General features: G+C 66.2%; 111 protein-coding genes and 1 pseudogene (2 of these 112 cut by a window edge). 58 read left to right on the top strand and 54 right to left on the bottom strand.

Annotated elements, in window-relative coordinates; translation table 11 throughout:
• Nucleotides 1-791, top strand: partial view of a ferrochelatase gene (gene hemH, locus AArcSl_RS07490; RefSeq protein ID WP_119817163.1) — the 3' portion only. 268 nt of this gene lie to the left of the window's left edge; only the last 791 of its 1,059 coding nucleotides appear in the window; its start codon lies off the left edge, out of view; it ends in the stop codon at nt 789-791.
• 37 nt (nt 792-828) lie between these two features.
• On the opposite strand, the gene hemE is transcribed toward hemH, so the two are convergent.
• The gene (hemE, locus tag AArcSl_RS07495; RefSeq protein ID WP_119817165.1) at nt 829-1,836 is read right to left on the bottom strand and encodes a uroporphyrinogen decarboxylase; all 1,008 of its coding nucleotides are present in this window, start codon (nt 1,834-1,836) and stop codon (nt 829-831) included.
• Between the two features lie 123 nt (nt 1,837-1,959).
• On the opposite strand from hemE, the gene AArcSl_RS07500 reads away from it, so the two are divergent.
• The 4 genes from AArcSl_RS07500 to mobB all read left to right on the top strand — a co-directional run bounded on the left by AArcSl_RS07500 (nt 1,960) and on the right by mobB (nt 5,094).
• Nucleotides 1,960-2,343, top strand: a complete 384-nt coding sequence (locus AArcSl_RS07500; RefSeq protein WP_119817168.1) for a hypothetical protein — start codon at nt 1,960-1,962, stop codon at nt 2,341-2,343.
• Nucleotides 2,344-2,418: 75 nt separating this feature from the next.
• A complete protein-coding gene (locus AArcSl_RS07505) occupies nt 2,419-3,837 on the top strand; it encodes a phosphopentomutase/phosphoglucosamine mutase (RefSeq protein WP_119817171.1) in 1,419 nt (472 codons plus the stop codon).
• A gap of 43 nt (nt 3,838-3,880) precedes the next feature.
• Complete coding sequence (gene mobA / locus AArcSl_RS07510; protein ID WP_161945921.1) at nt 3,881-4,600, top strand: molybdenum cofactor guanylyltransferase; 720 nt, start codon at nt 3,881-3,883, stop codon at nt 4,598-4,600.
• Nucleotides 4,597-5,094 carry a molybdopterin-guanine dinucleotide biosynthesis protein B gene (mobB, locus tag AArcSl_RS07515; protein WP_217563512.1) on the top strand — a complete coding sequence of 166 codons (498 nt, stop codon included), beginning with the start codon at nt 4,597-4,599 and terminating at the stop codon, nt 5,092-5,094. Before mobA ends, mobB begins: the two co-directional genes overlap by 4 nt.
• Here the strand turns inward: mobB and glmS are convergent.
• Together glmS and AArcSl_RS07525 are read right to left on the bottom strand one after the other, a co-directional pair.
• Nucleotides 5,081-6,949: a glutamine--fructose-6-phosphate transaminase (isomerizing) gene (glmS, locus tag AArcSl_RS07520; protein ID WP_119817177.1), complete on the bottom strand. Its 1,869-nt coding sequence runs from the start codon at nt 6,947-6,949 to the stop codon at nt 5,081-5,083. The two genes, mobB and glmS, sit on opposite strands and share 14 nt — an antisense overlap.
• Nucleotides 6,949-8,148 carry a sugar phosphate nucleotidyltransferase gene (locus AArcSl_RS07525; RefSeq protein WP_119817180.1) on the bottom strand — a complete coding sequence of 400 codons (1,200 nt, stop codon included), beginning with the start codon at nt 8,146-8,148 and terminating at the stop codon, nt 6,949-6,951. The genes glmS and AArcSl_RS07525 overlap by 1 nt, the downstream gene beginning before the upstream one ends.
• Before the next feature lie 202 nt (nt 8,149-8,350).
• On the opposite strand from AArcSl_RS07525, the gene fdhF reads away from it, so the two are divergent.
• Nucleotides 8,351-10,402 (top strand): formate dehydrogenase subunit alpha, encoded by a 2,052-nt coding sequence (gene fdhF, locus AArcSl_RS07530; protein ID WP_119817183.1) that lies wholly within the window; start codon nt 8,351-8,353, stop codon nt 10,400-10,402.
• Nucleotides 10,403-10,749: 347 nt separating this feature from the next.
• Here the strand turns inward: fdhF and AArcSl_RS07535 are convergent, their stop codons facing one another.
• On the bottom strand, nt 10,750-11,190 hold the full coding sequence (locus AArcSl_RS07535; protein ID WP_119817186.1) for a universal stress protein: 441 nt from the start codon (nt 11,188-11,190) through the stop codon (nt 10,750-10,752).
• An 87-nt stretch (nt 11,191-11,277) separates the two neighbouring features.
• On the bottom strand, nt 11,278-13,212 hold the full coding sequence (locus AArcSl_RS07540) for a S9 family peptidase (protein ID WP_119817189.1): 1,935 nt from the start codon (nt 13,210-13,212) through the stop codon (nt 11,278-11,280).
• Between the two features lie 139 nt (nt 13,213-13,351).
• On the opposite strand from AArcSl_RS07540, the gene AArcSl_RS07545 reads away from it, so the two are divergent.
• Nucleotides 13,352-14,047 carry a non-canonical purine NTP pyrophosphatase gene (locus AArcSl_RS07545; protein WP_119817192.1) on the top strand — a complete coding sequence of 232 codons (696 nt, stop codon included), beginning with the start codon at nt 13,352-13,354 and terminating at the stop codon, nt 14,045-14,047.
• Nucleotides 14,048-14,072: 25 nt separating this feature from the next.
• Here the strand turns inward: AArcSl_RS07545 and AArcSl_RS07550 are convergent, their stop codons facing one another.
• From AArcSl_RS07550 to AArcSl_RS07565, 4 genes are all read right to left on the bottom strand, one after another.
• Complete coding sequence (locus AArcSl_RS07550; RefSeq protein ID WP_119817195.1) at nt 14,073-14,735, bottom strand: DUF7384 family protein; 663 nt, start codon at nt 14,733-14,735, stop codon at nt 14,073-14,075.
• A gap of 201 nt (nt 14,736-14,936) precedes the next feature.
• A complete protein-coding gene (locus tag AArcSl_RS07555; protein ID WP_119817198.1) occupies nt 14,937-15,590 on the bottom strand; it encodes a potassium channel family protein in 654 nt (217 codons plus the stop codon).
• A gap of 106 nt (nt 15,591-15,696) precedes the next feature.
• Nucleotides 15,697-16,446 (bottom strand): creatininase family protein, encoded by a 750-nt coding sequence (locus tag AArcSl_RS07560; protein ID WP_119817202.1) that lies wholly within the window; start codon nt 16,444-16,446, stop codon nt 15,697-15,699.
• Between the two features lie 161 nt (nt 16,447-16,607).
• A complete protein-coding gene (locus tag AArcSl_RS07565; RefSeq protein ID WP_119817207.1) occupies nt 16,608-18,563 on the bottom strand; it encodes an ABC transporter ATP-binding protein in 1,956 nt (651 codons plus the stop codon).
• A gap of 134 nt (nt 18,564-18,697) precedes the next feature.
• Here AArcSl_RS07565 and samp2 point away from each other — a divergent pair, with 134 nt between their 5' ends.
• Complete coding sequence (gene samp2 / locus AArcSl_RS07570; protein ID WP_119817210.1) at nt 18,698-18,934, top strand: ubiquitin-like small modifier protein SAMP2; 237 nt, start codon at nt 18,698-18,700, stop codon at nt 18,932-18,934.
• 28 nt (nt 18,935-18,962) lie between these two features.
• Here samp2 and tatC (AArcSl_RS07575) read toward each other — a convergent pair whose 3' ends face one another.
• Nucleotides 18,963-20,258 carry a twin-arginine translocase subunit TatC gene (gene tatC, locus AArcSl_RS07575; protein WP_119817212.1) on the bottom strand — a complete coding sequence of 432 codons (1,296 nt, stop codon included), beginning with the start codon at nt 20,256-20,258 and terminating at the stop codon, nt 18,963-18,965.
• Nucleotides 20,259-20,380: 122 nt separating this feature from the next.
• On the opposite strand from tatC (AArcSl_RS07575), the gene tatC (AArcSl_RS07580) reads away from it, so the two are divergent.
• Nucleotides 20,381-22,645 (top strand): twin-arginine translocase subunit TatC, encoded by a 2,265-nt coding sequence (gene tatC / locus AArcSl_RS07580; protein WP_119817215.1) that lies wholly within the window; start codon nt 20,381-20,383, stop codon nt 22,643-22,645.
• A gap of 44 nt (nt 22,646-22,689) precedes the next feature.
• Here the strand turns inward: tatC (AArcSl_RS07580) and AArcSl_RS07585 are convergent, their stop codons facing one another.
• Nucleotides 22,690-23,817, bottom strand: coding sequence for an RNA ligase (locus tag AArcSl_RS07585; RefSeq protein WP_119817218.1), 1,128 nt, complete (start codon nt 23,815-23,817; stop codon nt 22,690-22,692).
• A gap of 134 nt (nt 23,818-23,951) precedes the next feature.
• Between AArcSl_RS07585 and AArcSl_RS07590 the strand changes: the two genes are divergently transcribed.
• From AArcSl_RS07590 to AArcSl_RS07610, 5 genes are all read left to right on the top strand, one after another.
• The gene (locus tag AArcSl_RS07590; protein ID WP_119817221.1) at nt 23,952-24,674 is read left to right on the top strand and encodes an RNA ligase partner protein; all 723 of its coding nucleotides are present in this window, start codon (nt 23,952-23,954) and stop codon (nt 24,672-24,674) included.
• Nucleotides 24,671-25,318, top strand: coding sequence for a class II aldolase/adducin family protein (locus AArcSl_RS07595; protein ID WP_119817224.1), 648 nt, complete (start codon nt 24,671-24,673; stop codon nt 25,316-25,318). The genes AArcSl_RS07590 and AArcSl_RS07595 overlap by 4 nt, the downstream gene beginning before the upstream one ends.
• Before the next feature lie 96 nt (nt 25,319-25,414).
• Complete coding sequence (locus AArcSl_RS07600) at nt 25,415-26,521, top strand: S-methyl-5-thioribose-1-phosphate isomerase (protein ID WP_119817227.1); 1,107 nt, start codon at nt 25,415-25,417, stop codon at nt 26,519-26,521.
• 27 nt (nt 26,522-26,548) lie between these two features.
• Nucleotides 26,549-26,725: a ribbon-helix-helix domain-containing protein gene (locus tag AArcSl_RS07605; protein WP_119817231.1), complete on the top strand. Its 177-nt coding sequence runs from the start codon at nt 26,549-26,551 to the stop codon at nt 26,723-26,725.
• Nucleotide 26,726: 1 nt separating this feature from the next.
• The gene (locus tag AArcSl_RS07610) at nt 26,727-27,443 is read left to right on the top strand and encodes a queuosine precursor transporter (protein WP_245883396.1); all 717 of its coding nucleotides are present in this window, start codon (nt 26,727-26,729) and stop codon (nt 27,441-27,443) included.
• Nucleotides 27,444-27,529: 86 nt separating this feature from the next.
• Here AArcSl_RS07610 and AArcSl_RS07615 read toward each other — a convergent pair whose 3' ends face one another.
• From AArcSl_RS07615 to AArcSl_RS07625, 3 genes are read right to left on the bottom strand one after another with little or no spacing between them, the layout of a single operon-like run.
• Nucleotides 27,530-28,321: a 23S rRNA (uridine(2552)-2'-O)-methyltransferase gene (locus AArcSl_RS07615; RefSeq protein ID WP_119817234.1), complete on the bottom strand. Its 792-nt coding sequence runs from the start codon at nt 28,319-28,321 to the stop codon at nt 27,530-27,532.
• 49 nt (nt 28,322-28,370) lie between these two features.
• Nucleotides 28,371-28,910: a GNAT family N-acetyltransferase gene (locus AArcSl_RS07620; protein ID WP_193588510.1), complete on the bottom strand. Its 540-nt coding sequence runs from the start codon at nt 28,908-28,910 to the stop codon at nt 28,371-28,373.
• The gene (locus AArcSl_RS07625) at nt 28,910-29,221 is read right to left on the bottom strand and encodes a glutaredoxin family protein (protein WP_119817237.1); all 312 of its coding nucleotides are present in this window, start codon (nt 29,219-29,221) and stop codon (nt 28,910-28,912) included. The genes AArcSl_RS07620 and AArcSl_RS07625 overlap by 1 nt, the downstream gene beginning before the upstream one ends.
• 38 nt (nt 29,222-29,259) lie before the next feature.
• Here AArcSl_RS07625 and AArcSl_RS07630 point away from each other — a divergent pair, with 38 nt between their 5' ends.
• Nucleotides 29,260-29,955 carry a CRISPR-associated protein Cas4 gene (locus AArcSl_RS07630; protein WP_119817240.1) on the top strand — a complete coding sequence of 232 codons (696 nt, stop codon included), beginning with the start codon at nt 29,260-29,262 and terminating at the stop codon, nt 29,953-29,955.
• Nucleotides 29,956-30,336: 381 nt separating this feature from the next.
• Here the strand turns inward: AArcSl_RS07630 and AArcSl_RS07635 are convergent, their stop codons facing one another.
• The 6 genes from AArcSl_RS07635 to uppS form a co-directional block, all read right to left on the bottom strand.
• Nucleotides 30,337-31,206: a segregation and condensation protein A gene (locus tag AArcSl_RS07635; protein ID WP_119817243.1), complete on the bottom strand. Its 870-nt coding sequence runs from the start codon at nt 31,204-31,206 to the stop codon at nt 30,337-30,339.
• Nucleotides 31,199-34,798 carry a chromosome segregation protein SMC gene (smc, locus tag AArcSl_RS07640; RefSeq protein ID WP_119817246.1) on the bottom strand — a complete coding sequence of 1,200 codons (3,600 nt, stop codon included), beginning with the start codon at nt 34,796-34,798 and terminating at the stop codon, nt 31,199-31,201. The genes AArcSl_RS07635 and smc overlap by 8 nt, the downstream gene beginning before the upstream one ends.
• Before the next feature lie 26 nt (nt 34,799-34,824).
• Entirely contained in the window at nt 34,825-35,205 is a 381-nt protein-coding gene (locus AArcSl_RS07645) for a DUF7518 family protein (RefSeq protein WP_119817249.1), read from the bottom strand.
• A 108-nt stretch (nt 35,206-35,313) separates the two neighbouring features.
• Entirely contained in the window at nt 35,314-35,646 is a 333-nt protein-coding gene (locus AArcSl_RS07650) for an uS10/mL48 family ribosomal protein (RefSeq protein ID WP_119817252.1), read from the bottom strand.
• A gap of 47 nt (nt 35,647-35,693) precedes the next feature.
• Entirely contained in the window at nt 35,694-36,416 is a 723-nt protein-coding gene (locus AArcSl_RS07655) for a YkgJ family cysteine cluster protein (protein WP_119817255.1), read from the bottom strand.
• 113 nt (nt 36,417-36,529) lie between these two features.
• Nucleotides 36,530-37,462 (bottom strand): polyprenyl diphosphate synthase, encoded by a 933-nt coding sequence (gene uppS, locus AArcSl_RS07660; RefSeq protein WP_394337323.1) that lies wholly within the window; start codon nt 37,460-37,462, stop codon nt 36,530-36,532.
• Nucleotides 37,463-37,657: 195 nt separating this feature from the next.
• Between uppS and AArcSl_RS07665 the strand changes: the two genes are divergently transcribed.
• From AArcSl_RS07665 to AArcSl_RS07685, 5 genes are all read left to right on the top strand, one after another.
• Nucleotides 37,658-37,957, top strand: coding sequence for a 4a-hydroxytetrahydrobiopterin dehydratase (locus AArcSl_RS07665; RefSeq protein WP_119817261.1), 300 nt, complete (start codon nt 37,658-37,660; stop codon nt 37,955-37,957).
• 12 nt (nt 37,958-37,969) lie between these two features.
• Entirely contained in the window at nt 37,970-38,335 is a 366-nt protein-coding gene (gene lwrS, locus AArcSl_RS07670) for an LWR-salt protein (RefSeq protein ID WP_119817264.1), read from the top strand.
• Between the two features lie 39 nt (nt 38,336-38,374).
• Nucleotides 38,375-39,658: a molybdopterin molybdotransferase MoeA gene (locus AArcSl_RS07675; RefSeq protein ID WP_119817267.1), complete on the top strand. Its 1,284-nt coding sequence runs from the start codon at nt 38,375-38,377 to the stop codon at nt 39,656-39,658.
• Nucleotides 39,655-41,631 carry a molybdopterin biosynthesis protein gene (locus AArcSl_RS07680; protein WP_119821816.1) on the top strand — a complete coding sequence of 659 codons (1,977 nt, stop codon included), beginning with the start codon at nt 39,655-39,657 and terminating at the stop codon, nt 41,629-41,631. The genes AArcSl_RS07675 and AArcSl_RS07680 overlap by 4 nt, the downstream gene beginning before the upstream one ends.
• A 72-nt stretch (nt 41,632-41,703) precedes the next feature.
• Nucleotides 41,704-42,105 (top strand): TRAM domain-containing protein, encoded by a 402-nt coding sequence (locus AArcSl_RS07685; protein ID WP_119817270.1) that lies wholly within the window; start codon nt 41,704-41,706, stop codon nt 42,103-42,105.
• Nucleotides 42,106-42,108: 3 nt separating this feature from the next.
• Here AArcSl_RS07685 and AArcSl_RS07690 read toward each other — a convergent pair whose 3' ends face one another.
• Together AArcSl_RS07690 and AArcSl_RS17050 are read right to left on the bottom strand one after the other, a co-directional pair.
• Entirely contained in the window at nt 42,109-42,576 is a 468-nt protein-coding gene (locus AArcSl_RS07690; RefSeq protein WP_154670804.1) for a DUF7311 family protein, read from the bottom strand.
• 13 nt (nt 42,577-42,589) lie between these two features.
• Nucleotides 42,590-42,820 carry a DUF7310 family coiled-coil domain-containing protein gene (locus AArcSl_RS17050; protein WP_119817276.1) on the bottom strand — a complete coding sequence of 77 codons (231 nt, stop codon included), beginning with the start codon at nt 42,818-42,820 and terminating at the stop codon, nt 42,590-42,592.
• 118 nt (nt 42,821-42,938) lie between these two features.
• Here AArcSl_RS17050 and folP point away from each other — a divergent pair.
• Together folP and AArcSl_RS07705 are read left to right on the top strand one after the other, a co-directional pair.
• Nucleotides 42,939-43,799: pseudogene (gene folP, locus AArcSl_RS07700) on the top strand (dihydropteroate synthase); the annotation flags it as partial.
• Nucleotides 43,800-43,861: 62 nt separating this feature from the next.
• A complete protein-coding gene (locus AArcSl_RS07705; protein ID WP_119817282.1) occupies nt 43,862-44,971 on the top strand; it encodes a glycosyltransferase family protein in 1,110 nt (369 codons plus the stop codon).
• Between the two features lie 96 nt (nt 44,972-45,067).
• Here the strand turns inward: AArcSl_RS07705 and AArcSl_RS17055 are convergent, their stop codons facing one another.
• Entirely contained in the window at nt 45,068-45,238 is a 171-nt protein-coding gene (locus AArcSl_RS17055; RefSeq protein ID WP_193588511.1) for an HVO_0758 family zinc finger protein, read from the bottom strand.
• Nucleotides 45,239-45,327: 89 nt separating this feature from the next.
• Between AArcSl_RS17055 and AArcSl_RS07710 the strand changes: the two genes are divergently transcribed.
• The 3 genes from AArcSl_RS07710 (at nt 45,328) to AArcSl_RS07720 (ending at nt 47,803) form a co-directional block, all read left to right on the top strand.
• A complete protein-coding gene (locus AArcSl_RS07710) occupies nt 45,328-46,482 on the top strand; it encodes an MFS transporter (RefSeq protein WP_119817285.1) in 1,155 nt (384 codons plus the stop codon).
• 76 nt (nt 46,483-46,558) lie between these two features.
• Entirely contained in the window at nt 46,559-47,095 is a 537-nt protein-coding gene (locus AArcSl_RS07715; protein ID WP_394337318.1) for a DUF7109 family protein, read from the top strand.
• Between the two features lie 108 nt (nt 47,096-47,203).
• The gene (locus tag AArcSl_RS07720; protein ID WP_119817288.1) at nt 47,204-47,803 is read left to right on the top strand and encodes an NUDIX hydrolase; all 600 of its coding nucleotides are present in this window, start codon (nt 47,204-47,206) and stop codon (nt 47,801-47,803) included.
• A gap of 18 nt (nt 47,804-47,821) precedes the next feature.
• Here AArcSl_RS07720 and AArcSl_RS07725 read toward each other — a convergent pair whose 3' ends face one another.
• Together AArcSl_RS07725 and AArcSl_RS07730 are read right to left on the bottom strand one after the other, a co-directional pair.
• On the bottom strand, nt 47,822-48,733 hold the full coding sequence (locus AArcSl_RS07725; protein ID WP_119817291.1) for a glycosyltransferase family 2 protein: 912 nt from the start codon (nt 48,731-48,733) through the stop codon (nt 47,822-47,824).
• Between the two features lie 105 nt (nt 48,734-48,838).
• Complete coding sequence (locus tag AArcSl_RS07730) at nt 48,839-49,111, bottom strand: winged helix-turn-helix transcriptional regulator (RefSeq protein WP_119817294.1); 273 nt, start codon at nt 49,109-49,111, stop codon at nt 48,839-48,841.
• 288 nt (nt 49,112-49,399) lie between these two features.
• Between AArcSl_RS07730 and AArcSl_RS07735 the strand changes: the two genes are divergently transcribed.
• From AArcSl_RS07735 to AArcSl_RS07750, 4 genes are all read left to right on the top strand, one after another.
• A complete protein-coding gene (locus AArcSl_RS07735; RefSeq protein ID WP_119817298.1) occupies nt 49,400-50,110 on the top strand; it encodes a class I SAM-dependent methyltransferase in 711 nt (236 codons plus the stop codon).
• A gap of 93 nt (nt 50,111-50,203) precedes the next feature.
• A complete protein-coding gene (locus AArcSl_RS07740) occupies nt 50,204-52,159 on the top strand; it encodes an ATPase, T2SS/T4P/T4SS family (RefSeq protein WP_119817301.1) in 1,956 nt (651 codons plus the stop codon).
• Nucleotides 52,156-53,907 (top strand): type II secretion system protein, encoded by a 1,752-nt coding sequence (locus AArcSl_RS07745; RefSeq protein ID WP_119817304.1) that lies wholly within the window; start codon nt 52,156-52,158, stop codon nt 53,905-53,907. The genes AArcSl_RS07740 and AArcSl_RS07745 overlap by 4 nt, the downstream gene beginning before the upstream one ends.
• Nucleotides 53,908-53,973: 66 nt before the next feature.
• Entirely contained in the window at nt 53,974-54,513 is a 540-nt protein-coding gene (locus AArcSl_RS07750) for an HIT family protein (RefSeq protein ID WP_119817307.1), read from the top strand.
• A 251-nt stretch (nt 54,514-54,764) separates the two neighbouring features.
• Here the strand turns inward: AArcSl_RS07750 and AArcSl_RS07755 are convergent, their stop codons facing one another.
• The 6 genes from AArcSl_RS07755 to AArcSl_RS07780 all read right to left on the bottom strand — a co-directional run bounded on the left by AArcSl_RS07755 (nt 54,765) and on the right by AArcSl_RS07780 (nt 60,783).
• Nucleotides 54,765-55,082, bottom strand: coding sequence for an RPA12/RPB9/RPC11 RNA polymerase family protein (locus tag AArcSl_RS07755; protein WP_119817311.1), 318 nt, complete (start codon nt 55,080-55,082; stop codon nt 54,765-54,767).
• Between the two features lie 385 nt (nt 55,083-55,467).
• The gene (locus tag AArcSl_RS07760) at nt 55,468-56,700 is read right to left on the bottom strand and encodes an MBL fold metallo-hydrolase (RefSeq protein WP_119817314.1); all 1,233 of its coding nucleotides are present in this window, start codon (nt 56,698-56,700) and stop codon (nt 55,468-55,470) included.
• Between the two features lie 132 nt (nt 56,701-56,832).
• Nucleotides 56,833-57,342, bottom strand: coding sequence for a hypothetical protein (locus AArcSl_RS07765; protein WP_119817317.1), 510 nt, complete (start codon nt 57,340-57,342; stop codon nt 56,833-56,835).
• Between the two features lie 3 nt (nt 57,343-57,345).
• Complete coding sequence (locus AArcSl_RS07770; RefSeq protein WP_119817320.1) at nt 57,346-57,891, bottom strand: DUF7342 family protein; 546 nt, start codon at nt 57,889-57,891, stop codon at nt 57,346-57,348.
• A 259-nt stretch (nt 57,892-58,150) separates the two neighbouring features.
• Nucleotides 58,151-59,014: a 2-oxoacid:ferredoxin oxidoreductase subunit beta gene (locus AArcSl_RS07775; RefSeq protein WP_119817322.1), complete on the bottom strand. Its 864-nt coding sequence runs from the start codon at nt 59,012-59,014 to the stop codon at nt 58,151-58,153.
• Entirely contained in the window at nt 59,011-60,783 is a 1,773-nt protein-coding gene (locus AArcSl_RS07780) for a 2-oxoacid:acceptor oxidoreductase subunit alpha (protein ID WP_119817325.1), read from the bottom strand. The genes AArcSl_RS07775 and AArcSl_RS07780 overlap by 4 nt, the downstream gene beginning before the upstream one ends.
• A gap of 348 nt (nt 60,784-61,131) precedes the next feature.
• Between AArcSl_RS07780 and AArcSl_RS07785 the strand changes: the two genes are divergently transcribed.
• Nucleotides 61,132-61,773, top strand: coding sequence for an FAD-dependent oxidoreductase (locus AArcSl_RS07785; RefSeq protein ID WP_119817328.1), 642 nt, complete (start codon nt 61,132-61,134; stop codon nt 61,771-61,773).
• A 105-nt stretch (nt 61,774-61,878) separates the two neighbouring features.
• Complete coding sequence (locus AArcSl_RS07790) at nt 61,879-63,582, top strand: acyl-CoA mutase large subunit family protein (protein WP_119817331.1); 1,704 nt, start codon at nt 61,879-61,881, stop codon at nt 63,580-63,582.
• A gap of 14 nt (nt 63,583-63,596) precedes the next feature.
• On the opposite strand, the gene AArcSl_RS07795 is transcribed toward AArcSl_RS07790, so the two are convergent.
• From AArcSl_RS07795 to AArcSl_RS07805, 3 genes are all read right to left on the bottom strand, one after another.
• Entirely contained in the window at nt 63,597-65,183 is a 1,587-nt protein-coding gene (locus AArcSl_RS07795) for a stage II sporulation protein M (RefSeq protein WP_119817334.1), read from the bottom strand.
• A 33-nt stretch (nt 65,184-65,216) separates the two neighbouring features.
• Nucleotides 65,217-65,864, bottom strand: coding sequence for a DUF6517 family protein (locus AArcSl_RS07800; protein WP_119817337.1), 648 nt, complete (start codon nt 65,862-65,864; stop codon nt 65,217-65,219).
• Between the two features lie 102 nt (nt 65,865-65,966).
• Complete coding sequence (locus AArcSl_RS07805) at nt 65,967-67,397, bottom strand: MATE family efflux transporter (RefSeq protein WP_119817340.1); 1,431 nt, start codon at nt 67,395-67,397, stop codon at nt 65,967-65,969.
• Between the two features lie 91 nt (nt 67,398-67,488).
• On the opposite strand from AArcSl_RS07805, the gene AArcSl_RS07810 reads away from it, so the two are divergent.
• From AArcSl_RS07810 to AArcSl_RS07820, 3 genes are all read left to right on the top strand, one after another.
• The gene (locus tag AArcSl_RS07810; protein ID WP_119817343.1) at nt 67,489-67,905 is read left to right on the top strand and encodes a gamma-glutamylcyclotransferase family protein; all 417 of its coding nucleotides are present in this window, start codon (nt 67,489-67,491) and stop codon (nt 67,903-67,905) included.
• 315 nt (nt 67,906-68,220) lie between these two features.
• Complete coding sequence (gene ilvA / locus AArcSl_RS07815; protein WP_119817345.1) at nt 68,221-69,432, top strand: threonine ammonia-lyase; 1,212 nt, start codon at nt 68,221-68,223, stop codon at nt 69,430-69,432.
• A gap of 61 nt (nt 69,433-69,493) precedes the next feature.
• Entirely contained in the window at nt 69,494-70,594 is a 1,101-nt protein-coding gene (locus tag AArcSl_RS07820; protein ID WP_119817348.1) for a pyridoxal phosphate-dependent aminotransferase, read from the top strand.
• A gap of 27 nt (nt 70,595-70,621) precedes the next feature.
• Here AArcSl_RS07820 and AArcSl_RS07825 read toward each other — a convergent pair whose 3' ends face one another.
• Nucleotides 70,622-70,942 carry a hypothetical protein gene (locus AArcSl_RS07825; protein WP_119817351.1) on the bottom strand — a complete coding sequence of 107 codons (321 nt, stop codon included), beginning with the start codon at nt 70,940-70,942 and terminating at the stop codon, nt 70,622-70,624.
• Nucleotides 70,943-71,068: 126 nt separating this feature from the next.
• Here AArcSl_RS07825 and AArcSl_RS07830 point away from each other — a divergent pair, with 126 nt between their 5' ends.
• Nucleotides 71,069-71,437: an Hsp20/alpha crystallin family protein gene (locus AArcSl_RS07830; RefSeq protein ID WP_119817354.1), complete on the top strand. Its 369-nt coding sequence runs from the start codon at nt 71,069-71,071 to the stop codon at nt 71,435-71,437.
• Between the two features lie 91 nt (nt 71,438-71,528).
• On the opposite strand, the gene AArcSl_RS07835 is transcribed toward AArcSl_RS07830, so the two are convergent.
• Nucleotides 71,529-72,389 carry an ATP-grasp domain-containing protein gene (locus tag AArcSl_RS07835; protein WP_119817357.1) on the bottom strand — a complete coding sequence of 287 codons (861 nt, stop codon included), beginning with the start codon at nt 72,387-72,389 and terminating at the stop codon, nt 71,529-71,531.
• A gap of 59 nt (nt 72,390-72,448) precedes the next feature.
• Between AArcSl_RS07835 and AArcSl_RS07840 the strand changes: the two genes are divergently transcribed.
• Nucleotides 72,449-72,832 (top strand): tautomerase family protein, encoded by a 384-nt coding sequence (locus AArcSl_RS07840; protein ID WP_119817360.1) that lies wholly within the window; start codon nt 72,449-72,451, stop codon nt 72,830-72,832.
• 62 nt (nt 72,833-72,894) lie between these two features.
• On the opposite strand, the gene AArcSl_RS07845 is transcribed toward AArcSl_RS07840, so the two are convergent.
• Nucleotides 72,895-73,425 (bottom strand): 50S ribosomal protein L16, encoded by a 531-nt coding sequence (locus tag AArcSl_RS07845; RefSeq protein ID WP_119817363.1) that lies wholly within the window; start codon nt 73,423-73,425, stop codon nt 72,895-72,897.
• Between the two features lie 120 nt (nt 73,426-73,545).
• On the bottom strand, nt 73,546-74,472 hold the full coding sequence (gene rnz / locus AArcSl_RS07850) for a ribonuclease Z (protein ID WP_119821820.1): 927 nt from the start codon (nt 74,470-74,472) through the stop codon (nt 73,546-73,548).
• A 97-nt stretch (nt 74,473-74,569) separates the two neighbouring features.
• Between rnz and AArcSl_RS07855 the strand changes: the two genes are divergently transcribed.
• The 5 genes from AArcSl_RS07855 to AArcSl_RS07875 all read left to right on the top strand — a co-directional run bounded on the left by AArcSl_RS07855 (nt 74,570) and on the right by AArcSl_RS07875 (nt 77,575).
• The gene (locus AArcSl_RS07855) at nt 74,570-75,616 is read left to right on the top strand and encodes an AAA family ATPase (protein WP_119817365.1); all 1,047 of its coding nucleotides are present in this window, start codon (nt 74,570-74,572) and stop codon (nt 75,614-75,616) included.
• Nucleotides 75,613-76,257 (top strand): protein sorting system archaetidylserine decarboxylase, encoded by a 645-nt coding sequence (locus tag AArcSl_RS07860; protein ID WP_193588512.1) that lies wholly within the window; start codon nt 75,613-75,615, stop codon nt 76,255-76,257. The genes AArcSl_RS07855 and AArcSl_RS07860 overlap by 4 nt, the downstream gene beginning before the upstream one ends.
• Before the next feature lie 69 nt (nt 76,258-76,326).
• On the top strand, nt 76,327-76,548 hold the full coding sequence (locus AArcSl_RS07865) for a hypothetical protein (protein ID WP_119817368.1): 222 nt from the start codon (nt 76,327-76,329) through the stop codon (nt 76,546-76,548).
• Between the two features lie 86 nt (nt 76,549-76,634).
• Complete coding sequence (locus tag AArcSl_RS07870; RefSeq protein WP_119817371.1) at nt 76,635-76,955, top strand: DUF7091 family protein; 321 nt, start codon at nt 76,635-76,637, stop codon at nt 76,953-76,955.
• A 155-nt stretch (nt 76,956-77,110) separates the two neighbouring features.
• The gene (locus tag AArcSl_RS07875) at nt 77,111-77,575 is read left to right on the top strand and encodes a type IV pilin N-terminal domain-containing protein (protein WP_161945922.1); all 465 of its coding nucleotides are present in this window, start codon (nt 77,111-77,113) and stop codon (nt 77,573-77,575) included.
• 51 nt (nt 77,576-77,626) lie between these two features.
• Here the strand turns inward: AArcSl_RS07875 and AArcSl_RS07880 are convergent, their stop codons facing one another.
• From AArcSl_RS07880 to mutL, 5 genes are all read right to left on the bottom strand, one after another.
• A complete protein-coding gene (locus AArcSl_RS07880) occupies nt 77,627-79,762 on the bottom strand; it encodes a S9 family peptidase (RefSeq protein WP_119817377.1) in 2,136 nt (711 codons plus the stop codon).
• A 99-nt stretch (nt 79,763-79,861) separates the two neighbouring features.
• Entirely contained in the window at nt 79,862-81,037 is a 1,176-nt protein-coding gene (locus AArcSl_RS07885; protein ID WP_394337319.1) for a DUF7118 family protein, read from the bottom strand.
• 1 nt (nt 81,038) lies between these two features.
• The gene (gene hisI, locus AArcSl_RS07890) at nt 81,039-81,431 is read right to left on the bottom strand and encodes a phosphoribosyl-AMP cyclohydrolase (RefSeq protein ID WP_119817380.1); all 393 of its coding nucleotides are present in this window, start codon (nt 81,429-81,431) and stop codon (nt 81,039-81,041) included.
• A 74-nt stretch (nt 81,432-81,505) separates the two neighbouring features.
• A complete protein-coding gene (locus tag AArcSl_RS07895) occupies nt 81,506-81,820 on the bottom strand; it encodes a hypothetical protein (RefSeq protein WP_119817383.1) in 315 nt (104 codons plus the stop codon).
• Nucleotides 81,821-81,901: 81 nt separating this feature from the next.
• Nucleotides 81,902-84,193 carry a DNA mismatch repair endonuclease MutL gene (mutL, locus tag AArcSl_RS07900; RefSeq protein WP_119817386.1) on the bottom strand — a complete coding sequence of 764 codons (2,292 nt, stop codon included), beginning with the start codon at nt 84,191-84,193 and terminating at the stop codon, nt 81,902-81,904.
• 123 nt (nt 84,194-84,316) lie between these two features.
• On the opposite strand from mutL, the gene AArcSl_RS16785 reads away from it, so the two are divergent.
• A complete protein-coding gene (locus tag AArcSl_RS16785) occupies nt 84,317-84,481 on the top strand; it encodes a hypothetical protein (RefSeq protein WP_154670805.1) in 165 nt (54 codons plus the stop codon).
• Nucleotides 84,482-84,524: 43 nt separating this feature from the next.
• On the opposite strand, the gene AArcSl_RS07905 is transcribed toward AArcSl_RS16785, so the two are convergent.
• Nucleotides 84,525-85,955: an MATE family efflux transporter gene (locus tag AArcSl_RS07905; protein WP_119821826.1), complete on the bottom strand. Its 1,431-nt coding sequence runs from the start codon at nt 85,953-85,955 to the stop codon at nt 84,525-84,527.
• 147 nt (nt 85,956-86,102) lie between these two features.
• Here AArcSl_RS07905 and AArcSl_RS07910 point away from each other — a divergent pair, with 147 nt between their 5' ends.
• The 3 genes from AArcSl_RS07910 (at nt 86,103) to AArcSl_RS07920 (ending at nt 90,792) form a co-directional block, all read left to right on the top strand.
• A complete protein-coding gene (locus AArcSl_RS07910) occupies nt 86,103-87,503 on the top strand; it encodes a hypothetical protein (RefSeq protein WP_119817389.1) in 1,401 nt (466 codons plus the stop codon).
• Nucleotides 87,504-87,593: 90 nt separating this feature from the next.
• Entirely contained in the window at nt 87,594-90,221 is a 2,628-nt protein-coding gene (locus tag AArcSl_RS07915; protein WP_119817392.1) for a DNA topoisomerase I, read from the top strand.
• A gap of 100 nt (nt 90,222-90,321) precedes the next feature.
• Nucleotides 90,322-90,792, top strand: a complete 471-nt coding sequence (locus tag AArcSl_RS07920) for a universal stress protein (protein ID WP_119817395.1) — start codon at nt 90,322-90,324, stop codon at nt 90,790-90,792.
• 49 nt (nt 90,793-90,841) lie between these two features.
• Here AArcSl_RS07920 and AArcSl_RS16790 read toward each other — a convergent pair whose 3' ends face one another.
• Both AArcSl_RS16790 and AArcSl_RS07925 read right to left on the bottom strand, forming a co-directional pair.
• Nucleotides 90,842-91,009, bottom strand: coding sequence for a hypothetical protein (locus tag AArcSl_RS16790; RefSeq protein WP_154670806.1), 168 nt, complete (start codon nt 91,007-91,009; stop codon nt 90,842-90,844).
• A 66-nt stretch (nt 91,010-91,075) separates the two neighbouring features.
• Nucleotides 91,076-93,823: a cation-translocating P-type ATPase gene (locus AArcSl_RS07925; RefSeq protein WP_119817398.1), complete on the bottom strand. Its 2,748-nt coding sequence runs from the start codon at nt 93,821-93,823 to the stop codon at nt 91,076-91,078.
• 248 nt (nt 93,824-94,071) lie between these two features.
• Here AArcSl_RS07925 and AArcSl_RS07930 point away from each other — a divergent pair, with 248 nt between their 5' ends.
• Together AArcSl_RS07930 and AArcSl_RS07935 are read left to right on the top strand one after the other, a co-directional pair.
• The gene (locus AArcSl_RS07930) at nt 94,072-94,356 is read left to right on the top strand and encodes a translation initiation factor eIF-1A (RefSeq protein WP_119817401.1); all 285 of its coding nucleotides are present in this window, start codon (nt 94,072-94,074) and stop codon (nt 94,354-94,356) included.
• Between the two features lie 53 nt (nt 94,357-94,409).
• A complete protein-coding gene (locus AArcSl_RS07935) occupies nt 94,410-95,312 on the top strand; it encodes a PLP-dependent cysteine synthase family protein (RefSeq protein ID WP_119817404.1) in 903 nt (300 codons plus the stop codon).
• A 23-nt stretch (nt 95,313-95,335) separates the two neighbouring features.
• Here the strand turns inward: AArcSl_RS07935 and AArcSl_RS07940 are convergent, their stop codons facing one another.
• On the bottom strand, nt 95,336-95,788 hold the full coding sequence (locus AArcSl_RS07940; protein WP_119817406.1) for a DUF5804 family protein: 453 nt from the start codon (nt 95,786-95,788) through the stop codon (nt 95,336-95,338).
• Nucleotides 95,789-95,936: 148 nt separating this feature from the next.
• On the opposite strand from AArcSl_RS07940, the gene radA reads away from it, so the two are divergent.
• Together radA and hemL are read left to right on the top strand one after the other, a co-directional pair.
• Nucleotides 95,937-96,968 (top strand): DNA repair and recombination protein RadA, encoded by a 1,032-nt coding sequence (radA, locus tag AArcSl_RS07945; RefSeq protein WP_119817409.1) that lies wholly within the window; start codon nt 95,937-95,939, stop codon nt 96,966-96,968.
• Between the two features lie 66 nt (nt 96,969-97,034).
• A complete protein-coding gene (gene hemL / locus AArcSl_RS07950; RefSeq protein WP_119817412.1) occupies nt 97,035-98,372 on the top strand; it encodes a glutamate-1-semialdehyde 2,1-aminomutase in 1,338 nt (445 codons plus the stop codon).
• Nucleotides 98,373-98,419: 47 nt separating this feature from the next.
• On the opposite strand, the gene AArcSl_RS07955 is transcribed toward hemL, so the two are convergent.
• Complete coding sequence (locus tag AArcSl_RS07955) at nt 98,420-98,941, bottom strand: archaemetzincin family Zn-dependent metalloprotease (RefSeq protein WP_119817415.1); 522 nt, start codon at nt 98,939-98,941, stop codon at nt 98,420-98,422.
• A gap of 39 nt (nt 98,942-98,980) precedes the next feature.
• Between AArcSl_RS07955 and AArcSl_RS07960 the strand changes: the two genes are divergently transcribed.
• Both AArcSl_RS07960 and AArcSl_RS07965 read left to right on the top strand, forming a co-directional pair.
• Complete coding sequence (locus tag AArcSl_RS07960; RefSeq protein WP_119817418.1) at nt 98,981-99,403, top strand: UPF0146 family protein; 423 nt, start codon at nt 98,981-98,983, stop codon at nt 99,401-99,403.
• A gap of 44 nt (nt 99,404-99,447) precedes the next feature.
• The gene (locus AArcSl_RS07965; protein WP_119817421.1) at nt 99,448-100,332 is read left to right on the top strand and encodes a TIGR01548 family HAD-type hydrolase; all 885 of its coding nucleotides are present in this window, start codon (nt 99,448-99,450) and stop codon (nt 100,330-100,332) included.
• Here the strand turns inward: AArcSl_RS07965 and pspAB are convergent, their stop codons facing one another.
• Together pspAB and htpX are read right to left on the bottom strand one after the other, a co-directional pair.
• Entirely contained in the window at nt 100,333-100,938 is a 606-nt protein-coding gene (gene pspAB / locus AArcSl_RS07970) for a PspA-associated protein PspAB (protein WP_119817424.1), read from the bottom strand.
• Nucleotides 100,939-100,959: 21 nt separating this feature from the next.
• Entirely contained in the window at nt 100,960-101,835 is an 876-nt protein-coding gene (gene htpX / locus AArcSl_RS07975) for a zinc metalloprotease HtpX (protein WP_119817427.1), read from the bottom strand.
• 148 nt (nt 101,836-101,983) lie between these two features.
• On the opposite strand from htpX, the gene AArcSl_RS07980 reads away from it, so the two are divergent.
• Nucleotides 101,984-102,406 (top strand): twin-arginine translocation signal domain-containing protein, encoded by a 423-nt coding sequence (locus tag AArcSl_RS07980; RefSeq protein WP_119817430.1) that lies wholly within the window; start codon nt 101,984-101,986, stop codon nt 102,404-102,406.
• Nucleotides 102,407-102,558: 152 nt separating this feature from the next.
• Here AArcSl_RS07980 and AArcSl_RS07985 read toward each other — a convergent pair whose 3' ends face one another.
• Nucleotides 102,559-102,948, bottom strand: a complete 390-nt coding sequence (locus AArcSl_RS07985; RefSeq protein ID WP_119817433.1) for a hypothetical protein — start codon at nt 102,946-102,948, stop codon at nt 102,559-102,561.
• 177 nt (nt 102,949-103,125) lie between these two features.
• The gene (gene mgtE, locus AArcSl_RS07990) at nt 103,126-104,151 is read right to left on the bottom strand and encodes a magnesium transporter (RefSeq protein ID WP_119817436.1); all 1,026 of its coding nucleotides are present in this window, start codon (nt 104,149-104,151) and stop codon (nt 103,126-103,128) included.
• Between the two features lie 261 nt (nt 104,152-104,412).
• Between mgtE (AArcSl_RS07990) and mgtE (AArcSl_RS07995) the strand changes: the two genes are divergently transcribed.
• From mgtE (AArcSl_RS07995) to AArcSl_RS17760, 3 genes are all read left to right on the top strand, one after another.
• Nucleotides 104,413-105,492 carry a magnesium transporter gene (gene mgtE, locus AArcSl_RS07995; RefSeq protein WP_217563513.1) on the top strand — a complete coding sequence of 360 codons (1,080 nt, stop codon included), beginning with the start codon at nt 104,413-104,415 and terminating at the stop codon, nt 105,490-105,492.
• A gap of 159 nt (nt 105,493-105,651) precedes the next feature.
• Nucleotides 105,652-106,773, top strand: coding sequence for a 60S ribosomal export protein NMD3 (locus AArcSl_RS08000; RefSeq protein WP_119817439.1), 1,122 nt, complete (start codon nt 105,652-105,654; stop codon nt 106,771-106,773).
• Nucleotides 106,774-106,853: 80 nt separating this feature from the next.
• The gene (locus AArcSl_RS17760; RefSeq protein ID WP_119817442.1) at nt 106,854-106,937 is read left to right on the top strand and encodes a surface glycoprotein; all 84 of its coding nucleotides are present in this window, start codon (nt 106,854-106,856) and stop codon (nt 106,935-106,937) included.
• 19 nt (nt 106,938-106,956) lie between these two features.
• On the opposite strand, the gene AArcSl_RS08010 is transcribed toward AArcSl_RS17760, so the two are convergent.
• A complete protein-coding gene (locus AArcSl_RS08010; protein WP_119817445.1) occupies nt 106,957-108,795 on the bottom strand; it encodes a helicase C-terminal domain-containing protein in 1,839 nt (612 codons plus the stop codon).
• A 45-nt stretch (nt 108,796-108,840) separates the two neighbouring features.
• On the bottom strand, nt 108,841-109,515 hold the full coding sequence (locus AArcSl_RS08015; RefSeq protein WP_119817448.1) for an AAA family ATPase: 675 nt from the start codon (nt 109,513-109,515) through the stop codon (nt 108,841-108,843).
• 149 nt (nt 109,516-109,664) lie between these two features.
• Here AArcSl_RS08015 and AArcSl_RS08020 point away from each other — a divergent pair, with 149 nt between their 5' ends.
• The 3 genes from AArcSl_RS08020 to AArcSl_RS08030 form a co-directional block, all read left to right on the top strand.
• Nucleotides 109,665-111,344 (top strand): Na+/H+ antiporter NhaC family protein, encoded by a 1,680-nt coding sequence (locus AArcSl_RS08020; protein WP_119817450.1) that lies wholly within the window; start codon nt 109,665-109,667, stop codon nt 111,342-111,344.
• A 41-nt stretch (nt 111,345-111,385) separates the two neighbouring features.
• On the top strand, nt 111,386-112,222 hold the full coding sequence (locus AArcSl_RS08025) for a M48 family metallopeptidase (RefSeq protein ID WP_119817453.1): 837 nt from the start codon (nt 111,386-111,388) through the stop codon (nt 112,220-112,222).
• A 96-nt stretch (nt 112,223-112,318) separates the two neighbouring features.
• On the top strand, nt 112,319-112,322 hold the start of the coding sequence (locus tag AArcSl_RS08030) for a hypothetical protein (protein ID WP_119817456.1). It continues 287 nt past the right edge of the window; the window shows 4 of its 291 coding nt (coding positions 1-4); the start codon lies at nt 112,319-112,321; its stop codon lies beyond the right edge, outside the window.

Here is a 112,322-nt window from a genome sequence, read left to right on the forward strand (position 1 = left end):
GCCACGACGTCGAACTGTTTCACGGGATGCAGTTCATGGAGCCACTGATCCCGGACGTCGCCGAACAGTTGGCCGAGGCCGGGATCGAGGCGGTCGTCGGGATGCCGATCTACCCGCTGTGTGGCCACTCCACGAACGTCGCCGCCCTGAACGACCTCGAGGACGCGATCGCCGACATCGACGGCTACGATCCCGAGTTCGCCGGGATCACGGGCTGGCACCGCGCGCCGACCTACAACCGAATCCGGGCGGAGACGATTACTGCGTTCCTCGAGGAAAACGACCTCGATCCAAGCGCGCCAGACACCGCGTTCGTCTTCTCGGCGCACGGAACGCCCGTCCACTACCTCGAGGCGGGGAACCGCTACGACACCTACGTCGAGGAACACGCCGAGACGCTCGCACGGATGGTCGACGTCGACGACTACGAACTCGGCTTCCAGAACCACTCGAACCGCGACATCCCGTGGACCGAACCCGAGATCGAGGACGTGATCGAGGGGCTCGAGGGCGAGGCCGAACGCGTCGTCCTGGAGCCGATGAGCTTCATCCACGAGCAGTCGGAGACGCTCGTCGAACTCGACATCGACCTCCGGGAGGACGCCGAGGCGGTCGGCCTGGACCTCCACCGGGTGCCGGTCCCTCACGACGATCCCCGCCTGGCGGAGCTGTTCGCCGACCTGCTGGAGCCGTTCCTCTCCGGCTTCGAACCCTCCTACTACCAGTACCGACAGTGCCAGTGTCGCGACGCGCCAGGGACGTACTGTCTGAACGCACCGCGGCCCGAGTGAGCGTCGGTTCGGAAAGCGTCCCGTCTGCTCTGCTTCCTTACCGCTCGATCGACTTCGCCGCCTCGAAGAACGCCTCGACTCCCTCGACTGGCGTGTGCCGGTCGAGTCCGTGGCCGAGATTGAGGATGTGGCCCGCCTCGCCGGCCGCCTCGATCACCTCGCGGGTTCGGTCCCGGATCGTCGACGGCTCGGCAAACAGCGTCGCCGGATCCAGGTTCCCCTGGACCGGCTGGTCGCCCAGCTGCGCTCTCGCGTCGGCCATCTCGACCGTCCAGTCGAGCCCGACGACGTCGGCCCCGCTGTCGGCGAGCAGGTCCAGGTTCCCGCTCGCGTTGCGCACGAAGACGATCGTCGGCACGTCGACCGCCTCGAGCACCTCCCGATGCAACGGCAGCAGGAACTCCCGGTAGTCGGCCGGGGTCAACAGCCCGGCGTAGGTGTCGAACAGCTGGATCGCGTCGGCGCCACGATTCTCCTGGTAGGTGACGTAGTCGACGAGCACGTCGGTGAACGCCCGGAGGAGCCGGCGGAACGCCTCAGGATCCTCCGCCCGCAGGCGGCGAACCGCCGTGAACGACCGCGACGGGGTCCCCTCGCAGACGTACGCCGAGAGGGTAAACGGGCCGCCGGCGAAACCCAACACGGCAGCCTCCTCGCCGAGTTCGTCGGTCAACCGTTCGAGGAGCTCACCGACGTACCACAGTTCCTCCTCGACGTCACCCTGCTCCCGCCGCGTGTCTTCGGCGGTCTCGACCGGGTTCTCGACCACCGGCCCCACGCCAGATTCGAGGTGGTAGTCGAACCCCAGCGGTTCGAGCACGGTGAGGATGTCCGAGTACATGACGACACCGTCTGGCCGGAACCGGCGCCACGGCTGGAGGGTGATCTCGGCCGCGACATCGGGCGTCGAAATCGCCTCCAGAAACGTGTACTCATCGCGGAGTTCACGATACTCCGGGAGATACCGCCCCGCCTGGCGCATCATCCAGACTGGAGGCCGTTCGGTCCGCTCTCCGCGGGCGGCGCGGAGGAATAGCTCCTTCATAGCCGACGTTCGACCAGCGCCGGCGTAACTGTTGTGGAACTGGCGGGTCGGTCCGCCGGCTGCACGAGGCGATCGAGTATTGGCAGAGATATTCTTTTGCGGGCGTCGGGCGTAGGTTTGATCATGTTCCGAAAACTTCTCGGCGTGCTCGGATTGCTGTGGATGCTCGCACCCGATCGGCTCGCGCACGCGACAGAACGGTGGGCCACGGAGACGCCCGGCGTCCCCGAACTGCGGTCGTGGGTCGTTCCGGCCATCCGGCTCGAGGGGGCGATGTACGTGCTTCTCGCCTGGCGCGGCGGCACCCCCTACGCCGCGCTGAAGAAGGTCTTTGGCGGCGTCGGGCTGTTCGCGTTGGCGTATCCCGAACAGTTCGTCGGATACGGGACGCGGCTGGCGTACCGGAATCCGGAGGAGTGCGAGTGGAAGCCGGGGGTGTACACGCTGGCGCGGTTCGTGGGACTCGTGTCTCTGCTGGTTGCGATCGACGAACTCCGGCGAGAGTAGTCGCGGGCGGGATCGTTCCACAGAGCGCCCCGACGGAGCGAACTGTTTTTACGACGCGGCGCGAGGGAACGTGACGTGTTTGGAACGAGTGGTATTCGAGGAGCTGTCGGGTCGGAGGTGACGGCCGCGCTCGCTGTCTCGCTCGGGCGTGCCGTGGGGAGCGAGCGCCGGCCGGACGACGATCCGATCGAAACGGCGGTTATCGGCCGGGATCCCCGGGAGAGCGGCCGGGCGCTGTCGGACGCCCTGTCGGCCGGGCTCCGCGAGACCGGGACCGACGTGATCCGGATCGGGGAGGCGTCGACCCCGACGATCGCCCGGGGCGTCGCCGTCCACGACGCCGACGTCGGTGTCGCCGTGACCGCCTCCCACAACCCACCCTCGGACAACGGGTTCAAGCTGTGGAACCCGGACGGCGGGGCGTATCGGCCGGAACAGCGCCGGCGGATCGAACGCCGGATGACCGAAGCGTCGTTCGACCTGTTCGGCGCGAACGAATTCGGCGTGGAAACCGACTCGAGGGTGGCTATCGAAAGACACCGGCAAGCGCTCGTCGAACACGGGCGAGAGAACGCGTCCAGGGAGGCGCTCGCGGAGCTTTCGGTCGTGCTCGATCTCGGCAACGGCGCCGGGCGGGTGACCGCCGACGCGCTCGCGGAGTTGGACGTCGACGTCGAGACGCTCAACGCCCAGCCCGACGGGCGGTTCCCCGGGCGGCCGAGCGAGCCGACCGCCGAAACCTGCGACACGCTCGCGGCGACAGTAGAGGCGACCGACGCCGACCTCGGACTCGCCCACGACGGCGACGCCGATCGACTGCTGGCCGTGGACGAAACGGGGCGGTTCGTTCCGGGCGACGAACTGCTCGCGCTGTTTGCCACACGCGCTGTAGGGCCCGGCGAACGCGTGGCCGTCCCCGTCGACACGAGTCAGCTGGTCGCGGACGCGCTCGCGGACGTCGGCGCCGACGTGGAGTACACCGAGGTGGGCGACGTCCACGTCGCGGAGGCGACCCACCAGGAAGGCGTCGTGTTCGGCGGCGAACCCAGCGGGGCGTGGATCCATCCCGACCGGACCCGGTGTCCCGACGGCCCGCTGGCTGCGGTGTCGCTTTCGGCGATCGTCGCCCACGAGGTGGCCGCCGGGGGCGCCGGGCTCGGCTCCCTCCTGTCGTCGTTCGACCCGTATCCGATCGTCCGCGACCAGGTGGAAACGGACCGGAAACGCGAGCTAATGGACGTCGCGACCGACCTTGCCCACGAGCGGTTCGGCCCGGAGTCCGGTTCGGAGACGGAGCTCACCGCGATCGACGGGATCCGGGTCGACGCCGGGGACGGCTGGTTCCTGGTGCGCGCCAGCGGCACCCAGCCGCTCGTCCGGATCACCGCCGAGGCGACGACTGCGGAACGGCGCGACGAGTTGGCCCGGCTCGCCCGGGAACTGCTCTCGGATGCGCTCGGCCAGCTCGACGATCCGTCGACTCCCGAGCCGTGAGAACGCCCTTGGAACATATATCCGCCCGGCGTCTACGCCAAGTATGGAGCGGAGCTGTGGCGGGGAGCCGCCCGGAGACGTCGTCGTCGAATCGATCCTCCTTGCCGGCGGGTTCTCGCGCCGATTCGGCGATCGGGAAAAGCTCACCGCGGCTGTCGCGGGCGAACCCATGGTCCGGCGGGTCGCGCGGACGGTCGAACCGCTCTCGCGCCGGCTCGTCGTGAGCTGCCGCCGAGCACAGCGCGAAGAGCTGGCGGCCGCCCTCGGGGCAACCGACGGAGCGAAGCGCGACGTCCCGGTTTCGTTCGCGTTCGACGACCGACCCGACGGAGGGCCCCTCGCGGGGCTCGCGTCGTCCGTGGACGAGATCGGGGACGACGCCGACGCGACGTTCGTACTCGGCGGCGACTTCCCGCTCGTTCGGACGGCGACGGTCGAAACGCTGCTGACGGCGCTGGGAGGCGAGTTCGGCGATAGGGAACCTGTCGATGCCGCCGTACCGTCCGTCGACGGTCGGCTCCAGCCGCTGTGTGCGGCCTGCCGAACTGACGCGCTCCGGGCCGCCGTGACGGCGGTCGAAACTCCCCACAACCGGGCGATGCTTTCGGTGTTCGACCCGCTCTCCGTGCGGACGATCCCCGCCGACCAGCTTCCCGGCGGGGACTCGTCGTTCCGGAACGTCAACACCCCCGCTGATCTGCAGGAGATCACCGGGCGGATCGAGTCGGAAACCCCGGACACGCCAGCGGGGGCAAAACAGTGAGCTCCGACGACCCGAAACGGGGGACGTTGACCGTCCTGCAGGTCGTCGGCCCGAGCGACACCGGGAAGACCACGCTCCTCGAGCGACTCGTCGAACAGTTCGGCGAGCGAACGGACGGTCGGATTGCGACGGTAAAAGCGATCCACCACGACGTCGAACCGGACACGCCCGGGGAGGACACTCACCGGCACCGCACCGCCGGCGCCGACACGGCGATCGGTATCACGCCGTCGCTTTCGTTCAGGATTACCCCCGGCGGCAAGGGGGACGACGACGTGGCCGCACTCGAATCGGTTCTCGCGGACCTCGAACGCGACGGCTACGACGTCGCCCTCGTCGAAGGGTTCACTGCGGCTGGGCTGCCGGCTGTAGTGCTGGGGACTGCAGGTTTGCACGAAGCGGAACGCGAGCGGGACGGCCGGGTGATCGCCGCAGGGGAGACCGCAGACGACGTGGATCTCGAGGCGGTCCTCGCGTATCTCACTCCACGGTGACGCTTTTCGCCAGGTTTCGGGGCTTGTCGATCGACCGCCCCAGCTCGTTTGCGACGTGGTAGGCGACGAGCTGGAGCTGGGCGTTCGCCAGCAACGGCATCGTCACCGAATGTGCCTTCGGGATCTCGAGCACCTCGTCGGCGTACCGCTCCACGTCCGACCGGCCGTCCGTGACGGCGATCACCGGCGCGTCGCGCGCCTCCACCTCCTTTACGTTGCCGACGGTCTTGCGGGCGATCTCGTCGTCGCCGGTGACCACGGCGATCACGGGCGTGTCCGCAGTAACGAGCGCGAGGGTCCCGTGTTTCAACTCGCCGGCGGGGAACCCTTCGGCGTGTTCGTAGGTGATCTCCTTGAACTTGAGCGCCCCCTCCAGCGCGACCGGATAGTTGTACCCCCGCCCGATGAAGAAGTAGCCCGACGAGTCCAGATACGTCCGAGCGACCTCCGCGGCGTTCGACTCGTCGAGGACCTGCTGTACCTGTCCGGGGAGTTCCCGGAGCGCGGCGAGTCGCCCCCTGACCCCGTCGCTTCGGGGCCGGACGCCCGATCGGGGGCCGTTCGCGACACCTTCGACCAGGAGGTTCAACGCGACGAGCTGTGAGGAGAACGTTTTGGTCGCGGCGACGCCGATCTCCGGGCCCGCCCGGATGTACAGCGCGTGATCGCACTCCCGGGCCGCCGTCGACCCGACGACGTTCGTCACCGCGAGGGTTTCGACCCCCCGGTTCCGGGCCTCCCGGAGCGCCGAGAGAGTGTCGGCGGTCTCCCCGCTCTGTGTGACCCCGATCACCAGCCGGTCGCCCGTCGGCGGTACCTCTGTCGCGTACTCGCTGGCGACGAACGCCTGGGCCGGGATTCCCCGATCGCGGAACCGGCGAGCGCCGTACAGCGCGGCGTGATAGGAAGTGCCACAGGCGACGAACTGCACCGCCTCCGGCGGGTCCTCGATGAGGTCGTCCAGTTCCTCGAGTTCGACGCGACCATCGAGTTCGTCGACGCGCCCGGAGAGACACTGCCGGAGCGCGTGCGGCTGCTCGTTGATCTCCTTGAGCATGTAGTGGTCGTAGCCGCTTTTCCCGGTGTCCTCGAGATCCCAATCGACCGTCTCTATGGGCTTGTCGAGGGGTTCGCCGTCGGGAGAGGTGACGGTCCAGCCGTCCGGAGTGAGTCGAACGAACTCGCCGTCATCGAGGTAGACCACTCGATCGGTGTGTTCGAGGAACGCAGGGACGTCGCTGCCGAGGTAGTAGCCGTCGTCGCCGATCCCGAGCACGAGCGGAGAGTCGTTCCTGGCGGCGTAGACGGCGTCGGTGTCGGCGACGACGGCGGCGATCGCGTAGCTCCCCGAGAGCTGTTCGACAGCGCGTCTGACCGCAGCTTCCGGCGGGGATCCGGCCTCCAGCTCCCGTTCGATCAGGTGGGGAACCACCTCGGTGTCGGTGTCGCTTTCGAACCGATGACCCTCCGCAATGAGCTCGTCTTTCAACCGATCGTAGTTCTCGATGATCCCGTTGTGCACCACCGCGACGCTCCCGTCCTCGTCGGTGTGTGGATGGGCGTTCGCGTCGGTCGGTGGACCGTGCGTGCTCCAGCGGGTGTGGCCGATCCCGGTCGTACCCGCGGGGGTCCGCTCTTCGAGCGCCGCCTCCAGGGCCGACAGTTCGCCGGCGCGCTTGACGACGTCGACGTCGGCGCTTGCGGCGCCGTCCGCGTCGCGTCCGGCGGCCTCGTCCCCGCCGTTCGCGAGGGCGACCCCGGCGGAGTCGTAGCCGCGGTACTCGAGCTGGTTGAGCCCGCCGACGAGCACATCGAGGGCGTCCCGGCGACCGACGTACCCGATGATGCCACACATCAGCGGGTCACCTCCGCCCCGGCGGAGACGTTCCGGACGAGTCGAACGCCGACCTCGATCGAGGCGTTCGGCCCGACGAGCACTCCCGGCGAGAAGACGACGCCAGCCTCGGCGTCGACCCGGTCGGCGAGCACCGCGCCGAGTCGTTCCCCACAGTGGATCCGGTCGTTCACCCGGACGTCGGCCTCGCCGCCGGGAACCACCGATCCCGAACCGAGCCGGACGTCCTGTCCGAAGACGGCGTCGACGACCGTCGCGTTCGCGCCGATCCGCGAGTCGTCGCCGACCACCGAGTCGCGAACCACCGCGTTCGCGTCGACGGTGGCGTTCGTTCCCAGCGCGGCGATCGGGCCGACGACCGCGCCCGCCCCGATCTCACAGTCCGCAGAGACCGCCACGGGGGGCTGGAGCGTCGCGTCGGGATGGACCGTCGCGCTGTCGGCAATCCAGACGTCCGGCTCCCGTTCGGGGAGTTCGACCCATCCCATGTCGAACACCTGCCGGGCAGCAGTGAGCAGATCCCACGGATACGTCGCGTCCGTCCAGAAGCCTTCGGTCACAACGCCCCGAACGCGGTGGTCCTCGTCGGCGACGAGTCGGGAGACTGCTGCGGGAAGCGGGAGGCTCCCGTCCTCCCGCGGTGTCGCCTCGAGTTCTTCGAGGAAGGCGGGATCGAAGCCGTAGACGCCGGCGTTGAGCAGCCGGTGATCGCCGCTTTTCGGACGCTCGACCAGTTCGACGATTTCCTCGCCGTCGAGACGGACGGAGCCGTACCGCGACGCCTCCCGACTCTCGACGACGCTCAGCGTCGCAATCGCGTCACCTTCGAGGTGGGCGGCGGCGACGTCTGCGACGATCGACGGGTCTGCGATCTGGTCGCCGTTGACCGCGAGGAACGGCTCGTCGATCGCCCCTCGAACCTGCAGGAGGGCGTGACCGCTGCCGAGTTGTTTGTCCTGTCGGTGATACTTCAGGGGCACGCCGCGGTACGTGGGGCCGAAGTGGTCCTGGACTCTGGTGCCCCGATACCCGACGACGACGTGCAACTGCTCGATTCCGGAGTCGATGAGGCTGTCGAAGACGTACTCGAGGATCGGTCGGTTGCCGGCCGGAAGCATCGGCTTCGGTCGGTTTCGCGTCAGCGGCCGCAGGCGTTCGCCCTCGCCCCCCGCGAGCACGACCGCAGTTCGGAGGTTCATATCGGGGAGATTGCCTCCAGTGCCAAAATACCATAGGAACAGGAGATGAACGGGGGGGTGAACGGGGGTAAACGGGAGGTAAACGGGAGGTGAACGGGGGGTGAACGGGAGGTGAACGGGATACGGTGACGAGGCACGCCCGTGACGTTCGATCGGTATACATTTGGGGGAGACTAATCAACCGTCGCACACTGTCATCACCATGAGCACCGACCGAAACTTCAGGGCGCAAAAGAGCGTCTGTCCGTTCTGTGGCGTCGGCTGTGGCGTCGAGTACAGCGAGAAAAGCGGCAAGGGCACCGGCTGGGAGGGCCCCGTGAACACGAAAGGCGAGATGTGCCCGAAGGGCGCGGCGGCGTTCGACTTCGTCGACCACGAAGACCGGCTCACGCGGCCGATGGTCCGCGAGGACGGCGAACTGGTGCCCGCGAGCTGGGAGGAGGCGTTCGAGCGCATCGAAGAGGACCTCGGCAGCATCGTCGAGGAGCACGGCGCCGACGCGCTCGGCTTTTTCGCCTCCTCGAACGCGACCAACGAGGAGAACTACGTCTATCAGAAGCTCGCGCGCATGCTGGGGACGAACAACGTCGACAACTGCGCGCGGCTGTGTCACGCCTCCACCGTGGCGGCGATGAGCGAGCGGTTCGGCGCCGGTGCGATGACGAACACGCTCGATGACCTCACGGAGGCGGACGTCTACCTCGTCGCCGGGGCCAACCCCGCCGAACAGCATCCGGTCGCGTTCCGGTCGTACTTCCTGCCGGCGATCCGCGACGGCGGCGAGATGATCCACGTCGACCCACGCGAGAACTCGACGACCGACGCGGCGGGGATCCACCTGCCGGTGAAGCCGGGCTACGACATCCCGCTTTTCAACGCGATGGCGGCCGCGATCCTCGAGGAGGGGCTCGAAGACGAGGCGTTCCTCGAGGAGCGCGTCTCCAACGTCGATGAGTTCAAAGCGCACATCGAGCGGATCGACGTCGAGGAGAACGCGAAACTGGCCGGCGTCGACCCCGACGAACTGCGCGAGGCGGCCCGGACGTACGCCGAGGCCGACCGCGCGGCGATCTTCACCGGCATGGGGATGAGCCAGCACCACTGCGGGACGGACAACGTCCACTCGCTTTTGAACCTCTCGCTTTTGACGGGCAACGTCGGCCGGCGCGGCACCGGCGTCAACCCGCTTCGCGGCCAGAACAACGTCCAGGGCGCCGGCGACGTGGGGGCCCTGCCGAACATCCTGCCGGGCTACGAGCCCGTCGAGGACGAGGCGGCCCGCGAGCGCGTCGCCGAGGTCTGGGGCGTCGAGCCCCCGGCGACGCCGGGACTCACCGAGGTCGAACTCACCCACGAGTTCGGTGACTCCGTCAAGGGAGCGTTCGTCTTCGCCGAGAACCCCGCCGTCACCGAACCGCACTCCGGGCGAGTCGAGGAGGAACTGCAGTCGCTCGACTGCCTGGTCGTGCTGGACCTCTTCGAGACGGAAACGGCAAAGCACGCCGACGTCCTGCTTCCGGGGAGTTCGTGGGCCGAGAAGTCCGGAACCGTCACTAACACCGACCGGCAGGCCATCCGGATGCGACCAAACGCCGACCTTCCCGGCGACGCACGGCTCGACCTCGAGATCATCTCCGAGATCGGCGCCCGGCTCACCGGGCGTCCGGAGGCGTTCGACTACGACGGTCCCGAGGAGGTGTTCGACGAAATAACTGACGTCAGTCCGATCTACGCCGGAATGAGCTACGACGGGATCGGCGAATCGAGCCAGCGATGGCCCTTCCCCGAGGGGGCAGACTCCGGGACGGAGGTGCTTCACCGCGAGGAGTTTGCCACCGGGGAGAAGACCGCTCCCCTGGTGCCGCTCGAACACGTCCCGCCGGCAGACGAACTCGAGGAAGACGAACTGGCGCTGACGACCGGTCGGGTGCTCCAGCACTTCAACAGCGGGGCGCTCAGCCGACGCTCGGAGACGCTGATGCGGATGCGCGGCGAGGACGTCCTCCAGATCCACCCCGACGACGCCGAACCCCGTGGGATCGAGGACGGCGACCTGGTCCGCGTCGAAAACGAGCGCGGCGAGGTCGAGGTCGAAGCCGCCGTGACGCCGGCGGTCCGCGAGGGCGCGGTGTTCCTCACGTTCCACTACGCGGACCCGCTGACGAACACGTTGACCGGCGACGCACTCGACCCCGTCGCGAAGATCCCCGAGTACAAACACTCCGGCGTGAGCGTCGAACCCGTCGACGGCTGAGTCCGACGCTCCGCGGCCGCATCACTTTTCGAGGAATTCGACTCCGTTTTTCGTCACCGACACGTCGACATCCAGAAAAACGGGATCCCATGTGCCGGAACAGCGGGAGCGTACTCGCGTGGGGGGTGGGGGGGGGAACGCGACGTACGTTCCGGATGGGGTGTCTGACGATCCGGCAGTCCGGTGATCCCAAACGAAGGGACGAGCCCCAGGTATTTATGAGTGATGACGGGCACCGCGTCTCCGAACGCCCGCAGGCGAGGAGTTTTGGCGACGCGGTCAGCCGCCGTCGGGGCACCGGACGGCGACGCGGTCAGCCGCCGTCGGGGCACCGGACGGCGACGCGGTCAGCCGCCGTCGGGACTCCGGACGACCAGCACCGGAATCTCGGCGCCGTCGACGACCCGTTCCGAGACGCTGCCCAGCGACGTGATCTTCTCTCTGGGCGTTTTTCCGTGGCTGCCGATGACGATCAGGTCGACGTCGGTCTCGGCCGCATAGTCGAGGATCCCCCGCCACGGTGTCGCCTTCCGGATCGCGGTCGTCGAATCGAGTCCGGCCTCGGTTGCGGCGTCCTCGACGGCCTCGACCGCCGCCGTCCCCTCCCGTTCGAGCGACGCCTCGACCTCCTCACGGGTCTCCCTGTCGGCTGCGGCCGTGATCCGGGAGTCCACGACGTACAGCGCGTGTACGGTGGCGTCGTTGTCGGTCGCAATCGGGAGCGCGTGATCGAGCGCCTCCGGGACCGTCTCGCTTCCGTCCGTCGGGATCAACACGTCGTCGTACATCGTCGACCCTTTCGTCCAGCGACCGGTTAACTGTTGGCCGTCGATCAATCGGCGAGGATCGACCTCGACGGCCTCACCGCCCCACGCTCAGTCGCCGACCTCGATTCTCGCCTCGTTGGCCTCGGTACCGACGCGTCGCTCGAGGAACTCATCGAGCAACTGGAACATGCGGAGCTTCTGTTCCTGATCGGAGGAGGCGTGCCCCTCCTCGCCGAGTTCCCGGTACTCGAAGTCGCCGTCGGGGCCCTCCTCGAAGCCGGACTCCTCGAGCGCCTCCTGGAAGATCCGGGCCTGGGAAACCGGTACCCGCCGATCGTTCACCCCGTGGACGATCAAAAGCGGCGCAGCCAGGTTCTCGACGTGGGTGACAGGCGATCGATCGCGGTACAGGTCGGGGTTCTCCGCGGGCGTCCCGAGGTACTTTTCCATCAGCTCCGTCCGGAAGTGAGGCATCGTGTTCTCGAACATGTCTTCGAGATCCGTCACCCCGATCCAGGCGATCCCGGCGTCGTACAGGTCGGGATACTGGACCAGTTGCCAGTACGCCGAGTAGCCGCCGTAGGAGCCGCCGAAGACGACCACGCGGTCGTCGTCGATCCAGTCGTGGGTTCCGATGACGTGCTCGGCGGCGGTCGCGACGTCGCCCTGCTCGGCGCCGCCCCAGTCGTCGTGCAGCGCCCGAACGAACGCCCGCCCCCGGCCGGTCGAACCGCGGTAGTTCACCTGCAGTACCGAAAAGCCACGCGAGACGAGCACCTGCGTGTACAGATCGAACCGCTTGCTGTCGCGGTGCCGGGGGCCGCCGTGCGGGTTGACGATCAGCGGCGACGGCCGCACGCCGGCGTCGTAAAACAGCGCGCCGATCTCCAGCGCCTCCGTGGGGTCGTGTTCGACCGCCGCCTGTCGGGTCTCGGGAACGCCGTCGGACTCGACTTCGAGATACTCGGCGTCGGCGAAGTCGTCGGCCTCGAAGGGCCCGTACTCCGCCTCGATCAGAGTCTCCGTCTCGTGTGTCGAGAGGTCATACGAGCGGAGCTCCGACCGCGTCGTCGGTGTGGTGTGGGTGAGGATCACCCGGTCGTCGTCCAGCACGGGACTCCCGCCCATGCCGAAGCTCGCGACACCCTCCGGGAGGTCGAACTCCCGGGACTCGCCGGTTTCGAGGTCGTAGACGATCGGAACGGTGACCGCCTCCCGCATCCTGGTACCGACCACCCGTCGACCGTCGGGCAGGAACGCCGCCGGCTGCTCCTCGTACTCGCCGTCGCCGAGCCACGTCACCTCGTCGGCGGACAGGTCGTACACCCCGATCCGTCCGAGGTCGGGCGTGTTGTCCGAGACGAGCAGGCGCTCGCCGTCGGGGGCCCAGTCGCTGGGGGTGGCTTCTGCGCCGACGTCGCCGATCTCCAGATTTCGAGGATTCGAGCCGTCGACGTCGGCGACGTACACGTCCCGGTTGTCGTAGTCGTCGGCCTCGTTCGTGGCGTAGGCGAACCGCTCGCAGTCGGGCGACAGCGCCAGCCCCCCGACGGCCCGGTCGTACTCGGTGAGCTTCGTCGTCTCCCCCGCCTCCAGGTCGTGACGGTAGGCGTTCATCTGTCCGTCGCGGCTGGCGGCCAGCAGGAGCGTGCGGCCGTCCTCGCCGACGTCGCCGATCGCGATCTGTCCGTCCATCTCGACGACCGGCTCGACCTCGCCGTCGCGGGGTATCGCGTACACGTCGTTCTGTTCGTTGCCGTCTTCGTCGAGATGGAAGAACACCCGGTCGCCGTCGGCACCCCACTCGAGGAACCACCTGGCGTTTCGCGGGACCTCCCCGTCGCTCCACTGCCGGAGTTCGCCCGACTCCACGTCGAGTACGTGGAGTTCGTTTCGGCCGGAGACGTCGTAGTAGACCGCCACCTCCCCGCCGTCGGATGCGGCGGTCGGGTGGGCAAGCGTCGGCAGGTTCGCGAGTTCCTCGAGGACGTCGACGTCGGTTTCGGCTCCGTCACCGCCGTCGGTGTCGTCAGGGCGTGACATGACTCCCCGTTGGGCGGGGGGCGGTTTGAGTGCTCGGCTCCCGGAAGTCCGGGACAGCCGCGACCGGCGGGTCGTTCCGGCATCGGTGCACCGCTTCGGCATCGATGCGTCTATCAGTCATCCCCCCGGAGGCGTCCCCATGCTCCGGTACGTGACGACCAACGAGGGGAAGATGCGGGAGGCGGCCGAGTATCTCGGGAGCGACGCTGTCGAACAGTTCGACTACGACTACCTGGAGATCCAGTCGAACGACCCCGGTGCGGTCGCGGCCCACGGCGCACGGGAGGCACACCGGGCCTGCGGCGAGCCCGTGATCACCGACGACGCCGGCCTGTTTGTCGACGCCCTGAACGGCTTTCCCGGCACTTACTCCTCGTTCGTGGAGGACACCCTCGGGATCGAGCGGGTCGCGAGCCTCGCGCTGGCCGAGGAAGACACCCGCGCGTCGTTCCGGTGCGTGCTGGCGTACTGTGACGGGGACTCCTTCGAGGCAGCACCGGACACGGTCGCCAGAGAGGACCGCGCCGTCGCCGCCGCGTCTGCCCCCGAGGGATCGTCCACGGGAACCGAACGCCCCGACAGCGCCGACAGCAGCGACAGCGATAACGCCGCCGAACGCGGGACGCTCCCAGTGAAGCTGTTCGAGGGGTACGTCCCGGGACGCATCGTCGAACCTCGGGGCGACGGCGGGTTCGGATACGACCCGATCTTCGAACACGGCGGGACGACGTTCGCCGAGATGGACGCCGACGAGAAGAACGCCCTCTCGCATCGCGGCCGTGCGCTCGCGAAGTTCACCGAGTGGTTCGAGACCGGACGCGACCGGATCGAGTGAGTCCCGTCCGCCCCCCGGCGTCCCGCTAGACTCGCGGCGGCCGGTCTGGGCCGGGATATTCGTCGCCGCCGACCTCGAGATACAGACTCTCCGCGTCGAACACCAGCGCGAACGCCCGAGGTTCCCGGACACTGAGCGGCACACGGCCCCGGAGTTCGGCGCCCGCCCGGGGGCTCGAAAGCACCCGATCGAAACTGAGCAGATGCATCGCGCCCCCCCGGTAGGCGGACGCCAATCCGGGATGATCGCCCGCCGGATGGGCCACAGGTTCCCGCCAGTCCTCGACGAGGTCGCGCCAGTCGGCCGCCAGATCGGGGGTCGAGAGTTCGGCGATGACCGCCTCCGCGTCGGACAACAGCAGGTCGCTGGCGAGGAGTTCGATCCAGGAGTGGCGCCACACGCTCTCGAGCGCCTCCCGTGACGTTTCACCGACCAGCAAGTCCGCCGCGAGCACGTCTGCGTCGGCAACGATCCGGGCGGGGCTCGGCTCCGGTGGGTCCTCGGTCGCGCCGTCGCCCCCTGCCTCCCCCTCGCGGTCCGTCTCCCCCTTGCGGTCCGTCTCCCCCTCGCGGTCCGTCTCCCCCTCCCGCTTCTCCGTCCGCCCCCTGTGACGTGCGAGGGCCTCACGGACGTCTTCCGCGTCGACTCCGGCGTCGCCAGCTCGACCGAAAAGCGTCGCCCAGTCCATATCGGCGATGGGGTCGGGACCCACATCCGTCTTCCGGCACGACACCGACGGCAGACAGACGTCTGACGGGCATTTATAAGACATCCGCTTGATCTTCCGCACGGGCGCGCAACGGCCTCAGTTCCCATCCTCCCACCCCGCGCGCCCGGCACACCCGACACCCCATCCGCGCGGCACTGCGCCGCGCCTTTTTGACCCCTTTCAGCCGAGCAGTTCCGACCTGACGGCGTCGGTCTGTGCTGCGTCGACGAGCAGCGCGAGCCGGTCGCCCGCCTCCACGATCGTCCCCGGAAGCGGGATCGACATCGGTTCCTCGTCGCGGCCGTGCGCGTAGATCCGCCCGCGGTCGCCCAGGTCGATTTCGTTTACGTGGTCGCCGACGATCGGCGCATCGTCGGTCACACGGACCGTGGTGAGCTGCAGTTCCTCGGTGAGGTCGGCGATCGCGTTGAAGTCGCCGCCCAGAAGCGCCGTCTTCGCGCCGGCGGCGCCGAGGCGTTCGGGGTAGACGACGTCGTCGACGGCCTCCGCGTAGCGGTCGTACACGTCGCTGCTGAAGTCCTCGGTGATCCGCATGACCGTCCGGCAGTCGTATTTCGTCCCGAGGATACACACCGCGTAGTTCACGTCGACGTTCCGGGTGAACCCGCCGATCGCGTCGGCGGTTTCGATGCCGGCCTCCTCGAGCACTCCCTCGTCGGAGCCGTCGCCGACGACGACGGTGAAGCCGCGGTTCCGCGCGCGTTTCGCGACGTCGTTGTCGGTTTCGACGACCACCACGTCGTGGCCCTCCTCCTCGATGACGCGTGCGGTTCGTGCTCCGACCCGGCCGTAGCCGACTACGATTACGTTCATGGTCGCTGTTAGGATAACGCCTACCAAAAAACCCACACCCGAAAACCCGTAGTAATCCGTCGTCCCCTGTCCGTCCCCGAACAGTCGGAGAGGACCGGGTCGGGTCTCAGCGCCGGTCGTCCATCGCCGCGAGCAGATCGACGAGCGCCGCCGCGGACAGAGCCAGGAGTTCGGCGCCGAGTTCCGCGTCGGCCTCACCCGGATCGCCGACGACGCCGTTGTCCGTAAATTCCGCCGAGTCGTGTGCGAGGTTGACGCCGGCGACCCACTCGCCCCACCGGTCGGACGCCCCCTCGCCGGCGTCTTCGATCCGGTCGTCTCGAACGAGTTCGGGATTGGTCGAAAGCAGCATCGCCGTCTCCAGCGGGCCGCCGTGTCCCATCCGGGCGGAGTGGTCGCCGACCGCATCGAACCAGGTGAACGCAAGCGTATAGACCGTCCCGTCCCGCGAGAGTCGGGCCGCCGTCTCGGAAAGCGCGTCGACGTTGCCGCCGTGGCCGTTCACGAACACGACGTGTTCGACCCCGTGGTGTGCCAGGCTCTCTGCGGTCTCCCGGACGTACGCCCGGAACGTGTCGGGCGACACCCACAGCGTCCCGTCGAAGGCGCGATGTTCCTCTGCGACCCCAACCGGGATCGGCGGGGCGACGAGGAGTTCTTCGTCCGTTCGATCCCCGTCTCCGCCGACGTCCGACTCGTAGCGATCTGCAGCCGCTTCGGCGACAGAAACCGCGTTGAGTGTGTCGGTTCCCAGCGGTGCGTGGGGACCGTGCTGTTCGGTGCTGCCAACGGGGACCAGCGCCGCCGTCGCGTCGGCGTCGCGAACCTCACTCCAGGTGGATTCGGAGAGTCGCATACCACCCAGTCGGCGGGGGAGGGATTTGTATCTTCGACGTTTCCAGCGGGAGAACGGAGCGAGGACTACCCGCCGAACTCGTCTTCGAGGGAGCCATCGACCGTGCGTCCCAGAAACTGGAAAAGAATTGCTCAGCCGTCGGTCCCTCAGCCGTCGGTCAATCAGTCGTCAGTTTCGGTTCGCGCGCGTCGTCTGGTCGCCCGCTCGATGAACTCCTGGGGGAGTTCGTCGATCTCGCCCGCCTGCACGCCCCACAGGTGGGCGTACAGCCCGTCGTTTTCCAGCAACTCCCCGTGGGTGCCGCGTTCGACGATCCGGCCGTCCTCGAGGACGACGATCGTGTCGGCGTCCTTGATCGTCGAGAGCCGGTGGGCGATGGCAAACGTCGTCCGGTCTTCGGTGAGCCGATCGAGCGAGCGCTGGATCAGCATCTCGGTTTCGGTGTCGACGTCGGAGGTCGCCTCGTCGAGGATCAGGAGGTCTGGATCCTTCAACACCGCGCGGGCGATGCTGACCCGCTGGCGCTGCCCGCCGGAGAGCTTCACCCCGCGCTCGCCGACCATCGTGTCGTAGCCGTCGGGCAGGTTCTGGATGAACTCGTGGGCCTCGGCAGCCTTGGCGGCCTCGATTACCTCCCGATCGGTCGCCTCGAAGGTGCCGTAGGTGATGTTCTCCCGCACGGTGCCGTAAAACAGGAACGTGGTCTGACCGACGTAGCCGACCGACCGCCGGAGACTCGGCAGGGTCACCTCCCGAACGTCCTGGTCGTCGATCCGGATCGCCCCCTCGTCGACGTCGTACATCCGCAACAGCAGTTTCAAGACCGTCGACTTCCCGGCACCGGTCGGGCCGACCAGCGCGAGCGTCTCCCCGCCCTCGACGGTGAAGTCGACGTCCTCGACGATCGTCTCCTCCTCGTCGTAGCCGAACGTGACGTCGTCGTACTCCACCCGTCCGTCGGTGACGGCCAGTTCGGTCGCGTTCGGATCCTCCGCCAGGCGGGACGGTTCGTCCATCAGCCCGAAGATCCGCGCCGCCGACGCCCGGGCGCGCTGGTACATGTTAATTATCTGCCCGAACTGGGCCATCGGCCAGATGAACCGCTGGGTGTAGAGGATAAACACCACGAACATCCCCACCGAGAGTTCGCCGGTGAACGGCCCCGGCGGCCCCTGGAACACCCACAGTCCGCCGACGACGAACGTCACCGCGAAGCCGATCCCGGCGAGCAGCCGCAGCCCCGGGAAGAACTTGATCCGCGTCTCGATTGCGTCCCAGTTGGCGTCGAAGTAGTCGAACGAGACGTCGTCGACCCGGTCGGACTCGTAGTCCTCCGTATTCGACGACTTGATCACCTGAATCCCGCCGAGGTTGTTCTCCAGCCGGGAGTTCATGTTCCCGACGGTCGACCGGACCTCCGCGTACTTCGGCTGGATGATCTTGATAAACAGGTAGGTGAAGCCGGCGATCAACGGGACGGGCAAAAGCGCCACGAGCGCGAGTTGCCAGTTGATCCAGAACAGCAACACGCCGATCGCGACCACCATCACCAGCATTCGAAACAGGGAGTTCATCCCGTCGTTGAGGAACCGCTCCAGCCGGTTGACGTCGTTCGAGAGGATCGACATCATCTCGCCGGTCTGCTTGTCGGCGAAGAAGTCCATGTTCAGCCGCTGCATCTCGTCGTAGGTGTCCGTCCGGATGTCGTGCTGGATGTTCTGCGCGTAGGAGTTGAACCCCCAGTTTCGCGTCCAGTGGAACGCCGCCCCGACGAGAAACGCGCCGGCGATGAGGGCGACGGTGAACCAGAACTGTCCAGTCTGTGTCGTCGGCAGCCACGCCTCCGGCAACAACACGAGCGGGACCTGCTCTTCGAACGCCGCCGCCTCCCCGGCCTCGTGTTCGGCCGGGGTGACGAAGATGACGTCGACCGCGATCCCGAGCATCAACGGTGGCAGCAGATCGAGCACCCGGGCGACGACACTGGCGAGGATTCCGACCACAGCCTGGAACGTGTAGTCCCGGCCGTACTCGGAGAACAGCCGCTTCATCGGGTTCTCGATCTTGTCCCGTTGTTCCTCGAACGGGTCGTCTTTCTCCCAGTCGATGCCGCTCATTGCACTCGGCTAGCGGATCTTCGCGCATGAAAGTTTCCTTCGAATCGAAACTGGGGGCGACATCCGTCGGGCAACGTGGAGCGCCCCCGTGAGAAAGTGGCAAGTGGTGGCGGCGGCAACCTCATCCCAGCGACATGCAGGTGACAGTCGATGTGGTCGGGAAAGGAGAACGCGAACTCGAGATCGACGCGGGCGCTACCTACGGCGACGTCGTTCGGTCGGTCGGGTACAACACACAGGAGGCTGCGGTACTCGTCGACGGAACGCCGGTGCCCGAGGACGCCACAGTCGACGCCGATCGGGTGACCGTGCTTCGACTGATAAAAGGCGGGAACGGAAACGTGGGATTCGGCGACGATTGCCGCGCGTAGGTTTCAGAGTCGCCCTGGTTCATGCCGGTCAGTTGCCGGTCCACCGGAGCAGCGCGAGCGTCCCCTCGTAGAGGCCGATCATGGTGAGCGTGACGATGATCGGCGCCATCCCGGTCGGGTCCGGGGTGACGAGCCACGAGAGCCCGAGGAAGCCACCCCAAAACAGGAGGCGCTTGTCCTCCAGCCACTCCCGCGTGACGATGTTCATCATGATCGCGAGCATGATCAAAAGCGGGATCTGGAAGACGATCCCCATGTATCCGATCAGGATGATGATGAGGTTGAACGTCTCCGCCAGGCCGAACGCGATCACTGCGGTCCCTTCGGTGTAGGCGGTGAAGTACGCGAAGATCGCCGGGAGGACGATGAAGTGTGCAAACAGCCCTCCGATCGTCGCGAGCACCATGCTCGTGGGGATCGCCGCCAGATAGTATCGCCGCTCCCTGGGATACAGGCCGGGGCGCATGAACAGGTACGTCTCGTAGACGAACACCGGCAGGCCGAACAGGAGGCCGGCGAGGCCGGCGACCTTGAGTTTTGTGAGAATGAATTCCAGGGGCCCGTACACTCGCGGTCGGTTCACCTGTGGATCCGGGATGTGGCTCGACCAGAAGTAGTTGATGGCGATGTCAGCGGTTGGATACGCGATGAGCGTGGCGATTCCGGCCACCAGGAAGACGACGCCGAGCCGCCGCATCATCTCCTCGATGTGGTCCGCGAGCGGCATCTCCTCGTCCGACTCGGGCCCTTCGAACAGGGGGTCGTCGTCATCTCGCTCGGTGGCTACCGCACCGGCGCCGTTCGAGACCGCCGCGTCGTCCCCGTCGTCGCCGTCCTCGTCGTCCCCGTCGTCGCCGTCCTCGTCGTCCCCGTCGTCGCCGTCCTCGTCGTCCCCGTCGTCGCTGTCCTCGTCGTCCCGCTTCGGACGCATACGGCGCGGTTTCTTTCGAGGACTCGTGCCCTCGTTGATCGCGTCGTCTCCGTCCTCTTCGCCGTCCTTGTCTCCGTCCTCGTCGCCGTCCTCTTCGCCGTCCTTGTCTCCGTCCTTGTCTCCGTCCTCGTCGTTCGAGCCGAGCGCCTCCGGATCGGGGAACAGCCCGCCGTCGTCGAGGTCGTACGACGTCGGTTCGGACGACTCTTCCTCCGACGGCTCTTCCTCCGACGGCTCTTCCTCCGACGGCTCTTTTTCGCCCGAGGTCGGGGACTCCCCGCCACGTTCGGCGTCGTCGTCGCGGCGTTCCGCGTTCGGGTCGTCGGACCGGTCGCTCTCCGGTTCGGGTTCGGCGTCGGTTTCCGACGGCTCGTCGCGGTCCGGGTCGCCCATTCACCTGACGTTCAGTCCCGGCCATTATAGGCCTTTTCTGATAGCTCCGCGGATACCCCGGACCGAAACGCACCGGAAACTGGTTGAAAAGGTTGATAGGCTTTAGCGGCCGAGTAGTGGGTATGTCCAGCGCCCTCGACGAGGACACTCAGCAGACGCTTGCCGAGGGGAGCGACGCCGTCCGGGCGATGCTCCGTTCGGCCCAGAAGGACCTGCAGAAGGCCTTCATGGTGTTCCTCTTCGTATTTCTCGGGACCTTCTACGCGCTCCGGCTGTGGGTCTGGGACTACCTCAAGGGCGTCACGCGCGCTCAAATGCCTCCCGACGTCGAGGCCCAACTGGAGATCATCGTTCTGACGCCGTTCGACGTGATCCTCCTGCAGGCCAAGATCGGCCTCATCGTCGGTGTCATCGCTGCCATCCCGCCGCTCATATACTTCTCCAGGGAGGCGCTTCGCGAACGCGACATGTGGCCGGAGGCGCCGATCCCCCGGTGGAAGATTGCCACGATCGGCCTCCTCGCGGCGCTGCTTTTCTCGGGCGGGGTCTTCTACAGCCAGGGCTTCTTCTTCCCGTTCATGTTCGCGTTCCTCGCAGGCTTCGGTCTCGAGGCGGGCTTCGCGCCGAGCTACTCGATCGTGATGTGGACGGAGTTCATCGTCTTTCTGTCGCTGTCGTTCGGGCTCGCCGCCCAGATGCCACTCGTCGTCACCGGGCTGTCGTACGCCGGCATCGTCCAGTACGAGACGTTCCGAGACAAATGGAAGTACGCAGTCGTCCTCATCTTCGCCTTCGGCGCGATGTTCTCCCCGCCGGACCCGTTCACGCAGATCATGTGGGCGGTGCCGTTGATCGCGCTGTACGGCGTCTCCTTGTACCTCGCGAAGATCGCGGTTACCGCCCGCCGGAGAAGCGAGAAGATCGACGTGCCGGCGACGGTGCGAGCGAAGTGGAACGTGCTCGCCGGGCTGTTCGTGGTCGGGGTCGCCGCGGTGTACGGCTTCTACGATTACGGCGGCCGGCAGGCGGCAAACGAACTGCTCGCATGGATGGGCAGCGACTATCGAGTATACCCGCTCGGGGAGGGCCTCGGGGTCGCTGAACCGACGGCGATCGCGCTGTACGGGCTGCTCGCCGGGACCGTGTTTGCGGTGCTGGGAATCATGTATCTGGTGTACGCCGGCCTCGATCCGGTCGAGGATTCCGGCCTGTATGGCGATCCGACGGCGATCGACCTCGGGGAACTCGACGCGGCGGGCGTCCGGGCTGCGCCGGCCGAGGCGTTCGAGGAGCTGAGTGAAGACGAGGTGATGCAACTGGCCAGTACTGCCCTCGACGCCGAAGATCCCGAAAAGGCACAGGCGCTGCTCGACCGGTTCGACGAGGTGGAAGCACAGCGCGCCGAAAGCGGCGACGGGGACGATACGGAGGGAACTTCCGGGGCTGCAGGCGGCGCGAGCGCCGGCGAAGCGGCCGAGGACATCGCCGGCGAACTGGAGGAACGCAGTTCCAGGGCCGGATCGACGTTCCTCGAGGAGCTCACCGAGGACGGCGAGGACGACATCGGCGGCTACTACACGGATCTGAAGTTTATCTTCGACAGCATCCGCTCGCGGTCGTTCATCATCGTCGGCACGTTCCTCGGGGTGATGGCCGCGACCTTCACGTGGCTGTATCTCGGGGGGCTGGGGAACGTCTTCGACAACTTCCTGGGCCGGCTTCCAAGCGAGGTCGTCGCCGAGAACGTGAACGTGATCACCCTCCATCCGGTGGAGGCGCTCATCTTCATCGTGAAGTTCTCGGTGCTCATCGGCGTGCTTGCGATCTTCCCCGTCATCGCGTACTACGCGTGGCCGGCGCTGCGGGAACTCGGCTTCGTTCGGGGACGACAGAACGTCGTCTTCCTGTGGACCGGCGCGCTCGTCGGCGGGCTGATCGGCGGGTTCCTGCTCGGTTACTACTTCTTTGCCCCCTGGCTCATCTCGTATCTCGTCGGCGACGCGCTCGATGCGGGGATGATCATCTCCTACCGGATCAACGACTTCTTCTGGCTGATCGTCTTCACGACCGCCGGGATCGGCATCCTCGCAGACGTGCCGGTGTTGATGGTGCTTTTGAACTACGCGGGGATCCCCTACCAGGCGATGCGCAACCGGTGGCGTGAGGTGGTGCTCGCGATGTTGACGTTCGCCGCGGTCTTTACGCCGGCCGACATCGTGACGATGTTCCTCGTGACGATCCCCCTGATGGCCGCCTACGGCGTCGGCCTGTTCGCGCTGTTTTTCGTCACACTCGGGGGGAGACGCAACCTCTCGCCGCCGGCGGAGATCGTCGACACCACCTCGACGGCGCTGGAGGTCGTCGAGACGAAAACGGAGGGCTCCTAACGGTTCGTCCCACATCGCTCCCGCGGTTTGCGTTGCGGTCCCCACTACTCGTCGTACGTGCCCCCGTCGAGATAGTAGTCGATCCGATCGCTCGTCGACTGTGACACCTTCAGGAACTCGACGACCCGCTGGTCGCCGTCCCGCTGATCCGACTCGATTTCGATCGTCAGCCCCTGGCCTTCGAGGTGGGAAAGCAGTTCGTCGATGGCCCGGGGATCCCCGCGAACCGTCTGTCGTTCCCCCACGCGGTCCCCCGCCGCGACCGTGTGGATCGTCTCGACCATCGGCAACAGGATCGACTCCCCGAGGTCGTGTGCCCGCTCGCGGAGCCGGTCCCCGTCCTCGTCGAACTCGACGGCGCGAAAGCCCTCACGGATCACCCGCGAGAAGACGAAATCTCGACCGTAATCGAACGGGAGTTCGAAGGCGTACGCGAGATCCGCCTGGGTTTGAGACGCGGTCGTGTACTTCACTATCTCCCTCCCGTCTTCCGATTTTACCACGATCCCTTCCCGTCCGGCAGCGTCGAGTTCGGCGATCGCTTCCTTCGCCGTGGACACGGCCTCGTCTACAGTCCCCCGACCGAACTCGGTGGGCTGTGGGAAGCCGTAGCGTTCACAGAGTTCTCGTCGCTCGTCGACGGGAAACGGCTCGCCCGTCTCGCGGTCCCGGATTCCGAATACTCGGACTGCGTGGGAGTCGACGTCGTCGTAGTCGTGTGCAGTGTACGGCGTCTCTGGGCCGATCAACTCGGCACACAGCATCGCTCCGGGATACGCTTCGAAGAACTCTGCCGGGTCGAGGAGCGCCCGCGCCCGGTCGGTCGTATACGGACAGACGTACCCGCTTCGTGTGAACGCGAGGACGCCACCGACAGCGGCGATGCGCACGTTGAAACCGTTGAGTTTCTCCTCGACGCTCACCCTGGCGTCGGCACCAAAAAACGACGGAATTCCCGGATCGAGGACGAAAACGCGGGGGACGCTCGGGTAACCGCGGACGACCGCGTCGGCGTCGGGAAGGACGACGGTTCCGCGTTCGACCTCGTGGCGCGCGTCCGGGAGCAGGTAGTAGGTACGATCACCCGCGGAGTGCTCCTCGAAGTGTTCGAAGAGGTCCGGAGGGTCCACAGCGGTGGAATCCAGCCGCTCGTAGAACGCCTGCTCGTTCATGTTCGAAGCAAGGTTATCGGCGTCCATAATCGTTGGTGCGGCAGCCGTCAATCGTTGACGCGTCGGCAATCGACTGCCACGTGCCCGCCCACGCGGTGACCAAACATTTGTGGCCCACGCCCGAATCCGGGTGTATGAGCGGTGAACTCCCACGGCAGCGGTTCGTCCTCGACACCTCGCTTTTCATCACCCAGGCGATTCGCGAGGAGGGAGAGACGGTCGAGGATGCGATTGTCAGGCTGCTCGACCTGGTCGCCACCGCCAGACTCGAGCTCAACATCTCCTGTTACATGCCGCCGTCGATCCACGACGAACTCGGCACGATGCTGCACGAACAGGACGTCGACGAGGAGATTTTCTCCCGGCTGGACACGTGGGTGGTCCGCAAGAGCCCCGATCGCTACGGGGTTTCGATCCCCGCTGTGATCGTGTATAACTTCATCGACGAGATGAGTGATCGAGTCGACCGGGGGTTGCGCGTCTCCGAGGAAGCACTCCGGGAGGTCGAGCGGATCGATCCGGCGGACCTGTCCACCGATCCCGACGGGGACGGTCGCGAAGAGTACATGACGGAGGCGGATCGGGTTCTCTCGAACATGCGGGACAAGTATCGCCGGACGCTCAGGCAGGGAGTCCTCGACTCCCGGGAGGATTTCGACCTGCTGGTGCTGGCGCGCGAACTCGACGCCGGCGTCGTCACCGAGGACAGGGGAATCATCTCGTGGGCGGACGAGTTCGGCCTCCGGTACGTCCGCGGCGGGCAGTTCCCGACGTTGCTCGAGGAGTACATCCGGGCGACCGGCGCCGACAAGCGGGTCGGTGGGAACTCCGCCTCGGACGAGGGGAGAGACCAGTGACAGTACTGGAAGCGGAACGACGGACAGTCGCAACGCGGGCGGCGGAGCTGCGCGAGTTGACCCCGGGCCGGACCGGGAACCTCAGCGTGCGACGGGGGCAGCGGCTCGCGATCACACCATCGGGCGTCCCGTACGATGAAATTAGCCCCGACGACGTTTCGGTCGTATCGCTTGGGGGTGAGCAGGTGTTCGGAGAACTCGCCCCATCGAGCGAGTCACCGATGCATCGACGGATCTACGAGCGGTTCGAACCCGGCGCGATCGTCCACACCCATTCGCCGTGGTCGACGACGCTTGCAGTGCTCGGGGAGCCACTGCCGCCGGTCCACTACATGATCGTCCTCGCCGGCGAGACGGTCCCGATTGCCCCGTACGCGACCTACGGCACCGAAGAGCTCGCGGACAACGCCGTCGGGGCGATGGCGTCCGCCGAAAGCAGCGCCTGCCTGCTCGAGAACCACGGGCTCGTCGCAACTGGCGAGGACGCCGCGGCGGCGATCGAGACCGCCGTCGCGGTCGAGTCGGTCGCGCGGGCGTACTGTCAGGCGCAGTCTGTGGGGACTCCCCAGCAACTCTCCGAAGACGCCCTGGAAGCGACCGCGCGGAAACTGGAGGAATACGGGCCCGACGAGGGAGAAAAGTAGGGGCCCGACGAGCCGGGATGAACGCTACGGAGCGCGACAAAGGGGCCGGTGTTCTTGACGGTGCAGTTCGGACGCTCATACAGGAACCGAAGAACCATGCGCACTATCGACTGGGACAACGACCGAGACTGCATCGAGATGGTCGACCAGACGAAGCTTCCGGCGGAGTACACGACCTACCACGCGGAGACGGTGCCGGAACTCGTCGAGAGCATCGAGATCCTGCGCGTGCGAGGCGCGCCGGCGCTGGGGGCCGCCGGGGCGTTCGGGGTGGCGCTTGCGGCGCGGCGAACCGACGCCGACACCGTCGAGGCGTTCGAGGAGGCAGTCCGGGAGGACGCCGGGACGATCGCGGGCGCACGACCGACGGCAGTCAACCTCTCGCGAGAGGTAGAGGCGGTCCTCAGGGAGCTTCGCGGCTGCAGGTCGGTCGAGGAGGCCCGGCGGCGGACCCTGTCGGCGGCGAAGGATATCGCCGACGCCGACGTCGAGCGCAACCGGCAGATCGGCGAGCACGGTGCGGAACTGCTCTCGGCGGACGGAACCGTGATGACCCACTGCAACGCCGGCGCGCTGGCGACTGTCGACTGGGGGACCGCGCTGGGGGTCGTCTACTCGGCCCACGAGCAGGGCAAGGAGATCGACGTCGTCGCAAACGAGACACGACCCCTCAATCAGGGCTCCCGGATCACGACCGTCGAGCTACAGGAACGGGACGTTCCGGTGCGGCTGATCCCCGACAACGCCAGCGGCCTGTGCATGCAGCGGGGGATGGTCGACGCCGTCGTCGTCGGCGCCGACAGGGTGGTGCTCGAGGGTGGCGAGGCGTTCACTCCCCGACACGGCTCCGGGGACGACGGAGCCGGCCAGGGCGCCGTGTTCAACAAGATCGGGACGTACAAACACGCCGTGCTGGCGGATCGTCACGACATCCCGTTCGTGGTGGCGGCGCCCCACTCGACGGTCGACACCGAACTGAGCGCGACCGAGGTCGAAATCGAGCAGCGCGACCCCGGAGAGTTGCGGGAGATCTACGGGGAGCAGAACGCGCCCGCGGACGTGTCAGTCTTCAACCCGGCGTTCGATCCGACGCCGATGGAACTCGTGGATTATCTCGTCACCGAGACAGGCGTGTACGAACCGCCGCTGGATCGGCGCGACTTCGAGCGCGTCTCGACACCCGAATCGGAATCGAGTAGTTAAAGAGTATTCCCGAGAGATGACCCGGGTATGCCCAAGATAAGCGTCGAGGTTCCAGAGGAGCTGCTTTCGGACCTCGACGAACACGTCGGCGAAGAGGGGAAGTTCGTCAACCGCAGCGAGGCGATCCGCGCGTCGATCCGCAAGACGCTGGATCTACTGGACGACATCGACGAGCGTCACGGCCGGCTGGAGGAGGACGAGTAGCGTGTCGGTTCGGACGGTCCAGGAGGAGCGAGTGACCTTGCCCGCCGGGGCGGTCGCGCTGGCGGCGCTGTTCGTGGCGTCGCTGGTGACGGCTCAGCTCACCGCCTCGAAAGTGTTGCAGTTCGAACTCCCGTTCGCGCTGCCGGTTACCGGTGCACAGCTCGCCTTGCCGGGTGCCGCACTTGCCTACGCCCTGACGTTCCTGGCGTCTGACTGTTACACGGAGCTGTACGGCAAGCGCGCGGCGCAAGTGCTCGTGAACGTGGGCTTTTTGATGAACTTCCTCGTGCTGGCGCTGGTGTGGAGCACGATCCTCGCGCCGGCGGCACCCTCGAGCATCGACCCGGCGGCGTTCGAGACGGTGCTGGGGGCGTCGACGAACATCGTCGCCGCGAGCCTGCTGGCGTACGTGGTGAGCCAGAACTACGACGTGGTGGTGTTCCACTGGATCAAGGAACGAACCCACGGAGAGCGACTCTGGCTGCGAAACATCGTCTCCACGGGCACGAGCCAGGCGATCGACACGGTGATCTTCGTGGGCGTGGCGTTCTGGCTGCTCCCGCGCGCGATCGGGCTCGGGCCGGTGCTCCCGGGCGACGTCGTCGTCGCACTGATAGTCGGACAGTACCTCCTGAAACTCGCGATCGCGGTGCTCGACACCCCGCTCGTCTATCTCGTGGTTGGTGCGGTACGTCGGTACGACGTCTCTCCGGCGTGAGCGGGAGTTCGCTATACTCGAGCAGCGTCGGGAACGCATCCAGCCGACGATAGCGAAAGCACCGATCCGGATCTTCCGACGGGCCGTCAGTCGTCGACGCGTTCGGCGAAGCCGAACCGTGGCTTGACGTCGTCGACGACCACCTCGACGGTTTCCCCTTTCTCCGCTTCGGGGACGAACAGGGTGTACCCGTCGACCTTGGCGATCCCGTCGCCCTCGCGTCCGGTGTCCGTGATCTCGACTGTGAGTCGATCGCCGACTTCGACCGGCGCGGTGAGCCGTCCCTTGGCGACGAGATACACCTCGGAGGAGGAATCCCGGGAGGCCTCCGGCGAGACGATCCGGACGTACTCGAACTCTTCGTCGATATCGGTTTTGAGATCATCGAGGTCCCGTCCCTCGAACACCTTGACGACGAGGTCCCCGCCGGGTGCGAGCAGTTCGAGGGCGGTCTCGAACGCCTGGCGGGCCAGGTGAACCGACCGGGCGTGATCCAGCGAGTACTCGCCGGTCATGTTCGGCGCCAGGTCGGAGACGACGACGTCCGCGCCGCCCTCGCCGACGGCGTCACGGAGACGCTCGCGGGTTCGTTCGTCGGTCATGTCCCCGCGGATCGTCTCGATTCGCGGGTCCGCCGCCAGTTCGTCCTCCTCGAACTCTCGGATCCGCTGGAAGTCGACGCCGACGACGGTTCCGGCGTCGCCGACGCGCTCGGCAGCGACCTGGAGCCACCCGCCCGGCGCCGCCCCGAGGTCGACGACCGTCTCGCCGCCCGAAAAGAGGTCGGCGGTCTCGTCGATCTGCAGGAGCTTGTAGGCGGCCCGGGTCCGGTAGCCCTCCTGTTTGGCCTTGTTGTAGTAGTGGTCGCGTCGTGTCATTTTCCATGTATAGGATGGCGAGGCGTTTATGAGCGTCGAGTCCGCTCCGTCACCCGGCGTCGGCCCTGCGACGGGCCCGGAGTCGTTCGCCCCTGGAGCCCTCGGCAGACTCGAGGGTCGGATCCTCGACGATCTCGAAGCCGCACGCCTCATAAAAGGGACGGGCCGTCCGGTCGAACCTGGCGGTCACCACGGGTGTCGCCCCCGGAGGAGCGTGTTCGATCGCGAAGCTGCAGGCGGCCTCGACGAGCGCGCGTCCGATCCCCCGTCCCCGTCGCCGACGGCGGACCGCCACCTGCTCGATCTCCACCTCGCCGGGGGACGACGCTGGACGGTCACTCAATACGAGCGCGCCCACGACGCGGTCAGCCGACGACTCCGGGGAGGGGTCCGTCCGGGCCGCGGCGGCGACGAACGCCCGTGGCGGATCATCGCGGAGTCGACGCCGCAATCTCTCGACGTCCGTCTCGAGTGCGGCCCCGTCGAACACGCGCACGATTCCCAGGAGATCTGCCGGGAGCGCGCGCCTGATGATCACGTCTGGTGGAAGCGCGTCCGGGATATCGCAAACGTGGGAGTCGTCCCTCATCAGTTCTGGGCGCGATCCCGAAGCCGTCGCCGGAGATCGAACGAGTCCACCCGGTACTTGTAGGCGGGGTCGCCGTCCACGAGGACGTACGGAACCCGATCGCCGTACTCGTCTTTCAGCTGTTCGTCCTCGTCGACGTCGATCTCGTCGATTGCGACGATCACACCGACGTCGGCGGCGACTTGCCGGATGACCTCGATCGCCTCGTCACACAGGTGACAGTCCTCCCGCGAGTAGACGGTCACGTCGACCGGCACCCCCTCGACGTCCCCCGTCTCGGCGTTCCCCGTTACATCGTCTCGGTTTCCCATGTCCGTGCCGTCATCTCTGGACTCGACGCTTATATACCATGCCGGGACCACTCCGGCGCGTGACCGGCTCGCGATCCGACGAAACGGTGACGTTCGGCGATCTCTCGCGGGGGGCCTACTGCCCGCGACAGCTGTATCACGCCCGAAAGGAGGACGATCGAGAGCCGCCGCCGGACGCGACCGATCGTATCGAGTTGGCCTTCCGATACCCGTCGCTGCTCGACGCCTCCGACCGGGAACTTCGCGAGGCTCCGATCGATGTCGAACCGGACGCCTTCCGCCGAAACCTCGCCAGACTCCGAACGCGCGACGACTGGGACGAACTGGCCTCGCCGTCCCGGACCCGGGTACTGTTGTCCGGGAAGGATTGTCGCGGGATCGCCCACAAGATCGTCGGCGACCCAGGAGTCCCGACGATCGTCTCCCCCGGAACGCCGCCGGATCAGGGGACGTGGAACCACCACCGCGTGCGCGCAGTCGCCGCCGCCAAGGCCCTCTCGTGGGAGCAAACCCGGCAGGTGTCGACGTCGTTCGTGGAGTATCCGGCCCACGGGGTCGTTCGAACCGTCGAACTCACGACCCGCGCGAAAGCGGCCTACCGCTCCGCGCTTCGGGCGGTGCGGGCCATCGACGGCCCGCCGCCGCGAGCGAACGACGCCCGGTGTGAGGGCTGTGAATACAGCCAGGCGTGTGGCACCCGAACCCGGTCGCTCCGGTCGCTGCTCGGGATTTGAACCTCGAGCTTTTGCTGCGGTCGCTCCCTTCGGTCGCTCCCTGGCAAAAGCTCGACCAAAAGCGCTGCGAGCCTCCCGTTGGTCGGCTCTTGGCCCGCTCGCTCACTGCGGTCGCTCGCGGGTCAACACGGACCTCTCCAGAAAGAACAGGCCGAGTACATCAAAGGGCAAATTCCGTCGAGCATCCGCGAGCGAAGCGAGGCGCGAGTGAAACGAGCGCCTCGGAAACGCGAACGGGGAGCACAGCGACCCGTGAGCGAAGCGAGCGGTTCACCGCCGGAGCGGGCGTAGCCCGCGGAGGCGGCTTTTTTGGTCGAGCTTTTTTGGCGGGGGTCGAACGAACGCAGTGAGTGAGGCCCCCGTTAAAAAAGGTCGTTGTATTTAGTCATCGGCGACCGCTTCGGCGTCCTCGGCGACGGCGGTGATGGTGTGATCCAGGATCCACAGGTCGCCGAACAGTTCGTCCTGCTGCAGTCGAACCGCACCCCGGTGAGCCATGAACAAAAGCGACAGATACGTCATAAAGGGGCGCCCGCCGGCGGTGCGCACCTCCGCGAACAGCACCTCCCCCCGTCCGGCGGCGTACTGCTCCCGGAGCGCGTCAGTCACCCCCTCGATCACCTCCTCGATGTCCTCGTCGTGCGTCCGCTCCGTAACGTCTCCCGCGGTCGGCTCCCCGTCCCGCCGGGCGTCGTCGTCGGCATGGTAGTCCAGCGTCTGCATCCCGCGGTCGTATCCCGTCGGGGAACCGCTGGTGTCGTACTCCCGCCGGCGCTTCCACCACGACTCCCGTTCCGCCTCCCGGAGCTCCCGGACGAGCCCCTCGAGCGTCTCCGGCTGCCCACGGGTGTTCTTCCGGTCGAGCCGGCGGTCCATCTCCGCCTCGAGCGCGTCGACCGGGTCGAACGCCGGATCCGACCGGTCGTCCGTGCCGCCCTCCATCGCCAGCTCCCACGGCTCGGGCTCGTTTTCCTTCTCGTCGTCCTCCGCGAGCATCGCGTCGCTTTTCATCCGCAACAGCACGGAGGCGTAAAACAGCGCCCGACCCGACGTCCGCAGGTCCGTGGCGTCGAGCTTCTCGAGGAACGCGTCGGTGACCGTGACGATGTCGATGTCCCACGGCTCGATCTCGCCCTCCTCGGCGAGCTGGACGAGGAGTTCGACCGGCTCGACCTCGTCGTCGTCGAGGTCGGCCGGGCCCGATCCGGGCGGTGGCTCGCCTGTGACGTCGAGCCCGAAGCTGCTAGTCACCCGCGCTCACCTCCCCGGACTCGTCGGCACTCTCCCCGCCCTCTTCGCCGAACTGCAGGCCGGTGACGGCGCTTACGTTGTCCTGTTGCATGGTCACCCCGATCGCCCGTTCGGAGCGCTCGAGCAGCGCAGAGCGGTGCGAGACGACGACGAACTGCGCGTCGCCCGCCAGATCGTCGACCATCTCCCCGACGCGCTCGGCGTTGACCGCATCGAGGAACGCGTCGATCTCGTCGAGCGCGTAAAACGGCGCCGGGTTGTGCCGCTGGATCGCGAAGACGAACGACAGCGCAGTCAGCGACTTCTCGCCGCCGGACATCGCGTCGAGCCGCTGGACCGGCTTGTCCGCCGGACGCGCTTTCATCGTCAGCCCGCCCTCGAACGGGTCCTCGGGATCCTCCAAGACGAGTTCGCCCGATCCGTCCGAAAGCCGGGAGAAGACGTTCTGGAACTCGGTGTCGATCGACTCGAACGCCTCCATGAACGTCTGCTTTTTCTGTGCCTCGTACCGATCGATCCGTTCTTCGATCCCGTCCCGTTCCTCGACGAGCACGTCCCGGCGCTCGGTCATCGTCTCCAGCTCCGACTGTACCTCGTCGTACTCGTCGATCGCGAGCATGTTCACCGGCTCCAGTTGTGCCATCTCGGCTTTCAGCTCCTCGATCCGCGCTTCGAGTTCGTCGTGGTCGGGGATCTCCTCGGGGTCGTAGTCGCCGACGGCCGCCTCGAGCTCCTCGATCTCCCACTCGAGTCGCTCTTTCGTCTCCCGAAGGTCCGATAACGTCGACTCGATCTCCGAAACGCGGTCGCGCTGTTCGTCCCGGGCGCTTTCCGCCTGCCGAAGTTCTTTCCGGAGGTCGGTGCGCTCTTCTTTCAGGTCGACGAGTTCCCCTTCGAGCTCCTCGATTGCGGCCCGCTTTTCCTCGAGCGCGTCCCGCTTTTTCTCGATCCGCTCCTCGTAGTCCTCGATGTCGGATTCGGCGTTCGCCTTCCGCTCCCGGGCGGTCTCGACGGTCCCCTGCAGCTCCTCGATCGACTCCTCGACGTACTCGATCTCGACGTTCCGCTCGTTGAGTCTCCCGTCGAGATCGTCCATCTTCGACTCCAGTTCGTCGATCTCACCGCGCACCTCGTCCGCGCGGTCGGTGAGCTCCGGGATCCGCGAGTCGGCGAGTTCGGCCTCCAGCTCCTCGATTTCCCCCTCGACGTCGGCCCGCGTTTCCTGGACGCCGGACAGCTCCGCCTCCAGTTCGTTCATCTGCTCGTCGACCGACTCCCGCTTTGTCTCCAGCTCTTCGATCCGGTCTTCGAGCTCTTCGATCCGGTCGTCCTGCTCGTCGAGTTCCGCCTCGACGTCCTCGATATCGCCCTCGACCGCCCGAACCCTGTCGGCGGCGTCCGTCTTCCGGTCGCGGGCGTCGTCGATGTCGCCTTCGAGCTCGCGGATCTCCGCCTCCAGCTCCCGGCGTCGGTCCTCCAGATCGGAGATTTCCTCGGCGAGCCGTTCGAGTTTCCCCTTCCCGGACTTGCTGAAGGAGTATCTGGACCCGCCGCCGGAGCCGCCCGTCATCGCGCCGGAGCGTTCGACCAGGTCGCCATCGAGGGTGACCATCCGGTACTCGCCCATCAGATCCCGGGCCGTGTCCATGTCCTCGACGACCAGCGTGGAGCCGAGCACATACGAGAAGACGCCCTCGTACTCCTCCTCGTAGTCGACCAGGTTGCGGGCGAAATCGACCACGCCGGGGTGGGAGGGCTCACGGGGCAGGCTCCGGGTTTCCATCTCGGTGATCGGCAGGAACGTCGCCCGCCCCGCGTTGCGCGACTTGAGGTAGTCGATGCAGGTCGCCCCGACGCCGTCGTCGTCGACGACGACGTTCGCGAGTCGACCGCCCGCGGCGGTTTCGCAGGCGACTGCGTACGCGGAGTCGACCGCACCGAGGTCGCCGACCGCGCCGTGGACGCCGGAAACCTCCGCGTTCAGGATCGTCGTGACCGACCGCGGCCAGGAGCTGTCGCCCTCGCGGTCGGCGCGCGCCTCGAGTTCGGCGTACTCGGTCTGTTTCTCGCGGAGTTCGTCTTCGACTTCCTCGAGTTCCGCCGACAGCTCCTCCTTTTCGGCCTGTAGCTCCTCGATCGTTCCCTCGATCGTCCGCAGGTTCCGCTCTGCGGTGTCGAGTTCGCCGTGTAGCTCCGACCTGCGCGCTTTCAGTTCGGGGATCGTCTCGTGGGCGGCCTCGAGTTCCTCGCGCGCCTCGGCGAGCTCGTTGGATCGCCGTCTGGCGTCGTCGAGCAGGCGGTCCTTCTCGCGCTGGAGGTCGTTCGCTTCGTCTTTTAGCTCCTCGAGCCGCTGTTTGCGGTCGGCGAGGTCGGCCTTCAGCTCGTCGAACTCGGTGTCCTCCGACTCGATCTCGGCTTCGATCTCCGCGAGTTCCGACTGCTTTTCGCCGATCTCCCGCTTCACCGATGCCTTCTCGACTTTCAGCTCGCGGATCTCGCCTTCCAGTTCATCGAGGCGCTCCTCCTTGCGATCGATCTGGACGAACGCCTCCCGGCGCTCGGTTTCGGCGTCCTCGATCCGCTCGGTTGCGGTCTCGATTTTCCCTTCGAGCCGAGAGATCTCACCTTTGACCTCCTCGATCTCGCTTTTGATCCGGAGCTGCTCGTCCTCGCCTTTCCGCTCGATCTCGCGGTTGAGCTCCTCGAGTTCCGCCTCGAGTTCGTCGACCCGGGCCTGGCGCTCGTCGAGCTCCGCTTGCAGCTCCTCGCGGGTCTGTTGGTTCGCCTCGATCTTCTTTTCGGTCCCCTCGAGAGTGCCCCGCTTTTCCTCGAGTTCGGCTGCCTCGAGGTAGCCCTCGTACTCCGCTTTCTCCTCGCGCAGCGACTCGTACTCGAGGGCGGCCTCCCGCTCGTCCTCCAGCTGCTCGAGCCGGTCCTGTTTCTCCCCGATCCGGAGGTCGGCCTCGCCGATCCGGGACTCGACCGTCTCTAACTCCTCGAATGCGTCCTCCTTTTTGGCGTCGAACTCCGCGACGCCGGCGATCTCGTCGAGTATCCCCCGGCGCTGGTAGGGGGTCATGTTGATGATCTCGGTGACGTCCCCCTGCATCACGACGTTGTACCCCTCGGGGGTGATTCCCGCCTGCGAGAGCAGATCACGGATGTCAGAGAGGTTCACCGAGCGCTCGTTGAGGTAGTAGTAGGAGTAGTAGTTGTCCTCGGTCTCTTTCACCCGGCGCTTGATCGTGATCTCGTCGACGTCGCCGATCCGGTCGCTGCCCGCGGCAGTGACCACCTGCTCCCGCGAGAGAGTGTGGTCCTCGTTGTCCAGCACCACCGTCACCGACGCCTCGTTCGGCCCGGACGACCCGGCGCCGTCCTCGTGACCGGGGTTGTAGATGAGGTCGGTCAGCTTCTTCGCACGGATCCCCCGAGTTCTGGCGAGCCCCAGCGCGAACAGGACCGCGTCGATGATGTTCGACTTGCCCGAGCCGTTCGGCCCGGTGATCACCGTGAAGTCCTCGTAAAAGGGGATACGCGTCGGTCGTCCGAAGCTCTTGAAGTCGTCCAGTACGAGCTCTTTGATATGCATGTGTCGCTCGCGATGGAGCCGCGAGCTTACGCGACGATTATGTCGCTCTCCTCCGACTCCCCATCTCCGCTCGATTCGTCAGGCTCCTCGGATTTATCTGCTTCGACCGACTCGTCGGCGGTGTCCTCTCCAGTGGCCGCATCGCCATCGGCGGCCGCGTCCGCGCTCGACTCCTCGGCGCGCTTCGCCTCGGGATTCGCCTCGACGACGTCGGCGTGGACGTCACTTTTGGTCGTCCGTTCTGCGGGAACCTCTGACGGCTCCTCCGGCGGTTCCGGCTCCCCGTGTTCGGCCGCTTCGAGGTCCTGGAGGCGCGCTTTCGTCTCCACCAACTCCTCGGTCAGTCCGTTGACTGCGGCCTGAAGCTCCTGCACCTGGCGTTCCAGGTCCTCCACCCGGTTACTCATACGAACAACAGGTTGTTCCGGCTGTATAAATGTGCGTCAGACGGGCGTGTGACGATGCCACATGCCGGCCAGAGAGCCACCCGACTCTCAGTTTCGCCGATCCGACACTCAGTTTCGCCGATACCCCAGCGGTCGTTTCCGGCCGACCTCGATCTCGACGTGAAGCGAGTCCGGAAAGTCCATGTGACCCACCTCCCGGGCGATGTGCTCGGCGCCGTGGATCTCCATCCGGCGGGTGTAGACGGTGTACGTCCACGGATCGAACGTCTCACCGGCGTCGAGCCGGCGGGACAGCGGCACGCGGAGTTTCTCCGGAGACGAGGAGTGTGGTCCCTTGCACTCGACTCCCTTGCGTTCGAGCATCCCTTTGATTTCCCCGACGGTGTCCTCGAGAACCGCCCTGTCGCCCGACTGGAAGGTGAGTTTCGTGACGAAGGTCATGTGCTGGAGCCTATCCGTTCCTGCGTTCCCGAACCTCAAAAACGCATCTACCTGGATCCGCTCGACCCGGAACCCCCCTCGAGTGGGGTCCCGTCCGGGCGTTTCTGTCCCTCCGAGTCGTGGACCACCACCCCGTCGACGGCCGTCGGCCGATAGCTGTCGCGGACGGCGATGGCTTCCTCGAGCTCGCGGATCGCCCGCCGTTTCAGCGTTTCCGCCATCGCCTCGGCGTCCGCTCGCGAGATATCGCGTCCCAGCCCCGCACATTCGTGAGCCAGGACAGACCCGTCGCGTTCGACGACGGCCTCCTCCTCCCCCCGGTCCGACAGCACGTCCAGCGAGAACGGGTACGTCCGACACACGAGCGGGCGTGCCTCGTGGACCGTACACGCGCCGACGCCGTCCTCGTCCTTCGTATAAAAGACGCAGTCGCCGCAGCCGTCGACTGCGAGCGCCCACTCGAACGTCTCCCCGGTCGGTTCTCGGGTCGCTCCATTCGGGGCGTCGTCGCCGCCGCTCGCCACCCCGTCGATCCCGTACGGCATCGGTCTGGCGATCTCCCCCCACTCGCGGTCGCCCGTCGCCTGTAGCCGCCTGACTTCGTCGGGGAACACCGTTGCCGTGTGTGGTTCCCTGTCGACATCTGTGTCCTCGGCCGTACAGCAGCCGCCACACCGCGTGCACTCGAAGCCGATCGACTCGACGGCGTCCGCGATCCGCGCGGCGTCGAGTTCCCGGGCGCGTTCGAGATCGGCTTCGAGGGAGTTCACGGGTGTTCAAACGACTTCACGGGTGAAAAGAGCCCCGGGAACCCGAACCGTCGGACGCGTCGGTTCGGGTCGCCGCAGCCGGCGGTGTGGCTCGGTCGGTGCCGAAACGCCGATCAGTCTGCGACGTCAGTAGCGTCGTCCTCTCCGAGGGCGTTCTCGATTTCCTCTGCCTCCCTCCTGGGGAGCTGCTCCCGGAGCCGCCCCACGAGCGACCGCGCCTCGGCGAGTTCGACGACCGCGATCGCCCGGACCAGCGTCCCAGCCCGTTCGACCCGGTTTCGCCGCCAGGAACGTTCCCGCGCCTGGTAGGTCCGGATCCCCCGCAGGAAGTCGGGCTTCGAGAACGCCGGCCAGTAGGGCGTACAGAAGTAGACGGCCGCCTCGTTGCCGTTCGCGTACCACGGCAGGAAGTTCGACGTTCGCTCGTCGCCGCCGGTCCGCACGATCAGGTCCACCTCCCGCACCGGCTCCCGGTAGAGCCGCCGTTCGATCTCCGCGACGTCGACCGCCTCGGGAGCGAGCGTCCCGTCGTCGACCTCCGCGGCGATCTCCCGGGCAGCCCTGGTGAGTTCGTTGCGACCGCCGTACGCGAGCGCGACGTTCAGTCGGAACTCCTCGTAGCCGGCGGTCCGACGCTCGGCGTACTCGACGGCGTCTTGCACCCGCGGGGGAAGCCGGTCGACATCGCCGATCGCGTGGATCCGGACGCCCGTCTCGTGAACTCGCTCGGCGTCGGCGAACTCCCGGAGCTTCTCGGCGAGCAGGTCGAACAGCGGCTCCAGCTCCTCGTCGGGACGTTCGAAGTTCTCCGTCGAAAACGCGTACAGCGTGAGCTCCTCGATCCCGAGCTCCTCACACCACTCCAGCACCTGCTCGGTCGTCGACGCCCCGGCCCGGTGTCCCTCTGGCGCCTCGGCCCCCTGCTCTCGGGCGTACCGCCGGTTCCCGTCCTGGATAACCGCCACGTGGGTTGGCACCTCGTCGATCTCCCGACGGAGCAACCGCTCGTAGGCGCGCTCGTACGTCCGCTCGAACGGCCGAAGCAGCCGATTTCGGACGTTGGATCGGGAGAGGCGCCCCCCTCCGAGTCGCTTCCGGAGGCCGCGGAACATGTACCCTCCTGCGACCGCCCCGAATATGTGCCTTCTGGAACCAATCGGTCCGTCGACGGAACGAAGCCGAAGGGAAGGAAACCGAACGCCCGGGAAAACTGTTAACCAGTCGCACAACGTGCATCCACCATGCCCGAACTGCTTTCCGACGAAGAGATACGGCGTCGACTCCCCGACGGCTGGGAGCGGGACGGCGACGAGATCGTTCGCGAGTACGGCTTCGACGACTACCTCGAAGGCGTCGCGTTCGCGGGGGAGGCCGGCGAGATCGCACAAGAGGAGTTCCACCACCCGGAGATGGTGATCCGGTACAAGGAGATCGAAGTGCGGTTTACGACCCACGACGCCGGGGGGATCACCGAGCGCGATCTGAACCTCTCGGAGGCGTTCGACGAACTGTTCGAAGACGAGTTCGGCGGCGGTGCCTGACGGACGCCAGCGATGCACGCCGAGTACGTCTTCCGGGTTCGGTTTCGGCTCGACGCCCGGCGAGTGCGGACGGAGCCGGAGACGTTCGAGACGATCGTTCGCTTGCCCGCAGAGCCGCCCGGCGCCGACGGCTGGCTGTTCTTCCGGAACGCGCTGTGGCGGGGGGAAGTAAACGACGACGCGTACGCCCGTGAGCTCGCGAGCGACTGGCTCGACGTTCCGGTGGAGGACGTGACCTTCCGGGAGTTCGAGTGCGACGAGGCGTATCGCGAGGCCATGGAAACCGAGATCGGGCGGGACCTCGGGACGTTCAACGCCGACTCGGTCGAGGAGGTGTTTCACAAGTACTTCGGAAGCTCGATCCGGCTACAGTCGTGAACCGGCCAGCCTTTTACCGCCTGCGACAAAACCCGAGGTATGACCCACGACCGACAGGAGTCCGGGTTCAAACACCGCACCCGGGTCGCCGACGCCCTCGCTGCGATCCGGGAGGCCGCGACGCCGCACAGCCGGACGGAACGCGTCGCCGTCGCCGACGCCGACGGACGGACCGTCGCCGAGACGATCACGGCACCCAACCCCGTCCCCGGCTACGATCGGGCGGCCATGGACGGCTACGCCGTCCGGGCGCGTGACACATTCGGCGCCTCCGAACGGTCCCCGAGCGTGCTCACTCCGACCGAGGATCGCGTCGGCCCCGAGGAAGCCGCACGCGTCCACACCGGCAGCGACCTCCCGGCGGGCGCCGACGCGGTCGTGATGATCGAACAGGTCGAGGAGCTCGACTTCGACGGCGACGACGAGATCGAAGAACTCGAGGTGTTCGACGCCGTCGCGGAGGGGGAAAACGTCGGCGACGCCGGCGAGGACGTCGCCGAGGGACAGACCCTCTACGAGCCGCGCCACCGGTTCCGGCCATCCGATCTCGGCCTGCTCAAGTCCGTCGGCCTGGAGGAAGTCACCGTCTACGAACACCCGAGCGTCGCCGTGCTCCCCACCGGCGAGGAGCTCGTGCAGTCGGATCCGGGACCGGGCGAGGTGATCGAGACGAACGGCCTCACCGTCACCCGCCTTGCCGAACGGTGGGGCGGCGACGCGACCTACCGCGAAATCGTCACCGACGACGAGGACGCCCTCCGAAACGCCATCGAACGCGATCTGGATCACGATGTCGTCGTCACCACCGGCGGCTCGTCGGTGGGGGAACGCGACCTCGTTCCCGACGTCGTCGACGGGATCGGCGAGGTGCTGGTCCACGGCGTCGCGCTCAAACCGGGCCATCCCGTGGCGCTGGGCGCCGTCGAGGACACGCCGGTGGTGATGCTCCCCGGCTATCCCGTCGCCTGCATCGTCAACGCCGTGCAGTTCCTCCGGCCGGTGCTCAAAGACGTCGGCGCGATGCCGCTGCCGCCTCATCCGACCCGGACTGCACGCCTGACGCGTAAGATCCCCAGCGAGCCCGGAACCCGTACGTTCGCCCGGGTCAGGCTGGAGGTGGATCCGGACGACCGGAACGCCGACGACACCGGCAGCGAGGACGGGGAGAACCCGTCGTTCGCGGCGACACCTACCCGCGCCTCGGGATCGGGGGTGCTCTCCTCGGTCGCGCTTGCGGACGGCTGGGTCGTCGTCCCCGAACCCGTGGAGGGGTTCGACGCCGGCGAGGTCGTGACTGTCGAGGTGTGGGAGGGATCACAGTGAGCGACCGAAAGCAGTTCCGCGACCTCGCGACGCCCGAAGCGGCGAGGGAGGCGATCGCGTCGCTCGAGTTGACCGGCGAACCGGAGTCAGTCCCCCTCACGGAGGCCCGGGGGCGGGTGCTCGCAGAACGGATCGACGCGGGACGCGACGTTCCGGGCTTCGACCGGGCGTCGATGGACGGCTACGCCGTCCGTGCGCGCGACACCTTCGGCGCCGACGAGGCGGAGCCGGCGGTGCTCGCTCGGGTCGGCGAGGTCCACGCCGGCGAGGAGCCGGACGTGAGCGTCGATCCGGGCACCTGCGTCGAGATCTCCACCGGGGCGGTGATGCCCGACGGTGCCGATGCCGTCGTGATGGTCGAACGGACGGATCCGGCGGATGCCGTCGGCGAAGGCGACGGCGAGGGTGAAAACGACAGCGACGGCGACCGGATCGCGATCAGGACCACCGTCGCCCCTGGCGATCACGTGATGCTCGCGGGCGCGGACATCGCCGCCGGCGCACGCGCGCTCGGGCCCGGAACGCGGCTCACGCCCAGGGAGATCGGACTGCTGTCGGCGCTGGGCGTCGAGGAAGTCCCCGTCCGGGGTCGGCCGACGGTCGGCATCGTCTCGACCGGTGACGAACTCGTCAGACCCGGCGAGCCGCTTTCAGACGACCGTGGGGAGATCTACGACGTCAACAGCTACACGATCGCCTCGGCGGTCGAAGAGGCGGGCGGAAGCGCGGAGCTGTATCCACACGTCGGCGACGATTACGAGGAGATGGAGCGGCTGCTCTCGCGGGCGGCCGACGAGTGTGACCTGGTCGTCTCCTCGGGATCGACCTCCGCAAGCGCCGTCGACGTCATCTATCGGGTGATCGAACGCCGGGGGGAGCTCCTGTTGCACGGCGTGGCGGTCAAGCCGGGCAAGCCGATGCTCGTGGGGCGGCTGGACCGCGAGGACGGCGGCGAGTCCGCCTACGTCGGGCTTCCCGGCTACCCCGTTTCGGCGCTGACCATCTTCCGGACGTTCCTCGCCCCGGCGCTGCGCGAGGCCGCCGGCCTCCCGGAGCCGGAAACCGCGACCGTCTCCGGCCGGCTGGCCGTCGAACAGCGTCACGGCGAAGGACGGCTCCGCTTCCTCCCGGTCGGACTGCTCGAGGCCGGAGGGGACACGGAAACCGTGGTGGGAGATGGATATCCTCTCGTCTACCCGGTCGACAAGGGCTCGGGGGCGACGACGAGCCTCGTCGAGGCCGACGGGGTGGTTGCGATCGATCCCGACACGGACTACCTGGACGCCGGCGAGCGCGTCGAGGTCGAGTTGTTCTCCCCGGACGTCCGCCCGCCGACGCTTCTGGGCGTCGGGGAGGACGACCCAGCGCTCAACCGGCTGCTGGACGGGCTCGACCGGCCGCGGTATCTCCCGGTCGGCACACGGGAGGGCGTTCGGCGGCTCCGTGACGGGCTGCCGGACGTGGCCGTGACCGCCGGCCCGGTGCGCCGGTCGGTCGAGGCCGTCGACCTCGGCGGATGGACGCGAGAATGGGGACTGGTCGTCCCCCGGAACAACCCGGACGACGTACAGGGACTCGTGGACCTCATCGAACGGGAGCTCCGGTTCCGCAACCGGACGAGCGACGCCGGGCTGCGAACCGCTCTCGAAGCCGAGATCGAGTCGCTCGCCGACGAACGCGGGATCGACCGGGAGGAAGCCATCGACGCGATCGACGGCTACGGGCTCGAATCCCGGGCGTTCGAGAGTCCGGCCCGGGCGGTCGCCGGCGGCGACGCCGACGTCGGGCTCGGGCTCCGGGCGACCGCGACGGAACTGGAACTCGGGTTCGTTCCGATCGGCATCCAGGAGGTCCGCGTTCGCGCGAACCCCGAGCGGACGGAAAAGCCGAGCGTCGCCCGGCTCGAGTCTGCTCTGGCAGCGGACGACCACCTTCTCGGCCTCGACGGGTTCGATTCCACGGGCGGCTCATAACGAGGCTTCCGGTCGGTTCTGCGGCGGTACAACTATTAGGAACGATGCCCACGCGAACGGTAGAGGTCTGCTATGGAAATCTCCGATAACCTGCTTTGTCTGTTCAGTGCTGAACTGCGCGAGAAGGGAGACAGCTACGTCATCGAGGTACCCCGTCGCGAGATCGAGACCGGGTCGCTCTCGGCAGGGGACACCTACCGGGTCGCGCTCATCGCCGGACAGGCAGAAACCGACGAACCGTCCGAGTCTTCGACTGCCGACCGCGGCGATGGCCCGCAGCCACCCGTCGAACCGGGCGAGATCCGCTACGTCGAAATAGAGGATCTCGGGAAACAGGGGGACGGAATCGCCCGCGTCGAACGAGGCTACGTCATCATCGTTCCCGGCGCCGACGTCGGCGAACGCGTCAAGATCGAAGTGACCGAGGTCAAGTCCAACTTCGCGGTCGGCGAAGTCATCGAAGAGGACCTCTAGCATCTAGCCCTCGCCCCCGCGTCGACCGACGATCACGGCGGGCCGACCGTCCCCGATCCGGACGTACGCGAGAGACAACCGGTGTTTCCCGGGACCGAGCACGAGCGGCCCGTCGAGCGTTCTGAGGCGTGGACCGTCGGCCGGGAGCTGCCGTACTTGCCCGTCCGGTAGACGATAGCTCGCCTGCACCGGCGGACACTCCCTCACCGGAACCGAAACCGGACAGCCGATGCGAACGCGATCGATCCGTGCGCTCGCGAACCCGCCGTCGGGAACCGTCACGGTCGCGGGGACGCGTCCGGCTCGATCGATCCCGCCGGCCGCCGTCGACGACGACGCGAGCCCCGCGGCGGCCCGCTCGAGCCGGTCGATCTCGCCCTCGAGTTGCGTCACAGAGCGCTCCGGCTCCGTCGTCGAAAGCGCCCCCGTGGCGACCCCGACGAGCGCGACCGCAAGTACGATCGAAACCACGGGCCGCACGGGTTCACTCCTCGTCGAGCCGTCGTTGAAGCCGCTCTGCGGTCGCGAGCGCTAGATCCGCCCGGCGCTCGACCTCCCGATCGACACTTCGAACGCTCCCCGCGTAGCCCCGAAGTGCTTCGGTGGCCGCCTCGAGTTCGGCCACGCGGGACTCCAGTTTCGCGATCTCGTCTGCGATCCCGTCGGTTCCGCCTTCGACTCGGCCGCGTTCGGACCCGTTTTCGTGCGTCGACATGATCCGGGGACGGCTGGTGCGGCACCACTGATAAACCTCCGGACGCGTCGGGGTATGACCGACCACCGTGATCCACCGGATCGTCAACACTTAATCCGTTCGTTACCACATACCACTCATGCGAACGGTCCACGCGGCCGGCCTCCCGATCGGCGACAGATTTCCACCGCGGATCATGGGCGTGTTGAACGTGAGCGACGAGTCGCCGTACGATCCCTCCGTTCACGACGATCCGGAACAGGCGGCCGCATACGTGGACGAACAGTTGATCGACGAGGGCGCCGACATCGTCGACGTGGGGCTCGAGTCCGCGAACAAGCGGTTCGACGTGCTCACGGCGAACGAGGAACTCGACCGACTCGACGCCGCCATCGAGGCGATCGAATCGGTGAGCGGCGACGCCGTCTTCTCGATCGAAACGCGGTACTCCGAGGTGGCCGACGCCGCCCTGAACCGGGGATTCGACATGGTCAACGACGTCTGTGGCTTCGCGGATCCGGAGATGCCGGAGGTGTGTCGCGAACACGACGTCGCCGTCTGCAAGATGGCGAGCCCGCCGGACCTCGCCCGTCCGGGGGCCGTCACGGACGTCGACTGGACGCAGGCGCGGTCGCCCGAGTGGGAACGGCAGGCCGACTACGTCGATCGGGTGTACGAGGCGTTGAAACAGAACGGGCTGACCGACAAAACCATCGTCGATCCCGCGTTCGGCGGCTGGAGCGAGGAGAAGACGATCGAGGACGACCGGGAGACGTTCCGCCGTCTCGGGGAGTTTCGTGGGCTCGAACGGCCGATGCTGGTGTCGATCAACCGGAAGAACTTCCTTCGACACGTCGCCGATCGATCGACCGAGGAGGCGCTTCCGGTGAGCCTGGCGGCGACCTCGATGGCCGTCGAGCGGGGCGCCGATGTCGTCAGGACACACGACGTGGCCGAGACCCGCGACGCCGCGCTGATCGGCCACGAGTTCGGCGAGCGCGATGCGAGGTGGGGGACAGATCCGGACGCGGCAATCGAGGAGACGGAGGCGAGAACCGACTGATGGATTACATACAGGATCAGGTCACCACCCTGCACGACCTCGCCGACGCGACGCCCGACGCGCCCGTCTCCGAGTCCGCTGTCGTCGTCCCGATCGCCGGCGACCGGATCGAGTCGGTGACCCCCGAACACGTCTTTACAGCCCTGTCGGCCGTCGATCCCGTCGAGGTCGTGGTTCCGTTGCGAGCGCCGGGCGACGTCGCCGAGCGGTTCCGGAAGTGGGTTCGCTCGTTCGATCTGTCGGCGACGGTGCTGTGGTGTGATGCCGACGCCCTCGAGGCCACGCTTGTAGAGCACGGCATCGACGGAGATCACGGGAAAGGACGGGACGTGTGGCTCGGACTCGGCGTCGCCGCCTCCCGGGCCGAGTACGTCGCGGTCCACGACGCCGACGCGACGACGTACTCCCGCAACCACGTCCCACGGCTTCTTGCACCCCTGGGAATGGGATACTCTTTCGCGAAGGGATACTACGCCCGCGTCGAGGACGGTCGGCTGTACGGACGGTTGACTCGGCTGTTCGTCGCCCCCCTTATCAGGGCGCTCGAGACGCGACACCACCACCCGTTCGTCCGGTATCTCGCCGCGTTCCGGTATCCGCTCGCCGGCGAGTTCGCCCTCACCGCCGACCTGGCCCGCCGGGTGCGACTCCAGCGTCGCTGGGGGCTCGAGATCGGGCTGCTCGGCGAGGCCTTCGGCGCTGCCGGGTCGCGTCACAGCGCCCAGGTCGATCTGGGGTTCCACAGACACGACCACCACCCGGTGACCGGGGATCGCGGGCTCTCGACGATGGCTCTCGAGGTGGGGACAGCGCTGTTTCGTGCCGTGGACGATCACGGCGTGGACGTCGACTACGCTGCGCTTTCGACGGCCTACCGGGAGGCAGCCGACCGCCTCGTCGAACAGTACGCCGCCGACGCCGCGTTCAACGGGCTGGCGTACGATCCCGACGCCGAGCGCGAACAGAGCCGAACGTACGCAGACGGAATCCGTCCCCCGGGGCCGGACGCGCGTCTGCCGACGTGGGCTGACACGACGCTGTCGCCGTCGGCGGTCGTCGACGCCGCGGCCGGGGCAATCCGAACCGACCCCGAACCGGAAACCGACTGATTGCAACGCCGGAAGAAAACACCGAAGAAAAACGATGGAGGAATACACCGAAGAAAAACGCCGGAGGGAACGGGAGTCGATCTGGGCCGGGAGCGCTCAGCGAATGTCCTTCCACGACCGGCCGCACTCCGAACAGGATCTGACGTCGAACAGCTCGTCGGGGTCGTCCCTGCGGTCCAACACCTCTTCACACTCCGCACATTTGAGCCGCTCGTAGTTGTCTTTGAACAGTTCCCCTTCCCGGAGCCCTTTTCGCGTCGACTTCATGTGGGAGGGTTCGACGCCGGGGCTGTTAAATACCCTGTTCGGTCGTCGGGATTCAACAGGTTTGTAGCCGCCGCGGCGGTACGACGGGTGTGTCACGCGTTCGACTGTTCGGGACGCTGTGCGGGCTGGTGTTCCTCGTTAACTTCGCGCGGATCATCTTCGCGCCGCTGGTCGGGGAGTTCATGGACGTTTTCAGCGTCAGGGAGGGCACCATCGGACTCGTCGTCACACTGACGTGGGTGGGCAGCGCCTCCCCCCGGCTTCCGACCGGCTACCTCCTGACGAAAGTGCCGCGCCACTACGTGGTACTGGGGGCCGGTACAGTTCTCACCGCAGCGTCGTTTTTCATCGCGACCGCCGCAACCGTCCCTGCGCTGATGGCCGGCGCGTTCACGATGGGGCTGGCGTCGGGCGCCTACTTCGTTTCCGCGAACCCGCTGATCTCCGAACTGTTTCCCGAACGAGTCGGTCGAGTGATCGGGGTCCACGGGATGGCGAGCCAGTTCGCCGCGGTGCTTGCGGCGCCGATCGTCTCCGTCGCGGTCGTGTACGACTGGCGGCTCGTCTTCTACGGAACGGGGATCGCCGCCGCGACGATCACGCTGTTGATCTTTCTGGCCGCACGACGAACCGACCTCCCCGACGCGGGGACGAAGGACCGTGACTTCTTCGGTGCCGCACGTCGGGAGTGGCGGATCATCGTCACCGGGGTCGTGATGCTGGGGACCGTCGGCTTCGTCTGGCAGGGCATGTTCAACTTCTACGAGCAGTACATGCTCGCGAAGGGGTTGCCGGAATCCGTTGCGCGAAACCTCCTCACAGTGCTTTTCGCGGCCGGCGTGCCGGCCTTCCTCGTGAGTGGTCGACTCGCCGACCGACTGCCGCACGTGCCATACATTCTGGGCGTGATCGCGGCGTTTCTCGTCAGCGTCTTCGCGTTGACGATGACCTCGGGGCTGTTCGTCGTTATCGCCGTCTCCGCTGTCCTCGGCTTCGTGATCCATTCGCTATTCCCCGCGATGGACACGTACCTGCTCGACACGCTTCCGGACGCGTCCCGGGCGAGCGCGTACGCGTTCTACTCGGCGTCGATGATGCTGGCTCAGGCCGGTGGCGCCTCCGTCGTCGGCGCGCTCGTGGAACGGGGGTTCACCTACGACGCCGTCTTCGGGGTGTTCCTCTCCGGGCTCCTGGTCGTTGTGATAGTTCTGGCGGCGCTCGAAAGCGCCGGACGGCTCCCGTGATCTCGGTCGAACTGGTGATCGAGAACGTTCTCGCTCGACCGGACCAGTTTTGCCGGCGGGGGCCGTTCGCCCGGACGTGAGCGACGACAGCGCAACGACCGACAGCGACCGGGAGTTCCTCGAACCGGACGCCATCGCGGGGATCGTCGACATGTTCACCGCGTTGACGCGGGAAGAACTCGCGGACGCGGCTGCCGAACTCGCCTTCAAGCGGGGCGAGTCGATCGAGCGTGACGCCGTCGACCGGGCGATAGACGACGCCGTCTCGGAGTTCGCTCTCGTCAGTGTCGAATACGAGCCCACGAGCGACACGGAACAGGAGACACAGTACAGTCAGTCACACCTCGCGGTCGGGCCAACCGCGTTTCCGCGGCTCCCGGACGGCGCCGCAGACCTTCCCCACATCCTCGATGTCGAGAGGGAGCGATCGATCGATCGGGAGGTGGTCGCGACCGCAGTGGAAAAACGACTCCGGCGCGAGGCCGCCCGCGCTGCCGCCGACGGCGACGACGACCGGCTCGAGACCCTGCTCGACGTCTGCTTCGACGTGGACGTCTGGGCCGGGGTCGACACGGACGACGTGCGAGCGGATATCGAACGCGCCCTGGAATGAGGCCCCTCGGAGTGATCTCCCTCGAGAGCCTCCCTATCGTGAATATTTCGGCTTCCACCGGGCGGGAACGTCCCACAGAGCTATTGTATTCCGGCGCCAACTGAGCGTATGGATTTGGCGGAGGTGAGCCGTCACGAGCCCGTCCAGGTCGGCGGGACGGCACGGGAGGCCGCCGTTCTCGTCCCGGTGTTTTTCCGGGAGAGGGAGCCGTGGCTCCTGTTCACCAAGCGGGCGGAACACCTCGGCGAACATCCGGGTCAGATGAGCTTCCCCGGGGGAGGACGCGAACCCGTCGACGAGAGCCTCCGGGAGACCGCACTTCGGGAGGCCCGCGAGGAGGTCGGCCTCCGGCCGGAGGAGCCGACAATCGTCGGTCGGCTCGACGACATCGAGACAGTGAGCGGCTACGCCGTCCGTCCGTTCGTCGGCAGGATCCCCGACAGGGAGTACTATCCCGACGAGTACGAGGTCGCCGAGATCGTCCCGCTCCCCGTGAGGGGACTCACCGATCGCGGAAACTACGAGTCACAGCGCCGGGAACACCCGCGTCACGGCGACGTTCGTCTCCACTTCTTCCACGTGAACGGGTACACCGTCTGGGGAGCCACCGCTCGAATGCTGGTGCAGTTTCTCGAGTTGACGACCGACTGGAACGTGCCACCCGAACCGGATCACGTCGTCGACGAGGACGCCGAATATCCGGTTTGAACCCGGAACGGACGGCGATCACCGTTCGACGCGCCCGTCGCGTCGATCGTACAGCGCGACCGCGCGGTCGTGTCGTACCGAGAGTCCCCGGGGATTTCGCGACGGCGATCGATCCCGGGCCCGGGCGACGATCCCGTCAGTCGAGCCCTCGAGTGAGCCCCTCGCGACGCGCCACCCGTTTCCGATCCACGCGGTGGGAGCCCCCTCTCCACGGATCACCTCCTCGAAGGACGTCCGTGCGTCGCACAGCGCTTCTCCGACGAGGGTGCGTACAACCCCCGGTCTGACACCGTAATTCTTCGCGAGACGGTACCCGAGCGCGCGGTACTTCTCCCGCCAGTCGTGCCCGCCTTCAGCCAGCGGCTCGTGGCCCACCGACATCCGCTCGTTCCACGCGATCTCGTGTCCCAGACCGGCCAGTCTGTGAGCCGCGTCGCGGGCGCCGCCGACGTTCAGATACTCGTCGAACCCGTCGAGCACCTCGAGGACGCCGCGTCGGAACGCGACGTTCCCGCTCGTGAAGTAGCGGACCTCCCGCCCGGCGATCCGACGGTGTTCCGGCCCGTCGACTGCCGGCGCCTCCCGGTCGATCGGAAGCGACGGGCCGGTGACGACCGGCGCCGACTCGAGGCGCTCGAGGACCGCCTCCTGCCAGCCGTCCGTGACGCGCCGGTCGAAGTCGACGAGGGCGACGGCGTCGCCGCTCGCGACCTCGATCCCCGCGTTGCGGGCGACGTTCACCGAACGGTCAGAGATCTCCACGAGGACGTCGACGTCGTCCCGGTCGCGAACCATCCCCGTGGTCCCGTCCGCCGACGGCCCGTTGGCGACGATCACCTCGGCGTCCGGCGCGTGTGCCGCCAGCGCGTCCAGACACGCCGACAGCCGATCGCGCCCGTTGAGGGTGGGCACGACCACGGAAAGCTCCATATCCGTCGAAACAGCGGTACGGACTTAAAATAGTGGATCTCTGCCCGAACGCGATCGCGGTCTGCCGAACGCGATCGCAGTTCGTGTCGCCGAGATTCGGCGCGGTCAGTTCGTCAGGAAGTACACCTGTTTGCGGGCGTCCTTGAAGCTGTACCGGGAGTCGACGAGCCCCTCGTCCTCGAGACGGTTGAGGGCGTACCGGACCGTCCGGTCGGGCAACAGCGACTCCTCGGCGAGTTGTCCCTGCGAGAGCGGCGAGTCACCCTCCAGCACCTTCGCGACGAGCTTCGCGCTCGGCGGGAGCTCGCGGAGACGATCCCTGAACTCGGTGTCGGTCAGCGTTTCGTGGTCGTTGATTTCTGCCGGACTAGTGCTCATAGAGCACCGGAATCGATCTGCCGTGGTAAAGGTTAGCTACATATTGGGAAAACAAATACGAATTGTATAAGGAGATATAAGGTAGAGACGCGGCTATCCGAGGCCGGGACCGAACGACGGTCCGACCGGAGGACCCGAGCGGAGACGAGTCGAACTGCGTGATAGATCGTTATGAACAGGTATGTAAAACAATTATGTTTTGTGGCAAATATGCGCGGGGAACACGAAAGGAGGACGGCGCCGGGCGTCATCAGTACGATTTTAGTCCCCGGGCGTACAGGTTCCTCCGTGAAAGGACAGGAGTGGTACCAGGCGGACGATGTCGCCCAGGAGTACGACGACAAGCGGTTCTCCGGCGGCGGCCGCCTGATCGACCGCCGCGAAAAGCAGGCTGTCCTCTCGGCACTGGGTCCCGTCGAGGGCCGGGAGATACTCGAGGTCGCCTGCGGAACCGGACGGTTCACGGTCATGCTCGCCGACCAGGGCGCCGACATCGTCGGCCTCGACATCTCCTCGGCGATGCTGTCTCAGGGCCGCGAAAAGGCTGCCGACGCCGACGTCTCGGAGAACGTCTCGTTCATGCTCGGCGACGCAGGCCGGTTGCCGTTTCCCGACGATCACTTCGACGCCGTCTTCGCCATGCGGTTTTTCCATTTGGCGGACACACCCGTGACGTTCCTCCGGGAGCTCAAACGGGTCGCACGCGAACAGGTGTTCTTCGACACTTTCCGACGTCCCAGCATGCGCGTGCTGTACAACTGGGCGCTGCCGATGGGATCGCGGCTCTACTCGCAGCGGGACGTACGGAGCCTCCTCGCGGACGCCGGCCTCGAACTCGCCCACGAGTCCCACGACTTCGTGTTTCCGTACGGGTTCTACCGGAGCCTGCCGGGCGCGGTCGCGAAACCGTTCCGCGCGGTCGACGAGGCCGTTGGCAAAACGGCAGCCGGCGACGCGGTCGCGTCGGTCTCCTACTGGGACGCACGCGGCGGCGAGTGAAGAGCCGCCGAGACACCGCCGACGGCCAGTCGTTCCTCGCCCGAGAAGTCGTCCCGAACCGACGTTTAAATACGAATACGAGCCAGCCGACGTATGTCGCTGTTCGGTCGGCTCTCCGGGAACCGTGACGACTGTGACTCCCAGGGCTGTCGCTGTGAAGCCACGTTCCGAGAGCCGAGTGGAACCGGCCTCCGCGGGCGTTCGGAACTCCACCTCGACGCCACCGAGTGTACCGGCGACGGCGACCTCCAGCGGTCCCCGGCGTGCCGAGCCCGGGTCGTTCGGGCGCTCGCTCGACGGGACGCCGATGTCGTCGTCACCCACGCCCGCGGGAGAACGCGACGATATCGTCCCGGCGCGAACGCGCTGTTGCTCGCTGCGGGCCGGTTTCACGAACGCGTCAGTCACCACGACGATCGGCTCGCCGGACTGGCCGCGACCGACCCACTCGACGCCGTCAGGGAGGCGACCGGGCGGGCCGGACCGGCAAGCCGGATCGCGGCCGAATCCGGACTCGCGGAGATCGCAGCCGGAATCAACGGCTACGAGGAGGCGCTCCCGTCGGCTAACGGACTGTCGATTGCGCGGGCCAGAATCGCCGACAGGGTGCCAACGGGTGCGACGCTCCGGGATCGATTCGAACTCGAAACCGGCGCCGTCGTCCGGACGTACGATCGACCGGACACACCACCCCTGTACCGTCTCACGCCGCCGTCGTTGCGGCTCGATCCGGCACACGCCGAAACGCTGGTTGCGGCACGCGATCGGTTCCGGCAGTCGGCCGGGAAAAACGGCAGTCCCTCGGCCGACGGCGCGGTGGCCGCAGAGATCGACGCGGCGGAACACCGGACCGACGGGGACGGCGTCTCGACCGTTCCCGCCGAACGGCTCGCCGCGATCCTCCGGAAGCACACCCGCGGCAACGGCGTGTTCGAGGACCTGTTTGCGGATCCGGACGTGACCGACGCGTTCGTCTCCGCTCCCGTCGAGGAGAACCCGGTTCGGCTCCTCCGGGACGGCCAGCGGTTCCTCACGAACGTCTGGTTCCCGCCGACCGCGGCTGCCACGTTCGCGTCGAGACTCCGTCGAGAGAGCGGCCGCGGCTTCTCCCGGGCGGATCCCACGCTGGATGCGAGCACGGAGATCGGCGGCGATCCGGTCCGGGTCGCCGCGACGACGGCACCAGTCACAGACGGGCTGGCGTTCGCGCTTCGGCGCCGGGACCGGACGCCGTGGACGCTCCCGCGGTTGATACACGCCGGGACGCTCCCGCCGCGGGCGGCAGGGCTGTTGTCGGTGGCGGTCCAGCGCGGCGCGGCGCTGCTCGTCGCCGGCGGTCGTGGCTGCGGAAAAACGACGCTTCTGGGGGCGCTACTGTGGGAACTCTCCCCCGGAGTTCGGACGCTCGTCGTCGAGGACACGCCCGAACTGCCCGTGGATCGGCTCCAGTCGGCCGGCCGAGACGTGCAACGACTCCACGCCGACCAGGGCGGCACCGCGAACGAACGGGGAACGTCCCGAGAGAGCGGCGGTGGGGTCTCCCCGACCGAGGCGGTTCGGACCGCGCTCCGGCTCGGCGACGGGGCGCTCGTGGTCGGCGAGGTCCGGGGGACCGAGGCGGCAGCCCTGTACGAGGCGATGCGCGTGGGGGCCCAGCGGGAGGCGGTCCTGGGAACGATCCACGGCGACGGCGCCGACGGAGTTCGCGAGCGGGTCGTCGCCGACCTGGGTGTCCCGGCGTCCGCGTTTGCGGCCACCGACGCCGTCGTCACGCTCGACGGCAGATATCGTCTCTCCGCCCTCGAGGAAATCCGTGGAGACGGCGACGACGTCCGGAGCGTCTCGCTTTTCGAGGGTTCAGACGCCGGCTCGACGACCGGCGTCTGCGATCGAGGGAACAGCCACCTGCTGTCCTCGCTCGCCCGGTCGGAGGAGACGTACACGGACGTCTGGAACGCAGTCGAGCGCCGATCAGATCGGCTCGAACGCCTCGCGGAGACCGACCGCCATCGCCCGTCCGACCTCGACTCCGGGAGGTTCGCTCCGTGAGCCCGCGCGACAGCAGCCGACAGAGGACCGACGAGGAAAACGCACCCCTCCGGTGTGCGCTTTGGTTCCTCGAGAGCGATCTCGCCCCCGAAACGGTCGTTCGGGCGGGATATCTCGCCGGAGTGCTGGTCGGCCTGGGAGCCGGCGCGGCGACAGTCAGGTTCTTCGGGATTCTGCCGGGAGTCCTGGTCGGGACGACGGCGGGGCTACTGGTGTCGACGACCGTCGAGTACGTTCCCCGGTGGCTCGCGCGAGTCCGCCGGACGAGATCCCTCGGGGACGCGACCGCGCTGGTCGGCCTGCTGGTGCTCCGAGTCCGGCTGGATCCGTCGCTGGAACGGGCTGTCCGGTTTGCGATCCGAACCGACGAGGGACGACTCTTTCGTGCCCTGGATGCACACGTCCGTCGCGCTCGTGGGGGGCCCGAGTCGGGGCTCGCAGCGTTCGCGGCGGACTGGCGACCCTACTTCCCCGCGCTCGACCGGGCGGCCGCCCAACTCGCCAGTGCGACCACCGTGCCCGCAGGGCGCCGCGAGCGTGCACTCGACCGGGCGATGGACGCGGTCGTCGACGGAACCAGGGAGGAGATGGCGGCGTACGCCAGCGGAATTCGGAGTCCCGTAACCGGAATTTACGCGTTCGGCGTCCTGCTTCCGTTGGCACTCGTGGGGGTGCTCCCGGCCGCGCCGGCGGCGGGCGTCCCGGTGTCGCTGCCGGCCGTCGCCCTCGCGTACCTCGTCGTGCTCCCGATCGGCCTGCTGGCCGCAGGGGCGTGGCTCCTGGCGCGTCGGCCGGTCGCGTTTCCACCGCCGCCGGTGACGAGCGCGCACCCGGACGCATCCGGGACGGTTCCCCGGACGATCGCCGTCGCCGGGGGGTGTGCGGCGGCGGCGTGGCTCTGTGCCGGTCTCGTCGCGCCCGACTGGACGCGAGCGATCACAGCGGTCGGCGTCGGTGCCGGGGGTGGGCTCCTATCGTGGTTCCGCCCGGTCGAAGCGGTCCGGAGACGGGTTCGCGAGGTCGAGGAGGGTCTGCCGGACGCGCTAGTCCGGATCGGACAGCGAGTCGCCGAGGGCGACGCCGTCGAGACGGCACTCGAGCGCGCGGCAGCGGACGCCACCGGTCCGACCGGCGACGTGCTCGAGGACGCAGTCGCGTACGGACAGACGTTCCGCGTCGACGTCCGGACGGCGTTTCTGGCGAGGGACGGTGCACTCGCGACGGTTCCCAGCCCCAGATTTCGGCGGGCCGCGGGATTGCTGGGCGTGGCCGCCCGGATCGGCCGCCCCGCAGGGGACGTCATCCTGGATCTGGCGACCCACCTCGAGGAGCTCGACCGGATCGAAACCGAGGCCCGGGGACGGCTCTCGGACGTGACCGGAACCCTCTCGAACACGGCGACGGTGTTCGGACCGCTCGTCGGGGGCGCGACGGTCGCGCTCTCCGATCGGATCCGGGCGGTCGACGCCGCAGCCGGAGGGTCAGGGTCATTCGCCGGGACGGGGACAGTCGGCGGAGGTTCCAAACAGGAGGGGACAGCCGCGACGGAGGCCGCGTTCGCGACCGGCGATCTCGGGCTCGTGATCGGCGCGTACGTGCTCGTTTTGGCTGCCCTGCTCACTGCACTCGCGACCGGAATCGAACGTGGACTCGACCCCGCAAGCATCGGCTACCGGGTCGGACGCGCGCTGCCGATCGCGTCTGCGGTGTACGTCGGGTCGTTTCTCGCCGCCGCGGCGGTGCTTTGAGTGGCATGCAGGTCGGCGACGAACCGCCCTCCAAACGCCCAAGAGCCCGCCCACCGAAGCGACGGTATGGATCAGCTGTTCGCCCCGTGGCGGATCGAGTGGATCGAACGCGAGGAGGAGCCCATCGAGGGCTGTCCGTTCTGCGTCCTTCCCGACCGGGATGCAGACCGAGAGTCACGCATCGTCGCCCGCAGCGAGCACGCGTTCGTGCTACTCAACAACTACCCATACAATCCGGGACACGTGATGGTCATCCCGTACGCCCACGAGGGGGAGTACGGCGAGCTCTCGGAGGCAATCATGCTGGATCACGCCCAATTAAAGGCGGCGACGTTTGAAGCGATGCGACGGTCGTTCGATCCAGCCGGCTTCAACGCCGGGATGAACCTCGGCGGCGACGCCGCAGGGGGCTCGATCGACGATCACGTCCACACCCACGTCGTGCCGCGCTGGCGCGGCGACACCAACTACATGGCCGTGATCGGGGACACGACGGTGATCGTCGAAGGGCTGGCGGAGACGTACGACCGGCTGCACGAGGCGTTCGCCGAGCTGGATGGAGCCACGGCGACGGATCTGGACGACGCTGTCGAAGTTTCCTTTTAAGTTATCGGCAGGGGGCAAATGAGTAATCAGTGATAGATCTCAGCGGCCGTGCTGAAGAACGAGGATGGATGAAGCGATGGCCCACCGATAACAGCTCCTTCTATTCGCAGTCGCGACCGTCTCCAGGTCACACTATTCGTCTTCAGTGTAGCGCAGAACCGCCAGACAGTATTGCGTATCGGTGTTCAGTATGGGAGGGAGAGGAGGGGAGCCTGTGCGTAGTTCGGGAATGAGGTTCGCGAGCGGCGTCATCAGGTCTCGCGCCATTTGTGGCCACACTCGACGCAGGTGAACAGTCGAACCTCGTAGGATCCGCCCGGCTTCGGCATCATCTCGTAGTAGGCTCGGTCGCTGTCGCAGTCATCCGCTGGACAATGTTCCTGCATCGTCTCAGTAGAGCCTTTCGTCGCGTCGGCCACGGCGGGTGCCCCGTCGTTTCGCTGTCCCTCCCGGGTTGCCATCGCCGCTTCCGCTTGCGAGTCCCGCGGCTCCTCGTTGTCACAGGAGCGACACACCCACGTGTCGCCCTCCGTGTGCATCATTGAACCGCACTCGTCGCAGAATTGCATTATGAATGGAACTACGTACTTGACGGATATAGGTTTTTGATTCGACGACGTTACCCCTGTAGAATTCTTTAGAGAGTAATCTGTTTCAATGGTCGCGCTGAATATTGCGCGTTAGAACGCGTCGATGTGCGTAGATATGCGTAGATATGGATAGCTCTGCGTAGAGATGTCAAACTAGGATAAATATATTTACCATTTCACTAAATCTGGGTCGTCCTACAGTGAACGGGGAAGCCTTCCAAAAAGCGCTCGGACGTTGCGGTTTCCGGAGTCTCACTCACTACTGCCCAAATTCCGCAGAAAGACCCCCTATATTCCAATTGCGCTCCCTATTCAGCACGCCGGTTGTGTCAACTGCTTTTGATTTCGACGAGAAGGAAGGTCTCTAACCCCGCCAAACGTCCCCGATCGCCGGCGCGCTCGCGTCGTAGCCGTCCGCCGACAGGTCCTCGGCGAACTGCTCACACCGGTCGCCATGGTTCACGAGCACGGTGGCGTCCCGGTATGAGTCGAGAAACGACAGCAATCCCGACCTATCCGCATGCGCCGAGAAGTCGTACCCCTCGACCTGGGCGGCGACGGGCATCACCCGCCCGTCGATCTCAGCGGATCCGGTCTCGAGGAGTTCGCGTCCGGGAGTTCCCGCGACCTGGTAGCCGGTCATCGTGATCTTGTTCACCGGATTGGACCGGATCTCCGGGATGTAGGACATCGCCGGCCCGCCCGAGAGCATCCCGCTCGTGGTGATAATCGCCGCCTTCTGTTCGGTAATGCGTTTCCGCTGGCCGTCGCGACCGGTGACGAACCGGGCGTGTGATTTCGCTCGCCTGAGCGCCTCGGGGTCGCGGAGGAATTCGGGATGCCGGCGGAACATCTCGGTCACCTGCGTACCCATCCCGTCGACGTAACACGGGATGTCGTGAGCATCACAGATCAGCATCATCTCCTGTGTCCGTCCGATGGCAAACGCCGGGACGATCACGGTCCCGCCTTCCCACAGTGTGGTCTTGACGCTCTCGGCGAACCGCGATTCGACGGTCTCTCGATCCTCGTGTTCGACGTCCGAATAGGTGCTCTCGCAGATGACGACGTCGGCGTCGGGGCGAGCAGTGGTTCCAGCGACGAGCCGCTGGTCGTCGGTGTGGAAGTCGCCGGTGTACAGCAGTCGGGTGTCGCCATCGTCGACCAGGACGTGGGCGCTGCCGGGGATGTGGCCGGCGTTAAAAAAGGTGACCCGGTGGCCGGCGGCCTCGAACGGCTCCCCGTAGCCGTGCGTTCGCGAAACCTCCGTCACCCGTTTGACGTCGGTTTCAGTGAAGGGACACTGTAAGGTCCCCCCGTGGAGCTTCAGCGTGTCACGGGCCAGCGTGAGGGCGAGTTCCGACGTCGGCGGCGTCCAGTGAATGGGCGGCCGGTTTTTCCCCGAGAGGAGCGCCGGAATGGCACCGACGTGATCGAGGTGGCCGTGGGAGACGACGACGGCGTCCGGGTCGGGCGTCTCGACGGGGCGCTGGAGCGGGTTGTCAGCGAGCAGTCCGAAATCCAGAAGAAGCGTGTCGTTCACGAGGATGGCGCTCCGACCGACCTCGCGAGCGCCGCCGAGAAATCGCAGATCCATTAGCGATACGTAGTCATTCAGGCTGTTTGACAGCGTCGATCGACCGGAGTTCGGTAGCGGGACGACAACCTGGAAAGCGTCTCCGTGGAGAGCGGTCACGCAGGGAGCGAGTCGATCGGTTGTGTGAGTCTATCACACGTCCCGAGGCGGCCACTGAGGGAGGCGGGGTCGATTGTACTCCCACGTAACCAGTTCGAGGATCGACGGGACGAGCGAGAGACGCTGCTCGAGGACGTTCACCGGATGGATATCGTGAAACACGGCCGGTTTCCGAGCGAGTGTCTCGTCTCGATACTCCAGTTGGAAGTGGCACCTCCCGAGGTCGAGATGTGTTTCGTCCTGATGCCACCCGAACGAGTAGTTCCGTTCCCCATCGATCCACTGAATCTCGTACTGATCGTACTCGGTGTCCTCCGGGAATTCGAACTCGACGCGGAGTTCGACTGTCTCCGATGGATACGGCCGCCCCAAAAGGATCTCGGGCTCGATCGTGGCACAGACCTCGTGTCGCCGGATCGAACTTGGCGCGTACCGGACATCGTAACACCCACCCTGGTTTCGCAGCCACGTTCGGATCTCACCGTGGGCGGTGTGCTGGTCGAGGAGACTCCGGTGGGCGAGAAAGATGAAAAGCGGCGCCATCGATCAGGGTGCCATCTCACTCGGCTGGGGGCCAGAGTCGGGATCGGTGACGCGTTCGAGGTCGTCGTACAGAGAGAGCGCGTGGGCGATGAGACGTTTCGTCTCCCGGGAGCGCTCCCAGCGACGGATGACCGCATTTCGCTCGCGAATTTCGTCGCTCGACAGACCCGTGTCCGTCACGGACTCGTTCAGCGCGCTCAGGGAGTCCACGTCGTAGGCATCCTGCCACGTTTCAATCTGCTCTTGGATCGCCGCGATCTCGTTTCGTAGTTCGTCCTTCGTGTGATCGGCGACGAGTTCTTCCACGCGATCCAGATAGCGCCGCCGATAGTTCGGCCCGTACCGGTACCGTGTCTCGCTTCCGCTGTCGTCTTCGACGCGTTTGATCTGCCCGTATTCGACGAGTCGCTCGAGTTCGTCTTTCGTCGTGTCCCACGACGCGACGTCGGCTTCCGTTTTAATCCAGTTGACCGACCGGGGTCGGGTCAGCGAGAGCGCAATTTTCCGTACGCGCTCCCTGGTACTGAGTCCATCAGTCCACGAGTCCATGTTGTGCCACCTATGTCGAGTTACGAGAATAGCTCTCTTATAATTTGGTATTGTTCAAAATAGAATTACTCTTTTAAGTACTCTACCCCCGGCTGTCACAGGAGTCTGGATCGTGAACAGTCGTGAGCGCCCCCAGCGAAGTGAGCGGTTGACCGCCGGAACGGAGCTTCGCCCCACAAAGTCGACTTTTTGATCGAGCTTTTTCAACGAGTGGTGCGCGACCGACGGGAGCGCACCCGAGGCAGAAAAAGGTCGTTGTTTAGTAAAACTCCCGAACCAGATCCATCGCGTCCTCGGGGGCGCCGTCGGGGATTTCGGTCATCGGCTCGTCGAGCCCCTTCGACTCCTCGTAGGTCTTCGCGGCGGGATCCCGATAGAGCACGCCCTGGTACTCCCTGGAGCTGTCGAGGATCTTCTGTTTGGCCGCGTCCCTGTCGGTCGGCTCGTGATCGGTGTCCGCGACGTCGACCAGGTTGTCGCGGAAGTAGTCGTAGGTGTCGACGTCGTTGAACGTGACACACGGCGAGAACACGTTGACGAAACCGAAGCCGTCGTGTTCGATCGCTTCCTGGACGATTTCGGCGTGCCGCATCGCGTCCGAGGAAAACGACTGCGCGATGAACGTCCCGCCGGCCGCAAGCGCCAGCGCCAGCGGATTCACCGGCGACTGCTGGGGGCCCTCCGGCGTCGTCGACGTCTCGAAGTCGGCACGCGAGGTCGGCGACGCCTGACCCTTCGTGAGCCCGTAGATCCGGTTGTCCATCACGACGTAGGTCATGTCGACGTTCCGGCGAACGTTGTGGATGAAATGACCCACCCCGATCGAGTAGCCGTCGCCGTCGCCGCCGGCGACCATCACCTCGAGGTCGGGGTTGGCGATCTTCACGCCCGCCCCGACCGGCAGCGCCCGACCGTGGACGCCGTGAAGCGAGTAACTGTGCATGTAGGTTCCGATCTTGCCCGAACAGCCGATTCCGGCGACGACGAACGTGTTGTCCGGGTCGTTCCCGGTGTTCGCCAGCGCCTTCATCATGCCGTTCATCGTCCCGAAGTCACCGCAGCCGGGACACCAGGTGGGTTGTTTGTCTGACTTGAAGTCGGTGAATCGAACGTCTGAACTCATTGTGACACCTCCGATTTCTCCGCAGGTTCCCCGAGCACGTCTTGGATCATCTCCGCGAGTTCGTCCGCCTTGAACTGGACGCCGTCGTACTTGTTGATCCGTTCGACGCGTTCGAGTACGTCGTGTTCGACCAGGTTCGCGAACTGCCCGCGCTCGTTGCATTCGACGACGATCGTCGTCTCTGCCGCCTCGACCGCCTCGGAGAGGTCCGGCCGGGGGAAGATGTACGGCACCGAGATGACCCGCGCCTCGATTCCCTCTTCCTCCAGGAACGACAGCGCCTCGACGAGGGCACCCTCCGTCGATCCCCACGTGATCACGAGGGTATCGGCGTCGGGGTCGCCGAATTCCCGATAGTTGAACGCCTCGCGCTCGATCGCTGTCTCGACCTTGCGGTTGCGCTTTTCGACCTGCTTTTTCCGCATCTCGGTGTCCTCGGTGCGGCGGCCCAGTTCGTCGTGTTCGAGGCCCGTGGACATGTGTGCGCCGCCGTCGGTACCCGGGAACGCCCGCGGACTGATCCCGTCGTCGGTGATCTCGTGTGGTTTGAACTTCCCGTCGGGGGTTTTGTGGTCGGCGATCGTCTCCTCGTCCACGACGAACCCGCGGTCGATCTCCACTTCGTCCATGTCGAACGCCTCCGGCGGGTACGTCTGTTCGGTCACCGCAAGCGAGAGGTCTCCAGCCAGATAGACCGGGAGCTGGTACTTCTCGGCGAGGTTGAACGCCTCGACGGTCTTCCAGAAACACTCCGAAACCGTCGTGGGTGCGAGGACGAACCGCGGCACCTCGCCGTGACCGCCGTACAGCATCATGTTCAGGTCGCCCTGCTCCTGTTTCGTCGGCATCCCCGTCGAGGGACCCGACCGCATCACGTTGGCGATCACGAGCGGCGTCTCGGAGGTGGCCACCAGGCCGAACGTCTCGGCCATCAGGTCGATTCCCGGCCCCGAGGTCGCCGTCATCGATCTGGCGCCCGCGCGGGCGGCTCCCAGCGCCAGGTTGATCGCCGCCAGTTCGTCCTCCGCCTGCACCACGTGCCCGCCGTACTTCTCGATTCGACCGGTGAGATACTCCATCACGGCCGTCGCGGGCGTGATCGGGTAGCCGGCGTAAAACCGGCAGCCGGCCGCCAGCGCGCCCATGCCGATCGCCTCGTCGCCGTTGAGGAGGACGTAGTCGGCGTCGGTCGTCTCCAGCTCGTAGTCGAACTCGTGATCGAACTCCTCTCCGACGTAGTCCCGCCCGAGCCGGGCGGCCTGTTCGTTGTTCTCGACGATCGACGTCCCCTTGTCGCCGAACCGCTTTTGCAGCGCCGAGTCGAGGTTCTCGATCGGGAACCCGCTCACCTCGCAGGCGGCCCCCAGGGCGACGACGTTGCGCATGATCGCGCCGCCGGCCTCTTCGGCCAGTTCGTTGAGCGGCACGTCGAGGCCGACGACTCCCTCGGGGAGATCCAGACCCTGCATCGTTGTCCGGGAGCCGTCGTAGATGACCACGGAGCCGTCGTGCAGTTCATCGCGGTTCTCCTCGACGGTCCGGGGAGTCAACGCGATGAGAACGTCGAGCCTGTCGACGACGCTTTGCACCTGATCGACGGACGTCCGGATCTTGTACGCCGTGTATCCGCCCCGGATACGCGACGCGAAGTCCTTGGACGTGAAGACGTGTCGACCGGCCCGGGAGAGCGCCTGTGCGAAGATCTTCCCGGTCGAGTCGATGCCATCGCCGGCTTCCCCGCCGATGGCCCAGTTGAAGTCCGCGGGCATACAAATCGGGGGTTCCCCCGGAGTGATCAAAAGCCTTCTGACTGGGATGAGGCCGGAGAGGTTTACAAACATCCAATTTATAGAGTATATCTCCCTTTTTCGCGTATAAAAACCATTATAAATGCGGTTTTGAGTTGCGTTTGTAAACTCATTTCCGAGAGTCCCGCGTGTTCGAACGCCGAGCGGGCCGACACAGAAGGGAACTGTGAACTGCTCGCGGAGCTCCGCTCTGGATTCGGGACGGCTCGCGTATTCCCACCCGGGACGCGGGACGGATCGCGTATTCCCACCCGGGACGCGGGACGGCTCGCGGAAGGAATAACCGTGTGGTGAAACACAGTCACATCCATGGACGCGACAGTCGAAGTAGTCGAAACCGAGGACGTCGGCACGAACACCGTCGCCGTGACGATCTCGACGCCCGAGGAGTTCACGGCGGAGCCGGGACAGTTCGTGCGGCTCGCGGCGACGATCGACGGCGAGGAGTACGCCAGGTTCTACACGTTGTCCTCGCCGTCCGTGACGGATACCTTCGAGGTGACTGTCGGTATCGATCCCGAGGAGAGCGGTCCGTTCAGCGAGTTCCTCGCGACGCTGGAACCCGGAACGACCCTCGAGATGTCCGGCCCCTTCGGCGATCAGTACTACGAGGGGGAGTCGCGCGCCGTGGTGCTCGCCGGCGGACCGGGGGTGGGGCCGGCCGTCGCGATCGCCGAGCGCGCGCTTTCGGCGGGCAATGAGGCGGCTGTCGTCTACCGATACGAGGGGTCGCCGGCTCACGGGACGCGGCTCGCCCGACTCCGCGAACGGGGGGCGACGGTTCGGGTCACCGACGCGCCGCTTGACACCCCCGTCGCCGAGGTCCTCACCGGGACGGAGGGAGAACAACTGTTCGTCTTCGGCTTCGACTCCTTTGTCGATCTCGCAACGCAGGCGGTCGAATCCTCCGGCGGGAGCCTCGACGGCGCGAAAGTCGAGAACTTCGGGTGATCGTCGCCTGCGAGGGCGACCACGACGCCGACGGCGACGACGGCCACGGTGACGGCGATGGCGATCGGCGAATCCTTAATGGACGATCGGGGTGAACTGGAGGGTATGTTCGACGACGAGGAACTCGAGGAGATCCGCCGGGCGCGCGAGGAGTGGGAGGCGGAAACGCTCGAACCGGCAATAGAGCGACACGGCGAACGGACCGATCGGTTCGCCACCGTGTCGAACCTCGAGGTCGATCGGCTGTACACCCCGGAGGACGTCTCCGGTCTCGACTACGGGGAGGACCTGGGCTTTCCCGGCGAGGAACCGTACACCCGCGGGGTGTATCCGACGATGTACCGCGGACGGACCTGGACGATGCGACAGTTCGCCGGCTTCGGCACCGCAGAGGAGACCAACGAGCGGTTCCATTATCTCATCGAGAACGGCCAGACTGGGCTGTCGACGGCGTTCGACATGCCGTCGCTGATGGGGATCGACTCCGACGACCCGATGGCCGACGGCGAGGTGGGAAAGGAGGGGGTCGCCGTCGACACCCTCCGGGACATGGAGATCCTCTTCGAGGGAATCGACGTCGGCGAGGTGTCTACCTCCTTTACGATCAACCCCAGCGCGGCGGTGATCTACGCGATGTACATCGCGATCGCGGATCAGCAGGGCGTCCCCCGCGAGGAGCTGCGGGGGACCCTGCAAAACGACATGCTCAAGGAGTTCATCGCCCAGAAGGAGTGGGTGATGCCCCCGGAGCCGTCGCTGGATCTCGTGACCGACGTGATCGAGTTTTCCGCCGAGAAAACCCCGAAGTTCAACCCGATCTCGATTTCGGGATACCACATCCGTGAGGCGGGATCGACCGCCGTCCAGGAGCTGGCGTTCACGCTCGCCGACGGCTTCGCGTACGTCGAAGACGGGATCGACCGCGGCCTCGACGTCGACGAGTTCGCCCCACAGCTGTCCTTCTTTTTCAACTCCCACAACTCCATCTTCGAAGAGGTCGCGAAGTTCCGCGCCGCCCGCCGGATCTACGCCCGGGTGATGGACGAGTGGTACGACGCCGAGGACCCGGCCTCGAAGCGCCTGAAGTTCCACACCCAGACGGCCGGCCAATCGCTGACCGCCCAGCAGCCGCTGAACAACGTCGTTCGGGTGACCATCCAGGCGCTCGCGGGCGTACTCGGCGGCACCCAGTCGCTGCACACCAACTCCTACGACGAGGCGCTCGCCCTGCCCAGCGAGCAGTCGGTCCGGGTGGCGCTGCGGACCCAGCAGATCATCGCCGAGGAGTCCGGCGCCGCCGACATCGTCGATCCCCTGGGCGGCTCGTACGCGGTCGAAGCGCTCACCGACGAAGTGGAGGGGAAGGCGATGGCGTACATCGAGGAGATCCGCGAGATGGGCGACGGCTCCGTACGCGACGGGGTCCTTTCGGGGATCGAGCAGGGATACTTCCACCGGGAGATCCAGGACGCCGCCTACGAGTACCAGGAGCGTGTCGAGGCCGGCGAGGAAACCGTCGTGGGTGTCAACGCCTACGAGCTCGAGGAAGACACACGCCCGGAGATCCTGGAGGTAGACGAGACGGTGCAAAGGCGCCAGCGTGACCGGCTCGAGTCGGTCAAACGGGAGCGCGACGAGGAGGCGGTCGAGGCGGCGCTTTCAGAACTCGAGGAAGTCGTTGCCGCCGGCGAGAACGCGATGCCCGCGATCGTCGACGCGGTGAAGGCGTACGCCACGATGGGCGAGATCATGCACGTGTTCGAACAGCAGCACGGCAGCTACCAGGAGACCGCCGGCGTGGCGTACTGACGATCGTTGTGGGATCACACCAGTAACCGAAGGTACGGGCTCACGAACGCTTCGATCACCGCCGCAACCAGGATCAGGATCGCGATGCCGACCAGCACCCAGTAGGCGCGCCGGATCCCGTCGGCGAGGTCCGTCCGATCGGCGCGTCCAACGACTCCCCGGAACGCGATGAGCCCGAGCCACAGCCCGAGCGCGCCGGCGATCAGGATCGCCGGGATCTCGACGATCCCGTGGGGTGTGACGAACGCGAGAAGTTCCAGGAGGTCGACTTCGAGGCGGGCGATCGCGCCGAACGCGAGGCCGTTAAAGAGGATCGACACCGCCGCCGGCACCGCAAACGCGAGCCCCCCAGTGGCGGTGAGCACCGCGACCGTCCAGTTGTTCGCCGCGAAGTCGAAAAAGAGGCCGATCGGGTTCGTCCCGACGAGCCGCCCGTCGATCGACGTCTCGACGATCCCGACGAGTCCGCCGCCGATCACGACCCAGCCGACCGCGATCCCGGCGGCGAACAGGCCGACGATGGTCGCGTGCAGCCCCGGCGTCTCCCGGACGAACGCGAACAGTTCCCGCCAACCGCGGGCGAAGCCGTCCCGAGCACGGACGCGCAGCGGGCGACGCTCGCGGAGGTCCGGCGCCGGCGCAGACAGCTCCTCGCCCCGCGAGGCGGCGTAGAGGCTCACTTTCGCCGTCTCGAGGAGCGGCGCCGCCACCACCAGCCCGAGCAGGGCGACGACGCTTCCGGCACCCAGAAGCGAAAAGAAGCCTCCGACGATGGCGAGCCCGACGACGACTGAAAGTCCCAGCACCACGTAGGCCACGACCGCGAGCGGTTCGCGGACGAGAAACGCGAGTCCGCCTTTCAATCCCGCGAAAAACCCGCGACCGTCGACGACGATCGCCGGGCCGACGAACGCCAAAAGCAGCTGCACCAGGAGGATCCCGGCGACCGTCGCGAGGACCGCAAGGATCCCGAGCCCGACGCCCGCGGCTCCGCCGGCGCCCAGAGCAGTCGTCAACAGTCCGACCCCGACGATCACGACGGCTGCGAGCGCGACGAGCTCGACGACCAGGAGTGCGAGGAACGAAAGCCAGTCGCGGAGGAACGTCTCCACGCCGGCACGGGAGCCGTCAGCGCCCCGAAGCGCGCCGTAAACGCCGCCGAGACGGCCCGCAGACACCACCGCGTTGAGCCCAACCGAGACAATTCCGGTGAGAATCAGCCCGAGGACCACGATCGAAACGGCAGCCGGATCCGCGAGCGGTTCGAAGACTGCAGCCAGCTCCTCGGGCGTGGTGCCGAGCAACTCCTCGAGTTCCTGTTCGGGCGGTTGTCCCACGGATTCGGGATCCCCGAACGGATCCTGCGCCTCCGCGACGGCCGGATCGTCGATCGGGATCGGACCGATCTCGAGGGCACGCTCGCGGAACGTCGCGAGCCCGCTCCGGGTCCACAACACCCCAGCCGCCAGCGCGAACGCGAGCAGGCTAATCACGCGACTCACGGCGGGGACGCCGGCACCGACGAGATACCACGGGAGAACGTCGTGCGGGCGATACACGAGCGTTCGGACGGCGTCGCGAACGCGGGAACCGATACGCATTATCGCCGGCTTCGTTCCGGGGTGTGGAGAATCTTATGTATCGTGTTCGATCGCTTCCATCATCGTCAACACGTGGTCCTCTTCACCCGGAAGCTGCTGGGGATAGCCACCGACGGCGATCACGAGGTCGTCACCGCTTTCGACCGGGCTACTCACGTGGAGGTAGATGTCGATCTCTTCTCCACCTTCCATGCGGATCTCGCCGGCGAACTTCGTCTGGGTTGTGTCGGTTCCCAGAATCGTCACCGGCGCCTCGTGTTCCACCTCGAGATCGCCGATGTCGGCGTACTGGTCTTGAATCATCTCTGCGAGTTCCTCGTTCGAGAGGTCGTCGACGGGGTTGAACGTCCGGCCGAGAACCTCCACTTTCGGGGTCGAAAGCGCCGTGAAGATGGCGGCGCGGAGCTCGCCGAGCGGCCCCAGCTCGATCGCCTTTTCGTACTCGGCGGTCCGGTTCGTCACCTGTACGGTCTGGGACTGTCCGGCCGCCTCGAACGTTCGCTCGATCACCTGTTCGCCGAATTCGTCGAGTTCGTATCCCGCGTCCCGGGCCACCGACTCGGGGACCTGGGCGAGCGCGGCCTCGAAGGTGACCGGCTCGTCGTTCAGTACGCTCGTACAGCCTGCCGTCGTCGTCGCCAGAGCGATCCCGGCACCGGCGATGAGTTCGCGTCGTCGCATGTGGAAGTATCGAGGAACTGCGGGAACTTGAACCGTAGAGACGGTCCGGTCGACTTTCCCCTAATTAAGCCGGATTAACGACGATGGGCCGGCCGACGTCGATCAGTCGACGTCGGGATCGCCGACCGTACCCCCCTCGACCGCGCCGGACCCCTCGTCGTCGCTGCGTTCGTCCATCAGCCTGGCGGCGCGGTCCGCCCAGCCGGAGTAGCCGAAGCCGCACGCCACCACGAGCGCCATCCAGACGTACGCCAGGAAGACGCCGACGTACGCGCCCACCGCCCCGTAGCCGAGCGTCGACCCGAGCAGCCACGACACCCCGAGGAAGAAGACGAACATGCCGCTGAGCCGCGCGACGAACGGGATCCGCGTCTCGCTTGCCCCCTGTAGCGAACCCGACAGCGAGGAAAACGACACGAGCGCGACCGCAGAGAGCCCGTACACCTGCGCGAAGGCCGCACCGTAGGCAAGCGCCGCCGGATCCTCCCGCCCGAACAGCTCAACGACGACCGGATGTGTGACGACCGGCTCGGCGAAGACCGCAAGCAGGATTCCGATCGTCCCGACCGTGACGATCCCGAGGCCGGCAACCGCCCAGCCGTTGAACCGCGCCTCGGCGGGGTTACCCGCCCCCAGCTCCTGGCCGACCAGCACGCTCGCGGCGACGTTGTACCCCCGCGAGAGCGGCCCCGTCACCTGCTGGTACACCCGGCGACCGATCTGGAAGCCCGCGTTGACGACCTCACCGAATCCCAAAAGGAGAGCGTTGAACGGGAACTCCGCGAGCTCGGAGCCGAACCCCTCCGCCATCCGCGGGGCGCCGACCTGGAGCAACTGTTTTGCGAGCGTGAGATCGCGGGGGCGGGCGAAGTTCGCGGGGGTCCAGGTGGTGTAGATCGCGGCACACAGAAGCGCGGCCGTGACGACGTTGGCGGTGGCGGTTGCGATCCCGACCCCGACGACCTCCAGGCGGGGAAAGCCGAACAGGCCGAGTCCGAGAACGATCGAGCCGGCGATGTTCAGCGAGTTTGCGAACACGTTGACGTACATCGGCGTCTGCGTGTCGCCAGTCCCCTGCAGCGCACGGGCCCCAACCAGCGCGACGTGGCGGGCTGGCGCGGTCGCGAAGATGATCGCGAGATACACCGCTCCCAGCGCCACCACCCGATCGCTCGCGCCGAAGATCCGGATCGCAAACTCCCCGAGGAAGTAGCCGAACGCGACGAACGGGACGCCGGCGAACAGCCCCAAAAGCAACGCCTGCGTCACCACCTCGTCGCGGCGGCCGGTGGCGCCGGCGCCGGTGTCCTGTGAGGAGAGCGCGATCGCACCGCTTCCCAGCCCTAGCCCGATCCGCAACGGGAACCGGGCGTACAGGTCCGCCAGGCCGATCGCGACGACCGCCGCCGGCGAGAACAGCGCCGTGACGATCACGTCGGTCGTCCGCATCGCCGTCCGGAACGTCTGTTCGGCCATCACGGGCCAGGCGAGCGCGAACACCCGACGCCAGACGCGCCGCAGACGCGAGAGCATCTACAGTCACGCTGGGACGGCGCCGGTTTGACGCTACCGGACGCGGCCCGACGCGCCGGATTTTTCCCGAACCGCTCCGGAGATGAGGTGAATGGACGTCTTCGTATACGGGACGCTCACGGCGCCGGACCGCGTCGGGGAGCTGCTCGACTCGTACGTCTTCGTCGGGGCGGCGACGCTTTACGGGCTCCACGCGGTGGAGGGACGGTACCCGACGCTCGCTCCGGGTGGACGGGTCGCCGGTCGGCTGCTCCGCACCGACGAAATCGACCGACTCGACCGATACGAGGGAGTCGATCGGGGACTCTACGTCCGGGTTTCGGTCCCGATCGAGGACGACAACGTCGACGACAACGTGGACGAAGCCGCCGTCTACGTCGGCGATCCGGATCGGCTCGGTGCCGACGTCACCTGGCCGGGGTCCGGTCAGTTCCGCGACCGGGTCGAAGCGTACGTCGAAACCGAGAACGTCCGTATCGTCCGCACCCGCCCGAACGACGGCAGGTGAGACACCCCGAGAGGGATGTCAATACCCCAACGGTTGTGTGGGGATCGTTCACGATGACGTTCGGCAGACACCCGTCATACGTCGAGATATCGCCCTTCAGTCGTGCGGTTTCACTTTCACCCTGCCTGCCACACCTTTATATACTCCCGGGTGCATTTCACACTTGCACGTCACACGCGTGCAAACTCAGTTCCCCCACCCTTTCGTTTCGATCACAGACCGATTAGCCTCCGCTTTCGTCGCTCTCATCTCGGCTGTCGACCCCGTGATCGCCCCCATCGAAAACCATTAGCGTCCGCCGTCGCTGTGGTTCGTATGCTCACCCTCGAGGACGTTCTCGCAGCCGACGACCGAATCCGTGACGTCGTCCGGTGGACGCCGCTCGAGCGCTCCCACAGTTTCTCCGAAGAGACGGGTGCGGACGTGGCGCTGAAACTGGAGAACTTCCAGCGCACCGGCGCGTTCAAGATCCGTGGGGCGTTGAACCGGATCGAAACCCTTGACGACGAGCGGAAGCGGGCGGGCGTGATCACCGCCAGTGCGGGAAACCACGCGCAGGGAGTAGCGCTGGCGGCGACCCGCGCCGGCGTCGACTCCACGATCGTGATGCCGGAGTTCGCGCCGATATCGAAGGTGAAAGCGACCCGCCGGTACGGCGGGACGGTGATCCTCCACGGCGAAGACTACGACGCGGCGCAGGCGCACGCACGTGAACTCGCAAAAGCGGAGGACAGGACGTACGTCCACGCGTTCGACGACGAAGAGGTGATGGCCGGCCAGGGGACGATCGGCCTCGAGATCGTCGAAGACTGTCCGGAGGTCGACACCGTCGTCGTCCCGATCGGGGGTGGCGGGCTGATCGCGGGGATCGCGACCGCCGTGACCGAACAGCTCGAGGACGTTCGAGTGATCGGCGTACAGGCGGAGGGCGCCTCCTCGGCGAGGGAGTCGCTCGAACGCGGGGAGATATACGAGCGCGACCAGGTCGACACAATCGCCGACGGGATCGCGACCCGGCGAATCGGGGACAAGCCGTTCGCCGTCATGAAGGAACGCGTCGACGAGGTGGCCACCGTCACGGACCGGGAGATCGCGCTCGCGTTGACCCTGCTTTTAGAGCGGACGAAAGCGCTCGTGGAGGGGGCGGGGGCGGTGTCGCTTGCGGCGGTGCTTGCAGAGGCGTTCGACTACGAGGACGGCGAGACGATCGTTCCGGCGCTGTGTGGCGGTAACATCAACCTGAACCAGCTCACGACGGTGGTGATGCGGGGACTGGTTCAGCTGGGTCGGTATCTGAAGATCCGAACCGTGCTGAAGGATCGCCCCGGCGCGCTGCAGTCGCTGGTGGACGTCATCGCCGACAGTGGGGCGAACATCTACGCCATCCACCACGATCGGACCTCCCGGAAGGCGGCGGTCAACGCCGCGGAGGTGGAACTGGAGATCGAAACCCACGACACCGAACACGCCGAGGAGCTGATCGCAAAGCTCCGCGGGAAGGGGTATGCCGTGGACGTACTCGACTGACGGTCGCGAGCTCACACAGCGGCGGCGAAAAAGGGAACAACCCCCCGACCGGAACGGACGTATGGAGTATCAGGAGCCGCAGTTCTTCGCGGTCATGCAGTACGCGTCGCGGGCGGCGGGCGACGTCATCGACATGGTGTCGGGCAATCCGGACTGGGAGCCGCCGGCGGCGCTCCGGGAGGGACTCCGGGAGTACGCCGACGCCAGCCCCGACGAGTTCCAGTACCCGCCCAGCGAGGGGCTGCGGGAGTTGCGCGAGGAGATCGCCGCCAGACGGAACGTCGACGTCTCGCAGGTCGTCGTCACCAACGGCGCCGGCGAGGCGAACTACCTCGGGATGGCGAGTGCCCTCGACCGGGACACCGGCTCGGGCGTCGTGCTCGTAGATCCCGTCTACCCGTACTACCCGGGGAAAGCCGATATGCTCGGCGGGGAGCCCGAGTTGGTTCCGTCCCGGCGGGACGGGTCGCTGGACGTCGAGGCGATGGTCGGGGCGATCGACGACGACACCGCCTGCGTCGTGCTCAACACGCCGAACAACCCGACCGGCGCAGTGTACGACATCGACGCCGTCCGACGGGTGATCGAAACCGCGGAGGAACACGACGCGGTGGTCGTCGTCGACGAGGTGTACGACCACTTCGACTTCGGGGGCGACTTCGAGAGCGCCCTCGCGATCGACTCGCCACACCGGATCGTCACCAGCGCGTTCTCGAAGTCGATGGCGATTACCGGCCTCCGGGTCGGGTACGCGATCCTGCCGGAGGCGCTCGTTGGCGGGGCGAAGACCCGCCACATGCTGGTAAACGTGGCGACGAGCCGGCCCGCACAGGCGGCGGTCGTGCATGCACTCCAGGAGACGGAGCCGGAGTACTACGAGCGTACACGCCGATTGCTCTCCGAGCGCATCGACGCCTTTACCGACGCGCTCGACGCCGCCGGCGCAGCCTACACCACCCCCGAGGGGTCGTTTTACGTGCTCGCCCGGTTCGACGGCTTCCCGGGGACGATGGAGAACGTCCAGCGCCTGATCGACGAGGCCGGCGTCGCCGGCATGCCCGGCGAGACGTTCGGTTCGGCGCGGGAAGACTGGATTCGGTTCGCGCTCGTCACGCCCAGGGCGACCGAAGGCGCAAACCGGCTCGCGGAGTACTTCGAGTGACGGGAACGCGGACGCAGAACGAACCAGCTATTCTGCGGTGTCCGGAAGCTCGTACTCCTCGGGCGCGGGGACGTACAGGACGTCGATGGTGAAACCGAGCGCCATCGGCAGCGCGATCATCACCGACAGCGCGACCGCGGGCGACCCCATGTCGAACCCGATGCCGAGCGGACCGGTGAACAGAAGCGTCGAGACAAACAGGGGAAACGGCGGCAACAGCACCGAGTACACGAGCCAGCCGCCAGTGGTGTTCAGGCGGAGCCGGAAAAACCGCATCATGATCGCCGACGCGAGGGTGTGGAGCCCGAGCACCGCAAGCAGCAGGAGGAGGCTCACGACCGAAACCATACCCGCCGTACGGCCGCGATGCTTTTCTCCCTGTCGGAGCGCGTTCGGCGTCTCGAGGGTCGGCGGCGTCCGGCCGGTACCGCCGAGAAGCGAACCCTTATGGGTGAAAACACCCTACCTTGACGTATGAGAAGGGACGACCGCGACGACCCGTTCGGCGACATTTTCGACGAGATCGAACGGATGATGAACGAGGTGACCGGCGGTGGCGACGACCCTGGCTTCGGGACGGAAACACACGTCGACGTGTACACCGAGGAGGACGGCGTCCGGCTGGTCGCAGACCTCCCCGGCGTCTCGAAGGAGGACATCAACCTCCAGTGTGACGGGGAGATTCTCACCATCAGCGCCGCCAGCACGCGCCGGGAGTACGACGAACGGATCCGGCTCCCCGTCCGGGTGGACGAACACTCCGCGAGCGCCCGGTTCAACAACGGCGTCCTCGAGGTGGAGTTCGACCGGGCCGACGACTCCGCGTCGATCGACCTGAACTAGCTGCTGCTCGTTTTCGTTCCACCGTCCCGGGTTCGTTCCACCGTCCCGGGTTCGTAGGGCAGTCACGAGGATCGTCTGCACGTCCAGTCCCTTACTCGTCTGCGACGTCCCGAATCAGTACCGCGAGTCGGTCGTAAAACCCAGGATCGTACTTCTCGGCGTCGTCGACGGTGGGACGTGCGTTCGTCTCGTTGACGACCCACCTGTCGTCGGTCCGAAGCAGGTCTACGCCGAGATAGCGGATTCCGAGTGTCCCTGCCGCATTCCGGGCGAGTTGGCGGGCCCGCTCCGGGAGATCGACACCGACTGCCTCGCCGCCGCGGTGGACGTTGTGTTTCCATCGCCCGGCATCCCGCCCGGAAGACGGTAGTTGGCGCTCGACAGCGCCGACGACGTCGCCGTCGAGGACCATCGCCCGGTAGTCTCTCGCCCCCGGGAGAAACTCCTGGATCAGGTAGGACCGATCGTCGGTCGCCGGGAACTCGTGGATGAGATTCAGATAGTCCAGAACGCCCGCAAGCGAGTCGGGATCTTCGACGCGAACGATCCCTTCGCCACGGGTCGTCGAGTTGGGCTTGACCACGAGGGGAAAGCCGATCTCCCGGGCGGCGTCGACGACGGCGTCTCTGTCTGCCGGGTTCGAAACGTATCGCGTCTCCGGGATCGGGAGTCCAGCGTCGGCGAGTCTGGCGTACACTTCGGCTTTGTTCCGCGAGGTCGAAACCACATCCCTGTCGTTCACCCACGGGACGGACAGCGACGCGTCGATCACCCCACCTTCCGAGAGCCTGGAGGGATACACGAATCCGACGTCGAACGTCCCGGTCCTGAAAGGAAGGCGAACGACGTCCCCCTCGATGGACACGTAACCGAGTTCGATTCCTCGCTCCTCCAGCGGAGTACCGATCCGCTCATAGGTCTCCTCTTTCGTGGACATCGCCAGCCGGAGCATTCCATTTCCTGTGGTGGGCCGTCCGTATTAACAGTTCTCGCCGCGTAGCCACGGTGGAAATGCCCTTGCTTTCGATCACGACGAACAAACGGATCGATCCCGACGCGAAACAGTTGTTCTCGGCGTCGCTTGCCGAAACCTACGCCGAGGTGATGGACAGCGAAACCGGATACCTGGCGGTGAAACACGATTCGGTCGACCGTGGAGATCTCTGGCTCGGACGCGCAGGTGGATCCAAGGGAGACGTGGTCCTCCTCGAGGCCGACGTTCGAGCGGGGCGGTCGGTCGAACGGCGGCGCGCGTTCGTACTCGAGTTCATCGAGACGGTACACGAGAAGTGGGACGTCCCTGCCTCGAACGTGAAGGTAGTCTTCACCGAACACGACGGGACCCACATGATGGGACACGACCGCGTCGGCGGCGACTGGAAACCCGAAGGGTAACGCCTAGAAGGGGGTACCGCCTCGGAGAAGCCGATTCGAAAATCAGGTAGCGACCACGAAAATTACGCGACGAGCAGCTTCTCGCCCTTCTCGACGACGATCCGGCAGGGCGGGGAGATCTTGTTGTACGCGCGCCGGAACGCCTCCTTTACGGTGTCGGCGTCCTCGGGGTGGCAGTAGGCGGTAAACACCGGCTCGTCGGCGCCGATACGGGCGGCGGTGCCGACAGGCTTGCCGAACGACTGGCGCATCCCGTCGGAGACGCGGTCCGCGCCCGCGCCGGTCGCCTGCTTGTTCTCCCGGATCACGTGGTGGGGGAACTTCCGGAGCACCATCTTGTAGTTCTCCTGGTCGATCTCCTGCAGCAGGTGGCGGTTGGCCGACAGGCGGGCCGACTCGAGGGCGCCGTGACGGAGCTGGACCTCCTCTTCGACCCGGAGGCTGATATGGATCGGGTAGTCATCCGGATCCGACTGCAGGTTGCCCATGTTGTGCTGTGCGATCTTCGATCCCGGGACCCCAGTGACGTACTCCCGACGGGTGTACGCCGGTTTGCTGATCTCCCGGTACATGGAGGCGGGTTTGTCTGACATGGTTACTTGCCCGGAGAATCGCTCGTGGCGCGAATAAACCCTTCGAAAGCCCGAAGCGGGGGGTGTGGCGACGTGATACCGACTTGCGCCGGTCGGCTGTCCCCCGCCGAACGGAGCGCGTCACGCGTCGGGATAGGGGATCTCGATGCGCCGGCCGTCGTCCGGGACGAACGCGTTCTCGAATATCGACCGCGCTTCGCGCTCGATCGGCGAGGGGTCCCCGGCATACCGCGATGAGATGTGCACGAGCGCGAGCCGCTTTGCGCCCGCCAGGTCGGCGATCCGGGCGGCCTCCCTCCCCGTCGAGTGGGCGGTCTCGCGGGCCCGGTCGGCGTAGTCGGAGGCGAACGTCGCGTCGTGAACGAGCAGGTCGGCGTTCTCGGCAGCCTCGACCGTCTCGTCGACCGGTCGGGTGTCGCCGGTGTAGACGAACCGCCGCCCAGGGCGGGGCTCGCCGACCACCTGCTCCGGCTGGATGACCCGTCCGTCGTCGAGTTCGACGGGATCCCCCTCGTGCAGCCGGCCGTACGCCGGTCCCGGCGGGATTCCGAGCTCCTCTTCGGCCTTCTGCCGGTCGAACTTGCCCGGCCGGTCGTCCTCGATCAGGGCGTACCCTTGCGCTCTAGTGCGGTGGTTCGTCCGGAACGCGCGAACCTCGTACTCCGCGGCGCGCAAGGCGACGTTTCCCGGGGATACCTCGTTTACCCGGATCGGGAATCCGGGGTCGTGGCCGCCGGTGCGCAAAAGCGACTTCACGTGGTTGCGGGTGCCGGGCGGGCAGTGGATCGTAAGCGACTCCGACCGGTCGTTGAAGTCCCACGTCTGGACCAGCCCGGGGAGACCGAGGATGTGATCGCCGTGGAGGTGAGTGAAAAAGACGTGCGAGACCGAAAACCCGGTGCCGAACCGCATCATCTGCCGCTGGGTTCCCTCGCCGCAGTCGAACAGCAGCCGGTCGCCCTCGCGGTTGGCCAGGATCGCGCTCGGGCCCCGTTCCGTCGTCGGGACGGCGCCGCCAGTCCCGAGGAACGTCACACGGAAAGACATGAACGTCACTCCGTGGGCGTCTTTTAAACCGGTGTCGGATCCGTCAGACCACATCGAATCGACCGATTGATATCCGTCGGACGGCAAAAACCAGCCGATGGACGGCCCGCTGTGGACCGAACGGCACGCCCCGACGCTCGAGGAGCTCCCCCAGAGTGAGGCCCGCGAGAAGCTCACTCGGGCGGTCGACGAGCCGATGAACCTGATCGTACAGGGGCCACGCGGGGTCGGGAAGACCGCGGCGGTGCGGGCGCTGGCCCGCCGCACCCACGAGGACCCCGACGCCGACCTCATCGAGATCAACGTCGCGGATTTCTTCTCCCGGAGCAAAAAACAGATCCGCGAGGACCCTCGGTTCGCGTCGTTCCTGACGGGTCGCTCCCGGATGGCGAAACGGGACATGATAAACCACGTGCTCAAGGAATCGGCGAGCCACGCCCCCGTTTCGGGATCGTTCAAGACGATTTCGCTGGACAACGCCGAGGAGATCCGCGAGGACTTCCAGCAGGCGCTGCGCCGGGTGATGGAGAAACACCACCGGACGACCCAGTTCGTCATCACGACCCGCCAGCCAACGAAGCTGATCCCGCCGATCAGGTCGCGGTGTTTCCCGATCCGCCTGCGCGCCCCCACGGCCGAAGAGACGATGGACGTGCTCGCCCGGATCTGCGAGGCCGAGGAGATCCCGTACGACGACGACGGCCTGGAGTTCGTCGCGAGCGCTGCCGGCGGGAACCTCCGTCGGGCGGTGTTGAGCGCGCAGGCGACCGCCGTCGCACAGGGGGAGCTGACGATGACCGCCGCCTACGAGGCGCTCGGCGAGGTCGGCGACGACGAGGCGGTCCGGACGGCGCTGGCGGCCGCAAAGGAAGGCGACCTCTCGACGACCAGATCCGAACTCGACGACCTGCTCGACGAGGGGTACGGCGGCCAGGAACTGCTCCGGGAGCTGTTGCGGGTGGCCCGGTCGGGGTCGAACTACGGCGGCCGGGAACTGGCCCGCCTCCACCGGCTCGCCGGCGACGCCGACCGCGACATCGCGGAGGGAACTGACGACCTGGTGCATCTCACCCACCTGCTTGCGGCGTGGGGACAGGGCCGAGAGTCGCTGGATCCGCCGCCGATCGGCGCCGAGGGACCATGACCGTCCCGGACTGGCTCCAGGCGGACCGCCTTCCCCGCGTGGCGGTGGCCCCCGGTGCGTGGCGGTACGCCGTCCCGCTGTTTGCACTCGGTCTCCTACTACCGACGGCACCATTGCTCGCAGTCGTGGGACTGGCGGGGGGCGTCGCTGTGCTGTGGTTCCACCGCGATCCACCCCGGGATCCGCCGGGGGGCGGGTTCGTCTCGCCGGCCGACGGCCGGGTGTCGGTGCTCCGGACCGAGGGCGATCGGGTCCGCGTGGGGGTGTTCCTCAACGTCACCGATGTCCACGTCTGTCGGGCGCCGGCCGAAGGCGTCGTCGAGGCTCTCGAGCATCGTGCCGGCGCCCACCGTCCCGCGTTTTCGAAGGGTTCCGAGCGGAACGAGCGCGTCGACGTCGACTGCGGGGACTACGAAGTAAGTCTCATCGCGGGCGCGTTTGCCCGCCGGATCCACCCGTACGTCGAGTCGGGCGATCGGCTTCGCCGGGGCGAACGCGTCGGCCACGTCTCTTTCGGCTCGCGTGCGGACGTGTTGCTTCCGCCGGAGGTCGATCGCGAGGACGTCCGGGTTCGGAAGGGTGACCGAGTTCGCGCCGGCGAGACGGTGATCGCGCCGGGCCCTGCATCGAAGCCTTTATAAGCAGACTTCAGTGGTTGAGAAGTCGACAAAGCTTTATCTTACAGCCGGACGGAACCGAAGTTACCGCCTATGGATCCGGAAACACTCCAGTCGAAGATCGAAGAGAGCGGCGAAGTGATGGTCAACGTCGAAGAGTTCGAGGTTCCACTCGAGTTGCACATTCACGACACGACGTTCGACGGGAGCCAGGTGACCCTCGAACTGGCTGACGGAGAGCTCATCTTCGACACCGACGACGTGACGGGCTACTGGAAGCACTACCACAGCCTGGCCGATTACGGCCTCGAATAGTCGGAACCGCGTTCCGACCGCCGACGCGGCGTTTTCTTCGGAGCCGTCATCCACTCTTATAAGTTCGGCCAGCCGCAAGACCATGTATGGACGAGCGGTGGAAACACGTGCTCAGACAGCGCATCCGGGAGATCGGCCGCCGCTACGAGGAGGCAAAACACGCCTACTGGGAGGGAAGAGAGGAGGTCGAAGGGGAACGCGACCGGTCCGGCGCCCCCCGGTACGATCTGCCGACAGACGAGGACGGTAACGCACGGCTGGTCTGTCGTCGGTACGCCGAACGGCGGCCGGTCCCCGTCGACCGCCAGGGCCGGCCGGCGTGTTTCGAACCCGATCACCCGGACTGTGAAGGGTGTCGAGAGGACATCCAGGACGGGACCGTAGAGACCTACGACGACCACTTGTGAGGGGGCTCGTTGCCGGTGTGACGGACCTTCTGCCACGAAAATCTGCAATCGCTGACACCTGGGTCGGCGGCTTTTTGTCTTCAGACTTTCAATTCCGACCGAACAGCGTACCGAACTCGAACCGACCCAACACTGAACAACGAAAAGGGATCGAATTGACCACAGCCGACCCACGCACCGACGGAACGAACCGGTCCAGCGAGTCGACAGACCGGGCACAGTCCGAGGTGATCGGGAGCATCCTCGTGGTCGCGCTCGTGGTGATCCTCGTCTCGACGGTCGGCCTCGCCGGGCTCGCGGCGATCGGGACGTTCGCTCCCCCAGAACCCGCCGCTAGCGTCGGACTCGACGGCGACGTCGATGAGGATGGTAATCTGACGCTCGTCGTCACTCACGAGGGCGGCGACCCGCTGGACCCCGGCGAAATCGTGGTACTCCTCGGCGAAGGCGAGGAGCGCCAAAGCCTCGATTTTTATACTGAAACCGGCGACGACTCCACGTTTCGCCCTGGTGAGCGACGGGAGCTGACCGCCGAATCGTTCGAGGGGCAGGTCCGGGTGTTGGTGATTCACGCACCGAGCGGCAGAACACTCGGTGAAGGAACAATCACGGCTCGGTGAAGGGCCATCGCGGGTCCGGATTCCCAGTGAGACGTCGGTTTGATCCCTTTACTACTCGTCGTCTTCCTCGCCTGCATCCGCCGCCGAGAGCCCATCGTCGCCCCGTTCGAGTGCCTTCGGGACGTCGTGGTACTCGGAGTAGCCGTCGAACCACCGCGCGATACGTTCGATCCGGTCGACGACGTGGCCGGGTTCGCCCGACCGGGAGAGTTCGTGGCCCTCACGCGGATAGCGGACGAACCGGGTCTCGACGTCGTTCTTTTTGAGGATCCGGTAGAACAGTTCGGCGTCCGAGATCGGCGTACGGTAGTCGTCCTCGCTGTGGATGAGGAGGGTCGGTGTCTCCACCTCGTGAGCGTGGCCGGCGGGCGACTGCTCCCAGAGGAACTCGGGCTCCTCCCAGGGCGTCGTGTCGAAGTCGCCCTCCACGAGCTTGTACGCCCCGTCCGTCGAGCCGTAAAAGCCCGTGAGGTGATAGACGCCGCGCTGTGAGACCGCCGCCCGGAAGTAGTCGGTGTTGCCGACCGTCCAGCCGGTCATATACCCGCCGAAGGAGCCACCGGTGAGGAAAACCTGCGACTCGTCGACGTACTCGCGGTCGGCGACCTCACGAACGCCGGCCATCACGTCTGTCACCGTCACCTCGCCCCAGTTTCGCTTGATCGCCCCCATATATTCCTCGCCGTAGCCGGACGAGCCGCGGGGGTTCGACCAGAAGACGACGTACCCCCGGGCCGCGAGCGTCTGGAACTCGTGCCACATCGTCCCGCTGGTCGACCACATCGCGTGGGGGCCGCCGTGGATCTCGACGATCAGGGGATAGGAACCCTCGGGATCGAAACCGGGCGGCGTCAGCACCCACCCCTCGACGGGACCCTGTTCCGACTCGAACGCAAGGGGTTCGGGTTCCCCGACGTGAACCGAATCGAGGTACGCTCCGTTCAGCGAGGTGAGACGGACGAGTTCCTCTGCGCTTCCGTCCGGGGAGACGAACACGTCGCCGGGGTGATCCCACTGAGACATCGCGACCGCGACGGTGACGTCATCCCCGTGGGTGTCATCCTCGTGCGGAACGCCGACGTCCATCCCCGCGACAGCCCCCTCGCGGACGAGTCGCTCGGGGTCGTCGCCCCCGTCACCCGGAACCGCCCACACCGACGTCTTCCCCTCGTCGGGCGTGGTGAAATACAGTCGCTCCTCGTCGGGACCCCACCGGGGGGCGGCCTCGTAGCCGAGCGTCCGGTCCAGCCCGGCGGTGACGTCCGTCACCTCGACGTCGGACGGGTCGTCCGTCCCGGCGGCCTGACCGGCGTCGATCACGTGGAGGTCTGCCTGCTGGAGTGACGCCTGTTCGGCCTCGACGTGGACGAACGCGACCGAACCGTCCGTCGTCGCCGCGAGCCCGGTCTCCCAGCCGGTCGTGCGGTGGAGTCGCTCGACCTCCTCGGCGTCGGTGTCGTACGCCAAGATTCCGTACTCCAGCGAGTCGTCGGGATCCTCGCCGACCGACTGCGTGAAATACAGCGTCGATTCGTCGCCCCACGCCGGCCCGTTGAAGTCGGCGTCGCCCTCGATCGTCGGGGAGATCGGCGTGATCGACTCCGCTGCCTCGTCCCCGTCGTCTCCCTCCTCTTGTTCGACATCGAGATCGAGGACGTACACGTGCGACCGGCGCCCGTCGAAATACTGCTGCATCGACCGGTAGACGGTCCGGTCGATCACCCGGGGATCGGGATCGTCGGGGTCGTACTCCTCGTCGACTCCTCGATCCCGCCCCTCCGTTCGATCTTCCTCGGTCACCGACTGGACGAGCGCGATCCGACTTCCGTCGGGGGACCAGTCGATCGAGCTCACGCCGCCGACGACGTCGGTCACCTGGCGAGCCTCGCCGCCGTCGACGGGCAACACCCACAGCTGCTGTCTGTCGTCGTCGGCCCCGCGGGTGGAAGTGAACGCCAGCCGGTCGCCGTCCGGGCTCCACCGCGGCTCGGCGTCGACGCCCTCCGCGAGCGTGAACCGCCGGGCGGGAGCGGAACCGTCGGTCGGGACGACGTACACCGTCGCCTCGATGTCCTCCTCGTCGTCGGGAACCGTTCGAACGAACGCGACGCGGTCACCGTCCGGCGAGAGTCGGGGATCTGTCGGTTTGGCGATGTCGTGGTAGTCGCTCGCCTGAATCCGCTGCATACCCCCGTCTCGGCCGGCGACGGCAAGAACGTTCGGAAGCCGGAAGCGGTCCCGATTCCGTGTTCGGGTGCGAGATCGATGCGCCGGTTCCGCCGTCAGTCACCGGTCCGTCTCGGATAGCACCGCCGCCACGAGCTCGCGGGTCTCGCGTGCCGCCGCGAGTCGGTCGTCGATCTCCCCGCTCGCGAGCAGTGTTAGTTCCTCCTCGGACAGTTCCTCGCGGGCCATGGCGGCCCGACGGAGCTCGGCGTACTCGTCCTCGCGGGTGAGCGACCGAATCTCCCGGAGGTGGACCACCGGCTCCTCGGCGTCGAGCCTGGAGACCACCGGGATCAGCTCCTTGATCCGGTACCGCAGTTCGTCGGCCGGCGCAGGGGGCCACTCGACTGTAAGCGGCTCCGCATCGATTCGATCGAGGTACGTCCGGTGGACCGCGACGGTCGTCCGGAGCGCCCCGGGATCGTCGACGTAGTGCTCCAGCTTCGAGGGGGAGTAATCGACGTACTCCAACAGCGTGGGGAGCGGTTCCTCCCCGGCCTCCGCCTCCTCGACGTACTCGCTGAGCTCCCGCGGCGGCTGGTCGAGTTCGACCAGCGGGTACCGCTCGGTGCGTTCGATAAACTCGAACAGTTCCCGCGTACTGGCCTCCCGTTTGAACGACTCGAACGCCGCGTGCACGGCGTCGTTGTACGCCTCGACCGGCTCCCGGAGACGGTCGACCGACGCGTCGGGATCGACGTCGGCGAACTCGGTAACCGCCTCCAGTTCCGCGATCCGTTCCGAAAGCGCCGACAGCGCCTCGTTGGCGTTGCGCCTGGCCCGGCGGTAGGCGTCGACGGCGTCGTCGCGCTCCTCGAGCAGTTCGACGTACTCGCCCGGAGTTTCCAGGGCTTCCCGGGCGGCTTCGAAGTCGGACTCCGAGAGCCGGCGCTTGTCGACAGCCTCCCTGGCAGCCTCGAAGGCCTCCGCCGCGAGCGCGTCGTCGTCGACGTCCACGGCCGCCGAAAACTTGCTTTCGAACGTGAGGTACGCCCCGAAATCGCCGGTGCCGGTGGCGTCCTCCTCGTAGCTGTCGAGCACCCGGTGTGCACGGCGGTAGGCGTCGGCGGCCGCCTCGACGCGCTCGTTTCCGAGGTCGTCGATGCGACGTTCGATCGCCCGGAGCTCGTCGTATCGCTCCCGGAGCGCGGCGGCCGCCTCGCCGGCCCGATCGAGGATCGACGCGGCCGATCCGGAGGCCTCCGCTCCGCTGACAGTTCCGGTTCCGTCCGCCACCTCAGTACACCTCGTCGGGATCGAAGACGCGTTCGCCGACGTGTTCGCCGTCGACCGTCCGGTAGAAACACGAGCGGTGCCCGGTGTGACACGCGCCGCCCTCCTGTTCGACGAGATACAGGAGGGTGTCGGCGTCGCAGTCCACCCGGACCTCGACGATCCGCTGTAGGTGACCGGAACTGGTGCCTTTCTTCCACAGCTCCTCGCGCGATCTGGAGTAGTAGTGTGCGAACCCGGTCTCGCGGGTGCGCTCCAGCGCCTCCGGCGTGACGTACGCGAGCATGAGCACCGTCCCCGAGTCGGCGTCCTGGGCCACGGCCGGGACGAGGCCGTCCTCGCCGAAGTCGACGGCGACGTCGGAAGCGGCCCCGGCGTCGTCGGTGTCGTGAGTCATGATCGGGTCAACGCGACCCCGGCGAATAGGCCTTTTGTGTGGGACTGGAGTCGACCGGCGACGCGGTCGGCCAGCTAGTCGTAGCTGAGGTTCGTGAGCCGGTAGTGGTTCGTCGCGTGGTTCCGGATCACCACGAGATAGTAGGAGTCCTCGAGCCGCTTTAGCTCGATATCGAATTCGCCGGGATTTCCCGGGTTCAGCGACGCAGACGAGTCGTCGAGGGCGAACGAAAACGTCCCCGGATTGCCCCGAACCCGGCTCGATTTTCTCGCCTTCGCGTGGATGAGTTCCCCGTTCTGTTTCACGTCGAGCGCCCCGGTGAGCTCCCAGGTGTTGTCGCGGTACCGGACGGATTCGCCCTCGAGTTCGGGCTTTTCGATCTCGACCATGGTCGTGCCGACGCAGGGAGGGCCATTATCGTTTGGGTCGAAACCGGTCGAGCCGGGAGTTCCGTCCGCCACACGATAGGATCACTCCGGCCGGCGTCCGGCGTGCCCCGGATAGTCCCGCTCGAACCGATCCTCGATCTCTTCCCGGGAGAGTTCGATGACGGTCGGCCGTCCGTGCGGGCACGCGTAGGGGTTCTCACAGTCGTCCAGCGCCGAGAGCAGTTCCACGATCGAGCCGTCCGTGAGCCCGGTATTACCGGTCACGGAGGGATAACACGCGAGATCCGCGAGCAGGTCGTCGACGGCGTCGAGGACGGACTCGCCCGCCTCGCCGTCGACGCGCGCGAACCCGACCAGCACGTCACGGAGGAGTTCGGGGTCGAGTGCGACGTCGAACACCGCCGGGACCGCGCTGACTTCGACGGTACGGTCGTCGACGCGGTCGGCCTCGAATCCGAACGCAGCGAGGTGGTCGTCTACGCCCTCGGCATCGAGAAGCGTCGCCTCCCGGGCGGTGAGTTCGAGTTCGACCGGCTCGGCGAGCGCCTGGGCGGGCGGGCCGTCCGCGAACGCCTCCCGGAGCCGCTCGTAGTTGATCCGCTCGTCGGCGGCGTGCTGGTCGATCAACACGAGCCCGTCGTCGGTCTCTGCGAGCACGTAGGTGTCGAACAGTTGTCCGAGAATCGACAGCTGCGGGAGCGACTCGTAGGCTCGCTCGGCGTCGGTCGTCTCCCCCGAGAGGGTCCGCTGGCTCGTCGGCTGCGAGAGGTCGAACGCGTCATCGATGGTCCGTCGGGCGTTCTCGTCGGGGGCGATCGAGGAACTTCGTTCGCGATCCGTGATCCCTTCCGCCGCGGAGCGGTCGATCCCGTCGACCGTCCACCCCTCCTCGTCCGTCGGCGACAGGCTCCGGGTGTCCCCGGTTCCGGGGCCGTCGTCCGCGTCGGCGCTGTCTGTTGTCCCTGCGCTGTCTGTTGTCCCTGCGCTGTCTGTTGTCCCTGCGCTGTCTTCCGAACCCGCAGAACCCTCTGTGGCACCGTCGGCGTCGGCCGTCCTCACGTCCTCGGAGATGTCGTCACCGTCGATGTCGACGTCGACGTCCGACTCGACCGGCGGATCGGACGCTGTCCCGGAGGGGTCCCCTGGCCCCTCGTCGATGTCGGCCGCCGCCTGGTCGAAATCCGCGACCTCGCCGGGAGCCTCCGACGAGACTGTCCTCGTCTCCGGTGACACCGGCGTCTCGGCGGGGGACGACCGACCCCGTGGCGCCGACGACCGGAGGATGCCGTGTTCCAAAAGCGCGTCGCTGACGGCGGCTTCGACGGCCGACTGGACTGCCTCTGGCTGGTCGAAGCGGACCTCGAGCTTCCGGGGGTGGACGTTCGCGTCGACAGCCTCGGTCGGGAGTTCGACGAACAGCACGGCGAAGGGGTACCGCTCGGGGGCGAGCTGTCCCCCGTAGGCGGACAGCACCGCGTTCCGGAGGTCGCTTACGGTCACGTATCGGTCGTTGACGAACGTGGCGAGGTACTCCCGGGTCGCGCGGTTCACCTCGGGCTCGGAGACGAGCCCGTGGACGCGATCGACTGGGGTGTCGTGGTCGGCAGCGGTGGCATCGAACGAAACCTCGATCATCCCCTCGGCGACCTCCCGACCGTAGATCGACAACACTGCAGACCGGAGGTTCCCGTCCCCCGGCGTCGCGAACCGCTCGCGGTCGTCCACCTCGAGGGAGACCGCGACACCGGGGTTCGCGAGCGCGTACTGGGTGACGACAGTCCCCACGCGGTCGGTTTCGGTCGTCTCGGTAGCCAGGAACTTCTTTCGGGCAGGGGTGTTGAAAAACAGGTCCCGCACCTCGACGGTCGTTCCCTCGGGACAGCCGACCGGGGTGACCTCGCCGGCGTCGCCCCCTTCGACGGTCAGTCCGGCGCCGACCTCGGCGCCCCGTGGGCGCGACCGGACGGTGAGCCGCGAGACCGCGCCGATCGCGTGCAGCGCCTCACCCCGAAACCCGAGGGTCGCGACCCCGCCGGCGAGGTCGTCGACGTCGCCGATCTTGGAGGTTGCGTGTTCGGCGACCGCCTCGGGGAGTTGATCGCGAGGGATGCCGACGCCGTCGTCGCGCACGCGGATCGATTCGGTCCCGCCAGCCCGGATCGAGACCGAAATCCGGTCGGCGCCGGCGTCGAGGCTGTTCTCGACGAGTTCCTTCACGACGGAGGCGGGGCGCTCGACGACCTCGCCTGCGGCGATCTGCTGGACAGTTCGGTCGTCGAGCTGTCGGATCGTCGGCGGTGAGTCGGCGCCCGTCTTCGGTCCATCGGCGCCTGTCCCCGGTCCATCGGCGCCTGTCGGTGGCCCGTCAGTCATCGTCGGCGATGGGAGCCGAATCCACTTGAAGCCGTGCCCTACGAGCCGACGACCTTGCCTCCCCTGTGGATCCAGAACTCTCACGGGCCAACGTTTATTCGTCCGGTCGGCCTTCCTCCAACGATGAGCCTGTTCAGAAAGGCCGGCGAGAAGTTCGAGGAAACGAAACGGGCGTTCACGAACGCCCGGGAGCCGGCGTTCGTCTGCCGGTCCTGCGAGGAGCCCGTCTCGGAGGAGTACGAACACTGTCCACACTGTGGCGAGGCGGCAGTCGAGCCTGTGGAGTGAACGCGCCCCTCGAGTGAACCGCCTCGGTCGTCGCTAGCTCATCTCAATCGTCCATCGCCGGCTCGTCCTCGGCACCGCCAGTCGCACCGTCGAGATCCGTCTCGACGACGCCCTCCTTCCAGGCACCACGGGCGAACCACGCCACGCCGACGAAAAACGAGGCGGTCGCCGAGGCAGCAAACGCCCACCACAGCCCCTCGACGCCCCAGTCGAGCGCCGAGACGGTGATCGCCGTCCCCGGGATCGTCACCGTCCACGCGAACGCGAGGTACACCGCCGCCGGGATCCGGAAGATCCACCGCGAGAGCATCGACAGCGCCATCGCCACTTTGGTGTGGCCCGCGCCGCGGAACGCCCCCTGGATCACCATCAGCCCACCGAAGAACCCCCACGCCAAGGCGACGATGCGCAGGAAGACGATCCCTTCGTCAATGACCGCGGCGTCGTCGACGAAGATCCTGATCGCAATCTCCGGGAAGACCCAGACGAGTCCGCCGGCCGCAAACAGGATCGCCATCGTCGCGACGGTCGCCGTTCGGGTCACCGCGACCGCCCGATCCGGCGTGCCCGCGCCGAGGTTCTGACCGACTCCCGTGGCGGTCGCCTGTCCCACCGCCCCCGAGACGGTCCAGGAGACGGACATCAGCCTGACGCCGATCCCGTAGGCGGCCGTCGCGGCCGGGCCGAACCGCGCGACCAGCGCCGCCAGCGCCACCGCCGCGAACGATCGCGCCCAGCCGTCGAGCGACGCGGGATAGCCGATCGAAATCAGGTTGCCGAGGATTTCCCGGTCGGGCCACAGGTCGCCGACGTGGAGCTGGATCCCCCACGATCCCTTCACGAGGATGTAGATCCCGACGACCGCAGCGACGAGCCGCGAGAGGAACGTCGCCACGGCGGCTCCCCGGGTCCCCATCGCGGGGAACGGCCCCCACCCGAGGATGAAGAAGGGGTCGATGACGATGTTGATCCCCGCCGAGACGGCCACCAGCCACATCGCCGTCTTCGTGTCACCGGCGCCCTGCAGCGACGACCGGAACGCGAAAAACAGGAAGGTTAGCGGCAGCGTCAGGAAGATCACCTCGATGTACGCAAGCGCCTCGACGTACACCTGATCGCGCGCACCAATCCAGTACAACAGCCAGTGACGGGACAACAGACCGATCGCCGCAAGCGCGATCGAGACCACCGTCGCCAAAAGCACCGTCTGGGAGACCACTTTGTCGGCCCGGCGGTCGTTGCCAGCGCCGACGTGCTGGGACACCAGTGCGATCGTTGCCGCCGTGAGCCCCATCGCCGTCGAGACGAACATCCACGACAGCGGAAACATGAGCGACACGGCGGCGACTGCCTCCGGACTCACTCGTCCGACCCAGAACATGTCTGCGAGGTTGTACAGCGTCTGCAGCAGGTTTCCCAACACGAGCGGCCACGCCAGCCGGAAGAGCCGGGGGCTTATCGCCCCTGTCGTCATGTCGACGCGAGCGTCCTGGTTCCCCGTCACGCTTCTCCCGGTCGACCGACGAATTCCAGTATGCTACCGTTTTTGATTCCGGCCGGTGTGGTGGGGAGCGGTCGTCGTGGCGAACATACTTGATTAAAGAACACTCACACCACCGGTATGGTCCGGGCCAGCCGCCCCCGTCGCCGGACGGTCGCGATCGCGATCGTCCTCTCGATCGCGGTCGTCTTCGGGGTGGGAGCGCTGCTCGAGCCGACGACCCACGATCCGCCCGAGGTCGAGCACGTGGCCGAGGAGGACCTCGTCCAGCCGGTCGAGGGAGGAAGCTACCTGTGGCCGTACACGAGCCGGGGTGAGACCCCGCGCGAGCGGACTCTCGCGATCAACCTCATCGTACACGGTCCCGACGATGCGGTGCGGCGGAGCCTGACAGACCGGACGAGTTTCGAATTTGACGTGGAGCAACCGGAGGGTGACGATCCCGAAGAACACGGCGTAGTCGTCGAGGACGGACTCGAATGGGCAGACGCCCACGGTGCAGTCCGGTACTCCTACGTCGACGCGACACCCCGGGGCGAAGACGCAGTCTGGATGACGGAGGCGTATCAGCTCCACTCCGGAACGTATCTCGGCGAGCGATACCACGTCCGGGCGTACACCCATCCAGAAGAGGACTGGACCGCGATCCAGGCACACACCGACTACTGGGACTGGTTTCGGCTGCGACACACCGTCCCGGACATCCGCGAGGCAGGCCTCGAAATAGAGAGCGACTACCTCGAGGCGCCGTTCGTCGAGGAGGTCCGGCGGGAGTATCACAGGATCGAGGGAGGATACAGCGACGGCTGGCTCTCCGTGATTGAACTCAGATCCGACGTCGAAGATCCCGAAGATCTCGACGATATCGGCGACTTCGATAACACCGCCGAGGGCGGCACTGACGGCGAAGCGACGGGCGATAAATCGGCGGCAGACGACGACCCCCGCTCGGCAGCGATCGATCCGCTCGGCTGGGAAGAAGTGGCGTGGCTGCTCGGACTGCTGGGCATCGTCGGGGTCGCCGGGATTCTGGCCGCAGAAACCCGACGTGACCTCTCCCGCGCCGGGCGGGCGATCGCCGGAGAGATCAATCGACGGCGTCGGGCGATCGCGCTGGCGACGGCCCTCGCCGGGGTCGTCCTCGGGGTCAGGGTGATCGGCATCGGCGTCGAGACCGCGGCCCCGACGCTTCATCCGAAGACGATCGCTGCCGTCCTTTATCCGATCCTGGCACTGGGGCTGCCCGGCGCCGCAGTCTACCTGGCCCGCGGCACAGAACCGTGGGCGGCGGCCACGTTCGCGGTCCTGGGGGCCGGCGGCGCGTTCCTCATTGACTTCGGAATGGTGTCGGTGACGTTTATCCCGATCCGGTTGGTGTTACACCGCATCGGGCTGTTGCTCGCGTTGTCACTGATCGCGGCCGGCAGCGCGATGGACGACCAGCGGGGCAAGCAGTTCCTGGCAGTGGGGCTCGCGACGTGGTTCCTCGGACTGGCGTTGCCGCTCGCGGACTTGATCTGATCGCCCCCGAAGGTTACAGAGCGTTCCCGTCCGGGTTGCCCGGCGGCCAGCACGAAAGCTTTACGCGAGCAACCGGCCTAGGGGTGGGCGATGAGTCGGGGTCCCGAACTGATCGTCACCGAAAAGGAGAACGCCGCCCGCCGGATCGCAGAGATCCTCAGCGGCGGCGCCGCGGAAACCGAGCGGCGCAACGGCGTCAACGTCTACCGCTGGGGCGGAAAGCGCTGTATCGGCCTCTCGGGTCACGTCGTGGGCGTCGACTTCCCCCCGGAGTACAGCGACTGGCGGGACGTCGAGCCGGCCGAACTGGTCGACGCGCCGATCGTGACCGAACCCACCCAGGAGAACATCGTCGCCGCGCTCCGCCGGCTTGCACGCAACGCCTCGCGGGTGATCATCGCGACCGACTACGACCGGGAGGGCGAACTCATCGGGAAGGAAGCCTACGAGCTCGTCCGCGAGGTGAACGACGAGGCACCGGTCGACCGGGTGCGGTTCTCCTCGATCACCGAACGGGAGGTGAAAGACGCCTTCGACGACCCCGACGAGATCGATTTCGACCTGGCTGCCGCCGGGGAGGCCAGGCAGGCGATCGACCTGGTGTGGGGTGCGGCGCTCACCCGGTTCCTGTCGCTTTCGGCGCGCCAGCTCGGCGACGACTTCATCTCCGTGGGCCGGGTCCAGGGGCCGACGCTCAAGCTGCTCGTCGACCGGGAACGGGAGATCCAGGCGTTCGACCCCGAATCCTACTGGGAGCTGTTCGGCGAACTGTCGAAGAAGGCCACCGGCGCCGGCTCAGGCGGCGAATTCGAGGCACAGTACTTCTATGTGGACGTGGACGGCACCGAGGCCGAGCGGGTCTGGGACGGACCGACGGCGGAGACGCTCGCGGATGCGCTGCGGGCGGCCGACGGCGCGGAGGTCGATGACGTCAATCGGCGGACCAGGACCGACGATCCGCCGGCCCCGTTCAACACCACCCAGTTCATCCGCGCGGCCGGCTCGCTTGGCTACTCCGCCCAGCGTGCGATGTCGCTGGCGGAGGACCTCTACACCGCCGGGTTCGTCAGCTATCCCCGGACCGACAACACCGTCTATCCCGACGACCTCGATCCCCGAGAACTCCTCGAGGCGTTCCGTGGTACCCGGTTCGGTGACGACGCGGAGTCGCTTTTGAGCCAGGAGTCGATCGAGCCGACCGAGGGCGACGAGGAGACGACCGATCACCCGCCCATCCACCCGACGGGGGAGCTTCCGGACGCCTCGGAGCTGTCCGACGACGAGTGGGAGATCTACGAGCTCGTCGTCCGGCGATTCTTTGCGACCTGTGCGCCGGCCGCGACCTGGGAACACCTCCGGGTGGTCGCGCTCGCCGACGGGGAGGCGAGCCGGATCGGGGCCGAGGCCGATCCCCGGGCGGCGCTGCGAGAGCACGACGGCGACGTCGAGGGGGACGTCGAGACGACGGGGACCCCCTCGCTCGTCGCCGACGGCGGGCTCCGCCTGAAGGCGAACGGCAAGCGTCTACTCGAGGCTGGCTATCACGAGGTGTATCCGTACGTCTCTTCAAAAGAGACGATCGTGCCGGACGTCGAGGCGGGCGAGCGGCTCGACCTCGGCGAACGGCGGCTGGAGGCGAAAGAAACCCAGCCCCCGCGCCGGTACGGCCAGTCGCGGCTCATCGAGAAGATGGAGGAACTGGGGATCGGGACGAAGGCGACGAGACACCACACGATCGAGAAGCTGTACGATCGCGGCTACGTCGAGAGCGATCCACCCCGGCCGACGCGGCTCGCGGAGGCGGTCGTCGAGGCGGCCGAGAAGTTCGCCGAGCCGATCGTGAGCGAGGGGATGACCGCCCAACTGGAGCGGGACATGGCGGCGATCGCGAGCGGCGAGAAGGACTACGACGAGGTGACCGACGAGTCCAGGGAACTGCTCGAGACGATCTTCGAGGAGTTGGCGGACTCAAGGGAGGAGATCGGGGACCACCTCCAGGAGTCGCTGAAGGCCGACAAGACGCTGGGGCCCTGCCCGGAGTGTGACTCCCAGCTGCTGGTCCGGAAGTCCAGATACGGGTCGTACTTCGTCGGCTGTGACGGCTACCCCAACTGCGAGTACACGCTGCCGCTCCCTTCCACGGGGAAGCCGCTGCTTCTCGATGAGACCTGCGAGGAGCACGACCTCCACCAGGTGAAGATGCTCGCCGGGCGGAAGACGTTCGTCCACGGGTGTCCGCAGTGTAAGGCCGACGCGGCCGACGAGGCCGACGACGAGGTGATCGGCGACTGTCCCGAGTGTGGCGAAACCGAGGGCGGGGAGCTCGCGATCAAACAGCTCCGGAACGGCTCGCGGCTCGTCGGCTGCACCCGGTATCCAGACTGCGACTACTCGCTGCCGCTCCCACGTCGGGGTGAGATCGAGGTGACCGACGAGCGCTGTGGAGAACACGACCTGCCGCACCTCCGGGTCCACTCGGGCGACGAGCCGTGGGAACTCGGCTGTCCGATCTGTAACTACCGGGAGTACCGGGCCCGTCGGGAGGGCTCGGAGCTCGAGGTAATCGAAGGTATCGGGGAGAAGACCGCAGAGAAGCTCCGGGAGGCAGGGGTCGAGGACGTGGGGTCGCTGAAGGATGCCGAGCCCGACGAACTCGCCGACGAGGTCGACGGCGTCGGCCCCGATACGGTTCGGGACTGGCAGGCGAAGGCGGACTGAATGATACTTTGTTCCTCGGCAACCGTCCCGGACTTGTGGTAGTGGCCTCGAGTCTCCTCGTGGCAATGGTACTTTCTTCCTCGGCGACAGACGCCATCATATGGTAGAGACTGTACTCGTGCCGACGGAGGGGTCGCCACTCTCACAGAAGGCACTCGAGGTCGCCCTCTCCGATTACCCCGATGCCGAGATCGTCGTCCTTCACGTCATGGATCCGATCGGTTCGGGGACGAGCCTCATCTACGTCATGCGTCCCACCTTCGACGACGGTGCACCGCCGGGATCGGTGAGCCCGGAGTACTGGCGCGAGTGGCGCGAGCAAGCCGAACGCGAGGCTGAGGAGGTCTTCGAGGACGCCCGCGAGACCGCGAGCGAGCACGACCGCTCGATCGACACGGTCCTCGAGTTCGGCGAACCCGACGACATAATCCTCGAATATGCCGAGGAAAACGAGGTCGACCGCATCGTGATGGGGAGTCACTGCCGAACCGGGGCCGAGCGGTTCCTGTTGGGCAGCGTCGCCGAGACGGTCGTCAGGCGTGCGCCGACGCCCGTGATGATCGTTCGGTGAGAGGGTCGACGACGGACGGATGTCGCCACCGCGAGTCTGCCCCCGTCGGCTACCGCGCCGTGTCCCCGCTCGAGGGGCGCACCCTCTCGAGGACCATCTCGGTGTCACAGATCGAACACCGGAACGCGTACGACGGAACGTGGTCGTCCGTGACGATCACCTCGTGTTCTTCGGGGTGGTGCCATTGGTGTCCGTACAGGCGACAGTGCCAACCCATACCATGTGATACGTTCGCTGGGGCATTAACGTACCGGATGTCAGCGGACGAACCGGTGGAATCGAGTTAATACCGATCGAAGAACCGGTCCTGGACTTTCACGAAGATCGCCATCAGGACGGTGAAGACCGCGACCACCCCGGCAATCTGGAGCCAGTGGATCAGTCCGAGCGCCGTCACGCCGAAGAGGACGCTCAGCGGGGTGTAAAGCACCAGTAGCTGTAGCGTGAACGTAATCGCGATCGCCACCAGGAGCCATCGGTTGTTGGAGAACGGACCGAGGCCGTAGCGCCACCTGATCGCGCCGATACGGGCGATCGCCATGAACACGAACGCGGTGAAGACGATCGTCTGGGCGAGGATCAGGTCGCCGACGACCTGGTTGTGGTAGTAAAACAGCGGCAACAGCGTTGCCGTGATCGACACGGCGATGCCGCCGATCGACGAGACGATCCGGTCGGTGATGACGCCTTCCCCGGGCGGCCGTGGTGGACGGTCCATGACGTCGTCCGCTTCGGGATCGACACCCAGCGTCAGTGCCGGGATGCCGTCGGTGACGACGTTGATCCACAGGAACATGATTGGTGTCATCACCAGCCCCGCACCGGACATGATCCCGGTAAAAAGCAAGAGGACGTGTGCGCCGTTAGCCGAGAGGAAGTAGTTGACGAACTTCCGGACGTTGTCGAAGATTCGCCGTCCCTGCCTGACGGCGTCCCGGATCGTCGCAAAGTTGTCGTCGAGCAAGACGATGTCCGAGGCCTGCTCGGTGACGTCGGTTCCACGGATCCCCATCGCGACGCCGACGTCGGCGTTTTTCACCGCCGGCGCGTCGTTGACGCCGTCGCCGGTCATCGCGACCGTGTGGCCGTTCGCCTGTAAGGTCTGCAGGATGCGCGTCTTGTGCTCCGGGGAGGTCCTGGCGAAGATGTTGACGTCCTCAACGACGTCGGCCAGCTCTTCGTCGCTCATCTCGTCTAATTCCGGCCCCGTGATCACTCGCGACGACTCCAGGCCGATCTCCGCGCCGACCGCTTTGGCGGTGGTCGCGTTGTCGCCGGTGATCATGACGATGTCGATTCCGGCGTTCTGACAGCCCGCGAGCGCGTCACGGACCTCCGGCCGTGGGGGATCGAGCATCCCCTGCAAGCCGAGGAAAACCATTCCCTCCTCGATGTCGTCGTCGGCCTCGGCGGGGGCGTCGGGGCGGAAGGCAAAGCCCATCACCCGGAGGGCGTCCTCGGCGAAGGCCTCGTTTCTCGCTTCGAGTTCCTCGCGGCGCTCGTCGGTGAGTTCGACGATTTTGCCGTCGACGAGTTCACGATTACACCGCTTGATGACGACCTCCGGTGCACCCTTCATGTAGGCGACCCGATCGCCCTCGGGCGTCTCGTGCAGCGTTGTCATTCGCTTACGGTCGGAGGTGAACTCAACCTCGCCGATCCGGGGGTAGGCCTCGTTCAGTACCTCCCTGTCGAGGTCGGCTTTCTGTGCGGCGACGAACAGCGCGATCTCGGTCGGGTCGCCGAGGTACGTCAGGCCCTCGCTCGTCGAGTGGCCTCCGTCGCTGCCGTCTCCCCCGTCTGCATTCTCACGTCGACCGATCTCGACGTTGTTACAGAGCATCCCACACCGCAAGAGTTCCGTCACACGGTCGGGATCGACCCGCTCGTCATCCTGTCGGATTTCGCCGTCGACGTCGTAGCCGGTTCCGGTGATCTCGTAGGTCTCCCTGTTGGTGGCGATGCGGGTGACCGTCATCTCCTCTTCGGTCAGCGTTCCGGTCTTATCCGTACAGATAGTGTCGACCGAACCCAGTGCCTCGACGATCGGGAGTCGTCTGATGAGTGCGTTCTGCTCGGCCATCCGGCGTGCGCCGAGTGCGAGCGAGAGCGTGACGACGGCGGGCAGGCCCTCTGGGACCGCCGAGACAGCGACGGCGACCGCGGTCATGAAGACTTGGACGGGCTCCGCATCGCCGAGGACGAACTCGCTGACGCCGATCACGGTCACGATGGCGATGACCGCCGCGGCGATGACCTTCCCGAGGCGATCGAGTTCGGCCTGGAACGGTGTATCGCCCTCCTGGGCTTCCTCTAAGGCCGTCGCGATCTGTCCGATCTCGGTGTCAGAGCCCGTCCCGACGACCACCGCCCGTCCAGACCCACGCTCGACGACGGTGTCTTTGTACAGCATGTTCTTCCGCTCGGCCAGCGAGATCCCGGCCTCGAGGACGCCCGGATCTTTCCCGACGCCGACGCTCTCGCCGGTCAGCGCCGACTCGTCGACCCTCAGGTTCGACGACTCGATCACCCGCGCGTCCGCCGGCACGACATCGCCGGACTCGACGGAGATGACGTCACCGGGGACGACGTTTTGCACGTCGATTTCCACCGGCCCACCGTCCCGGCGGACGATCGTCTCGGTGGTCGACATATCCTTTAACGCCTGGATGCTCTGTTCGGCGCGGTAGTCCTGTGCGAACCCAAAGAGCGTGATGAACACGACGATACCGGCGATGATCCCCGCGTCGATCGTCTCGCCGATCGCCGCCATCACGGCCGCGGCGACGATCAGCACCCAGATCAGCACGGAGGTGTACTGCTCGAGGAAGATCTGGAGCGGCGAGACGCCTTCCTCGGCCTCGATCTCGTTCGGGCCGTACTTCTCGAGACGAGCCCGCGCGTCCTCCGCGTCGAGCCCTTCTTCGGACGTGTCTAACTCGTCGTAAACGTCCTCGAGGTCTTTCGAGTGCCAGTTTTCGCCCCGCGACGGACCGCTCTCCGAACGCGTCTCCGTTCGTGACCTCGACACGGTCCCTACAACTCGCCGCCCTCTCTTAAACACCGGTTGACAAATTGTTTCATACAATCAATTGGGAGTTCTTCGAGCATGGACACTCGAATGAAGAACTCCCATCTACTTCACCCTCGATTTGACAGATCCAGTTCGGCTGACGTCCCTGTCCTTTTAAGGGGTGTAGCTCGCGACCGGGTCGAGGGTATGAACAACCGTGTCAAATTAGTCGGACCACTTAACCGTGTAGCCGGCCTACCACTGGTGTGACTCAAGAAAGCGGGCGCCGGAATCTCCGGATGCCCAACTCGGATGAGGTTTTCGCCGTCGTGACCAATCACCTCGGCGGCAACCACGTGCGGCTGCGCTGTGCGGACGGAAAGGAGCGCCTCGGGCGCATCCCCGGCCGAATGAAGTACCGGACCTGGATTGAAGTGGACGACGTCGTCGTCGCCGAACCGTGGGACTGGCAAGACGAGAAGGCCAACATCGAATGGCGCTACACCGGCGAGGACGCCGACCAGCTCCGACGCGAAGGCCACATCGAATAACACACGATTACCGCTGTCTGCGGACTTTTACGTCTTCGTTCGATAGCACACCCATGGACGAGAACGTGCTGGAGACGATCGGCTCGCCGCTCGTCCGAGTGGATTCACCCGACGGAGCGACGGTGGCGGCCAAGATCGAATCCAAGAACCCGGCGGGATCCGCCAAGGACCGTCCCGCCCTGTATATGATCGAGGCCGCCGAGGAAGCCGGGAAGATCGAGCCGGGGGACGCCCTCGTGGAACCGACCTCCGGCAACACCGGCATCGGACTCGCGATGGTCGGGGCCGCCAAGGGGTACGACGTGACGCTCGTGATGCCGGCCTCGCAGTCGAAAGAGCGCCGGCAGTTGATGCGCGCCTACGGTGCCGACATCGAACTCGTCGAGGGCGATATCTCCGACGCCAAGGACCGCGCCGACGAACTGGAGGCCGAGGGGATGGTGCAGCTCCGGCAGTTCGAAAACGAAGCCAACCCCCGCTCACATTACGAGACGACCGGTCCGGAGATCATCGAGCAGGTGGGCGACCGGACCGTCGACGCGCTCGTCGCCGGCGTCGGCACCGGCGGGACGATCACCGGCGTCGGCCGGCGGCTCCGCGAGACGTTTCCCGACCTGCAGGTCGTCGCCGTCGAGCCGGAGGGGAACGCAGTGTTGTCGGGGGAACAACCGGGCGACGGCGGGTTCCAGGGGATGGGGGCCGGCTTCGTCTCGCCGAATCTCGATGTCGACCTGCTGGACGAGGTGCGCACGGTGTCGATCCAGGCGGCCGAAACGGAGTGCCGACGGCTCGCCCGCGAGGAGGGGATTCTCGTCGGGCAATCCAGCGGCGCCTCGAACCTGATCGCGCGGGAGGTCGCCGGCGAACTCGTGGAGTCAAACGTCGAGGATCCCCTCGTCGTCACTGTGTTCTGGGACTCCGGGGAGCGGTACATGTCGACCGGAATGTTCGATTGACGATTCTCCCGAGACAGCCCCTGTCACTCGGCGAACTCCCGTTCCGAGACCCGCACGACGACCGTATCGTCCACCTCGCGCAGGTCGTAGTCGGGGACTGAGCCGTCGACGCGGGTGAGATACATCGGATCGACGAGTTCGCCGTCGACGACGCCGTACACCTTCAGCAGCCGGTCGGTCTCCTCGGGAGGGAGCTCCCCGTTTCGCACCTGCTCGGCGAGTTCCCGGGAGAGCCACTCCTCGCGGCTGATGCTGACGTCCCGGACGAGCGTTTCTTCGACGAACCGGACGAGATACCAGTTCAGGTCGTTACAGAGCGCGACCGCGGCACCCAGGCTCACCGTCTCGACGGCGAGGCTGTTCTCGAACGGCTCCTCGAAGTCGTAGGTCGCAAGCGCCTCGCGGGACGTCTCCCGGGAGAGCAGTTCGTACTGCAGGTTCACGTCCGGATCGCCGACGAGACAGACGGTGGCCATGCTCACGTTCGTGGTCAGTCGCCCGCGGCAAAGCGGTTGTGGTCCGGCGAGAGAGACGATCGGCGATATGCGCCGGGTAACCTGCGTTTCACTTTCACTACGCTGTTAACGAGCTTTTATACCGGAGTGCGAACAACCCCAGGGTACGATGCCAGAAGACGATCTCGAGAGCCTTCCGGGCGTGGGACCGGCAACCGCTGACAAGCTCGTCGACGCGGGGTTCGACAGCTTCCAGAGCATTGCAGTCGCCAGTCCGGGCGAACTGTCAAACACTGCCGACATCGGCGATTCGACCGCTTCGGACATCATTCAGGGCGCACGGCAGGCCGCCGACGTCGGCGGCTTCGAGACCGGCGCGGCCGTGCTCGAGCGCCGTGAAGAGATCGGTAAACTCTCCTGGCAGATCGAGGAGGTGGACGACCTGCTCGGCGGCGGAATGGAAACGCAGTCGATCACGGAAGTGTACGGCGAGTTCGGCTCCGGCAAGTCACAGATCACCCACCAGATGTCCGTCAACGTCCAGCTCCCCAAGGAGTACGGCGGGCTCGACGGGGCGTCGATCTTCATCGACTCGGAGGACACGTTCCGTCCCGAGCGGATCGACGACATGGTTCGGGGGCTCGACGACGAGATCCTCGAGGCCGAACTCGAGCGCCGCGAGATCGACGGGACGCCGGACGACGACGACGCGCTCGAACAGCTCACCGAGGCGTTCCTCGACCGGATCCACGTCGCGAAGGCGTTCAACTCCAACCACCAGATCCTGCTCTCCCAGAAGGCGAAAGAGCTCGCACAAGAACACGAGGAGTCCGACTGGCCGATCCGACTGGTGAACGTCGACTCGCTTACGGCCCACTTCCGCGCCGAGTACATCGGTCGGGGGGAGTTGGCCGAACGTCAGCAGAAGCTCAACAAACACCTCCACGACCTGATGCGGATCGGCGACCTCTACAACACCGCGATCCTCGTGACCAACCAGGTCGCCTCCAACCCCGACTCCTACTTCGGCGACCCGACGCAGCCGATCGGCGGCAACATCCTCGGTCACACCTCCACGTTCCGCATCTATCTCCGCAAGTCGAAGGGAGACAAGCGGATCGTCCGGCTCGTCGACGCGCCGAACCTGGCGGACGGCGAGGCCGTGATGCGGGTCCAAAACGAGGGGCTCAAACCGGAATAAGGGACGCAACCGAGTAGGCTGCCGGAATCCAGTATCTTCTTTCGGACCGAGAGTGAACGACCCCGTATGCGAGACGAACGCTCACGCGAACTGTACGATCGAGCGCTGTCGGTAATGCCCGGCGGCGTCAACTCCTCGGTGCGCGCAACGATGCCGTATCCCCTGTTCGTCGAGCGGGGCGACGGCGGCCACGTGATCGACGCCGACGGCAACCGGCTGATCGACTACGTGATGGGCTATGGCCCGCTCCTGTACGGCCACGACCTCCCGGATTCGGTCCAGTCGGCGATCCAGTCACATGCCAGTGCGGGGCCGATGTACGGCGCCCCCACGGAGGTCGAGATCGACCTCGCGGAGTTCGTCGCCCGCCACGTCCCCAGCGTCGAGTCTGTCCGCTTCGTCAACTCCGGCACCGAGGCGACGGTGTCGGCGGTCCGGCTGGCTCGGGGGTACACGGGGCGCGACAAGATCGTGGTCATGCAGGGTGGCTACCACGGCGCCCAGGAGACGACGCTCGTCGACGGCGAGGCTGGGGACGCACACCCCTCGACGCCGGGTGTCCCCCAGGAGTTCGCCCGCCACACCTTGCCGATCCCGTTCAACGACGAAGAGGCGGCCCAGGAGGTGTTCGAGGAGTACGGCGACGACATCGCCGCGGTGCTCACCGAGCCGATCCTCGGCAACACCGGGATCGTAATGCCCGAGGACGGCTACCACGAGACGCTGCGAGACCTGTGTGACGACTACGGCTCGTTATTGATCTTCGACGAGGTGATCACCGGGTTCCGTGTCGGGGGCCTCCAGTGTGCCCAGGGCGAGTTCGGCGTCACGCCCGATGTCACCACCTTCGGGAAGATCGTCGGCGGCGGCTTTCCCGTCGGCGCCATCGGTGGAACCGCCGAGATCATCGAATCGTTCACCCCCGCAGGCGAGGTGTTCCAGTCGGGGACGTTCTCGGGGCATCCGGTGACGATGGCCGCCGGCTACGAATCGCTGACGTACGCCGCCGAAAACGACGTCTACGAGCACGTAAACCGGCTGGGCGAGAAACTACGGGAGGGAATCACCGAGATCTGCGAGGACCAGGCGCCCGAATACACCGTCGTCGGGACCGACTCGATGTTCAAGACGGTCTTCACCCGCGAGGCGCCGGAGTCCTTCGAGAACAGCTGTTCTGGGGGCTGCCGGCAGCGCCCGACCTGTCCCCGGTACGAGACGTGCCCGAAGAACGGCGGCGACGTCGCGAGCGCCCAGACCGACCGCTGGGAGCGCGTCTTCTGGCAGGAGATGCGCGAGCAGGGCGTGTTCCTCACCGCAAACCAGTTCGAGTGTCAGTTCACAAGCTACGCGCACACCGACGAGGACGTCGAGAAAACGCTGGAAGCGTACAAGGAAGCGCTCTAGGCGTCGCCAGACCGAGCTGACCTACCGGACTGACCTTCCGAACTGACCTACCGAATCGACCGCGAACAGCTCCCACAGAGGTTCTCCTCTTTCACATCGACCTCCCGGACCGTCGGCGAAAACGACATCACGCACTTGTTGTTGTCGCAGTGTTCCAGCCCGAGCGTGTGGCCGATCTCGTGGACGACCTCCTTGCGGACGCGGTCGGCGAACACCTCGGAGTGCGGTTTCGAGGAGATACCGCCGTCCGAGGAGGTCTGCAGCCGATACGTGGAGATCACGGAGCCGTTGCCGTTGAGATACGCCAGCCCGAACACGTAGTTCCGGCGGCGGTAGTAGAGGTCCCGGGCGGTGATTCCGATGTTCTTCTCGCCGGATCCGACCCGGCCGACGAGTTCGATGAACTCCTCGGCCCGGTACTGGCTCCGGGACTGGTCGAACGCGCCCTCGGGGATCGACTGCTCGTCGTGTACCGTCACCTCGCAGTCGTACACCGACCGCAACGCGGTGGAGGCCTCGCGTTTCACCTGGGCGGGGAGTTCCCCGATGGGCACGATGTCGAAACGCATGGAAAGCGCTTTGGCTGCGCCGTTCGTAAGTGTTGCGCCATGACAGTCGCGCCCGACGGCGAACTCGCCGACCGGCTCGCCGGCTACGACAGCCTGCTCGAGGTCGGCGTCGGCCGTCGTCCGGGCGTGGCCGCCGCCCTCGCAGACGCAGGTTGCCGGGTCGTCGCGATCGACGTCGATCCGGATATCGTGGCCGTCGCTCGAGCCGAAACCCCGGCGGGCGTGACGGTGATCCAGGCCGACGTCGTCTCTCTCGCCGATCGAAAGCAGTTCCCCTCCGAATACGATGTCGACGCCGTTTACGCGCGCAACCTGCCCGCCGAACTCCAGCGCCCGAGCTTGGAGTTGGCTCGACGAGTCGGCGCCGACCTGTTGTTTACGACGCTCGGGTTCGAAGCGCCGGTGATCCCGGTCGAGCGCGATCACCTCGACGGGGGCGTGTTGTACGTCGTCCGACAGTAACCGGCTCCGATACGCTTTTTTTCCCGGGTGACCCCCACGGAGGTATGCAGGTCGACGCGGTCGTGCTCGACGTCGACGGGGTGCTCGTCGACGTCGCCGACTCCTACAGGCGGGCCATCGTCGAGACCGTCGACCGGGTCCACGGGAAGACGATCCCCCGGGAGACCGTCCAGTCGTTCAAGGACGCCGGCGGGTTCAACAACGACTGGGAACTCACTGACGCTCTCGCGCTGTACGTGCTGGCGTTCCGCGAGGGGCTCCGCTGGGACGTCGAGCGGTTCACAGACGAGATCAACGAGCGGGGAGGCGGCCTCGAGGCGGCACAGGAAATCGTCGCCGAGATGCCGAACGTCCCGCAGGCACGGGTCCGGGACAAGTGGGACCGCGACCGGCTCAGGGAGGTCTTCCAGACGCTGTATCTGGGTGCGGATCTGTATCGCGAACTCGAAGGTGGGGAGCCAGCGTTCGACGCGCCCGGCTACATCCACGACGAACCGGTCGTGGTCGAGTCGGACACCCTCGAATGGCTGACCGGTAAGTTCGACGTCGGGGTAGTGACCGGGCGACCGGCCGCGGAAGCCGAGATCGCCCTCGACCGCGCTGGGCTGGATCTCCCGGCGGAACACGTCTTCACGATGGACGACTGGGAGGAGGGAAAGCCCCATCCGAAGGCGCTCGTGACCCTCGCCGAACGGTTCGACGCCAAACGGATCGCGTTCGTCGGCGACACCCTCGACGACGTGAAAACAGCCCGGAACGCCGACGCGACCGATCCCGACCGGGTGTACTACGGGATCGGCGTGCTCACCGGCGGCCTCTCCGGCGATGCGGGCCGCGGGAAGTTCGCTGACGCCGGCGCGGACGCCGTCGTCGACTCGGTCAACCAACTGCCGTCGCTGCTCGATGTCCCGTCCGATTCGTCGGCGTGATCACTCCCAGGGGTGTTTCCCGGGAGCGTCGGGCCACAGCGGATACCAGTACGACTCGTCTGATTCGACCGCGAGTTCGCCGTCGAGCACCGACTGGAGCTTGAACTCCGTCCGCTGGTCGCGTTCGTGACCGCCGTCGGGAACGAAGGGGTAGTAGGCGCCCCGGCGGAACGAGTAGATCCAGTACGCCCGCGTGTCACTCTTTTCGAAGCCGAACACCGCCGCCAGCAGCCGCGAACCGAACCCCTGTTCGATGAACTCGTCGGCCGCGAAGTGGATGCTCGTGATCAAGTCCTCCGGATCGTCGTCCTCGAGGACGAACCACTCGTAGCCGTGGTCGTCGGTGTATCTGTGGAAGCCGGTGCCGGTCTCGATCTCGCCGGCCTCCAGGATCGCCTCGACTTCCCCGACCGCGTCGTCGAAGGCGGTGGAATCGACGCCCGAAAAGCAGAGTGCCGCCTCGCCGGCGTTGTCGTAGCCCAGGTCCGCCTCCATCGTGAGGTAGGCGGTCGACATGCCGAACAGATCCTCCGGGTCGGCATCGCGGGAGGCGTCGGTCTCGGCGCTGGTTCCCAGTACCGCCCGGATCGTGTCGAAAAATCCCATGTTCGTGTCCCTCTTCGCCGATCAGGCGGTCTCCATCTCGCGTTCCAGCTGCCGGAGCCGTTCGACCCGCTCGTCGGTCGGCGGGTGCGTCGACGCGATCTTGCCGATGAAGCCCGACCGGATCGGGATGATGAAGAAGGCGTTCATCTCCGCCTGATCGCGGAGGTCCTCCTTTGGCACCCGGTCCATCCGGCCGTTGATGCTCAAAAGCGCCGAGGCGAGCGCGCCCGGGTTCCCGGTGATCGCCGCCGCGCCGCGGTCGGCGACGTACTCGCGGTACCGCGAAAGCGCCCTGATGAGGAAAAACGAAATAATCCACACCAGAAGCGACACCGCGATCGCGACGAGGACGGGCGCCCCACCTTGCCGGTTGTTGCCGCCGAGCAGCCACCCCCACCGGACGATGATGAACGCGATCGTCGAGAGGAACGACGCGATCGTCATCACCATCACGTCGCGGTTTTTGATGTGGGCGAGCTCGTGAGCGATGACCCCCTCGAGCTCCTCCTGATCGAGCGTCCCCATTAGCCCCTGGGTGACACAGACCGTGGCGTTGCGCTGGTTCCGGCCGGTTGCGAAGGCGTTGGGCACCTTCGAGTCGGACACGGCGACCTGCGGCTTGGGGAGGTCAGCCTGCTGGGAGAGGCGTTCGACCATCCGGTGGAGCTCGGGCGCCTCGTCGGGTTCGACCGTCCGGGCGCCCATGCTATATAAGGCGAGCTTGTCGCTGTAGAAGTACTGCGCGAACGAGAACAGCCCGAACGCGAGGATTATCGGAAGTATCCGCCCCTCGAAGACGACCGAGAGCGCGCCGATGAAGACGACATACAGGACTGCGAGCAGGGCCATTGTGAAGAACATCCGGCCCTTCAGCCCCCAGTCAGTACTCCAGTTCATACGTGCTGATAACGGTTCGAACGCGGTTAAATATCTCCGTTTCGGTCGGGGACTCGGTCGTGGCCCGATATTCGATCACATGCGGTGTGCGTCAGGCGGGGGAAACCGCCCAACCGCTATACTTGTTCGACGTGTATCTTTTTACGCAATGAATCGCCGTCGATTTCTCGCGTCAGGGGCCGCCGGAAGCGCGGTTCTGCTCGCGGGTTGTCTGGACACGCGGATCCGGCCCGCGCTGCCCCAGGAGGGAACCCTCCAGCTACGCAACCGGACCGAGACCGCCCGGACTGTGGACATCCAGATCACGAACGAAGTGGGTGCTGCCTTCTTTTCGGAGGCGTATACAGTCTCACCACGCGACACCGAGGGTTCGGAGACGAGCGAACGGGTGCTCGTAGACACCGACGTGACGTATTTCGTCGAGGTGAGTACAGACGATTGGCGGCGTGGCTACGAGTGGGATATTCACGAGAAAACCGGAAGTCTCACCGTCACGATCCAGGAGGCCGACATCGAGTTTTCGGTGGAACCGTTCGAACGGGTGTTCCGCCTGGACGAGCTGTTCGACTGATAGGGATCAGCGTGGATATTCCGAGGTTCTCATGAGGAAATCGACTAACTGGAAAACCGCACGACGAGAGAAACTATGAACTAGTCTGCTGATCCTTATGATAAGGACGCCAAATGCAGGGGATTGTCGGGCAAGAGCGTTGCTGACGTCGGTTACGCCTCCTCGTCGGAGAGGACGTAGGCGCCGAAGTCGTCAACGCTGCCGACCGGCGGTGCGCCGAACGCAAACCAGACGTGTGTGTCCCCAGTGTGGTTGCAGAGATTCCGCACTGTATCCGGATGCACCCGGACGACGCCCCCTTCGGGAACGTCGTGAACCTCCCCGTCGATCGAGATCTGCCCGTCGGTCATCGCAACGAACACCTCCTCCTGTCCCTCGTGGGTGTGTGGCGTGGTCACCTCACCTGGATCGACGAGCACCTGATTCACCCTGAGTTCGATCGCCCCGAGCGGTTCGGTGAGCTTGCGCACCATCGTCTCACAGGTGTCGAACTGCTCTTTCGGTATCTCCTCGGGATCGACGATGCTGAAGCCGGTGGCCATGCCTGTTGTCTTCAGGTGAATCACAATAGGCTCTTGTGTATTATCGGGAAACACCTATGGTGCGTGGGACCTCGTGGCTGATTATCTGCAAAATTCAGCGGGGGATTGCAGCATCCAAGCGGTTCAGTCCGGTGAATATTCACCCATCATACGGCGGAGATGACAGTCTCTGCTGTGCTACACCTGTAGTTCAGCGAGTAGCAGCGCAGCGAGACTGAAGTAGATAATCAGTGCGGAAATGTCTTTGATCGTCGTGATGACGGGATCGGAGGCCGCTGCCGGGTCCCAGCCGATCCTGTGTGCGACCCACGGGATGAGATAGCCGACCTCGGATGCAATGATGCAGGTGGCGACCATCGAGATGAACACCACCAGCGCGATGTCGGCGTTACCGAGCCACAGAAACGCCGCAAGCGCGGCGATTCCACCGACGATGACGCCAATGATGGCGCCGACGGTTCCCTCCTTGAGGACGTGAGCCCAGACGTTTTGCTCTTCGATGTGACCGAGGGCGACCCCACGGACGAAAATCGTCGACGACTGGGTGCCGACGTTCCCGCCCATGTCCATGATCACAGGGATGAAAAACGCCAGCGCCACAACTGCCTCCAGTTGGGCTTCGTACTGCCCGATCACACCGCCTGCCATCAACCCACCGGCGAGTGCCACGATCAACCACGGAAGACGGATCCGCAGAATCCTGAACACCCCAGATTCGAGAATCGCCGACGACCGCGACACCTCGAGATCGGAGAAGTCGAGACCGGTCATCTTCAGCATGTCCTCGGTCGCCTCCTCCTCGATTACCGCGACCATGTCGTCCGCCCGGGCGATACCGACGAGATTGTTATTCTCGTCGACGATCGGCAGCGCGGGATACTCCAACTCCTGCATCTGGCGTGCCGCAAGTTCCACGTCAGCCTCCGCGTTCAATGAAATCACGTCTGTTTCCATGATCTCCCCGACTTCCTGATCCTCGGGCGCGTTCAGGAGTTCGCGAAAGGAGAGCACGCCCCGGAGTTTTCCACCCTCATCGGTGACGTAGATGTAGTAAATCGTCGCCTCCTCCTCGTCGGTGGGAGCGAACTCACGAAACTGGCTGATCGCCATCCCGACGAAGGTATCCTCTTCGACCGCGACGTAGTCGTCATCCGCTACGTCTGCGACGATGTCGTGGTGCTTCTGGTCGAGTTCTGCTGTCATGGCGGTCCTCCGACTGGCTCTCCAGTGTAGAGACACTCGTCTCGACTCTCCGTGACTCCGCTGTTGGTGTCCCCTGATCGCCTCGCTGGTTGTCCGGTTATACGGTTGGAACGCCAGCTGTGATTCGTATCCAGCATACGCGAGTTGCTATGAAAAATCGCAAATAAATACTGTCGAACTATCTTCTCTTTGCCATCAAATGACAATGATACTTCCGTCTGATGTAGACTTATATGACAAGGGCAGATAAAATGTGATAGAATGTCACAAACACCCGAGGAGGTGATGGACGAACCGCCGGAAGAGGCGGAAGAGTACGAACTTTCCGTTGGCGACGTAATGACAGACGGTTACGTCGCTGTTCCGGCCGATATGTCCATCGAAGAGGCAACGGATCAGTTCCGGAAGTTTGCACCCGCGGATCCGACAGAGACCACGATTTATTACACGTACGTCGTCGACGACGACGATCGTCTACTCGGTGTTGCGTCACTTCGAGAGATGTTGTCGGCACCCGATGAGGATCCGATCTCCACGATCATGACCGAAGAGGTGGTCTCGTTTCACGAGTCAGCTGACGCCGAACAGGCCGCGATGGACGTCGCAGACCTGCACTACCCGGCGGTTCCGATCGTCGACAACGAGGGACGACTGGTCGGCATCGTCCGGTCGGACACTCTCGTTGACGTGATGGAAGCCGAAAGCAGTGAGGACATGCTCCGGATGCAAGGGATGAGTCTCCCGGAACTGAAAGCGAGCGACCTCACCGACGTGGAAGAACAGCGGAGTCGGCTCATGCTCGATGCGTCCCTCTCCGACATTCTCCGTATCCGGGTCCCCTGGCTCCTCGTCGCTCTCGTTGGTGGGTTTATGGCCGGTGGTGTCATCGGCGTTTACGAGGACACCCTAGAGGCGGTCGTCATTCTCGCCTTTTTCATTCCCGTGGTAATGGACATGGGTGGGAACGTCGGCACCCAGTCGTCGACGATTTTCATCCGTGGCGTTGTGCTCGGCCATATCGACAAGAGTAACGTGGTTCGCCGGATCACGAAAGAAACCATCGTTGGTGCAGTCATCGGAGTCATGGTCGGTGCTGTCGCCGCCCTCGTCGCCTTCCTGTGGATCGGCCGAGCCGACATTGCGTACGTTGTCTTCGGCTCGATGCTCGGCACGTCCGTCGTTGCGGCCCTGGTCGGCTTCCTCATCCCGTGGCTCGTCTACCTGATCGGCCAGGACCCGGCGGCGGCGTCGAACCCGATCGTCACCACGATCAAGGACGTGAGCGGCCTGTTGATCTACTTCGGGTTGGCGACGCTGCTGGTGATCGAACTCGGCGTGTAGTCACTCTCGGTAGTCATTCTCGAGAATTCATCAGTTCTTTGCACTCGGGCTCGATCACGACGAAATCGAATTATCTGAAATCCACGTGGCCGGGGATTTGCCATCCGCGCGGAACGCCGAGCCGGTTCCCTTTTATCCGTCAGTCGGCTACCGTTTCGCATGAGCGAGTCCCGGGAGTTCTGTCCGCGGTGTGGCAGCGCGGTCGACGCGCGCGAGGAGCCACTGCCCGGCCAGCCGCGCGACCGGGACGAAAAGCTGTGTGACGACTGTTACTTCGAGGACTTCGACCTGGTCGACGCCCCCGACCGGATCGAGATCCAGGTCTGTTCGGGCTGTGGCGCGGTCCACAGGGGCAACCAGTGGGTCGACGTCGGCGCCCGCGACTACACCGACGTCGCGGTCGACGCCGTCACCGAGGAGTTGGGCGTCCACGTGAACGCCCGGGACGTCCAGTGGGGCGTCGAGCCCGAACAGGTCGACGCCACCACGATCCGGATGCACTGTGAGTTCTCCGGGGTCGTTCGCGGGACGCTCCGGCAGGAGTCGGTGACCGTCCCCGTGAAGATCGGTTCCGGTACCTGCACGCGGTGTGGGCGTATCGCGGGCGGGTATTACGCGAGCGTCATCCAGGTCCGGGCCGACGACCGGATCCCGACAGCCGAAGAGACTGCCCGCGCCGTCGAAATCGCCGAGACGTACGTCGCCGCCAGGGAGGAGACCGGCAGCCGGGACGCGTTCATCACGGAGGTGACGGAGGCGGACGACGGCGTCGACATCAAGCTGTCGAGCAACCAGCTCGGCCGGGGCGTCTCCGCCAGGATCAGCGAGGAGCTCGGCGGGACCGTCGAGGACCACGCCACGCTGGTCACCGAGGACAGCGACGGCAACGAGGTGTACCGGGTCACCTTCGCCGTCCGGCTCCCGCGGTACCGACCGGGGGACGTGATCGACGTCGACGACGAGGGACCGGTGCTCGTGCGAAGCGTCCGCGGGAACCTCAAAGGCGTCCGGCTCACCACCGGCGAGCGTTACGAGGCGGACTACGAAGAGGGAATCGCGCCCGACGCACGAAAGCTGGGCGACCACGAGGACGGCCAGGAGACGACGGTGGTCGCCATCGAAGACGAACGTGCCGTCCAGGTGCTCGACCCCGAGACGTACGAGGCGAAGACGATCGCCAGGCCCGACTACGTTCCCGACGACGCCGAAACCGTCGAGGTACTGAAAAGCCGGGCCGGCCTGCACGTGCTTCCGGACGACGAGTCCGATCTCGACAGATAGAGACCGTCCGCCAGCGATACCGGGAAGAGCAGCCGTCATCCCTCGAAAGACTTTATTGAGAAAGTATCGTACCGACGTATATGGATCGTCAAAAATGGTTCGCGCTGTTTTTCGCCGTCCTCATGGTGACCTCCATGGTCGCGTGGGGCGTCACCCTCCTGTAGGCGCACCGCCGCCTCGACGTCACTCGCCCCAGACGTCCGAGAGTGGGTGGTCTTTTCGGGACGTCGCCCCGTCGCTGTCAGTCGACGTGTTCCCACTCGTCCCGGCGGTTTCGTGACGCCTCCCTCCTCCCGGAGCGGAGCGGTTCGACCCGCGACTCCGGCGACCACCCGATCCTCCGGGCGCCGCGCCGATCCCGGATAGCGCAGCCGCCGGGTCGAACTCGGGGAGATCCGGTCGTTCCATCTCGTCGATCGCGTCGGCGAACCACGGGGGGACGTCGGCCGCCGCGCGGTCGAACAGGTCCAGAAGCGACGAGTCGGCGAGGTACGTCGCCCCGTAGTCGTCGGGCGCCCGGACGACCCGGCCACACGCCTGGATCACGGTCCGCAGCGCCACCCGGTGGTACCACGCCCACTGACCCTCCTCCAGCCGTCGCTCGACCCGGGAGTCGCCGGTGTTGAGATACGGCGCCTTGCAGATCACCTGCCACCGGGCGAGTTTGTCCCCGAGATCCAGCGCCTCCTCCATCTTGACGGAGATGAAGACGTCCGGGTCGTCGGTCGCCTTCCACGCCTCGAGCGCCCGATCGCGGTCGTGCCGGTCGTGGGTTCGAACCCGGGCGGAGACACCCATCTCGGCGAGTCGATCGGACAGGCTGCCCGCGATCGCATACGAGTGGGCGTGGACGATCCCCTTCTCGTCGGGGTGTTCTGCCATGAGTCGAACCAGCAGCCGGGCGATCTTCGGGAGCGTCTCCTCGCGGTGCTCGAACGTCATCTTCCCCTGCGTGACGTCCAGCAGCGGCCGGTTCTCCAGCGGGAACGTGTGCTCGACGTCGACGAGCGCGACCGTCGAGGGGTCGAGGCCGACGCTCCGACAGAACGCGTCCTTCGAGAGGATCGTCGCCGAAAGCAGCGCGAACCGGTTCCCGCGGTCCCAGACGGTGTGTCTGAGATATCGTGCCGGATCCAGCGGCTTGATCGTGATGGCCGACCCCTCGCCGTCGGGCTGATCGACGACCCACGTGGTGGTGCTTTCGGGGTCGCGGTACGCCTCGAGGAACCAGCCCAGTTCCGAGATGAGTTCCTGGAGCCGATCCCGCCGGGCGGCCTCTCCGGGGGTAAGTTCCGGTTTCGAAAGCAGGTCGTTCTTCGCGCGTTCACAGACCCCCACGAGCGTCTCGGCGAACCGGGCGGTCCGATCGAGCGCGTCTTCCTCCTTGCGGGTGTCGGTGTGGACGTCCGGGACGCCGACGCCGTCCCACACCGGAACCCGGTCGGGCGACAGCTCGATGGTCGCGTACATCTCCGCCCACTCGGCGAGCCCGTGCGCCTCGTCGATGACGACGACGTCCCGCGTGCGGAACACCTCCGAGCCGGCGGTCTGCATGAAGTACGCGAGCGTCGTCGCCGCGTGCCGGCGCGCGGAGGCGATCGCCCGGTCACCGTAGTAGGGACATCGGTGTTTGACGCTGCAGTCGAACCCCTGCCGACGGGCACAGGGGGCACGGTCGACGGGGGTGTCGTTCTCCCCCTGGAGGATGCAGGTGTAGTTGGATTTACCGCGGATGACGTTCAGATCCGAAAGCAGTTCGTCCTCGGCGACGTCCTCGAGCTGGGAGACCTGCGGGGTGGTGTAGTACGCCCCGGTCGCCTGATGTGGGTCGGCGTCCTCGGCCCGGCGTGCACACCCCATGATGGCCCGCGCGAGCAGCGACTTGCCGCTGCCGGTGGGCGCACGCACCAGGACGACCTCGTTTCCGGCCTCGAAGGCGTCCTCGATGGCCGACAGCGCCGACTCCTGGTTGCCGCGGTAGGAGGGCGCCGGGAACTCTTCGAACAGCCGGGACGGTTGCACGTCACCCCCTCCGGAAGCGAAGGGCAAAAGGGATTCCTTCGCGGATCACTCCGCCTCGCTCGGCTGCTCGATTTCGGGGGTCCGTTCGGGTTCCGCCGACCGACCGGCGCGAGCCGTCCCGACGCCCGAAAAGTACTGCTCGAGCTGGGCGTACGTCTCCGCGATCCCGTTCGAGTTGTCGACGGTGAGGTGCTCGCCGCGAACAGGGTCGAAGCGGTACCGGTAGTAGAGGTACACCTCGAAATCCGCGTCGCTTGCTCCCTCGCGGGCGGCGATGCGGTCCCGGACGATCGGTTCGGCGCAGTCGACCTCGACGAACTCGACGTCGGTGTCGGTGTCGCCGGCGCGATCGCGGAGCCTATCGCGGAAGCGCCGACGGGCGAACGTCGCGTCGAGCACCGCCACCTCGCCCGCCGACACGACCTCGAACGCCCTGTCGAACAGTTCGGCGTACGTCCGTCTGCGCTCCTCGGCCGTGTACGAGGGGTCGGGGAACAGTTCCTTCCGGATCACGTCGGTCCGGATGAGTTGTCCATCGAGGTGGTCGGTGATCCACTCGGCCGTGGTCGTCTTTCCGACTCCGGGAACCCCACAGATCGCGATGATCCGCCCGCCGGCCGGAGGGTCGTTTTGGGCCGTTCCGTTTTCAGCGGTTCCGTTTTGCGCCGATCCGTTCTGTGACGACTCGACCCGTGCGCCCGGCCCGTGCGGATCCCCCATCAGTCTGGTGACTGTCGGCCTGATTAATCAATCTACCTAGACCGGAGTGAAAGTATTTCCCGCGATGCCACAGCCGTTTGCCGTGGTGCCGACACACAATTCGCTCCACCGTCTATAAATTTAAGTAGATCGACCGTGGTTCTCCGAGTATGTCAGAGTTTGGCATACTGTCACTGATCCCACCGCTGCTCGCAATCGTGCTGGCGATCATCACGCGGAAGGCGGTGCTGTCGCTGTTCCTCGGGATCTGGTCCGGGGGAATCCTGTATGCCGGCGGCCCGAACCCCCTTGCGGATCCGGCGGGGTGGGTCGGCGACGTCGTGAGCGCCGGCTTCGGCTTTTTCCCGACGTTCGACTGGATCGTCGCCGCCATCGCCGACGACTTCCACGCGATGATCCTGGTGTTTACGCTGTTTCTGGGCTCCGGTGTGGCGATGATCTGGAACCTCGGGGGCTCGTACGCCGTCCGGGACTGGGCGCTCGAGCGCCTCGACACCCAGCAGAAAGCCGGGCTCGCGGCGTGGGTGCTGGGGCTCGTGATGTTCTTCGACGACTACGCGAACACCGCGATCGTCGGGAGCGCGATGAAGGACGTTTCCGACCAGCTTCGGGTGTCCCGCGAGAAGTTGTCGTACATCGTCGACTCGACGGCGGCACCGGTGGCGACGCTGGCGATCTCCTCGTGGGTGGCGTTCCAGCTCGGGTTAATCGCCGACGCGTACGACGACCTCGGGCTGGCGGAGCATCCCTCAGCGTTCGAGGTGTTCCTCAGCTCGATCCCGTACAACATGTACGCGATCCTCGCGATCGCGATGGTCGCAATCGTCGTGGGCACCCGGCGGGACTACGGGGAGATGCTCGATGCCGAACATCGGTCGTGGTCGACGGGGAAGGTGTACCGCGAGGACGCCAGACCGATGCAGGACGTCGAAGCCGAACTCGGGGAGCCGCACGGGGAAAACCCCCGGCTGGTGAACTTCTTCGCGCCGGTGATCGTTCTGGTCGTCGTCACGCTGGGCACCGCGCTGTGGACGGGCTACGAGCCGGGGGCGGAGCTGATGGACATGATCATCGACGCCGACTACGCGGCGGCGTTGATCTACGGATCGTTCGCGATGATCGTCTCCGGGTTCGTGCTGGGCAAGGTGTACGACATCTTCGGGTTCCGCGAGGCGACCGACACCACGATCGACGGGTTCGGGATCATGCTCACCGCCGTCTCGATCCTCGTGCTCGCGTGGGGGATCGGCGAGGTGGTCTCGGCGCTGGAGACCGGCGAGTACGTCGCCGGCTTCGCGGATGCGTATCTCGTGGCGGGGATCCTGCCGGCGCTGGTGTTGATTCTGGCGGCGTTTATCGCCTTCTCGACGGGTACCTCGTGGGGCACGATGGCGATCCTGACGCCGATCGCGATCCCGGTGGCCTGGAGCCTCACTGGCGATCACACCATGGTCGCGGCGGTCGTCGGCACGATCTTCTCGGGGTCGATCTTCGGCGATCACACGTCGCCGATCTCGGATACGTCGGTGCTGTCTTCGACCTTTACCGGCGCCGACCTGATCGACCACGTCCGGACGCAACTGTACTACGCGGTCACGGTCGGGATCGTCGCGATCGTCCTGCTGCTCGTGTGGGGCTTTACGGGGATCACGCCGTTCGTCCTGCTGCCCGTCGGCGTGCTGGTGCTCGTCGGGCTGGTGTACGGGCTTTCGGAGCTGGACGCCCGGCGCAAGGGCGTCGATCCGGTTGCGGTCGACGCCGACTTCGACGAGGTCGGGGATCCGGTGAAGCCGGCGGCCGACGCCGATGTCACTTCAGACGGCGAGTGAGTCGGGCAGTTTTAACATATCGAGTGCCAATCTGGGCCCACATGAATCAGACTGGACTGCAACTCCGGATGGCAGTCGTCGGAAGCATTCTGTTCGGCCTGTATCTGGCCGCGGCGTGGTTCTTCCACCAGCTGTTCGGCGTCGATCTGTTGCTGGTGGTGCTTCTTAGCATCGTGCTGCTGCCGGCCGGCCAGTACAAGATCGGCAAGTGGCTGGCGATCAGGAGCGCCGGCGCCGAAGACATGCCGGATGATCACCCCCAGTTCCAGAAGGTCCACCGCATGACCGAGTCGCTGTGCCGGGACATGGACATGAAAAAGCCCCGGCTGATGGTCGCCGAGATGGGCGTCCCGAACGCCTTTGCGACCGGCCGGAAGGGCGCCGGCATCGTCGTCGTCTCGACGGAACTCATGCAGGTGCTCGAGGACGACGAACTCGAAGGGGTGATCGCCCACGAACTCGCGCACCTCAAGAACCGCGACACGGTGATGATGACGCTCGGCCAGTCGATCGCGACGATCGTCGGCTACGCGGTGTTCTTCTTCGTCCAGGTGCTGGGCGAGGACAACCCGGGGAGCTTCGTCGTCGCCTGGATTGCCTCGATCCTGGCGAACCTCCTCGTGATGATCTTCGTGATGGCGATCTCGCGGTATCGCGAGTACGTCGCCGACGACACCGCCCGGCGGTACATCGGCACCGGCGATCCCCTCGCACGCGCCCTCGAGAAGATCTCCCGCAGCGCCGAGGGGCGCGAATCCCGCATCGACGACAGCGGCGTCAACGCGCTGTGCATCTTCAACGCCGACCGGAGCTACCTCCAGCAGGTCTTCTCGACACACCCCCCGACCGAAAAGCGGGTCGCAAACCTGCGTCGTTGACTTGCTTCCCGGGCACGGTGGCCCGGGGAATCCGTCTTGCTATCTTTTGAATCGGCGCCCCCTGATTATTTGTGAGAGTGCGGCCACCGTTCGAACGTGG

Source organism: Halalkaliarchaeum desulfuricum, from assembly GCF_002952775.1.
Classification (GTDB): domain Archaea; phylum Halobacteriota; class Halobacteria; order Halobacteriales; family Haloferacaceae; genus Halalkaliarchaeum; species Halalkaliarchaeum desulfuricum.

Bases quoted from the DNA above. Each gene is read 5' to 3' on its own strand.
- AArcSl_RS07730 (WP_119817294.1), bottom strand. From the start codon at position 49,111: ATGAGCACTAGTCCGGCAGAAATCAACGACCACGAAACGCTGACCGAC.
- samp2 (WP_119817210.1), top strand. From the start codon at position 18,698: ATGCAGGTGACAGTCGATGTGGTCGGGAAAGGAGAACGCGAACTCGAG.
- AArcSl_RS07560 (WP_119817202.1), bottom strand. From the start codon at position 16,446: ATGCGACTCTCCGAATCCACCTGGAGTGAGGTTCGCGACGCCGACGCG.
- AArcSl_RS07865 (WP_119817368.1), top strand. From the start codon at position 76,327: ATGGATCCGGAAACACTCCAGTCGAAGATCGAAGAGAGCGGCGAAGTG.
- AArcSl_RS07750 (WP_119817307.1), top strand. From the start codon at position 53,974: ATGGATCAGCTGTTCGCCCCGTGGCGGATCGAGTGGATCGAACGCGAG.
- mgtE (WP_119817436.1), bottom strand. From the start codon at position 104,151: ATGACAGCAGAACTCGACCAGAAGCACCACGACATCGTCGCAGACGTA.
- AArcSl_RS07650 (WP_119817252.1), bottom strand. From the start codon at position 35,646: ATGACCTTCGTCACGAAACTCACCTTCCAGTCGGGCGACAGGGCGGTT.
- AArcSl_RS07915 (WP_119817392.1), top strand. From the start codon at position 87,594: ATGAGTCGGGGTCCCGAACTGATCGTCACCGAAAAGGAGAACGCCGCC.
- AArcSl_RS07905 (WP_119821826.1), bottom strand. From the start codon at position 85,955: ATGACGACAGGGGCGATAAGCCCCCGGCTCTTCCGGCTGGCGTGGCCG.
- pspAB (WP_119817424.1), bottom strand. From the start codon at position 100,938: ATGGGATTTTTCGACACGATCCGGGCGGTACTGGGAACCAGCGCCGAG.
- AArcSl_RS07705 (WP_119817282.1), top strand. From the start codon at position 43,862: ATGGATTACATACAGGATCAGGTCACCACCCTGCACGACCTCGCCGAC.
- radA (WP_119817409.1), top strand. From the start codon at position 95,937: ATGCCAGAAGACGATCTCGAGAGCCTTCCGGGCGTGGGACCGGCAACC.
- AArcSl_RS17760 (WP_119817442.1), top strand. From the start codon at position 106,854: ATGGATCGTCAAAAATGGTTCGCGCTGTTTTTCGCCGTCCTCATGGTG.
- AArcSl_RS07980 (WP_119817430.1), top strand. From the start codon at position 101,984: ATGAATCGCCGTCGATTTCTCGCGTCAGGGGCCGCCGGAAGCGCGGTT.
- AArcSl_RS07955 (WP_119817415.1), bottom strand. From the start codon at position 98,941: ATGCGTTTCGACATCGTGCCCATCGGGGAACTCCCCGCCCAGGTGAAA.
- AArcSl_RS07550 (WP_119817195.1), bottom strand. From the start codon at position 14,735: ATGGACTGGGCGACGCTTTTCGGTCGAGCTGGCGACGCCGGAGTCGAC.
- mutL (WP_119817386.1), bottom strand. From the start codon at position 84,193: ATGACTGACGGGCCACCGACAGGCGCCGATGGACCGGGGACAGGCGCC.
- AArcSl_RS07625 (WP_119817237.1), bottom strand. From the start codon at position 29,221: ATGGGAAACCGAGACGATGTAACGGGGAACGCCGAGACGGGGGACGTC.
- AArcSl_RS07765 (WP_119817317.1), bottom strand. From the start codon at position 57,342: ATGGCGCCGCTTTTCATCTTTCTCGCCCACCGGAGTCTCCTCGACCAG.
- AArcSl_RS08015 (WP_119817448.1), bottom strand. From the start codon at position 109,515: ATGGGGGATCCGCACGGGCCGGGCGCACGGGTCGAGTCGTCACAGAAC.
- tatC (WP_119817212.1), bottom strand. From the start codon at position 20,258: ATGGGCGACCCGGACCGCGACGAGCCGTCGGAAACCGACGCCGAACCC.
- AArcSl_RS07720 (WP_119817288.1), top strand. From the start codon at position 47,204: ATGGATTTGGCGGAGGTGAGCCGTCACGAGCCCGTCCAGGTCGGCGGG.
- mgtE (WP_217563513.1), top strand. From the start codon at position 104,413: ATGTCACAAACACCCGAGGAGGTGATGGACGAACCGCCGGAAGAGGCG.
- AArcSl_RS07810 (WP_119817343.1), top strand. From the start codon at position 67,489: ATGGACGTCTTCGTATACGGGACGCTCACGGCGCCGGACCGCGTCGGG.
- AArcSl_RS07935 (WP_119817404.1), top strand. From the start codon at position 94,410: ATGGACGAGAACGTGCTGGAGACGATCGGCTCGCCGCTCGTCCGAGTG.
- fdhF (WP_119817183.1), top strand. From the start codon at position 8,351: ATGAGCACCGACCGAAACTTCAGGGCGCAAAAGAGCGTCTGTCCGTTC.
- AArcSl_RS07775 (WP_119817322.1), bottom strand. From the start codon at position 59,014: ATGAGTTCAGACGTTCGATTCACCGACTTCAAGTCAGACAAACAACCC.
- hemL (WP_119817412.1), top strand. From the start codon at position 97,035: ATGCGAGACGAACGCTCACGCGAACTGTACGATCGAGCGCTGTCGGTA.
- AArcSl_RS07585 (WP_119817218.1), bottom strand. From the start codon at position 23,817: ATGAACGAGCAGGCGTTCTACGAGCGGCTGGATTCCACCGCTGTGGAC.
- AArcSl_RS07845 (WP_119817363.1), bottom strand. From the start codon at position 73,425: ATGTCAGACAAACCCGCCTCCATGTACCGGGAGATCAGCAAACCGGCG.
- AArcSl_RS07770 (WP_119817320.1), bottom strand. From the start codon at position 57,891: ATGGACTCGTGGACTGATGGACTCAGTACCAGGGAGCGCGTACGGAAA.
- AArcSl_RS07555 (WP_119817198.1), bottom strand. From the start codon at position 15,590: ATGAACGTAATCGTAGTCGGCTACGGCCGGGTCGGAGCACGAACCGCA.
- hisI (WP_119817380.1), bottom strand. From the start codon at position 81,431: ATGACTCACGACACCGACGACGCCGGGGCCGCTTCCGACGTCGCCGTC.
- AArcSl_RS08025 (WP_119817453.1), top strand. From the start codon at position 111,386: ATGAATCAGACTGGACTGCAACTCCGGATGGCAGTCGTCGGAAGCATT.
- AArcSl_RS07685 (WP_119817270.1), top strand. From the start codon at position 41,704: ATGGAAATCTCCGATAACCTGCTTTGTCTGTTCAGTGCTGAACTGCGC.
- AArcSl_RS07805 (WP_119817340.1), bottom strand. From the start codon at position 67,397: ATGCTCTCGCGTCTGCGGCGCGTCTGGCGTCGGGTGTTCGCGCTCGCC.
- ilvA (WP_119817345.1), top strand. From the start codon at position 68,221: ATGCTCACCCTCGAGGACGTTCTCGCAGCCGACGACCGAATCCGTGAC.
- AArcSl_RS07525 (WP_119817180.1), bottom strand. From the start codon at position 8,148: ATGAACCTCCGAACTGCGGTCGTGCTCGCGGGGGGCGAGGGCGAACGC.
- AArcSl_RS07590 (WP_119817221.1), top strand. From the start codon at position 23,952: ATGAGCGGTGAACTCCCACGGCAGCGGTTCGTCCTCGACACCTCGCTT.
- AArcSl_RS07645 (WP_119817249.1), bottom strand. From the start codon at position 35,205: ATGAGTAACCGGGTGGAGGACCTGGAACGCCAGGTGCAGGAGCTTCAG.
- AArcSl_RS07740 (WP_119817301.1), top strand. From the start codon at position 50,204: ATGTCGCTGTTCGGTCGGCTCTCCGGGAACCGTGACGACTGTGACTCC.
- AArcSl_RS07880 (WP_119817377.1), bottom strand. From the start codon at position 79,762: ATGCAGCGGATTCAGGCGAGCGACTACCACGACATCGCCAAACCGACA.
- AArcSl_RS07615 (WP_119817234.1), bottom strand. From the start codon at position 28,321: ATGACACGACGCGACCACTACTACAACAAGGCCAAACAGGAGGGCTAC.
- AArcSl_RS17055 (WP_193588511.1), bottom strand. From the start codon at position 45,238: ATGAAGTCGACGCGAAAAGGGCTCCGGGAAGGGGAACTGTTCAAAGAC.
- AArcSl_RS07785 (WP_119817328.1), top strand. From the start codon at position 61,132: ATGGACGCGACAGTCGAAGTAGTCGAAACCGAGGACGTCGGCACGAAC.
- AArcSl_RS07565 (WP_119817207.1), bottom strand. From the start codon at position 18,563: ATGAGCGGCATCGACTGGGAGAAAGACGACCCGTTCGAGGAACAACGG.
- AArcSl_RS07895 (WP_119817383.1), bottom strand. From the start codon at position 81,820: ATGGTCGAGATCGAAAAGCCCGAACTCGAGGGCGAATCCGTCCGGTAC.
- AArcSl_RS07540 (WP_119817189.1), bottom strand. From the start codon at position 13,212: ATGTCACGCCCTGACGACACCGACGGCGGTGACGGAGCCGAAACCGAC.
- htpX (WP_119817427.1), bottom strand. From the start codon at position 101,835: ATGAACTGGAGTACTGACTGGGGGCTGAAGGGCCGGATGTTCTTCACA.
- AArcSl_RS16790 (WP_154670806.1), bottom strand. From the start codon at position 91,009: ATGGGTTGGCACTGTCGCCTGTACGGACACCAATGGCACCACCCCGAA.
- AArcSl_RS07910 (WP_119817389.1), top strand. From the start codon at position 86,103: ATGGTCCGGGCCAGCCGCCCCCGTCGCCGGACGGTCGCGATCGCGATC.
- AArcSl_RS07500 (WP_119817168.1), top strand. From the start codon at position 1,960: ATGTTCCGAAAACTTCTCGGCGTGCTCGGATTGCTGTGGATGCTCGCA.
- AArcSl_RS07940 (WP_119817406.1), bottom strand. From the start codon at position 95,788: ATGGCCACCGTCTGTCTCGTCGGCGATCCGGACGTGAACCTGCAGTAC.
- AArcSl_RS07790 (WP_119817331.1), top strand. From the start codon at position 61,879: ATGTTCGACGACGAGGAACTCGAGGAGATCCGCCGGGCGCGCGAGGAG.
- AArcSl_RS07965 (WP_119817421.1), top strand. From the start codon at position 99,448: ATGCAGGTCGACGCGGTCGTGCTCGACGTCGACGGGGTGCTCGTCGAC.
- AArcSl_RS17050 (WP_119817276.1), bottom strand. From the start codon at position 42,820: ATGTCGACGCACGAAAACGGGTCCGAACGCGGCCGAGTCGAAGGCGGA.
- AArcSl_RS07600 (WP_119817227.1), top strand. From the start codon at position 25,415: ATGCGCACTATCGACTGGGACAACGACCGAGACTGCATCGAGATGGTC.
- AArcSl_RS07605 (WP_119817231.1), top strand. From the start codon at position 26,549: ATGCCCAAGATAAGCGTCGAGGTTCCAGAGGAGCTGCTTTCGGACCTC.
- AArcSl_RS07780 (WP_119817325.1), bottom strand. From the start codon at position 60,783: ATGCCCGCGGACTTCAACTGGGCCATCGGCGGGGAAGCCGGCGATGGC.
- AArcSl_RS07795 (WP_119817334.1), bottom strand. From the start codon at position 65,183: ATGCGTATCGGTTCCCGCGTTCGCGACGCCGTCCGAACGCTCGTGTAT.
- AArcSl_RS07800 (WP_119817337.1), bottom strand. From the start codon at position 65,864: ATGCGACGACGCGAACTCATCGCCGGTGCCGGGATCGCTCTGGCGACG.
- AArcSl_RS07620 (WP_193588510.1), bottom strand. From the start codon at position 28,910: ATGAGGGACGACTCCCACGTTTGCGATATCCCGGACGCGCTTCCACCA.
- AArcSl_RS08020 (WP_119817450.1), top strand. From the start codon at position 109,665: ATGTCAGAGTTTGGCATACTGTCACTGATCCCACCGCTGCTCGCAATC.
- AArcSl_RS16785 (WP_154670805.1), top strand. From the start codon at position 84,317: ATGAGCCTGTTCAGAAAGGCCGGCGAGAAGTTCGAGGAAACGAAACGG.
- rnz (WP_119821820.1), bottom strand. From the start codon at position 74,472: ATGTCTTTCCGTGTGACGTTCCTCGGGACTGGCGGCGCCGTCCCGACG.
- AArcSl_RS07870 (WP_119817371.1), top strand. From the start codon at position 76,635: ATGGACGAGCGGTGGAAACACGTGCTCAGACAGCGCATCCGGGAGATC.
- AArcSl_RS07760 (WP_119817314.1), bottom strand. From the start codon at position 56,700: ATGGATCTGCGATTTCTCGGCGGCGCTCGCGAGGTCGGTCGGAGCGCC.
- AArcSl_RS07835 (WP_119817357.1), bottom strand. From the start codon at position 72,389: ATGCTCCGGCTGGCGATGTCCACGAAAGAGGAGACCTATGAGCGGATC.
- hemE (WP_119817165.1), bottom strand. From the start codon at position 1,836: ATGAAGGAGCTATTCCTCCGCGCCGCCCGCGGAGAGCGGACCGAACGG.
- AArcSl_RS07725 (WP_119817291.1), bottom strand. From the start codon at position 48,733: ATGGAGCTTTCCGTGGTCGTGCCCACCCTCAACGGGCGCGATCGGCTG.
- AArcSl_RS07960 (WP_119817418.1), top strand. From the start codon at position 98,981: ATGACAGTCGCGCCCGACGGCGAACTCGCCGACCGGCTCGCCGGCTAC.
- smc (WP_119817246.1), bottom strand. From the start codon at position 34,798: ATGCATATCAAAGAGCTCGTACTGGACGACTTCAAGAGCTTCGGACGA.
- AArcSl_RS07535 (WP_119817186.1), bottom strand. From the start codon at position 11,190: ATGTACGACGACGTGTTGATCCCGACGGACGGAAGCGAGACGGTCCCG.
- AArcSl_RS07860 (WP_193588512.1), top strand. From the start codon at position 75,613: ATGACCGTCCCGGACTGGCTCCAGGCGGACCGCCTTCCCCGCGTGGCG.
- AArcSl_RS08000 (WP_119817439.1), top strand. From the start codon at position 105,652: ATGAGCGAGTCCCGGGAGTTCTGTCCGCGGTGTGGCAGCGCGGTCGAC.
- AArcSl_RS07630 (WP_119817240.1), top strand. From the start codon at position 29,260: ATGCCGGGACCACTCCGGCGCGTGACCGGCTCGCGATCCGACGAAACG.
- tatC (WP_119817215.1), top strand. From the start codon at position 20,381: ATGTCCAGCGCCCTCGACGAGGACACTCAGCAGACGCTTGCCGAGGGG.
- AArcSl_RS07820 (WP_119817348.1), top strand. From the start codon at position 69,494: ATGGAGTATCAGGAGCCGCAGTTCTTCGCGGTCATGCAGTACGCGTCG.
- lwrS (WP_119817264.1), top strand. From the start codon at position 37,970: ATGCACGCCGAGTACGTCTTCCGGGTTCGGTTTCGGCTCGACGCCCGG.
- AArcSl_RS07545 (WP_119817192.1), top strand. From the start codon at position 13,352: ATGCTCCGGTACGTGACGACCAACGAGGGGAAGATGCGGGAGGCGGCC.
- AArcSl_RS07840 (WP_119817360.1), top strand. From the start codon at position 72,449: ATGCCCTTGCTTTCGATCACGACGAACAAACGGATCGATCCCGACGCG.
- AArcSl_RS07830 (WP_119817354.1), top strand. From the start codon at position 71,069: ATGAGAAGGGACGACCGCGACGACCCGTTCGGCGACATTTTCGACGAG.
- AArcSl_RS07755 (WP_119817311.1), bottom strand. From the start codon at position 55,082: ATGCAATTCTGCGACGAGTGCGGTTCAATGATGCACACGGAGGGCGAC.
- AArcSl_RS07855 (WP_119817365.1), top strand. From the start codon at position 74,570: ATGGACGGCCCGCTGTGGACCGAACGGCACGCCCCGACGCTCGAGGAG.
- AArcSl_RS07825 (WP_119817351.1), bottom strand. From the start codon at position 70,942: ATGGTTTCGGTCGTGAGCCTCCTCCTGCTGCTTGCGGTGCTCGGGCTC.
- glmS (WP_119817177.1), bottom strand. From the start codon at position 6,949: ATGTGTGGCATCATCGGGTACGTCGGTCGCCGGGACGCCCTCGATGTG.
- mobA (WP_161945921.1), top strand. From the start codon at position 3,881: ATGGAGCGGAGCTGTGGCGGGGAGCCGCCCGGAGACGTCGTCGTCGAA.
- AArcSl_RS07985 (WP_119817433.1), bottom strand. From the start codon at position 102,948: ATGGCCACCGGCTTCAGCATCGTCGATCCCGAGGAGATACCGAAAGAG.
- AArcSl_RS07665 (WP_119817261.1), top strand. From the start codon at position 37,658: ATGCCCGAACTGCTTTCCGACGAAGAGATACGGCGTCGACTCCCCGAC.
- AArcSl_RS07920 (WP_119817395.1), top strand. From the start codon at position 90,322: ATGGTAGAGACTGTACTCGTGCCGACGGAGGGGTCGCCACTCTCACAG.
- AArcSl_RS07675 (WP_119817267.1), top strand. From the start codon at position 38,375: ATGACCCACGACCGACAGGAGTCCGGGTTCAAACACCGCACCCGGGTC.